This is a genomic window from Brevibacillus gelatini, from assembly GCF_003710935.1.
GTDB lineage: Bacteria > Bacillota > Bacilli > Brevibacillales > Brevibacillaceae > Brevibacillus > Brevibacillus gelatini.
The window spans coordinates 1-109,547 of sequence record NZ_RHHS01000022.1; the positions used below are offsets into that span (position 1 = coordinate 1).

Genomic DNA, 109,547 nt, shown 5'->3' on the forward strand with positions numbered 1-109,547 from the left:
ACTAGCTAATGCGCCGCAGGCCCATCTCCCAGTGATAGCAAACGCCATCTTTCCTTTTCAGATCATGCGATCCAAAAACCTATCCGGTATTAGCATAAGTTTCCCTATGTTATCCCGGTCTGAGAGGCAGGTTGCCTACGTGTTACTCACCCGTCCGCCGCTAGGGTTCGAAAACCCTCGCTCGACTTGCATGTATTAGGCACGCCGCCAGCGTTCGTCCTGAGCCAGGATCAAACTCTCCAATAAAGTAGAAATTGAATCTGACATCAAGTAAAACACAAGCTTATCATTCACAGATGATTCTATCCGGTTTTCAAGGTGCATCTTTTTCCATTTTCGCTTCAAGTAGAGGCGACGTTTTTTAATATAGCATAGGCTAAAACCAAATGCAACAGGAAATTCTAAATAAGTTGGATAAAAAGATAGGTCTTTCGATATATTTTTGCATCCCAAACAGCCGATTAGAGCACCGGAAAGATCGTCCATACTAGAAGAAAAGCACAAGTCACATCGAACCGGGAGCCGACATGCTGCGAGCAATCAGTTACAACATCCACAGTGGCCGCGATCTCTGGTGGCGAAAACGTCTTGCCCAAATGGCTGACACACTGTCTCAATTGCAGCCGGACATCGTAGGCTTGCAGGAAGTCCATCAAAACAGCAAATACGGCTATCAAGCGCACTTTTTGGCAGAACGATTGCAATATCACCTTGTTTTTGCCCCATCCATCCCGCTCGGCGACGGACATTACGGAAATGCCTTGCTCTCCAAATATCCCCTCGAAAGCGTCCAGATCGTCCCGCTGCCAGCCAAGCGCGAGCAGCGGACGCTTTTGCAGGCTGTTTTCCAATGGAACGGGAAAAGCGTCTCTGCCTGGGTGACTCATTGCAGTCTGAATCAAGCCAGCCGTGCAGCGCAACTGCAGTTCCTCACTGAGCTTCTTGCCCGGAATAAGAATACTCCTGTTCTCCTCATGGGCGATTTCAACGCGGACAACGTGTCTTTCGCCCCTGCCCTGCAAGACTGCGCTCTCGTCTGCGGACAGGAGACAAAGCACACCCTCCCGGCCTTTCGCCGCCGTCTGGATTACATTTTTGCATCCAGCCATTGGGACATTCAGCAGTATGTCGTCTCTAGCGTTAACTGGTCCGATCACAAGCCGATCATTGTGGATGCGCGCCTGAAAGAACGCCAAGCTCGCGTAACACAAAATTTTTGACATCCACCAGCCGCGCCGGCAACGGGAACGGCTGACTTGCGCCTGCGATCACCAAAGGAATCAGCGAATCTCGCTTGTGCAAGGAACCGTGACTCCCTCCGCCGAGATGGGTAGGCGCGCATTCTGACAAAAATTCGTACCCTGGTGCCGCAGTCAGGATGACAACTGGTCCAGACTGCGCAAAGGCTGCTCCGTACAGCCGGGAAAACGCATCCGGATATGTATCGAAGGTCAGCACTTCTCCATCATACTGCACATCGAGCACGGACGGATCGCCGGCCATTCCCCACGAGCAGCCATAAATGTCACGATACTCAGCCCCGCGCCAAAAACTCAGCTCCTGCTTTGACCCTCCACGGCGAACGCTGATTTTTTCGCCATCCTTCCAGGCAATCAGGTCGATCCGCTCATCAACGCTAACCGCTTCGACAATAGCTGTCTGCTCCGTCCTGTTCACCGGATACAAAAAGCTCATCCGCTCATTATTGCAAATGACCACCTCTACTTCACTTGTCACCTCTTTCCCCAACTTATGCACACTAAATCCTGTAAGGAGAGCGTCCAATGAAATGTTGTGCTCCTCCCCTTCGCCGATTACGGTCTGGCCGTGGTCCGAGATCAGGATGCAGACGTTTCGCTCAAGCATTTGCTCCCAGGAGGCGAAGCTGTCCAGAAAGCGCACAAGCTGCTTGTCTACATCGGCCAGATGCAAAACGGCATTTTCCGGCGAGATGTGCAGCTTGTGATCGTTTTCAGGGAGGTAGACCAGAGTAAAATGAGGCTGCCTGCCGCTGCGAATGACTTCGATCAGGACGTCAATGGCGTACGTGTCGTTAATCCCGTAGCCCTCGAACACGGTTTGCGCCAGATTCCACGTAACCGGACGGAATATGTCCGGCCGAACCAGCGTGCCCATGCTCATCATCGTCGGGCCGCTAACTGTCTCGCGAAGCTGAAACGATGTGATCGCATCCAGTAAAGGCGGCATATGAACCTTGTGCCGCTTATGCCCGCGATGAGCAATGACATTGATCGACCCTGAGACGAGTTGGTGCTCTTCCAGCACTTCATGAATCGTTTTCACGTCTTTGCTAAGATGGCGCTCGTTCAAGTCAAACAACGCGTTGGTCGCGCATTGGGAAATGCCCAGCTTGCTGACCGGAATCGCGCCGTTGATGTAATTCACCATTTTTTTCTGCTCCGGATCATACCAGACCAGTCCAGGAACCTTGTGCTGATCCGGGTACACGCCCGTTATCAAAGAGCAGTCGATTGAAGCTGTCATCGTCGGAAACACGGTCACGCAGTCCGGGATATACTGGCCATGTTCCAGCAAAAAGCGCAACCCCGGCGCTTTGTTCGCAGCGATGCAACGCTCCAGCACATCCGGCATCATGGAGTCGATCAAAAAAAGAATTACCTTTTTCATCGGTCTGCCATCCTTCGTTCTTCATTAGTATCGCACCTGATAGTGTTCAGCTTCCGGCAGTCGGCTATTCTCAAAAGCTACAGAAAAACTTGGCTTCCTGCTTCCCGGAAAACGCTGCTGACAGGCAATCAAAAAAGGCCTCTGCTGGCTACGCGGCGAAATGCCACGGGCAGCAGAGGCCTTTTCTTTTCATCAGGAGGTGTACGTCAGGACCTGAACGCCATTCTTGCTTTGCAGCTTCAAGGCAGGGTGCTTTTGCAAATAAGGTGCCAGCTCCACATACTCTTTTTCCCCGATAGCAGGGTCTTTCAGCAAGTGCGACAAAATGGCGGCCCTGATTTGCAATCCGCCTGGCCCTTGCTTGAACAGCGGCTCCACTGTAGGGAACGGAACACCGTTGATTACCGTATCGCCATCCTCATCGCTCAATTCCCACTGGCGAACGTTCAAGGAATGGAGAGCTTCGACCACTTGTGCGCCGTAATCCTCTACCACAATATCCGGTGTGAGTCCGACGTGATTGACGACTGTATGCTTGGGCGTGAAATACTCGTTTAGCGTCAGCTTCAGCGCATCTCCCTCCGACAGCGGGATGACTTGCTGCGCGCTTCCTTTTCCATACGTCTTGGTGCCAATCAGCTTGGCAATGCCGTGATCGCGCAAAGCGCCAGACAAAAGCTCAGAGGCGGAGGCTGTTCCTCCGTTCACCAAAATCCGTACGGGGATGCCGATGTCTCGCCCGTTTCTGACCCATGTTTCCACTTCTACCCCGTTGCGGTTCATCGTGTACATAAGCAGACCGTCTTCCATGAACAGACTGGCAACATCCCGCGCAGTCGCCAAATACCCTCCACTGTTGTCGCGCAAATCAAGCACAAGCCCTTTCAACGGTTTTGGGGAGCGAGCGAATTCCTGCAGCTTGTCGCGCATTTGCAAAGCGCCCTCTGAACCAAATGTTTCGAGGCTGATATAGCCAATTGTCCCATCGGAAAACAACTGCCCTTCCGCTTCGGGCAGCGTCATCATCGCCCGTTTCAGCTTGACCTGCAGCTCACGCTTTTCAGCAGGTCGATAAACGGTCAGGACCGCTTCCGTTCCTTCCGCCCCCTTCAAGTAGGCGTAAGCTTCCTCGAAGGTTTTGTCTACCAGCGAAATCTCGTTGATCTTTTGCAACTGGTCCCCCCGCTTCAGGGCAGAGGCCGCAGCGGGAGAACCGGGAATGATTTCGCGAATTATCAAATGGTCGTTTTGCATCCGCAGACGAAAGCCGAACCCGACAAACTGATTCTCTACATCGGACTGGAACAGCCGCAGCTCGTCCGCTGTAAAAAAGACGCTGTGCGGATCATCAAGAGTCGAGAGCATGCCGTCAATGGCCCAGATGTTTATCGAAGACGCATCGAACCCGCTTCTTCCTTGCCACTCCGCAAGCCGTTGCACCAGCTCTTCCCATGTGTCGTCCTCCGCAGAGACGGCAAGCTGCAGCTTTTTGCGTTCCTTTGCCTGCTCGCTGACCGCTTGCAGCGCCCCTTTTACCAGCTGCGCCTCTTGCGGCTTGCTCAGATGGCTTTCCATGACATGCCAGAACACTTCCTCTGTTTTCTCGTACGGATTTTCTGCTGCCTGGACTGGTGCTTGCCACACCGATACGGCCAACAGGGCAGCCGCTAGCCATTGCCTAAACCGCTTCATGGAGTCACCCCTTTTCGCACTTCGTCAGGAATCGATAGTTTCACGTTGGCAGTATACTCGTACTGATCCGTACCGGAATACGCAACATATTCATCACTTTGGTACATCTCTTCATAGCGCCACGTATGCTTGACAATGCGATCGCTGGCCCGGTCAATGTAATACTTGTTTATGAACAGCGGCACACTTTTGACTTTACCGCGATCAAGCATCAGCGAGGCGGATTTTTCTTCGAGAGCGGCACCCGGTATCCACTCCGTGATGACATCAATCTCCCCGAACGATTGCTTGAAGTAGCGGGCACGCAAGCTCTTGGCACGCTCCGTTACCGGAAGGGCATTGACCCATTCATGCAAAAAGTCGAGCTTGTCCGTCTTGTGCTGCTCCCATTTTTGCGTTTCAGAGTCGTACGAGTATTGAATCTTTTTGCGACCGTCTGTATAGGCAGCCAGCTTGTCGGATACCAGCTTTTGCGGCGATTGGTAAAATCCGTTCAGCTTGCTGATCTGGCTGCGCTGGTCAACCTCCTGCGTATACTTGAAGGTGAACCCGCTGAGCACCGCTTCGCCTTTTACCTGATAGGAATCCGCATTGTCCAGACGGCGCAGCGAATAGCCAAGGTCGCTGACAATCGCAGCTTGCTCCTGCAAGGAAGCCATCTCCTGCTTCAAAAGCTTGCTGAGCTGCACCATCCGGCTGTCAGCAGCATTTGGCTTGACTGTCGCAAGCAGTGCTTCCGCTTCTTTCAGGCGTCCGTCCTGATACAAATAGTAGCAGGCGTTGAGCAATGCTTCCGGGTTTGTCGTGGCGAACTGCCTGTAGCGGTTCATCGCTTTTTCCGACTGTCCGCTTCTGATCTCCAGAGCACCAAGGTAGATGGCCAGCGCTTCCCACTCTTTGGACTCCGGCTTGACTTTTGGCTCGTAGGTACCCAAGCGCTCCAGCACCTTCGCGAACTGCTGCGGGTCACTTGCCCCGAGCTGCAGCGCCAGATCGTACACATTTGCGCTCAGCAGCCGCAGCGTATCGGGATCGATTACCTTGGTTGCAAAATAAGCGTCGATCGCCCGTATCGCTTCATCGAGGTTGGCGGAAATCTCTGTTTCCGGGTCCCAGCTCAGGTAATAATGCAGCCCGATCCGGTTGTCAAACGAGGTTTCCAGCAACTTGCGCAGCACCCGATACGTCTGCTCCGAGTCTTCGTGATCGCGAATCGCATCCACAGCTTCCACATATGCCTTTTCCTCTGTCGTTTTCCAAATCGTATAGGTTGCAAAATAAGGGAAAAGCTCCTCAATCTCCGGAACCATCGGAAACTTTTGACCATCGTAGTCCAACAGCGGCAGGATCGTGTCTTGCACCAGGTACGTAATCATGCGATCAGCTGCTGCTGCCGCTTCTCCCCGCTTCAACTTGTCTCCCCGATCGCCTTCCAGCCAGCCCCAAGCCTTGACTTCTTCCCACGCTTTTTCACTGTCCGTCGACATGGTGAACATCTGCATGAGCTTCGCCGCTTCTTCCTGGGTGATCGGCTGGTTCGGGTTCATTTTCTCTCCGGGAAAAATCTCCTGGATGGCATTGGGACCGTACAGTCTGTCCAAAACAACCGACACGCGCAGCGTCGGGTAGTACATCCATGTCAGACGGTCGACATCTTTATACGGAAGGTATGGCTCTTCAAAGCCTTCTCCTTTTGACCATTCGGCATGCTCGGATAAAAACGTCAGCGGATACAGTTGGTACTGCCCGCCGTTGTACAAACGATCAATCATCGCGACAAATTCAGCGCGGGTCATCTCCCGATTCGGATAAAACAGCGGAGCATCCGTGCCTGCTGCAAACAGCCCGGCCTGAACAGCGCGAACAATGGATGCTCTCGCCCAGTGCTGGCTAATGTCTTTGTAGGGCAGAAAGCCCCCGGCCGCCACGGCGACGCCAGGGGTGAACAAGGCGGCGACAAGCAATCCGCCAGTGAGCGTTCGAATTAGTTTTTGCACACAAAATCCTCCTACCATTCAACTGGACGGCAACGGCTCTGTTTGCCGAGGTTTTCCTTACACAAATTGAAACGGATCCGTGTGCACTTGAGAGGAAATGACTTCAGTATCGTAGCCGTTTGCTTTCAATTGCTCCAGCAAGTATTCCGCCAGTTTTTGCTTCATGATCTTTTCGATATTGTGTCCGGCATCGATGATGGAAAGCCCGTCAGCCTGCGCATCGTGGGCGGTATGATAGCCAATATCTCCTGTCAGGAAAACGTCTGCGCCCTGGAAGACCGCTTTGGAAACAAACGAGCTTCCGTCCCCGCCGACAACCGCTACTTTTTTGACTGCCGCATCCAGATCGCCTACGACGCGAAGCCCTTGCAGGGAAAAGCGCTCCTTGACCAGTTCTGCCAGTTCCCGCAGCGTCATCGGGGCAGGCAAATAACCGATGCGTCCGATCCCGTACGCCTTGCCGGACTGCTCCAGGCTGGTCATATCGTAGGCAACCTCTTCGTACGGATGGGCCGCAAGCATCGCTTTCAGCACAGCCGTTTGTCTGGAAGCAGGAACGACCATTTCGATGCGGACTTCCTCGACCGTCTCCAGCTTGCCTTGTGAGCCGATATGCGGATTGGTTCCTTCGCCCGGCAAAAAGGTGCCCGTCCCCTCTACCTGGAAGGAGCAGTGGCTGTAGTTGCCGACATGCCCGGCCCCCGCCTCAGCCATGGCCTGGAAAACGGCATCCTTGTGCGTGGACGGTACGAAGACGACGAGCTTTTTCCACGCTTCTCGCTGCAGCACATCGAGCACGTCTACATCGACAAGCCCGATCGCTTCTGCCAGCCAGTCATTCATGCCTCCCACCGCGACATCCAGATTCGTATGGGCGGTATAGACGGCAATGTCATGCTTTAGCAGCTTTTCAAAAACGCGCCCTGCCGGCAAATCGGTCCGCAGGTGCTTGAGCGGGCGATAAATGACCGCGTGGTGCGCGACGATCAGGTCAACACCTTCCGCAATCGCCTCGTCCACTACAGGCTCCAGCACATCGAGTGCGACCATGACTTTTTTTACTTTCTTTTGCAGCGTCCCGACATGCAGGCCGATTTTGTCACCTTCCATCGCCAAAGCTTTTGGCGCCAAACGCTCTACGTACTGAATTACTGTTTGTCCGTGCGCAAGCATGCAATCACCTCATCGATCCATTTTACTTCTTGTTCGATCTCCGCAATTCGCCGGGCAGCTTCCGGCTTGTCCGACCGTTGCAGCTGTCCCAGCACCTTTTGCCATTTTTCAGCTTCATTGCTCCATTTTTCCAGAAGAACTGCTGATTTTTCTTCCCAAAGGAACGGACCAATCCTCAGGAGATCTTCTTGCGGACGATCTTTGTTTTCATAAGGGACAGTGGGAACGCCCCGTTCTGCCACCAAAATTTCGTAAATAATGCCGTCTTCCTTCAAAATCGTTTCGGCTATCAATTGCCAGCCCTGGTTCAACAGCCAGCGGCGCACTGCCTCTTCCCCCACATTTGGTTGCAGAATCAGGCGCTGTACTCCTTCCAGTTTGGACTTGCCTTCCTCCAAAATGGTGACGATCAGCTGTCCGCCCATTCCCGCGATGCAGACAACGTCAGCTTCACCCGGCTCCAGCACGGCAAGACCGTTTCCTTTTCTGACAGACGCGCGGTCTTTTGCCTGCAAGGTATGTATTTGCTTTTTCGCCGCCTGATAAGGGCCTTCGTTCAACTCGCCGGCAATGACGAACGAAGCGATTCCTTTCACAAGCAAATAAGAAGCCAACAACGCATGATCCGACCCGATGTCGGCGACGCGGGCTCCTTCTGGACAGTAGCGGGCAATCGTTTGCAGCCGCTTGGAAATCGTTAATGATGTCATCTGTATGTTCACCTTCCGTTGCTTCTATTCTACCCTATTTACCAGCAATTGCGAAATGCAAATTACTTGACAGCAGCCGCGCAAAGAACGACAAAATCCTCGCCGAACGAGCAGCGAGGATTCCAAATGTTCAAAAAGTTGTCAGCAGCCGATTTCCCTTGCAATGACGTTGCGCAAAATTTCCGAGGTGCCTTCGCCGATTTCCAGCAGACGCGCATCGCGGAAAAAGCGTTCCACCTGATATTCGCGCATATAGCCGTAACCCCCGTGGATTTGAATCGCCTGATGGGTGGCAGACATCGCAACTTCCGAAGCGTACAGCTTAGCCATCGCCGCTTCTTTGGTGAATTTGCGTCCGTGATCCTTGAGCCAGGCTGCCTTGTACACCATCGTCCGAGCCAGCTCAATCTGCATGGCCATGTCAGCCAGCTTGTGCTGAATCGCCTGGAAACGGCTCAACGAATTACCGAAAGCTGTCCGTTGCTTGGCGTATTGCAGCGCCTTGTCGTAAGCAGCCTGTGCGATTCCCACTGCCATCGCCCCGATGCCGATGCGCCCGCCATCGAGCGTAATCAGAAACTGCTTGAAGCCTTCACCGCGTTTTCCGAGCATGTTTTCTTCCGGCACGCGGACGTTTTCCAGGATCAGCTCTGTCGTATTGGAGCTATGCAAGCCGAGCTTTTCGTAATTGGCCAGCACACTGAAGCCCGGCGCATCTGTCGGGACGATAAAGGCGGAAATTCCTCTCGATCCCTTGTCTTTGTCCGTGACAGCGGTCAATGCCAGAAACGAAGCGTAGGAAGCGTTCGTAATAAAACATTTGGAGCCGTTGATGACCCACTCCTGGTCGGTCCAGACGGCCGTCGTCTTCGTACCGCCTGCATCCGAACCGGCGTTTGGTTCCGTCAAGCCAAATGCCCCAAAGCTTTCACCGGAACAGATTTTGCTCAAGTATTTGCGCTTTTGCTCTTCCGTACCGAAGAGGTGAATCGGAGCGCCACCGAGTGAAATGTGCGCCGAGTACGTAATGCCTGTCGAGCCGCAAGCACGGCTGAGTTCTTCGACGACAATGGCAAAGCTTGTCGTGTCAGATCCACCGCCGCCGTACTCTTCCGGAAAAGGCAAGCCCATCAGATTGAGATCGCTCATCTGCTTGAATATTTCGACAGGAAATTGCTTGGTGCGGTCCCGTTCATCCGCGCCAGGCGCCACGACCTCATCGGCAAACTCCCGCATCATTTTTTTGAGCATTTGCTGTTCAACCGTCAAATCAAAGTTCATGGTTAGCTACCCCCTTGAAAGCGCTTTAGTTTAGAAACGACAAGACATGCAGTATTATGACTGAGCGTTTGTTCAGAATACTGCTTCCATTATACACCACGAAAGGCTGGATTGTATCTTTTTTACGAAAAAAAAACACGCCTATCGTTGGCGTGCTCCTGTGAGGATCGCTCCCAAAAAAGCCAGAGCGCCCAATATGTATCCGATGTAGTATGTTTCGACTCCCATCAACTGAGCAGCCGTCTCTCCCCCCAGGAAGACGGCTGCCAGCAGGATGCCGATCAATACCTTCCATTTGCTATCCATTTTCCTCACCTCAATCTCTCTTTGCTCATTGTAACAAATCGGGCAGGCGAACAAAATGGGGCTGCCTTACAGTCTGAGCCATGTGTACCAGTAGCCGCGCGTAAAAAAGAACAACGCAGATGCTAAAAACACCTTGATGAACAGAAGCAACTGGATAATGTCCCTTTTCGCCTGGGCAATATACAGCGCCTGGATCTCCGCGCCAAAAAAGGAGATGAGTCCGCACACCGCGAAAACCCCTGCCCACTTCGGATTGCCATTGTGCATTAAAAAGCCGAGTCCGGTCAGCAGGCATGCGAGCGGTACCCAGTACAGCTCCGATTTCCACCACGCATAGTCCTCCCCTACTCGCTGCACCGTCGCAAATCCGTACAAAATCGCCAGGCCGAGCATCCCGCAATAAAGCAAGTAGGCGTATCCAAACAGAAAGGCACTTGCGCACAACAGCAGGCAAATGAAGCCCAAATACAAGAGGACTAGCGGCATGGAGCCGTTCAGCTTCTGAATGCAATACATTCCTCCCGCAATCAGCAGAATAAAGGAAAGCATGAGAAACAAATGCGTCAATGGCGGGGAGTGACGGCGAAAGCCGAATCCCAGAATGTAGAAAACAAGAGCGAAACAGGCAAAGATGGCAATTTGCATTGGGGTCGTAAAACGGTTAAAATGAAAAGCAAGCAAGATCAAACCAGCGATTACAAAGGCGCCAAGGAGCCAGGTCATTACCATTTTGCCCGTAATCGGAGCTACTTGTCTGGTTGCGTAGCCGTAAGCGGTCGATGCTGACGAGTTGCTTGTCGAAACCCCTGCTCCCGCTCCAAACGTCGCATCCGTTCGCTTCCCTTCTCCCCTGCCTGCGGATGCCGTAGGACTCGTATTTGGCCGATCCCCTTCTGTATACAGGTTTAACAGGAAAATGCAGTAATGTTCAGGCAGCAGGTGATTGCGCCGCCAGTTTTCGATTTCGGCTATGATGGTTCGCTTGCGCTGGTCGTCCAACCCGGCCCCTCCTTACTCGTGACAGGAAATGATATGGAAAATGAAAAGCCTACGTCGGCTAAAACGTAGGCCTCATACACCTTATATCGGCTATTCCAGGAAATCTTTTAAGCGTTTGCTTCTGCTCGGATGACGAAGTTTTCGCAGCGCTTTTGCTTCGATCTGACGAATGCGCTCACGCGTTACGCCAAACACTTTGCCAACTTCCTCCAACGTGCGCGTACGGCCGTCATCGAGACCAAAGCGCAGGCGAAGGACGTTTTCTTCCCGATCCGTCAAAGTGTCCAGTACGTCTTCGAGCTGTTCTTTCAAAAGCTCATACGCCGCAGCATCCGAAGGTTCCAGCGCGTCCTGATCTTCGATGAAATCGCCCAGGTGGGAGTCGTCTTCTTCCCCGATTGGCGTCTCCAAAGAAACAGGCTCTTGCGCAATCTTCATGATTTCTCGAACCTTTTCCGGGGTCAGATCCATTTTTTCCGCGATTTCCTCCGGCATCGGCTCGCGTCCCAGTTCCTGGAGAAGCTGTCTGGAGACACGAATCAGCTTGTTGATCGTTTCCACCATATGCACCGGAATCCGAATGGTCCGCGCCTGGTCGGCAATTGCACGAGTAATCGCCTGGCGAATCCACCATGTCGCGTACGTACTGAACTTGTATCCTTTGCGGTAGTCAAACTTTTCCACCGCTTTAATCAGACCCATGTTCCCTTCCTGAATCAGATCGAGGAACAGCATGCCGCGACCTACATAACGCTTGGCAATAGATACAACCAGTCGCAGGTTGGCCTCAGCCAGTCTTCTTTTCGCTTCCTCATCACCCTGTTCAATACGCTGGGCCAGCTTAATCTCCTCTTCAGCGGAGAGCAGAGGAACACGACCAATTTCTTTCAAGTACATCCGTACGGGGTCATTGATCTTAATTCCAGGTGGAACGGAGAGATCGTCAAAGTCGAATTCTTCGTGGTCCTCATCCTTCATAATCATTTCATCGACTTCATCATCGTCATGCTCATTGTTGTTGATCTCGATACCTTGATCGCCCAGGTACTCAAAAAACTCATCCATCTGATCCGAATCCTGCTCAAATCCTGCCAGACGATCCGTAATTTCCTTGTACGACAAAACGCCGCGTTTCTTGCCTAATTCGACCAACTGTTCCTTCACTTGTTCAATGGACATTGCTTCCATGTCAGAAGTGATGTTTTGCTTGTTCATCTACTTTCCCTCCTTCCCCGGGAATGATCTGAAGCTACCCTTCTTTTAAAGCATTTTCCAATTCAAGAATCTTCATCCCTGTTAAGGCAGCTTGAATTTCCAGTTGTTTGCGCGCATCCTCGCTGTCCGCTGCGGCCGCTTGGAGGTGTAAGCTCCGCTGCTCTTCGCGCAATCGTTCCAACTCGGCACGCTTCGGGTAGTTATTCACTTGTTTGATGTAGTCACCGATCTCTAAATCGGATACGTCTTCCTTGCACTCCATCATGGCCAATCCCGAGGCTAATTGCTTTAACAAATCGTCTTGCACGTAATGGATGAACCCTCCAGGGTCTTCCGGGTTTCCCTCTGCGTAGTAGGCGTACAGGTAGGCTGCCAGCGCGGCGTGTTCGTCCACCTGAAAGCGGGCGCTGCATTCCTCCTGAACGCGGGCGGCTATCTCCTGATTCCGCATCATGTAGTACAACAGCATGCGTTCAGCCGTGTAGTAAGCAGGCGGCAGTGATTTCGCAAGCGTAACTTTGCCATTATTTATACTATTATTCCATCCTTGCGACACTTTATCCCTTTGCTGCTCACTTTTTTGCTGTTTGTAAACGCGCTTGGACTCCCACTTGAGATCACTGAGTGACAGGGAGTATTCATCCGCCAATTGCCGCAAATACATATCCCGTTCGACCGGGCTTTTCAGCTCGTTGATGATTTCCACGGCCTTGGCAATCAACCGGGCCTTGTCCGTTTCATCATGTATTACGATCTGGCTTCGCAAATGTTTCAGGCGAAAAGCAGTAATCGGCATCGCCTGCAACAAAACCTGCTGCGAAAAGGCTTCAACCCCGTGCTGGCGTATGTATTCATCGGGGTCGACTCCCTGCGGCAAAGGAGCTACCCGAACGATGAGACCCGCCTGCTGCAATATGCGGCTCGCCTTGCTGGTCGCCTCCTGGCCAGCATGATCTCCGTCATAGCAAAGCACAACCGAATCGACATTGCGCCGAATCATTTTGGCCTGCTGCTCGGTCAGAGCGGTGCCCAGCGTGGCGATTCCTTGGGGAAAACCCGCCTGCCATGCCGATATGACATCGACATACCCTTCAAACAACAATGCCTGCTTCCTCTTTCTAATATACGGACGGGCACGGTGAAGGTTGAACAGGGTGGCGCTTTTGTTAAACAAAAGGCTTTCCGGGCTGTTTAGATACTTGGGTTGAGACTTCGGCTTTGAGCCGTCCAACAGGCGGCCGCCGAATCCGATGACATTTCCCTGGGTGTCGTGGATCGGGAACATGATCCGTCCCCGAAAGCGATCGAACACTTTGCCCCCATCGCTTTTCGCCAAGAGGCCGGCCTCCACCATCAGCTCCTGGGAAAACTGCCGTTTGGCTAAAAACTGCGTCACAAAATCCCAGGAGTCGGGCGCAAAGCCGATCTGAAACTCGGCAATCGTCTGCCTGGACACTCCGCGCCGTTCGAGGTACTTCATCGCCTCCACGCCATATGGCGTCTCCGTCAGCACGTAGTGGTACAGCTGTGACACAAGCTGATGCGCTTTTTGCATGGCTTGCTTGGCGCGTTTTTCAGGAGATTCCTCTGCCTGGTGTGTCTGGGGCATTGCGATTCCGGCTCGCTCCGCCAATTTGTGCAGCGCCTCCGGGAACGTCAACTGCTCCATTTTCATTAAAAAGGAAAAGACATCCCCGCCTGCTCCGCATCCAAAGCAATGAAAAAACTGTCGCTCTGCATTCACATTGAAGGAAGGGCTCTTTTCAGAGTGAAACGGACATAGACCGAGAAAGGCACGACCGCTTTTTCTCAGTTGAACGTACTCTCCTACAACGTCTACGATGTCGACAGCGGCACGCACTTGATTCACAAAATCATCTGAAGTGGGACCAGTCATGTCTTTCCACCTTTTTAGGAGAATCGCACGATGAGATTATTTAGTTCGTCAAAATTCGTCAAATTCCTTCTTCGTCTAAAACTTCTTTTCTTCTTTTCTACTTTTCCACATTTCCGCGAGCAATAAACGCTGTTGCGCTCCATGTATGAAAAGCTTCCGCTACTCGTTTTCTACAAAAGTCGCCAAGTTCCTTCTTTTGGCCTATTTCCTTGCATCGCGGAGTTTGTTTTTGCGAATCATCTCCAGGATGATGTTGGCTGTTTCCTCCACAGCCTTGTTTGACACGTCGATGACCATACAGCCCAGCCGGTCAATAATCCGCTTGGAGTAGGCCAGCTCTTCCGCAATCCGGTCGAGATTGGCGTAATTGGCTTGCGCCGTCAAGCCGAGCGCTTTCAACCGTTCGGTGCGGATGCCGTTCAACTGCTCCGGATTGATGGTCAGCCCGACACAGCGCTCTGGCGGCAGCTGGAACAACTCTTCCGGCGGCTCCACCTCGGGGACGAGCGGGACGTTCGCTACCTTCAGTCGCTTGTTTGCCAAATACATGGAAAGCGGAGTCTTGGAGGTGCGCGATACCCCGATCAGCACCACGTCTGCACGCAAAAGTCCGCGCGGATCACGCCCGTCATCGTATTTGACGGCAAACTCGATGGCGTCCACCTTGCGGAAGTATTCCTCGTCCAGCCGACGAACCAGCCCCGGCTTGCCTGTCGGCGGCTCCTTGAGCATGCCCTGCAGTGTTTGCATGAGCGGTCCCATCACATCAATCGCGGGAATGCCGTGCAGGGCTGCTTGCTGGGTAATGTAGGCGTTCAGTTCAGGGATGACCAGCGTAAAGACGATCATCGCTTTCGATTCCTTGGCAGAGGCGATAATTTCGTCGATGGATTCCTTGTCTTCTATGTAGGGATACTTTTGCACATCAAACAAAAAACGGTCAAATTGGCTGGCTCCAGCGCGAACGACCAACTCGGCCGTTTCGCCGATGGAGTCCGACACCACGTAGATGAGCTGTCCTTGTTGTTTACCTTGCATCCATTTTCCTCCTACACTTTCGGCTCGCTGCCCAGTTCTACAAATGCTTTGGCGATCGTCGTTTTCGTTACCCGTCCCACCAGCTCCATCTGCTTCGGATCTTCGTCACTGGCGCGTACAACAGGCAAAGAGTCGATCTGGAAATCGATCAGCTTCTTTGCTGCCGCATACAAGGTTTCGTCCGGCCCACAGGTGATGATATTCGGCATTCGCGACATGATGATGCTGACGGGTACATCCTCCAGCGACTTGTTGCCGAGCGACGCGCGCAAAAGATCCTTGCGTGAGATGACGCCAGCCAAATACCCTTTTTGATTGACAACGAACAACGTCCCGACATCCTCCAGAAAGAGGGTAACGATTGCATCGTAAGCGGAGGCGGACTCGGAAACTACGATTGGCACAGCCTTGTAGTCATTGACAATAAGCTTGTGAAGCCGTTCACTAATGACGGAGCTTGCAGGTCGGCCAGCATAAAAATACCCGACCCGAGGTCTGGCTTCTAAATAACCCGACATGGTGAGGATGGAAAGATCAGGGCGCAACGTAGCGCGAGTCAGATTGAGGCGCTCGGCGATATGCTCCCCTGTAATCGGTCCGTCATCCTTCACTATCTGTAAGATTTGCTCTTGACGCTTGGTAAGCTCGATGACCAATCACCCCGGTTCTGTCTTTACCTCTTCCTAGTATTACTCTATTCGACCGGATATTCCTTCTTTCGCGCGGAAAAAAGGTGCCCCCGTCCTTTTTTTAGACGGAGGCACTCTGCCTATTTGGCTTTTTTACGCAAACACAATTTTGGCAAAGTCGGCGTAGCCGTTCAACAGACGGGAGATGCGAAGCAGCAAGCCCAGACGATTGGCGCGAACTGCCTGATCTTCGGCCATGACCATGACCTTGTCGAAAAAGCCCTGAATCGGCTCGCAAAGCGTCGAGAGCGTCGCCAAAATTTTCTCCTGATCGGCAAGCCCTTGCACTTCGCTCGCAACAGACTGGTAAGCCTGATACAGTTTGCGCTCGGCTTCTTCGGCAAACAACGCTTCGTTCACGCTGTCCGCTTCCGCTTTTTGCGCCAGATTGTTCACCCGGGTGAACTGCTCGACAATCAGCTTGAAGTCTTCGGCCGCAACCGTTGCCATCAGGGCCTTCGCTTTTGCCAGCACGTCAGGCACCTGCGTCAAGTCTGCGTTCAGCACGGCATCCACCACATCGTAGCGGACTCCGTTTTCCTGCAGGACGTTTTTCAGGCGCAGTGCGAAGAAGTCGACCAGGTCCTTTTTCACTTCTTCCACGGTGCGCTTTTGTACGCCCTGTGCCGCATAGCCTTCGAGCGCCGCATCCCACAGTTCGTCCAAAGACAGCTGCCAGTTGCGCTCCAGCAAAATGGCGACGATTCCCGCCGCCATCCGGCGCAGGCCGTACGGGTCTTGGGAGCCTGTCGGCACGATGCCGATGGAGAAGCAGCCGACGATCGTGTCGAGTTTGTCCGCCATGCTCGCGATCGCACCCTGGGCAGAAGCCGGCATGAGGTCTCCGGCAAAGCGAGGCAGATAGTGTTCAAACACGCCGCGCGCCACGAGGTCGGATTCTCCTGCCTTGCGGGCGTAATCCTCACCCATGATGCCTTGCAGCTCAGGGAATTCGCCTACCATGTTCGTCACGAGGTCAAACTTGGCGATTTCCGCGATGCGGTCTACTTGCTTCGCCTCTTCCGCACTTACGCCGAGCTTGCTTGCGATCAGCCCTGCCGTTTTGCGGACGCGGCGCACCTTGTCGCCAATCGTTCCCAGTTCCTCGTGGAAGACGATTGTCTCCAGACGCTTCAGGCAGCTCTCGATGGACAGCTTCTGGTCCTCGACATAGAAGAAGCGGGCGTCAGAAAGACGGGCACGCAGCACTTTTTCGTTTCCTTTTGCCACGTTTTCCAGTGCGCGGCTGTCGCCGTTGCGCACGGTGACGAAGTGACTGAGCAGTTGGCCCTGTGCGTTTTCCACCGGGAAGTAGCGCTGATGCTCGCGCATGGAGGTGACCAGAACTTCACGCGGAATTGTCAAAAATTCCTCTTCGAACGTGCCGTAGAGCGCTGTCGGATATTCGACGAGGTGAACGACCTCATCAAGCAGTCCTTCGTCCATTGGAATTTTCCAGCCGTGCTCCTGCTCCAGACGGCGGATTTGCTCCACGATCATCGCCCTGCGTTCGTTCGGATCGACAATGACGTGCTGCTCGGCCAGCTTGCTCACGTACTCGCTTGGATTGTTCAGCGTCACTTCCGTGCCCAGGAAGCGATGGCCGCGGGAGACGCGACCGCTTTTGACGCCTGCAATCTCCAGCTCGATCAACTCTTCGCCAAACAGGGCAACGAGCCAGCGAATCGGACGAACGTATTTCAAATCTCTTGCGCCCCAGCGCATGTTTTTCGGAAAGCTCATGCCTGCAATCACATCAGAGAGCTGCGGCAAGATTTCCGTCGTCGCCTTGCCTGTCTCCGCTTTTCTCGCATGCACGTATTCCACGCCGTTTACTTCCTTGAAGTACAGGTCGTTCGGGTCGACATTGTTGCTGCGCGCAAAGCCGAGCGCTGCCTTGGACCAGTTGCCCGCTTCGTCCAGGGCGATTTTCTTTGCCGGACCTTTTGCTTCGTCGTTGCGATCCGGCTGTTTTTCTGCAAGCCCCTGGATCAGCAAGGCGAAACGGCGCGGCGTTTCCAGCGCAGTAATCTGTTCAAATGGCAAACGTTCTGCCGTCAGCCATTTCTCCACTTTTTCCTTCAATTGCGATGCTGCCAGTGCGACAAAACGCGCTGGCATTTCTTCCAGACCAACTTCTACGAGCAAATCGCGTTTACTCATTTGTATCCTCTCCCTTCACCTGTGCCGTCTGTTCCTGTTGGGCGTCCTCTTTTTTCAGCAGCGGGAAGCCGAGACGCTCGCGCTCCGCGTAGTACGTTTGCGCCACTTCGCGCGACAGGTTGCGGACGCGGGCAATATAGCCTGTACGCTCGGTCACGCTGATCGCGCCGCGTGCATCCAGCAGGTTGAACGTATGCGAGCATTTCAGCACGTAGTCGTACGCCGGGTAGACGAGACGCTCCTTCATCAGCCGTTTTGCTTCGGCTTCGTATGTGTTGTAGAGGGTAAACAGCATGTCCGTGTCAGACAGCTCGAACGTGTATTTGGAGTGTTCGTACTCAGGCTGCAGGAACACGTCTCCATACGTGTAGCCGTTGCACCATTCCAGCTCGAACACATTTTCCTTTTCCTGAATGTAGGAAGCCAGCCGCTCCAGACCATACGTCAGCTCGACTGCTACCGGCTTGCACTCCAGACCGCCGACTTGCTGGAAGTAGGTGAACTGGGTGATTTCCATCCCGTCCAGCCAAACCTCCCAGCCGAGTCCCCATGCGCCCAGACCCGGATGCTCCCAGTTGTCTTCCACGAAGCGGATGTCGTGCTCCAGTGGCTCGATGCCAAGTTCACGCAAACTTTCCAGGTACAGTTCCTGGATGTTGTCCGGCGACGGCTTCATGATGACCTGGAACTGGTGGTGCTGGTACAGGCGATTCGGGTTTTCCCCATAGCGGCCATCCGCCGGGCGACGGGAAGGCTCGACATAGGCGACATTCCACGGCTCCGGACCGATGGAGCGCAAAAATGTCATCGGGTTGAGTGTCCCTGCCCCTTTTTCCACGTCGTACGGCTGCACGATCAGGCAATTTTGCTTCGCCCAAAAGTTTTGCAGCGTCAAAATGATGTCTTGAAATGTCATTTTCATGCTTTTTCCTCCTCCAAAAATAAAACCTCCCGCCCGCTACACTGTTGCGAAACGCTACAGTGTAGGGACGAGAGGATTCTCGCGGTTCCACCCTACTTGGCGAAAAAGTTCTTCGCCCACCTTGTCAAGACACAATTGCTCCGGAACGCCCTTCATCGGCATGGTGACCGGGCTTGCACCGTCCCCGGTTCGCTACTGGCACACAGTGGCCGACTACTCCTTTCCTTCATGGCAACACTCGGTATGTAAGTTTGCTACTTATCATAGCGAAAAGAAAATGGGATGTCAATCAGTCGCTGTCCGGCTGGGCCATCCTTTCCATTCGCTCCAGCTGTTCCAGAAATGCGCGACTTTTCAGCCGCAGATCGAGATGCTCATCCATGAAGCCGCGGATAACGCGCTTAAGCTGGCTGCGCGTCGCCGGCTTCACCTCGATCTCGCCGAGCCGCTCCAAATCGAAGACCTGGAACAGCCGCAAAAGCTTCCAGGTAGAAGGCGTAACCGCCAAGGCATACGGATCAAAAGGCTGACAGGAAGGACACAACAGTCCCCCCTGTGACACGCTGATCGCGTACGGCTCCCGCTGCTGTCCGCAGTTCGCGCAAGCTGACAGCTGCGGGGAGATTCCGGCTACGATCAGCATCTTCGTCTCGAAAATCCGGCAAAGAATTTCCGGGTCCACTCCTTCATCCAGGTAGCGAAACGTCTGAAGGAGCAACTGGAACAAAAAAGGATTCGGCTCCCGCTCGTGTGTCAAACGATCCAAAAGCTCCGCTATGTAAGCGGCATAAGCCGTCGCAGTGAGGCTCTGCCGCATATCCCGAAACGAATCCAGTATGTCTCCCTGTGACAAATCAGGCATTCCTGCTCCGGGCCCTGCTTTGCACAGAAAGTAGCCGTGTGAAAACAACTGGGAGACGGCGGCAAGACGGCTTTTGGTCTTTTTGGCACCACGCGCCATCACGCCAAGCTTGCCGTTCTCCCGGGTAAACAACGTCACCACTTTGCTGGACTCGCCGTAGTCCACGCTGCGAATGACAATCCCTTCCCACTTTACAAGCATGCCTGCGAGTCACCCAATTCTTCTTGGGCGAGATCAGGCAGAGCTTCTTCTGCGGAGCTGTCTGCCTGATGGTGATCGCGATAGAGAAGGTAAGCATGGATGTCACCGGTTGAAGCGAAAACTCTCCAAGAAAAGTCACGAAGCATGGTGCATCATCCTTTCCTGTATCGGGTCTATCCACTTCCTTCTTAGAATCACCTGCGCCCGTTTTTCTATGCCTTGGAAAAATTAACACGAATGAAAACGAAGCACTTTGTCCCGTCTATTCTTCGTCGTAAAAGCCAAAGTTGCGCAACATGCGCTCCTGGTTGCGCCAGTCCTTTTTCACCTTGATCCACAGTTCCAGGAACACTTGATCGCCCATCAAACGCTCGATGTCTTTACGCGCCCGTCGGCCGATCTCCTTGAGCATCTGGCCTTTTTGCCCGATCAGAATCCCGCGCTGCGAATCGCGTTCTACATAGATCGCGGCGTAAATGTACAGCGTTTTCCCGTTTTCGCCGCGCTTCATCTCTTCTACGACGACCGCGATCGAGTGCGGCACTTCCTCGCGTGTCAGATGCAACACTTTTTCCCGAATCAGCTCCGCTACGACAAAGCGCTCCGGGTGATCGGTCACTTGATCGGCCGGGTAGAACATCGGGCCTTCTTCCATTTCGCCCATGATCGCCTCGGTCAGCGCGCCGGTGTTGTTGCCTTCCAGCGCGGAGATTGGAACGATCTGCTTGAAATCATACAACTTGCGGTAATCGTCGATAATCGGCAGCAAAGCTTCCGGATGAACCTTGTCGATTTTGTTGATGACCAAAAATACTGGCGTCTTCACTTGCTTCAAGCGTTCGATGATGTAATCGTCGCCTGCGCCGCGCTTTTCCGTCGCGTCGACTACAAACAGCACGAGATCGACTTCGTTCAACGTGTTTTCCGCAACCGACACCATGTAGTTGCCCAGCTTGGACTGAGGCTTGTGAATTCCCGGCGTGTCGAGGAAGATGATCTGCCCTTCTTCCGTCGTATGCACAGCGGTAATTTTGTTGCGCGTCGTTTGCGGCTTGTTCGACATGATCGCGATCTTGTGGCCGACGATGTGATTGAGCAGCGTCGATTTGCCCACGTTCGGTCTGCCGACAATCGAAACAAACCCTGATTTGAATGACTTTTTGGTCTTGCGGTTATCCACGTAAATCCTCCTTGGAAAATGCCCCTGGCAACAGGGCAGATACTGTCGTTTCCTCTACGTCACCTTTGAGGTTGGTCAAATATACCGGCATGTCCGGCGGGCAAAGCTCGGCGATCACCTGGCGGCAAGCGCCGCACGGAGATACCGGCCCCGGCGTGTCTGCTGCCACTGCGAGCGCCTTGTATGTACGATCCCGCTCGGAAAACGCTTTGAACAGGGCGGTCCGCTCCGCGCAGTTGCACAGCGAGTACGCGGCATTTTCGATGTTGCCGCCCAGGTAGACTTTGCCGCTCTCACACAGCAGCGCGGCTCCCACCTGAAACCTGGAGTACGGCACGTACGCCAGCTCCCTTGCTTCGATGGCTTTCGCCAGTAACGCTTGTTTATCCATTCTCATCATTCCTCTTGTTCGTAGTCTCTACCACGATTTTTCACGAATTGCAAAAAAGGGCGCCTGCCCCCCTCACGAAGAGACGACAAGAGACCAGACTTCATGGCCTCCCAAAAAGGCTCGTCCGGTCTATTGTATCGACGGGGCTTCGGCAAGTCCTGCTGGGGGATGCGACCTTCTAGCCCGCTATTTTTTGCAGCAAACGCGGCCCGAAGACAGCGATGCCGATCACGACAGACAAAATCGCTGCCACCAGCACAGCCCCTGCGCACGCGTCCTTGGCGATTTTCGCTTTTTCGTGCCAGTCTGGCGAGGCGAGATCGACAACTGCTTCTACAGCCGTATTCGCCAGCTCCAGCGAAAAGACAAGGCCGATAGAAAAAAAGACCAGCAAAACATCGCTGCGGGGAATGTGCAGCCACCATGCCGCCACCAGTACGATTACAGCAGCGGCTACGTGGATTTGCATGTTTCGCTGTGTCTTTACGGTATGCCCGATTCCTTGCAAGGCGCAGCCGAAGCTTTTCGCCAATCTCCGGAATTCCTTCAACGTGATCTCCTACCTCGTCAAGCCGATTTGCTCCAACACTTTTTCTTGACGGGAAAACATTTCTTTCTCCTCTTCCGGCGTGCCGTGGTCGTAGCCGAGCAGATGGAGAAAGCCATGCACAGCGAGAAAGCCCAGCTCCCTTTCAAAGGAGTGGCCGTAATCCTCAGCTTGCTCACGCGCTTTTTGCACCGAGATGATGATGTCTCCCAGCATGTTCGGAATTTCGTCCGCTTCGCCCTCGTCGAAGAAGATTTCCATTTCGCCCTCCCCTTGTTCATTCATGGCAAAGGACAAAACGTCTGTCGGACGATCCACGCCGCGATAGTCGCGGTTCAGCTCGTGAATCCGCTCGTTCGTGACCAGCGTAACGACTACTTCTCCCTGCACGTCCTCCAGCTTTGCGCATGCTTCGAGACAGTCGGTCAGCAGTTTTTGCAGGCTTTCATCAAGCGGTTCGATTTCTTCATGGAGGATTTCTACAGATAGCACAGATAAACAATCTCCTTTTTTACAAACGCGATTTATCAATAGCCGTGATCGACTTCTTCCTTGGCATAGGCAGCGATAATTTTTTGCACCAGGCTGTGTCGCACGACATCTCCTTCCTGGAATTGAATGAAGGCGATATCCGGAATCCGGTTCAAAATCCGCTCTGCTTCCCGCAGCCCGGACTTTTTGCCTTTGGGCAGGTCAACCTGTGTCACGTCACCCGTGATGACCATTTTGGACCCGAACCCAAGCCTGGTCAAAAACATTTTCATTTGCTCGGGAGTGGTGTTTTGCGCCTCGTCCAAAATGACGAACGAGTCTTCCAGTGTACGACCGCGCATGTACGCAAGCGGAGCGACTTCAATCAGTCCGCGCTCCATCATCTTGGCCACCTGCTCGTTGCCGAGCATGTCATACAAGGCATCGTAGAGCGGACGCAGATACGGGTCTACCTTTTCCTGCAGATCGCCAGGCAAAAATCCAAGGCTTTCCCCCGCTTCTACAGCCGGTCTGGTAAGAACGATCCGTTTGACACGTCCATTTTTCAACGCGGTTACGGCTGTGACCACCGCCAAATACGTTTTCCCCGTTCCGGCAGGCCCGATTCCGAAGACGATGTCGTGCTTCTTGATCGCCGACAAATAGTGACGCTGGCCGAGTGTTTTGGCCCGGATCACCTTTCCGCGCTGGGTACGTGCCACTTCCTCATCATAAACATCCAGCAGCTGCGCTCCATCTCCCCGGCCAACGAGCATCATCGCATACGAAATGTCGCGCTCGGACAGTGGAATGCCCCTGCGAATGAGCTGCAGCAAAATGCCAATCAGCTCCGTCAGCTTATCCACTTCCGGCTTGTCGCCGCTAATGACCAATTCGCCTTCGCGGGTCATGATTCGGGCAGGACTTTTTTCCTCGATCAGTTTTAGGTACGCGTCGTGTGGTCCAAACAACAGCAGGGCCTCAGATGCGTCTGAAAACGGGATTCTTACCTCATCTTGTACGTGCAACAGGCTTCCATCTCCTTGCAACGGTTATCATCAATATCGCGTCACGGATTGCCGTTGTTCACAGGTGCCGGGGGTATGATCGGCTGTTCAACGGCAATTTCTTCAATGACGGAAAAATGAATGCTTACGTAAACTTTACCATTCTCTGCGGTGACGTGCAAAACTTTTTCGTCCTGAATGAACGCATCTTTACCAGCTTTTTGCAAAATGTCCGCTCTGGCGAATTTTTTCGCGATCTCCGTCGCCTCTTCCTTGCTCAATTGCTTCGTCATCGGCTCGATTTCCGAGTATGTGACGGTCTTCCAGCCAATCGGCAACGTATACCCGGCGTAGGAGGGGACGAACCGTTTTTCTTCCGTCCGGGCCTGTGCAAACACTTCCTTGGTTAATGGCCAGACCTGAATCGCGTAAGACCCTACCAGCAAATACTGCTGCTTTTGCCGCTCTCCGGTCAGCCGATAAAGGGTTTGCTTTAGCGGTACTGTTGTGTTGCTGACATACCAGACCTCGCCTTGTACCTTGCCGCGCGCGGATACGGCCTGCTGGCGCTCTTCGTTGCCGATGATGCCGGAGATGAGCACCTGCCCTTTTTCGACGAGCTGGTTGTTCGTCACCTGGCTTTTGCCGACCTCCGGAAGAATTTTGTGGATGACCGCCCGTTTTTTCGCCACGAGATGGCGCGGGCCTGTCGCGAGCGGCTTGACAGGCGCTTCCTTCTCCACTACTTGCAGCCTGACCTTCGTGCCCTGGATGTCGATGCCGACCCAGGCTGCTTCGGGCAGCAGACTCAGCAGTTCTTTTTGCAGGATCAGCGGTTCCTTTAGTTTGACCTTCCAGGCGCCTTCCTTAATCCCGATCTGTCCGGCAGCCTGTATGACCCGCGCCGGATCGATATACTTGGTTCCGGTCACTTCGACGCTCCATACAAACGAGGAGAGCATGTACAATCCGATCAAAAACAAAACCGCCCCGATAGCCAGTCCCGCGCGTCTGCGCACGCGCAAAAGCCAAAACGGAAGGCCCTCCCTGCTTTCCACATGACTGCGACAGCCTGTCTCCCGCAACAGCGGCCGCAGGCGAAAATAGTCGCGAATCAATATATCGCAGCGACTCACCTCCGAACCGACCCTGCGAATATTCCAGATCCGGATGCCCTCCCGTACGGCCATATTCAGCAAACGCTCAAAACGCTTCCCCCGCACGGTAATGGTGATGTGTCCATCTACCCATTCCTTGAGTCCGTTTCGCATCTGTGCCGTCTCCACCTTTCTTTGCGCTACTTGTCCTGCGGCCCTGTCTCCAAAAATTTGACCCCGCCAATCCGACCTTCGAGCAGCACCTCTTCCGGCAAAATCGCTCTGATGACAAGCTGTTCGCCTGAGACTATCATCTGCCCGTTTGTAAGCAGCAAGCGCAGCTCATGTTCACTGAAATGCAAAACACCGCGATGATTCTCTATGTACATTTGCAAATGACCGATCATCGTAATCCGCGGGACTTCCAGGACCACATCTTGCGGCAGATCCAACACACCTCCGGCCAATTGGCGCAGACGGCGGCTCCAACGCTTCATGGATAAGCCCCCCTTCTACTGGCGCATGCGCCGTTTTCTAAATTGGGTCGTGCCAATCTCGCTTCCGGGCTGCTGGTGCAAGATCATTCTTACCTATGCGTATGCGAGCGATTTGTGTGTCATTCATACGAAAAGCCGATCCGCGCATTTCCAGCAGAGACAGCCGATTTTTGGCGGAAAAGGGGGCATGGGCAAAAACAAAAGACCTCTGGCACTTTGGAGATTCCAAGTGCCGGAGGTCTATCGCTGCTGTTCTTTTGCAAGGAAGGCGGACAACTGCTGTTCGCTTCGTGTAAGCGTCCTCCATTTTTTCAGGACCCGCTTGACCTTTTCCGCGGAGCAGCCGCAAGCAATGGCTGTTTCATAGATGGATTTTCTTTCAAAGATGGCAAGGCGAATCACTTTTTGGCGAAAGCGTCCCATTTGCTCAAAAATTTGCTCACTCATTCGCTTGTCCACCACTCCTTCTCATCAGTGGAAACGGTTTCTATACACTACAGGATATTCAACCGTATTCGTGGAGACAAGCCCAAATTTTCGACAAGCGCAAACACCCGACAGGCAACCATGATGTTCGCCTGTCGGGTGTACAAATAAGCTATTTGATCGCGTTGCGGGAGCGCTCGGCAAAGTAAGGAGCTTTGGAGCGCGGCGCCCCAAAAATCAGCGCCCACTTCATGCCCTCGCGCGGGTCCGCAGTGTTGACAGACCGCGGCTTCGCTCGCTGTGGAGCCGGCTCTGCTGCCGCAGCGGACACGCGGATCGTGGAGCCATTCGAAGCGCGCGCAGGCTCGGGAAAGGCCCATTCCTGCTCCACTCCGACGCCTTCCATCGACTCTGTGTCCGGCTCGATTGGCTCGTATTTGGCAGAAGCCCGCACCGTTTGCCGCTCCTGTGTCACAGCGGGCTCTTCCACCCAGGGGGTTTCGACAGGCGTCAAGGGGCGGTTCGGCTTTCCTTGTGCCATCCTTTTCCCTTTGCCGCCCAAGCCCAGCAGTTTGTAACCGATGTAGCCCAGTATGATAAACCAGTACTTTCCAATCAGAGGCAGAACCCAGCCAAACAAGTCAAAGAGGAGCTCAATGAGTTCGTCCATGGCAATCGCCCTTACTCTTTCCGATCAGGCGAGTCATGGTCCGGTTTGTCACCCGGATGCCCGAACGATTGGCGCATTTGGGTATCCGCTGCGATGTTTTGCAGGTTGTAGTAATCCATGACGCCCAATTTGCCGCTGGTCAACGCTTCTGCCAACGCAAGCGGAACCTGTGCTTCTGCCTCTACTACTTTTGCCTTCATTTCCTGTACGCGCGCCATCATTTCCTGCTCCTGGGCAACCGCCATCGCACGGCGCTCTTCGGCTTTTGCCTGCGCGATGCGCTTGTCGGCTTCGGCCTGGTCGGTTTGCAGTTGCGCCCCGATGTTTTTGCCTACATCGACGTCTGCAATGTCAATCGAGAGAATTTCAAACGCCGTTCCTGCATCCAGACCTTTGTTCAGTACGGTTTTGGAGATGAGGTCCGGATTTTCCAATACGTCCTTGTGACTGTTGGACGAACCGATGGTCGAGACAATGCCTTCTCCGACACGCGCGATGATCGTTTCTTCGCCCGCACCACCGACCAGGCGGTCAATGTTGGCGCGTACAGTCACTTTTGCTTTGGTGCGCAGCTCGATCCCGTCTTTTGCCATCGCTGCTACGACTGGCGTTTCAATTACTTTCGGGTTAACGCTCATTTGTACCGCTTCCAATACGTCGCGCCCTGCCAGGTCAATCGCTGCGGCGCGTTCGAAGCCGAGCGGAATATCTGCGCGCTGCGCTGCGACCAGTGCGTCCACGACACGGTCTACGTTACCACCTGCCAGATAGTGGCTCTCCAACTGGTTTGTATCCAGTTGCAAACCAGCCTTGCGCGCCTTGATGAGCGGGTTTACGATGCGCGACGGAACGACGCGGCGAAGACGCATGGCGACGAGCGTAATGATCCCGATGTTCACACCCGATGCGAGGGCGGAAATCCAGAGCATCACCGGAACGAACGAGAAGAAAATCGAGAGAGCTACGATGGCGACCGCCACCATAAAAATAAGAGGTATCAATCCGCTTTCCAACATGTGCAAATCACTCCTTTATTCTTGTTCGGCTACAACGACGCGCGTACCTTCTACTTGCACCACGACAATCGCCGTTCCGGGGTCGATAAAACCTCCGGCCGAAACCGCATCAACGCGTTTTCCTTCCACCTTCACAACACCAGCCGGACGCAAAGGGGTAAGGGCAATCCCCGTCTTCCCGGCGAGGTCACGCTGGTCCTTCGGCGCTACATATCCTTCCTCGTTTCGCTGTACGTCACCGAGAACAAATTTGCCAAACAACCCTCTGACGCCGTACCGTTTGATGAGCAAAAATGTGACGAAAGCCGTGACGGCTGCGGCGATGCCCAGCGAAGCGAGCCCCTGCTGCGTGTCGTAAGCAGCCATTACCAGCCCGGTCACGATACTGATGAAACCGATCGCCCCGACAATACCGCCTGGCAAAAATATTTCCAAAATCATGAGTAATATTCCGACCACAAACAGACCGATGTGCAGCCAGTTTGCAAAGCCTGCCACATAATGGCCGAAGAAATACAGGCCAAAAGAAACGAGAGAGATCGTACCTGCGACACCAAAGCCAGGTGCAAACAGCTCAACCACAATTCCCACCAGACCGATGACGAGCAAAAGACTCATGACATACGGACTGGTCACCCAGCGCGCGACTATTTCCCCGCCTGTCGGCTCGATCATCTGGAGGGAGTCGCCTGCAATCCCCAGACTGGCAAGCAGCTCTTCCTTGCCGGAAACGACGCGATCCGCGTAGCCCAATGCTTTTGCTTGCTTGGCATCGAGCGAGAGCACCGTGCCCTTCGGCTTCAATCCCGGAAACTCCGTATCAATTTCGACCATGGCCCGCGCCACATCGGGATTTCGGTTGTTCAATCCGGCCGCTGCCGACATTTTTTTGCTCCACCCGGAGATGAACTTGATGTCGGCTGCATTGCCTGCCAGATCAATCGGAGTCGCTGCCCCTATGCTGCTGCCTGGTGTCATAACGATTTCGTTGGCGTTTAAAGCGATATAGGTACCCGCTGAAAAAGCCTGATTGTCAATGTAGGCAACGGTATGCATGGGAGATTGGCGGATCAGCTGCCCAATCTGGTCGGCAGCATCCACTTCGCCACCTGGCGTATTGATATGCAAGATGACAAGGTCTGCCTGCTGCTTTTCCGCGTCAAGGAAAGCTCTCTTCAGGAAGCTTTCCAGACCGCGCTCAATCGTGTTGTCTACCGGAACCCAGACCGCTTTTTGATAGGTTTGGGCAAAAGTCCCCGGTGTTGCGAGAAACATCGAAAGCCCCATCATCATGCAGAGAAACGAAAAGAGCAGTCGCACACGACGCAAAGCTGGCCTTGCTGTAGTCATTGCATGTACCTCCTTCCTTGTATCAGCTTCAGCATCATGCCCACTATGGTATACGAAAAAGGATGGAGATTGTTTCAAAAAAAGAAAAAACCCAGCCATCTTCTTCCGGCTGAGTTTTTCCGTTCGTATCTATATGAGGTGTTGCTCGTCTACGATGGTAGTTCCTCAGATACAATCTTTTGCACGAGGGTTCCGTCTGCTCTGCCTTTCACTTTCGGCATGATTGCCCCCATCACTTTGCCCATTTCCTTTTTGGAAGAGGCATTCGTGGCGGCAATCGCTTCCCGAACGATTTGGCGAATTTCGTCTTCGCTGAGCTGAGCGGGCAAGTAAGCGGAGAGCACGTCGATCTCTTCGCGCGATTTTAAGGCAAGTTCCTCACGGCCTGCCTTCTCGAATTCGTGGAGGGATTCACGGCGTTGTTTTAACTCACGAGTCAAGATGGTCAGCACTTCGTCTTCAGACAAAGTTCTGCCTTTGTTAATCTCTTCATTCTTTAAAGCGGCTTTCACCATGCGAATAACAGAGAGTTTTAGAGCAGCTTTGTCCTTCATCGCTTGCTTCATATCTTGATCGAGTCGCTCCATTACACTCATGATGGGCCCTCCGTCCATTAGTACTTACGTTTGCGAGCTGCTTCGGATTTCTTTTTGCGCCGAATGCTAGGCTTCTCAAAGTGACGACGTTTACGCAGTTCCGCCATCACACCGGATTTGGCGCTCTCACGCTTGAAGCGGCGAAGTGCGCTATCCAAAGACTCGTTTTTCTTGACTCGAATTTCTGCCATTTGTCTTCCCTCCCTCCGCTAAAACCGTGGGACGCCTGAATCGTGGTACGAACAGACTGTCACACTTCATTATAGGATAATTGACTAATGCAGGTCAACCTTTAGTTCTTTTTTCTTCGTGAAATCCAGGATCATGATTGCAGACGGCGAAACGCGACTGCAACGGCCAGTCCCGCAATTTTGTCTTGCGGCCATAACGGGCGCGTGGTAGCATGACTTCGAGGTTGGAGAAGGATCATGAAAAAAAGGAGTTCGTGCACATGAAACCAATTGCGCTGGAACAGGCTGCCATCAACGCGGAAGGACTCTTGCTGGCAGGTTCCCCGCATCTTGCCGTGTCATCCGTTCACTTCGATACCCGCCAGTTGAATCCGGGGTCATTGTTCGTGGCGATGACAAGCGGTATACGGGATGGTCACGATTTTTTGCTGCAAGCCGTCGAACAGGGCGCTGTAGCCGCAATCATATCCAATCAGGAAAAAATTCCTGCAGGCTTGCCAAAAGACTTCGGTCTGATTCTCGTCAACGACACGCTGCGCGCTTTTCAAAAGCTGGCAGCAGCTTATCGCAAACAGTTCGCCATCCCGCATATCGCCATCACGGGCAGCATCGGGAAAACAACGGTCAAGGACATCGTTGCCCACGTACTGGAGGCGCGCTCTCCCGTTTACAAAACATATAAAAACCTGAACAATCATCTCGGTGTGCCGTTTTCCCTGCTGCAAGTCGAGGAGAAGCATCAGGCTGCCGTCCTGGAGCTTGGGATGAATCACGCCGGAGAAATCGACCTGCTCGCCAGTCTGGTCAAACCGCAAATCAGCGTCATTACGTTCATTGGCGAGTCGCATCTGGAGTTTTTCGGCACGCGGGAAAAAATTGCGCTCGCCAAAGCGGAGCTGCTGCCGCACACAGCACCGGACGGCCTCGTTCTGCTGAACAAGGATTCGGAGTATTTGCCGCGCATTGCCCACCTGTATCCCGGCGAGATCATGTACTACTCGGTCAAGGAGCCTTGTGACCTGTGGGCAGAAAAGATCGAGCCGACCGACAGCGGGACACAGTTTGACGTCTGCTTCGCTTCCGGGGAGCGTTTTTCTGCATTTCTTCCCCTGCACGGCAAGCATAGCGTGCTGAACGCCCTGCCAGCAGTCGCCATCGCCAAGCGTCTTGGCATGAGCACTGAGCAGATCGTCCAGGCACTGGCGACTGTCAAGCTGTCCGCCATGCGCTTTGAGCAGGTGCCCTCCAGGCACGGTTCGCTGTACATCAGCGACGCCTACAACGCCAGCCCGTCGTCGATGGAAACCGCTTCCCGCACATTTGCCGAACTGTTTCCGTCTCGCCAAAAAGTGCTCGTCCTGGGCGACATGTACGAGCTGGGGCCGCAAAGCGCCCAGATGCACGCCGGAGTCGGCCAAGCGCTCACAGACATTGCGGATCGCATCGAGCTGCTCGTCACCGTCGGCGAAGACAGCCGCCACTTGCACGATGCCTACGGCGGCAACAAGCTGCATTTTGCCACGAAGGCAGAGGCACTCACCGCTCTCTTGCCGCTGCGCGATGCAAGCCACGCCTTTTTGTTCAAAGCGTCAAAAGGCATGGAACTGTGGACATTGCTTGACGATCTGGAAAATCACTTTTGAAATACAGCGCCTCTCGTCTCGACGGGGGGCGCTTTTTTCGGTTCGGCTGCGGTTCTTGTTGGCCTTTTGGCATCCGAATACGAAAAAAAGGCGCTATTTGCTAGCACCTTTTCTCGTTCCCGCTTCCAGCTATTCCAGCCCTTCCGCCTCGACGATGTTGCGCTGCTTGTCGGCATGGCGTTCGAGCGCAAGCTGCACGAGACGGTCAATCAGCTCGCTGTAGCTGATTCCTGCTGCCTGGAACAGCATCGGGTACATGCTGAACGGCGTAAAGCCTGGCATGGTATTCACTTCGTTAATGTACAGTTTGTCATTTTTCTCATCCCAGAAAAAGTCGACACGGGAAAGCCCGGAACCATCCAGCGCCTGGAACGCTTTTTTCGCGATGTCGGCGATCCCTTCGGCGACATGCGCCGGAATGGCCGCAGGAATGGACAGCTCTGTGCCCGCTCCTTTGTACTTGGCTTCGTAATCGTAAAATTCCTTGGCCGCGATAATCTCGCCCACCACCGACGTCATGAGCTCCTCGTTGCCAAGTACGCCGATCTCCAGCTCCCGCGCCTGGACAAATTCCTCCACGATCAGCCTGCGGTCAAAGCGGGCAGCGAGATTGAGTGCCTGCACAAGCTCCTCGCGGTTTTTCGCTTTGCTGATTCCGACGCTGGAGCCCATGTTCGCTGGCTTGACAAAGCACGGATAGCCGAGTTCACGCTCGATTTTTTCCGCGACTTCCTCGGGGCTTTTTTCCCATTGCGAGCGCAAGAGCCCTACGTACTTCACCTGCGGCAGACCGACCTGGGCGAAGACCGTCTTCATCATCCACTTGTCCATGCCGACAGCGGAGGCCATGACGCCCGTGCCGACATAAGGCAGGTTGGCGAGCTCCAGCAGCCCTTGAATCGTGCCATCCTCGCCATTTGGTCCGTGTACGACCGGGAAGACCACGTCTACCTGCTGACCGATGGAAAACATGGACGCCGGCTTGCTTGCCGTAATGAGCTCCTGTCCAGCCGCGGCTGGCTGGTTAGGTGACTGTGCGCCAGCCGTCAGGCGCAGCGCGTCGATTGTTTCCGGCAGCTGGCCTGCCAGCGCCTCTCCTTTTACCCAAGAGCCGTCCAATTGCACGTAAATTGGCGTTACCTCGTATTTATTCGCATCCACAGCCTTCATGATCGACAAGGCTGTCCGCAAAGAAACCTCGTGCTCCGAGGATTTTCCCCCATAAATAATTCCCAGACGGATTTTTTCTGTTCCCATCCGTGCCATGCTCCTTTCCTATGTGGCAGGCAAAAGAGTCTACCTTAGTTTCATCTCTCCCCTATACTATGCAAACGCCCAGATTCTGCACGTTGTACCGGGCAAAAGCTCGTCATTTAGCATACACAAACCGATCGGCAATTACAAGAGAAGCAAGTATCACCCACCGCGAAACTTCGTCATATCATGGGGAGTAAAAACGCTGTCATGGAGCTATTTTGCTGGAGGGATGTCCATGAGAGACTACTTGCTTTACTGTACCTATTGCTCCTCGTACACGCTATTGCACAGCTACGACAAAGACAACGGCACTTTTTTGGGGGAGTACTCGCTCCTTCACAACGACTACACGCGGGACAGCATCGTCCTGAACAAATTTTTGCTCGCTCACCTTGGGCACACCATCCGGCCGATTCCCTCCCAGACGGATGACTATCGGCAAATTATTTGCAACGCCTCCCATTTTCTTGAGGATGACATCGACAAATATGTGGAGGAAAGCCAGCAACGGGCGAAGCTCCGGGAGCGGGACCGCAAAAGCGAGCGTGAAATCGGCCAGGTCCAGCTCTACCTCATCGAGCATTTGCTGACCCACGAGCTGCAGACATTAAGCCAGGCCCGCGCTGCCACCCCCGCCGAAGGACAAGTCTTGCTCGGAAAAGAGCTCGGCTTCAAAAAAGCTCTCGACCTCGTCCGGCAGGTGAAAAACGACAAACAGTTTGCACAGTAAGCCCGGCAGTCTGACGAGCTAGACGGCGGGTGTCAGCCAGCTGGCCCGAGTAGCGCCCCCATTTTCCCCATGAACGCAAAAACAGCGCCAGATACGCTTCGGCGCTGCTTTCTTTTTCTACTTGCGATCACGCACTTCAAAAATGGCAAACTTCAAGTAATGCGCTTCGTCAGCCCCGCTGATTTGCGGATGGTCCTTCCCGGCTCCGCGCCACTCGATCAGCCGCAAGATTTTTTTCGCATCGACCGCCGCGTCCTGGATCGTTTCCAAAAACAGCTCGGGAGACATGTGGTACGAGCAGGAGGCCGTGACCAAAAAGCCGCCCGGACGGACAAGCTTCATCCCGTTCAGGTTAATATCCTTGTAGCCGCGGCAGGCGCCTTTGACGGCTCCTCGCGACTTGGCGAAGGCTGGCGGGTCGAGAATGACCACGTCCCAGCTTTTGCCCGCCTCCACATTTGCCCGCAAATAGTCAAACGCATTGGCAACGACAAACTCGACGCGGTGCAAAAAGCCGTTCAAGGTAATGTTGCGCTTCGCCGTTTCGATGGCGTGCTCGGAGATGTCAAGCGCGGTCACTTTTTTCGCCCCGTGCTTGCAGGCGTTCAGCGTGAACGAGCCTGTATGCGTGAAGCACTCCAGCACCTCTGCCCCGTCCCAGAACGGATTTTTGACGACTTTTCCGCGCTTGTCGACAGGCATGAGCTTTTGCTCGCCGTCTATTTCTACGTGCTGGAGGGTAATGCCGTGCTTTTCGCCCCAGCCTTTCATCAGTGGCGCAATCGAAGCGCGGTTTTCCCGCTGGTCGTAGAAAAATCCGGTTTTTTGCCCCTCGACGATGTCCACGTAGTATTTCAGGCCGTTTTCCTCGATCAATACTTCACGCGGACATTCTCCGTACAGGACGCCTTTTCCTTCCGCCAGCCCTTCCAGCTTGCGCACAGGCACGTCGTTGCGCAAATAGATGCCTGTCGGCGCAAACACTTCCACGAGCGCATCGCGAATCCAGTCAATCCGCTTTTCCATGCCCAGCGAAAGAACCTGTACAACCAGTGTATCCTCGTAACGATCGACGATCAGCCCAGGCAAAAAATCGGCCTCTCCGTAAATGACGCGGCAGGCGCGCGGGTTGTCCACAAACCTCTCGCGAAACTGCGCTGCCTGTCTGATTTTGCGCAAGAAAAACGCATAGTCGATCACTTCGTTCGGATCGTAGCTCAAAATGCGCACGATCATTTGCGAGGCGGGGTTGATGTAGCCTTTTGCCAAAAAGTGGCCTTTGTGATTCGTAACCTCGACGATCTCCCCCGGCACGACCTCACCCTGGATTTCCATGACCTCCGATTGGAAAACCCACGGATGTCCCGCTTCCAGCCGCTTTTTCCGATGCTGATTCAGTAACACTCTCGCCATGCAGTTGACCCTCTCCTTGTCATGCTTGCCCTCGTACAGGCATAGCGTAATAGTAATTTCCTTTGCATTTGGCTCCGCATGCTTGCGGCCAGCCTCGCTTGTACTGCAATCAAGAAGGAGGAACCCAGCTTGTGATCTTCTCCATTCTCGTCCCGTTTACGATCGGGCTCTGCTTTTTTCTCATTGGTATGTATGCGATGCGGACCGGCTTTCAAAATCTGGCGGGCAAAAAAATGGAAGAATGGATGTCGCGCTTCACCCGCACGCCCTACCATAGCTTCTGGATCGGACTGATCGCCACGTTTGTCCTGCAAAGCTCCAGCGCCGTAACCGTCCTGACCATCGGCCTGACCAATGCCGGCATCATCCAGTTCGCCCAGACGGTCGGCATCATTCTTGGCACCAATCTGGGCACGACGGTGACGACAGAGCTGGTCGCATTGAAGCTGGAGTCGTTCGCCATCCCCATGCTGCTTGTCGGCGTGGCTCTCTGGCTGATGCCGCGCCGAAACGTTCGCTGCACGGGCCTTGTCATTGCCGGGTTCGGCCTGATCTTCCTCGGAATTGATACGCTGAAGCTGATGGCAAAGCCGTTGGAGCAATCCGAGACGTTCCGCTCCCTGTTCCTGGAGAGCAGCCATTCCATCTGGATCGGCCTTGTCACGGGAATTGTTTTCACCGCGCTCATCCACAGCGGGTCAGCGACGACTGTTATCACGATGGGGCTGCTCAGCCATCAGATTTTGTCCATGGAAACAGCGCTTGCCATCGTGCTCGGAGCCAATATCGGCACATGCTTCACCGCTGTTGTTGCCGCAATCGGAGCGAATATTGCCTCGAAGCAGGTTGCCTGGTGCCATACCCTGTTCAACGTCGCAGGCGCGATTGTTTTTTTACCTTTTTTAACCCAGCTTGCCCAGGTAAGCGCCTTTTTAACGGATAGCCCTTCGATGCAGATTGCCCATTCCCAGACAATCTTCAATCTGATCTGCTCGATGGCCGCCTTGCCGTTTGCGTCCCAGATTGCCCGCTTTATCCAGTGGATCATTCCGGATAGACGGCAACCGCCTGCAACGACCGTCTGGCTCAATAAGAAAACGGGATGAGGTACAGCGAGGTGACGACGCCCGCGACGATCATCGCGACGCTCGAAGCCGCTGTCTGGACAGGGGAAATCCGGTTCAAGCTGGCTGTTCCAATCGCATGCGCACTCGTTCCCACGGCGATTCCGATTGCCCAGTCGTCGGTAATCCGGCCCCATTTGAGGACAGGGCGCGCGATCATCACCCCGACCATGCCTGTCAGCGCCGTAAAAAAGGCAGCAAGAGCAGGCACTCCGCCAATCGACGCCGCCAGTTCCAAGGCAATCGGCGTCGTGACCGATTTGCTCAGCATGCTTCTGAGCAGCAAGTCATCTGTGCCAAAGCACCAGTGGATCGCATACACAGACGCAATCGCCACGGCACACCCCGCACAGACGCCGAGCAAAACGCCGCGCCAGATGTGGGCAAACTCCCGGATTTGTTTGGCGAGCGGAACCGCCAACGCGACGGTAGCAGGACCGAGCCAGAACGAAATCCACTTGCCCCCATCAGAAAAAGCTTCCCAGTCATCGCTTGCGGCCCACCAGATCAGCCAGACGAGCACGACAGCGACAATGATCGGCTGCAAGCGGGGAAAGCGGGCGTTTACCAGGAGTGCCCCGCGATAGCCTGCCAGCGTGACGAGAATCGCCAACCATTGACTAAGCATCCAGCGTCCTCCTCTCCTCCACTGCCGCAGCTTCTGTCTTTTGCTGCTGGCGGTGCAAATAGCTCTGGACCACCCGGCCCGTGACGAGCATGACCAAAAGCGGCCCCACAATCAGCGACAGCGCAATCGGCCACGGAGCCTGGGCAAACAAATTCAGATAGGTGGCTACCCCGACGATAATCGGGACGAAAAACAGCATCATGTGGCGAATGAGAAACATACTCGCCTTCTCTACCCACTCCATCCGAATCCAGCCGGTGACAAGCCCAATCGTCAACAAGAGCATCCCGACCAGGTTGCCAGGCAAAGGGATGTGCAGCCACTCGCTCGCCAGCACTCCCACTCCGTAAAAAGCAAGAAGAATACCGATCCCTGTGACCATTTTCATCTGTCACAACCCTCCCCGTTTTCTCTTCCCATAATCTTTTTTGGAGCGCTCACAAATTTAGGACGGAAAAAGCCCGGCCCTTACATCGGCCAGGCTTTGTTTGCGTTCTAGTATCCGGTGCCTGTTGCTTTTGCCCCAGTCACAATCGCGATGCCGGAGCTCGTACCGATGCGGCTCGCACCTGCCTCGATCATGGCGAGAGCTGTCTCGCCGTCGCGCACACCGCCGGATGCTTTTACCCCAATATCAGGGCCGACAGTTTTCCGCATCAAAGCAATGTCTTCTACAGTGGCTCCACCTGCGCCAAAGCCGGTGGACGTTTTCACATAGTCTGCGCCTGCTTCCACGCAGAGCTTGCAGGCGATTTCTTTTTCCTGATCGGTGAGAAGCCCTGTCTCCAAAATGACTTTCACGAGCACATCTCCGGCCGCTTGCTTCACGGCAGCCACGTCCTGCTTCACTGTTTCCAGATCACCGGATTTCAGGGCGCCGATGTTCAGCACCATATCGATTTCGGTTGCGCCGTTGGCAATCGCGTCGCGTGTTTCCGCCACTTTTACCGCAGTCGTGTTCGCTCCCAGAGGAAAGCCGATTACGGTGCACACTTTCACATCTGTACCCGCCAACAGCTCGGCAGAACGTTTTACCCAGAAAGGATTGACGCACACAGACATGAAATCGTGCTCTTTTGCTTCCGCGCAGAGCTTGTCGATCATCTCTTGCGTAGTTTCCGGCTTCAAAAGGGTATGGTCAATGTATTTGTTCAACTGCATAAACTACACCTCAATCCCGAGTTTTTGGAAAGCAAGGCGAAAAATGTCGTCGTTGTTCCGGTATCCCCGCTGCAGTTGCAGCTCCCATGCCTCTTTGGCAGGATGCCAGTGGACGTCATTGATTTCTTCCAGTTGCACCGTAATCTCTGTGTTGTAAGCTTCAACCAGATAATAGTGGACTTCCTTGTCGACGGACTCCCCCGTCACCGGATGCGTGTAGACGTAAGTAATCATGTCGAGTTTGGGGCCGAGACGCCCTGCCACTCCTGTTTCCTCCAAAACTTCACGCAGAGCGGTTTCCTCGATCGTCTCGCCGAGTTCCTGCTTGCCTTTTGCCAGCGTGACTTTGCCATAGCGGTCTTCGATCAAAAGAAGCATGTATTCCCCGTCTTGCAGCTGATAGACTACGCCTCCTGCCGATATTTCCTTCATATGGCCCGCTCCTTCAAATAAGACGGCTGCTCCGTTTCAAGGACGCGGACAAACGTCCCTTGGCAATATTCAGAGCCAGGTTCGTCCAGTCTGACCTTGCAAATTTTTCCGATCATGCTCTCGTCGCCAGGGAACACGACATTCAAGTAGTTGTCGGAGTAGCCCATTAACAGTCCGCTGTCCGGCGCATCCTTGAACGGACGCTCTGGAATTACTTCCAGCACGTCGCCGACGAATTGCTTGGCGTAAGCCATGGTCAGCTCCCGGTTCAGCTCAAGCAATCTCGTTACGCGCTCGTGTTTTACCTCTTCCGGAATCTGATCGGTCATCCGTGCAGCCGGCGTACCAGTCCGCATCGAATACGGGAAGACGTGCAGCTCTGCAAACCCGATTTTCTTGATGAAGTTGTAGCCGTTCATGAACTGCTCCTCGGTCTCGCCCGGGAAGCCGACAATGACATCTGTCGTAATCGCCACACCTGGCAGCGCTTCACGCACTTTCACCATTTTTTCGTAAAATTCGGCTGTCGTGTACTTGCGGCGCATGCGCTTCAGCACTTCGTCATCGCCTGCCTGCAACGGCACGTGCAGATGGCGCACGATACGGTCGGAATTGTTGATAACCTCGATGACTTCATCGGTAATCTGGCTCGCTTCAATCGAGCTGATGCGGATGCGCTTGAGCCCATCCACCTGATGCAAGTCGACCAGCAGCTTGGCCAGGTTGTAGTCTTCCAGGTCTTCGCCGTATCCGCCTGTATGAATCCCGGTCAAAACAATTTCCAGGTAGCCTGCTTCTACCAGCTTCTTCGCCTGCTCGATCACGCTCTCCGGCTTGCGGGAGCGCATCAGGCCGCGCGCCCACGGAATGATGCAAAACGTGCAAAAGTTGTTGCAGCCTTCCTGGATTTTCAGGGAAGCGCGGGTTCTGTCCGTGAAGTTCGGAACGTCCAGTTCCTCAAACTCGCGCGTTTTCATGATGTTGCCAACCGCATTGATCGGCTTGCGCTCGGCTTGAATTTGCTTGACGTATTCCGTCAGCTTCTCACGCCCTTGCGTTCCCACGATGATGTCCACGCCAGGGATTTGCGCGATCTCGCCGGGAGACGTTTGCGCATAGCAGCCGGTTACGGCGACAATCGCGTCCGGGTTGCGCCGGATCGCGCGGCGGATGACCTGACGGCTCTTTTTATCACCTGTATTCGTAACGGTACAAGTATTAATCACGTAAACATCGGCGTCATCCTGTTCAAAGTCGACTCGCTCGTAGCCTTCTGCCTTGAACAGTTGCCAGATCGCCTCTGTCTCATAGCTGTTCACTTTGCAGCCTAATGTATGAAAAGCAACGGTAGACATTGCCATTCCTCCTTTCGCTTGCGCTCACCCTTTGCGATGCGACGAAGCTTTTCGTTCAAACTGGTAGGAAGCGGCGGCGAGCACGTACTGGCTTGCCGTTTCCGTGCGCAAAATGCGGGGGCCGAGGGACACTGGCAAAAATCCTTTGTTCTCCGCCTGGACCACTTCCTCCGGGGAAAAACCCCCTTCCGGGCCAATCAGGACGAGCAGGGAGTCGCCTGCTGCCATTTGCTCCAGCACTTCATGGATCGTCGTACTGCCTTCCTTTTCATAGGCGATGGCGACATGCGTATAGGCTTGACCTGCCGCAAGCGCCTCGCGAAACGAAACAGGTGCGAGCAGCTCAGGCAAAACAGCCCTGTGTGACTGCTCGGCCGCCTCCTTGACGATTTTGCGCCAGCGCTCCAGCTTTTTCGCTTCTTTTTTGGCGTCCAGCTTGACAATGGTCCGCTCGGAAGAAAACGGAAAAAAGGAGTACGCCCCAAGTTCCGTCCCCTTTTGCAAGATCCACTCCATCTTCTCGCCTTTTGGCATTCCTTGACCAATGGTGACGCGGATCGGCAGCTCACGCTCTTCCTGGAGCATTTCAATCACTTCTGCCTGGACTTCCTTGGCAGAAAAGCTGACGAGCCTGGCTCGCGCCGTTCTGCCCGCTCCGTCCGAAACGAGGATTTCGTCCCCGATCCGCGCCCGCATCACGTTTACGATATGGTGAACATCGTCTCCGATAATCGTTAGCTCATGCTCATGAAAGAGATGTGGCTCGACAAAATATCGTTGCATCTCGCCAACCTCACTATTCTATCGTTTTTTTGCAACAATTGCTACCCAGTCGTCGATGAAAATGGTTTCCACGACTTCAAGCCCGGAAGCAATCAAAGCGGCTTTGACGTCCGCTTCCCGCGCCTCGATAATGCCGGACGCAATAAACGTGCCGCCTGGCTTCAGCAAGCGGAATACATCGTCTGTGAAGCGCAGGATGACTTCCGCCAAAATGTTGGCGACGATGACCTCCACCTGCTCCTCGATGCCATCCAGCAGGTTGTTCTGTCTGACGGTGATTTGCTCGTGCACGCCGTTCAGCTCGGTGTTGGCCTGAGCGGAGCGCACCGCCACCTCGTCCAAATCCATCGCAAGCACGTCTTTGGCACCGAGCTTGACTGCGGCAATGCTCAAAATCGCCGTTCCGGTTCCCACGTCGTACACGCGATCGCCTTTTGCCAAATACTTTTCCAGCGCGCGCAAGCAGAGAATGGTTGTCGGATGCGTGCCTGTACCAAAAGCCATCCCCGGGTCCATCTCGATGATGATTTCTTCCGGATGCCGCGGCTCATACTCTTCCCAGACAGGCTTGATCGTCATCCGGTCGGAGACGTGCACAGGCTTGTAATACTTTTTCCAGGCGTGGGCCCATTCGTCTTCATGGACATCGTTTACCGCGATGGTCGCCTTGCCGATGTCCAGGCCGTAGTCGGTCAGCTGGGCCAGTTGCTCTTTCAATTCTTCCACGACATCAATCAGCTCACTGCTGTCGACAGGCAAATACGCCTTGACGAATACGCCCTCGTCCGGAAAATCGTCAGGAGAGAGCTGGTAGATTTCGCCAAAAGGGGTATCCCACTCGCGATAGAGCACCTCCGGGTCTTCGATGACGACACCGTTGGCCCCCATTTCATAGAAAAGACTGGACACCGCCTCTGTAGCCTCCGCTGTTGTATGGATACTGATTTCTGACCATTTCACGAATCTACCACTCCCCACTTTTGCTACCTGATGGACTTATTCACTACAAGCGGACAAAACCGCGACCGATTACTCGCCGCGGAATGCCCGTTTCATTTTTTCAAAAAAGCTTTCATCTTCTCCGCCATGCTGCCCCGGCTTCTCTCCGGACAACTCGGCCAACTCGCGCAAAAGCTCCTTTTGCCTGTCGCTCAGCTTCGTCGGCGTGATGACGCGCACTTTGACGTGCTGATCGCCACGGCCGTTGCCGCGCAGATGCGGCACCCCTTTTCCACGCAAGCGGAAGAAGGTTTCGGTCTGGGTTCCCGCGGGGATTTTCAGCTTCACGCGGCCATCCACGGTCGGAACCTCAATCTCATCGCCGAGCGCTGCCTGTGCAAAAGTGAGCGGCACTTCGCAGTAAATATCGTTGCCTTCGCGCTCGAAAAACTCGTGGCTTTTCACGCGCAGCACGACATACAAATCGCCCGGAGGTCCTCCGTTGACACCCGGTTCCCCTTCGCCAGCGACGCGCAGTTGTGCTCCGTCATCGACACCTGCCGGTATGTTGAGATGAATTTTGCGACGCACCTTGACGCGTCCGCTGCCTCGGCATGTGGAGCATTTTTCCTTGTAAACCTTCCCTTTGCCTTCGCATGTGGAGCATACACGGCGGTTGACGATGCGGCCAAACGGCGTGTTGGCTGCCACTTCCTGCTGTCCGGTTCCGTGACAAGTTTTGCAAGTCTGGACGCCTGTGCCCGGTTTCGCCCCGGAGCCAAGACACGTATCGCATTCCGCTTCTTTCGGAATTTCCACGTCGGTTTCTTTCCCGAATACCGCGTCGATAAAGTCGATGCTCAGGCCAAACTGCAAATCGGCCCCTTTGCGCGGCGCGTTCGGGTTCGCGCGTCTGCCGCCGCCACCGAAGAACATGTCAAAAATGTCTCCGAAGCCGCCCATGCCCGAAGTGTCAAACCCACCGCCGCCAAAGCCCTGATTCGGGTCCTGATGGCCGAACCGATCGTATTGTGCGCGTTTTTGCGGTTCAGACAGGACATCGTATGCTTCCTTGACTTCCTTGAACTTTTCTTCCGCATCAGCCGCTTTATTTACATCCGGATGGTACTGGCGCGCAAGTTTTCGGTACGCCTTCTTGATTTCCTCGGCGTCCGCGTCCCTGGACACTCCCAGAACCTCGTAGTAATCGCGTTTCATCTCCTAGATCACTCCCATGATAGTCAACTGTTATCATAGCATGTGACAGACCCGAAAAAAAGTCAAAGTCAGCTTTTGCGTGACTTTGACTTCCATGGGGTCACATCGCGGGGAGCGAGGGGAGAGTCGCTCTCCCCTCACACTTCCTTCGTGATTACTATTTCTCGTCTACCACTTCATAGTCAGCATCAACGACATTGTCCTTCTTCGGTTCTTGACCTTCTGCTGCGCCCCCTGCATTTTGCTGCGCCTGTGCAGCCTGCTGATAGAGCTTCACGGTGATTTGTTGGATGATCTCGGACAGTTCGTCTTTTGCAGCTTTGATTTCGTCAATGTTGCCGCCTTCCAGCGCTTTTTTCACTTTGTCTTTGGCAGCGTTCGCACGGTCAATCTCCGCCTGGTCTACCTTGCCATCCACGTCTTTGAGTGTCTTCTCGGTAGTGAATACGAGCTGGTCAGCTTCGTTGCGGATTTCCACTTGCTCTTTGCGCTTTTTGTCCTCTTCCGCATTCAGTTCGGCTTCTTTAACCATGCGTTCGATTTCTTCATCCGACAAACCGGAGTTGGACGTAATGGTGATGCGTTGCTCTTTGCCTGTGCCCAGGTCTTTTGCACGCACGTTCACGATCCCGTTTGCGTCAATATCGAAGGAAACTTCGATTTGCGGAACACCGCGTGGCGCTGGCGGGATGTCAGACAGCGTGAAGCGGCCCAGCGATTTGTTGTCGGCCGCCATTTGGCGCTCGCCCTGGAGAACGTGGATTTCTACAGAAGTCTGGTTGTCAGCAGCAGTAGAGAACACTTGGGATTTGCTGGTTGGGATGGTCGTGTTGCGATCGATCAGCTTGGTGAATACGCCACCCAATGTTTCAATACCCAGGGACAGCGGAGTTACGTCGAGCAGGACGACGTCTTTCACGTCACCAGTCAGTACCCCTGCTTGCACGGCAGCACCCAGCGCTACCACTTCATCCGGGTTCACGCCTTTGTGCGGTTCTTTGCCGATGAACTTCTTGATCGCTTCCTGTACGGCCGGAATACGTGTAGAACCGCCGACGAGGATTACGCGGTCGATTTCGCTTGGCGTCAAGCCTGCGTCTTTCAGCGCCTGACGGGTTGGACCCATGGTGCGCTCTACGAGTTCAGCGGACAGCTCTTCGAATTTGGCGCGAGTCAGGTTCATCTCCAGGTGTTTTGGACCTGTCGCATCTGCTGTAATAAATGGCAGCGAGATGGTCGTGGTCAGCACGCCAGAGAGGTCTTTTTTCGCTTTTTCCGCCGCGTCTTTCAAACGTTGCTGAGCCATGCGGTCTTTGGACAGGTCAATGCCGTGCTCTTTTTTGAACTCGTTCACGAGGTAATTGATAATCACATTGTCGAAGTCGTCCCCACCCAGCTGGTTGTCGCCGGAGGTCGCTTTTACTTCGAAGAAACCGTCGGACAGTTCCAGAATGGAAACGTCAAACGTACCGCCGCCAAGGTCGAATACGAGAACGGTTTGGTCTTCGGTCTTTTCCATACCGTATGCAAGAGCTGCTGCGGTTGGTTCGTTCACGATACGCAGCACTTCCAGACCGGCGATTTTACCGGCGTCTTTGGTCGCCTGGCGTTGGGAGTCGTTGAAGTAGGCAGGTACAGTGATAACCGCCTGCGTTACAGGTTGGCCCAGGTAAGCTTCCGCGTCTGCTTTCAGCTTTTGCAGAATCATCGCCGAGATTTGCTCTGGGGTGTACTGTTTGCCTTCCAACGTTTCTTTGTGGGTCGTTCCCATGTGGCGTTTGATGGAAATAACCGTGTTGTCAGGGTTGGTGATCGCCTGGCGTTTTGCCGCTTCCCCTACGATGCGCTCGCCGTTTTTGAAAGCGACCACAGAAGGAGTGGTGCGGTTTCCTTCAGCGTTGGCGATAACGACCGGCTCGCCGCCTTCCATTACCGCTACGCAAGAGTTAGTAGTTCCAAGGTCAATACCAATTACGCGACTCATACAATATATCCTCCTAACACTTTCTCATCGAATGAATAGATGAAATCAAGCTTATTCGTTCACTTGAACCATCGACGGACGAACGACGCGGTCTTTGAACATGTATCCTTTTTGCAGTTCGGCCACTACGACGCCCGATTCATATTCAGGGTTCTGGGTCTGCATGACAGCCTGATGGATGTGCGGGTCGAACGGTTTCCCTTGTGCCTCGATGGCGCTCAAGCCTTCTTTTTCAAACACTTGCACCATCTGGCGGTATACCATGTTGACTCCTTCCAGAAGCGATTCTACCGTCATGGATTCCTTGTCGGCAGCCAGTGCGCGCTCGAAGTTGTCGAGAACCGGCAGCAACTCTTCCACGATTTTCAGGGAAGCGTACTTGGCCAGGTCCTCCTGCTCCTTGCGCACGCGACGTCTCAAGTTTTCCATGTCAGCCATGGCGCGCAGCATGCGGTTTTGATGCTCCTCCGCCTGTGCCTTCCACTGGGCTGCTTCCTGCTCCCAGTTCACTTCGGCCGTCTGTTGCTCTCCGGCTGTCTCATTGGCTTGCTCCTCTGCGACAGACGGATCTTGGGTCATTTTTTCCTCGCTCAACGTCGATACCTCCTGGGGGCTCTTTCCTGATTTGAAAAATCAGCGAGCCATGCTCCATTTATTTCTCAAACTGCGAAGTCAGCATGCGCGATAAGCCTTCTGCCAAATAATTGAGTACGGAAATGACTTTGCCATATTCCATTCGCGTCGGGCCAAGTATGCCAACCATGCCTACGGGCTTGCCTCCAAGCGAGTAGGAGGTGGTGATGATACTGCATTGCTTGATCGCGTCCAGCTGGTTTTCCTGACCGATGCGCACCTTGAGTCCCTCTCCCGGCATTCCGATCAAGTGCAATAACTGATCCTGTTGCTCCAAAAGCTCCAGAATGTCCTTAACCTTGTCTACATCGCGGAATTCCGGCTGGTTCATGATTTTGGTCGCACCGCGTAAGTATACGCGTTCCTCTTCCGGCTTCAGCGACTTGTCGAGAATCATCAGCATTTCCTCGTACTGCTCCGCATTGCGGCGCATCTCGCCCGATATTTCCTGATAGACGCGCTGCTTCAACTGCCACAGCGGCACATCGGTCAGTTTGGCATTCAACAGGTTGACGAGGCGCTCGATTTCGCTTGGGCCAATGCCTTCGGGAAGATCGATCAGCTTGTTCTCCACGCGTCCGGTATGCGTAACGACAATCGCTACCGCCTGTGTCTCGTTCAGAGGAACGATTTGAATATGTTTTAACCGATGCTCAAAAATCTCCGGTCCCAGGACAATCGCCGTGTAATTGGTCAACTGGGAAAGAATTTGAGCGGTGTACTCTACCACCTTTTCGGAGTGGAGAATACGCTCGGCAAACAACTGTTTCAGCTTGCCCAATTCGGCCTCGCTCAAGTGCTGTGGCTGAATCAGATTGTCGACGTAAAAACGGTACCCTTTTGTCGAAGGAACTCGTCCTGCCGACGTGTGAGGCTGCTCCAAGTACCCAAGCTCTTCCAAATCGGACATCTCGTTGCGAATGGTCGCCGAAGAAAAGCCGATGTCCTCCCGTTTGGAAATCGTCCGGGAACCGACCGGTTCGGCAGAATGAATGTAATTATCGACAATCGCGTTCAAAATCAATTGTTGGCGGTCAGATAACATGGATGTCGCTCGCCTCCCCGATGAGCATTCAATCATATGGTGGTCGCTCCGCTGTTCGGAACGTTTGTTAGCACTCATACGTAACGAGTGCTAAATCTATTTACTAAGGTATCAATAGTAGAAGGATTTGTCAACGGACTTGGACGAGATACGCAGTCAAATTCTCACATTTTTCGCCAGCAGCGTCCCGATTTTAGCGCAGAAAACGCGCAAATACTTCATTCCCGAGCGGAAGTCCCTTTTGGGTCAGTCTCAGACAGCCGTCCTGCTCTTCCAGCATGCCTTTGGCAATCTCTTCTTCTATTATCGTCCCAAAAACCTCGTGCGCAGATACGCCAAAACGCGAAGCAAACTGGGCCAGATCGACTCCTTCCCGCAAGCGCAGCCCCAAAATCATCTGTTCCTCCATCGCATCTTCCTTCGGCACCGCAAACTGTTCGACGCGCGGCAAGCCTTCCTTGCATTTTTGCATGTAGAGCATGAGCGGTCCGGCGTTGACATGTCTTTGCCCGCACACGTAGCCGTGGGCGCCCGCCCCCAAACCATAGTATTCACGATTGAGCCAATACGTTTTATTATGTTTGCTCTCGTAGCCCGGTTTTGCAAAATTGCTGATTTCGTACTGCGGGTAGCCGTGACGCTCCATCTCCTCGATCAACACCAGGTACATTTCAAGCTCGGTTTCTTCCGACGGGAGCGGGAGCTGGTCTTTTTGATAGAGCGTATGGAACAGCGTATTTTCCTCAACCTTGAGGCTGTAGGCGGAAAAGTGCGTCGTTCCCAGCGCGAATGCCTTGTCCAACGTCTCGCGAAAAATCTCCAGCGTCTGGTCCGGCAGGCCAAACATCAAATCGATGCTCACGTTCGCAAACCCGACTTGCTTCGCATTCTCGATGCTGCGGTACACGTCGTCGCGGTCGTGAATCCGGCCCAGCCGCTTCAACAGGGCATTGTCAAACGACTGCACGCCAAAGCTGAGCCGATTGACGCCAAGCTCGCGCATGATCCGCAGCTTTTCCACATCGGTCGTCCCCGGATTGGCCTCCATCGTAAATTCGATGTCCTCCGTCCAATAGGGGCCAAGGTGAGTCTGCACGGTCTGCAAAAATTTTCGCATCTGGGCGTGGTCGAGAAAAGTAGGTGTACCGCCGCCGACGAAAATCGTCTTGACCTCCTGAACTGGCTGCTCGCGGAACGTCAGCTCCATCTCCTTGTCCAAGGCGTCCAGGTAGTCCCAGACCAGCTGCGGATTGTTCGTCACAAACGAGTTGAAATCGCAGTAGTAGCATTTATTTGTGCAAAAGGGAATGTGGATGTATACCGATTGCGGCATCAGGACTCTTCCCCTCCTTCGTGTTTGAATACAGGTGAAAAACCCGTTCGCGCAAAGACTGCGCTGCGCTTGTCAACGAATGGAAAAGACCTGACACAAGGTCAGGCCTATTTCTTGTCATCCATGCGCAATACAGCCATAAACGCCTCTTGCGGCACCTCGACGGAACCGACGGCTTTCATGCGCTTCTTTCCTTCTTTTTGCTTTTCGAGCAGTTTGCGTTTCCGCGAAATGTCCCCGCCGTAGCACTTGGCAAGAACGTTTTTGCGCAGCGCGCTGATCGTTTCGCGGGCCACGACCTTGTGCCCGATGGCCGCCTGAATCGGCACCTCGAACTGCTGGCGCGGAATCAGCTCTTTCAGCTTTTCGCAAATCACTTTTCCGCGAGCGTAAGCCGTATCCTTGTGTACGATAAACGACAGGGCATCGACCATCTCGCCGTTTAGGAGAATATCCATCTTCACCAGCTTGGACGGCTTGTAGCCTGCCAGCTCGTAGTCAAAAGAGGCGTATCCGCGCGTACCCGACTTCAGCAGGTCGAAGAAGTCGTAGACGATCTCGGAGAGCGGCATGTCGTATTTGAGCTGCACGCGGTTTTCGCCCATGTACTGCATGTCGAGGAAGTCCCCGCGCTTGCCCTGGCAAAGCTGCATGACGTCGCCGACGTACTCTTTTGGCACCATGATCGTGGACAGCACGTACGGCTCCTCGATCATTTCGATTTTTTGCGCTTCCGGCATCTTCGACGGGTTGTCGATCTCGATCACTTCGCCATTCGTCCGGGTAATGCGGTAAATTACGCTCGGCGCAGTCGTAATCAGGTTGATGTTGAACTCGCGCTCGATGCGCTCCTGGATAATCTCCATGTGCAAAAGTCCCAGGAAGCCGCAACGGAAGCCAAAGCCGAGCGCTTGCGACGTCTCCGGTTCGAATTGCAGCGACGCGTCGTTGAGTTGCAGCTTTTCCAGTGCTTCGCGCAGGTCGTTGTACTCGCTTGTCTCGATTGGGTACAAGCCGCAGAATACCATCGGGTTGATCTTGCGGTAGCCCGGCAGCGGCTCGGCAGCAGGTCGGGCCGCATCGGTGATCGTATCCCCGACGCGCGTGTCGCCTACTGTCTTGATTGAGGCGGCCACGTATCCTACATCACCGACAGTCAGTTCCTCCACCTGCGTCTGGCGCGGCGTCGAAGTACCGATCTCCGTCACTTCAAACGACTTGCCGGTCGCCATCATTTTGATTTTCATGCCTTTTCTGAGCGTACCGTTGACGACGCGAATCGAAGCGATAACCCCTCTGTACGGGTCAAAATACGAGTCGAAAATCAGGGCCTGCAACGGCGCGTCCGGATCTCCCTCTGGAGCCGGCACTTTTTGCACGACTGCCTCCAGCACTTCCTTGATCCCGATACCTGCTTTGGCAGAAGTCAGCACCGCTTCGCTGGCATCCAGGCCGATGACGTCCTCTACCTCTTGCTTCACGCGCTCAGGCTCTGCGCTCGGCAGGTCGATCTTGTTGACGACCGGAATGATCTCCAGGTTGTTGTCCAGCGCCAAATAGACGTTGGCAAGCGTCTGTGCCTCGATTCCCTGGGCAGCGTCTACGACGAGAATCGCCCCTTCACAGGCAGCCAGGCTGCGGGATACCTCGTACGTAAAGTCTACGTGTCCAGGCGTGTCGATCAAGTGGAGAATGTAATCCTCTCCGTCATCTGCTTTATAGTTCAAACGCACGGCATTCAGCTTGATTGTAATCCCGCGCTCTTTTTCCAGCTCCATCGTATCCAGAAACTGGGCTTCCATCTCACGTGCAGTCAATGCTCCGGTCAGCTCCAAAATGCGGTCTGCCAGCGTCGACTTTCCATGGTCAATGTGGGCGATGATGGAAAAATTTCGAATCCTTTTCTGTCTTTCACGGCGATCCATGTGTTGTTCGTTCCCTCCCACGCGAATCCATCGAAACATGCAGATTGCGCTCGAAAAAATACACTAACGGTAATTATAACAAACGCCTGATAGAAAGAGCAACCAAAGAGAATACGGAGTTTGTTGACGCCGTTCGTTCATCATGCCTTGACCTTCTGCCGCTGGCTGCTGACTGCTTCGGAAAAGAAATAGACATGTTTTTTCCCCGTGCCCGGATGCGTGACCACCTCTGTTTCTACCCCGAAAACGTCGCGAATCACCCCAGGTTCAAGCACTTCCTCCGGCGTTCCGGAAGCAACCAACTCCCCGCCGCTTAGGACGTACAGCCGATCACAGTACATGGCGGCCATATTCAGATCATGCAGCGAAGAAAACACGGTAATCCCGAGCGTCTTGACCAGATTCATCACTTGCAGCTGATACCGGACGTCCAGATGGTTGGTCGGTTCATCCAGCACGAGAAACTCGGCTTGTTGGGCCAAGGCTCTCGCAATCAGCACGCGCTTTTTTTCCCCGCCAGACAAGGAAAAAAAGCTGCGTGAGGCGTACTCCTGCATGCCGACCCGCTCCAGTGCCTCTTCACCGATGCGGCTGTCAGCGGCGGTATCGGATTGAAACAGCTTCTTATGGGGAGAGCGCCCCATCATGACGATTTCCATGACGGTAAAGTCAAACTCGATTGACGATTCCTGCCGCACGACCGCCATACGCTGCGCACTTTGCCGGGCGGAAAGCTCGTAGACGTCAGCCCCGTCCAAAGAAATGAATCCGCAGCGCGGCTTCAGCGCCCGATAAATGCTTTTGAGCAGGGTGGACTTCCCGCTGCCATTCGGCCCGATCAGCCCCACAAATTCACCGGAGCGGACCTTCAGGCTAACGTCGCGCAAAATCGTTTTTTTCTCCAGCTCGACCGAAATGTTTTCCACATGCAGATTCATCGACCGCTACCTCCGAAAGAATAGGAGCTGCGCAGCATCAGCCAAATAAAGAACGGACCGCCGCACAGCGCCGTAATAATCCCGATTGGCAACTCTTCCGGCGCAAACGCGAGCCGGGCGATCACGTCTGCCCAGATCAGGAAAATGGCCCCGAACAAGGCACTGACAGGCAGGACGCGCCGATGGTCCGAACCGACGATGACGCGAACGATATGCGGCATCATCAAGCCGACAAAGCCAATCGCCCCGCTGATTGACACAATGACGCCGGTAAGCAGGGCGGTAATGACCAATAGCTGCTTGCGAAATTGCACCGTGTTGATGCCCAGCGTTCCCGCCGCTTCTTCACCCAGCAGGAGCGCATTGAGCGAACGGTATTGCGCCAACAGGACAATCAGGCAGATCGCGACGATCAGCGTCGGGATGGTCAAATACTCCCATTTCCCTCCAGCCAGGCTGCCGCTCATCCAGAACAGAACGGAGCGAATGCCGTGCTCATTGGGCGCGGAAAAAATAATCAGACTGGTGATGGCAGACAAAATGGCGGAAATCGCGATGCCTGCCATAAGCAGACGTACCGTGGAGTTTTGCCCGCCGATGCGGGACAAGGCAAAAACAAGCAGAATCGAGACAAGCGATCCTGTGAAAGCACCGAAGGAAAGCGCGTATTGTCCGTACATGCTGAATGCTCCGAACAAAATGACCAGCGTCGCGCCTGTAGATGCGCCAGAGGAAACTCCCAATATGTACGGGTCCGCCAAAGAGTTGCGAACCAGCGACTGGATCGCCACCCCCACAACAGACAGCCCGGCCCCGACGACAGCCCCCAGCAGGATGCGGGGAAAGCGAATCTCCCAGATAATCGTCTGTTCTCCTTTTGACCAATCCGCTTCAATCCATGGATGGACCAGCGGAAGATGCGATAAGGCAATTTTCCAAACGGTAGATGGCTGGATTTCCACCGAGCCGAGTGTCACCGCAAACGTAATCGAGACGACAAGCCCGATCAGCAGCGCAACAATAAGGAAGGGCATCTTGATCTTGTGCAGGGCCGTTCCCTCCTTCTCTTTGCAATCTTTTCTCATTGGAATCGATCCGGGTAAAGCCCTTCGGCGAGAATTTTCAGCGCGACAGGTGCGCGTACCCCTTCGGACGCTGCAGACAATGGCAGCACGATCAGGCGCTTGTTTTGGATTGCCGGCACGTCAGCCAGTTCCTTTTTCGTGAGCAGGAATTGTTGTTTCTGCTCTACCGTCCTGTCGCCGTAGTCCACAACCACGATCACGTCAGGCTTGCGGTTTACCACTTCTTCCCAGCTAACGGTTGCCCAGCCTTTCGGTATGTCGTCGAACACGTTTTTGCCGCCTGCCGCTTTAATCAGGGAAGTCATGTAGTTGTTGGCAGCGGTAAACGGCTGGTCTTCTCCGCTGTCGTACACGAATACGTTCAGCGGCTTGTCCACCGTACCGATTTTGCTTACGGTTTGCTCCATTTCCGCTTTCATTTTGCCAATCAGTGCGTTCGCCCTGTCTTCTACGCGGAAAATGCGGCCGATGTTTTGAATATCTGCGAAAACATCGTCAATCGTCGGGCCTGGCTTGTTCGAAGACTCTTGCAGGTACGATTTGATCCCCGCCTTTTCCAAATCCTCCATCGACCCTACCCCTTTGTCGCCAAAGGCGCTTTTCCAGCCTGCGTACACGAAGTCGGGGTTTGCGGCCAAGAGCACTTCTTTGGTCGGATACTTGTCGGACAGGACTGGCACTTTGTCGTAGTCGGCCTTCCACTCAGGCAAAATTTGATCGTCCAGGTACGCGGTTCCGACCATTTTCTCAGCCAGTCCCAGCGCTAGCATCACTTCGGTTACGTGCTGGTTCAGCGTCACCGCGCGTTGTGGCGCTTCCGGGTACGTCATCTCGATCCCGTTGGTCACAATCGTTACGGGTTTGTTGTCAAAAGCAGGCTGGGCCGTATGCTCAGGCGTTGCGGCTTGCTTTGCGCCAGTGGATTCGGTCGCAGCGGGTGCGGCAGAGCTGCACGCGGACAAAAGCAGCATGATCGCTGCCAGCGCTGCCATCCGGAAACCGTGGAACCCTTTTTTTCTTAAGCGAATTGTACTCATCTCCATAACCCCTCTTCTTTTGTTTTGTCATAGAAAAAAGCACCCCCCTTTTTTTTCAATCGGGAGGTGCCTGACATAACGAGACACGACGATAGATACGGTGTTGCCAATGACGCCGTTTCCTCGTCTGCTTCCACATCTGTCCCATCCTCGTGGGGCCGATTGCACATCATCTCATGGCAGGTCTCCTGGCTTACGAATCATCATCCCCAGCGCCTTCCCATTTTTCGTCGCGCGAAAAACAGTGGCTTTTTGCTGGACACTCCTCGTTACAGTGGCGGGACCGCGCCGGATTTTCACCGGACTTCCCTATTAAGCTGGCGGAACCAAACGATTCCGCGCAGCACCATCAGATGTCTATTCAATTGTACGTTTGCGGCTTTATCCGATCATCGTCAGTTTTTTCGGAAACTTGCTCAACACTTCTACGCCTGTTTCGGTTACGAGCACATCGTCCTCAATGCGCACGCCCCCTGCTCCCGGCACATACACCCCTGGTTCAATGGTGAACACCATGCCTGGGCGCAGCGTTTCCTGATTTTGCCCATGTACGGATGGATATTCGTGCACATCCATGCCCAGGCCGTGGCCCAGACGGTGGATGAAGTAGTCGCCATAGCCTTTTGCGGCAATGACGTCGCGAGCCGTTTTGTCGAGATGGGCAAATGTCACTCCTGGACGAACCTCAGCAATCGCCGCCTCGTTTGCGGCCAGCACCGTTTCGTAAATATCGCGCAACTGCTCGCTGATCTGGCCGACGGCAAAGGTACGGGTAATGTCGGAAACGTAGCCGTCTGCCGCTACCCCGATGTCAAACAGGAGCAAATCGCCTTCCTGCACCTTGCGCGAACCAGGCGTTCCGTGCGGCAGTGCCGATTTTTCCCCTGCCAAAACCATCGTGGAAAAAGACGGGCCGTCCGCTCCCAGCCGCTTCATCTGGTATTCCAGCTCCGCGACGATTTCCATTTCGGTCTGGCCGATTTTGAATGTCTTCAACGTCTCGCTGAGTGTATCTTCAATCAGTTGCACAGCCTTTTTCAAGCGAGTCACTTCATCTGCCGATTTAATCAGGCGCATCTCGCGGAGCGGCTCTTCCACATCCACGTAGCTTTCTGCACAGACGGCTTGCCCCAGCGCTTCGTAACGCTCTACGGTCATGTGGCTTTTTTCAATACCCAGCTTTTTCAGGTTCGCTGGCAGCACTTGCTTGAGAAGCTCGTACGGATTTTGGGTATCCGTATGAGTGTGAATCGTCTGAACGGTTGAAGCCGCTGCTGCCGCTTCGCGGTCGAGGGCAGGAACGATCAGGGATGGCTCGCCCTTAGCCGGAATCACCAGTCCCATAAAACGTTCGTGCGGATCGGTAAAAAAGCCGGTCAAATAGTAAACATGCTTCGGAGAGGTGATGACTACCGCGTCGAGCTCTTGCTTGGTCAAATAATCGTGCAGTTTCGAAATGCGCTCCAAGTACACCTGCGCCACCTTCGCTTTCGACAAGATTCTATCCTAGAGAATACCATTTCCCTGCCCAAAAAAGAAGGGCGGACTGGAAGTTTCTCTCTGAACCCGGAAGCCGCCACGGCTGGGTTAAACAAAAAAAGAAGCGAAAAGGACTGGTTGTGTCCCTTCACGCCCCTTTTGCTGCGCACTAGTTTTTCATCCGCGGGTCAAGCGCATCCCGCAATCCGTCCCCGATCAGGTTGAAGCCGAGTACGGTCAGCATGATCGACAGTCCTGGGAAAATAACCGTCCAAGGTGCCTTCTGGATGTACTGGCGGGAATCGGAGAGCATTTTCCCCCACTCCGGCTCCGGCGGTTGGGCACCGAGCCCCAGGAAGCCAAGCGCGGCCGCTTCAATAATTGCTGTCGCAATCCCCATCGTCCCGGTCACGATGATCGGTGCCAGGCTGTTCGGCAAAATGTGCTGCATCAAAATGCGCGAGTCCTTCATGCCGATTGCGCGCGCCGCCATGACGAACTCCTCTTCCTTGAGACTTAACACACGCGAGCGCACCAGACGCCCAAAGTTCGGAATGTTGATGATCGCGATCGCCAGCAGCGCATTTTGCAAGGATGGCCCCAGAATGGCGACAATGGCAATCGCGAGCAGAATGCTTGGAAACGCCAGCATGATGTCAAAAACGCGAGAGATGATGGTATCAACCCATCTGCCGTAAAAGCCTGCCAACAGGCCCAAAATCGTGCCTGCCACGACAGAACCGATGACCGAGAAGGTCCCTACCCAGAGCGAAATGCGCGCACCGTAGACGACGCGGCTAAACACATCCCGCCCGTTGTAATCCGTTCCAAACCAATGCTCCTCGGACGGCGGCTTGTTTTTCATGACCAACTCCCCCTGGTCATACGGATACGGAGCAATTACGGGAGCCAGCACCGCAACCGTCACGAAAAACAGAATGATCGCCAGTCCTGCCATGGCGAGCTTGTTTTTTCGCAAAGCTCTCCAGGCTTCCCGCCAAGGAGAGACAACTTCTTCCTCTTTCGCTCTCAGGGATACCGTCTGTACTTGTGTCTCTGCCATGTCTCTTCATCCCTCCCCTAGCGGTATTTAATGCGCGGATCGATATAGGCATACAGAAGGTCGACCAGGAGATTAATAAAGACAAAAATCGTAGCGATTACCAAAATGCCGGACTGGATCACCGGATAGTCCCGGTTGCCGATCGCCGTGAAAATATAGCGCCCAATACCCGGCCAGCCAAAAATGGTTTCGGTCAGCACCGCTCCGCCCAAAAGCAAGCCTGTTTGCAGACCGATCACCGTCAGCACCGGGATCATCGCGTTTTTCAGCGCGTGCTTGTACACGACCCAGAACTGCGCCAGGCCCTTTGCCCGCGCTGTCCGCACATAGTCGGCACGCATTACTTCCAGCATGCTCGAACGGGTAATCCGGGCGATAATCGCCATCGGAATTGTCCCCAAAGCCACACTAGGCAGGATCAAGTGCTTGATAACCTCCCACAGTTGATCCCACTGTCCAGCCAAAATCGTGTCCAGTATATAGAACTGCGTAATGGCCTCTACAGGATTACGCGAATTGTCGCGACCAACGGATGGCAGCCATTTCAGTTCTTGCGCAAAGAACCATTGCTCCATCAAACCAAGCCAAAAAATTGGCATCGAAACACCGATCAAGGCGATCAACATCGCACAGTAGTCAAACCAGGAGTTTTGCTTCCACGCAGACAGGATTCCTGCGTTTACCCCGATTATGACAGCGAAAACCATGCTGAAAATGGTCAGCTCTGTCGTAGCCGCCAAATACGGGCCGATTTCTTGCGTGATGCTCGCACCGGAATGCAGGGAAACCCCCAAATCTCCGCTGAGAATCTGTTTCAAATAGTCAAAATATTGAATGTACCACGGATTGTTCAGACCCAATACTTCCCGTAAATCTTCAATCGCTTTCGGACTTGCTTTCTCTCCCAATATGGTCAGAGCCGGATCACCTGGGATGGCACGAATGATGGAAAATACGACGATGGACATGCCCAGTAGAACGGGGATGAGCATAAGAATTCTTCGGATGCTGTAGGATAGCAATGCCATCTCCTCGCTTTCCTTACCAAAAAAATAATGACTGCGTGCAAAAAGAGCGGGTAAGAAGAGGGTTTCTCCTCTTACCCTGCTTGCTCATCGGATCAATTTTTACTTGAGATCAACCTTTTCCAGGCTCTCGGAGCCTTTTGGATGCGGCTTGTAGTTGATGACGTTGGCTTTGGCAGCCAGCGCTGGTGTGGAGTGAGCGAGCGGCACCATTGGCACGTCCTTGAAGATGATTTCCTGGACTTGCAGGTACAGCTTTTCACGCTCTTCCTGGGTAGTTGCAGACTGGGCAGCCATCAGCAGTTTGTGGGCTTCCTCATTTGCCCAACGTGTGCGGTTGTTGCCACCAATGTTGTTTTTATCCAGCAAGGTCGCCAGGAAGTTGTCCGGGTCTCCGTTGTCGCCCGTCCAGCCCAGCATGAACATTTCCTGTTCACCTGCTTTTGTTTTGTCCAGATACGTCGCCCATTCCATGGTGACGATTTCCGCTTCTACGCCAATCTTTTTCAGGTCCTGCTGAATAGCCTCGGCAATTTTCACACCATCCGGCATGTACGGACGAGCAACCGGCATCGCCCAGAACTTGATTTTAAAGCCGTTCGGATAGCCTGCTTCTGCCAAAAGCTGTTTCGCCTTGTCAATGTTGAACTCGCGGTCTTTGATGTTGTCGTTGTGACCCCAGATGGACGGCGGCAACGGATTCACTGCCGGTTCACCGAGTCCGGCGAAGAACGCTTCGATGATTGCCGGCTTGTTGATCGCATAGGCGATCGCTTCACGAACTTTCGGATTGTCCAGCGGCTTTTTCTCTACGTTAAAGCCGACAAAGCCAAGGTTCATGGATGGACGCAGGATCAGTTGCAGATCGCTGTTGTCTTTTACAGTTTGCGCGTCATCCGGATTCAGACCGTCCATCAGGTCGATCTCGCCGGCAGTCAGCGCTGTCAAACGGGCAGTGTTTTCAGGAATGACTTTGAACACGAGCTTGTCGAGCTTAGGAAAACCGGCGTTCCAATAGTCCGGGTTTTTCTCCAGCGTAATGGTGTCGTTACGCTTCCACTCTACGAACTTGAACGGTCCTGTTCCGACCGGATTTTCGTTGAACTTCTCAGGGCCCATCTCCTGTACCGCTTTTGGCGATGCAATCGCGAAGCAGGACATGCCCAGGTTTTGAATGAATGGAGCGAGCGGGCGGTTCAGCGTGAACTTCACCGTCAACTCGTCTACCGCTTCTACCGACTTGATGACATGGGTTTCGTCGCCTTTGTAGCCGCCGAACATGTCGTTGTAGTATTCGAAGCCTTCCTTGTTATGCTGCGGATGGTTTTTGTCGCTCCAGCGCTCGAAGTTCCACTTTACCGCTTCGGCATTGAAATCGGTGCCGTCATGGAACTTCACTCCGCTGCGCAGATGGAACGTGTACGTCAGACCATCCGGCGAGATTTCCCACTTCTCTGCAAGGGAAGGAACTACCTCTGTGCTTTCTTCCGCATAGCCTACCAATGTATCGAATACGTTTTCCGTCACCTTGAACGATTCGCCATCGGTTTGCGCAATCGGGTCGAGACCCACGCTATCGCCACCGCGGCCGACAATCAGTTGTTTCGGTCCCGCGTTTGCAGGCTCAGTTGCCTGAGTCTCTGTGTTTTGCTGTTCTGCCGGCGCTTGTGTCGTCTGCGAACCGCTGCATCCGGCAAGCAACATGGCCAGTGCCAACAGGCTGGTCATGGCAGCAGAGAGAACTCTCTTCTTCATGAAAACATCCCCCTCTTTTAAATTGACAGCATGTTACCTGAATAGATGGTCGTTCGAGTCGTTCCTGCCTCGCATCCCCCCTTTAAAAAGGCTTCCTTTTCATCAGGCGGACAGCCCAAGTGCAGCTTACGGTTTGTACAGATGGCAAGCCACAAAGTGTCCGTCGCCCACGTCCTGAAAAGCGGGACGAACAGCTCGGCATTCTTCTGTCGCATGCGGACAGCGCGTATGGAACGTACAGCCGCTGGGAGGATTCGCCGGACTCGGTACATCTCCTTGCAAGATAACCCGCTCCCGCACAGCGTCGGGGTCCGGAGTCGGCACGGCAGAGAGCAGGGCTTTTGTATACGGATGGAGCGGGTTCGAGTAAAGCTGTGTGCTCGTGGTCAATTCCACGATCCGGCCCAGATACATCACGCCCACCCGATCGCTGATATGCCGCACGACACTCAGGTCATGGGCGATGAACAAGTACGTCAGGCCCAGATCGCGCTGCAAATCTTGCATAAGATTGAGCACCTGCGACTGAATGGACACATCGAGCGCAGATACAGGCTCATCGGCCACGATCAGCTTCGGATTGAGCATGAGCGCCCGGGCGATCCCGATCCGCTGCCGCTGTCCGCCGCTGAACTGGTGCGGATAGCGCCTGGCGTGATAGCTGCTAAGCCCCACGACCTCCAGCATTTCCTGCACTTTTCGTTTGCGTTCGGCACTCGTGCCGATACCGTGAACGATGAGCGGTTCTTCCAGAATCTTCTCAATATTGTGACGAGGATTCAGAGAAGCGAACGGATCTTGGAAAACAATTTGCATATGGCGCCGCATTTTGCGCATTTCGTCTGCGGAAAGCGCCGTCACATTCACTCCGTCAAACAGGACTTCACCTGCCGTCGGCTCGATCAGCCTCAAGAGCGAGCGCCCAGTCGTCGACTTTCCACAGCCGCTCTCTCCGACCAGTCCCAGTGTTTCCCCGCGTTTTACCGTAAACGAAACATCATCAACAGCCTTCACTACACCTACTTCTCCGCCCAAGATGCCACCTGTGATGGGATAATACTTTTTCAGGTTTTTTACGACGAGTAGTTCTTCTGTCAACGGGCATGCTCCTCTCGGGTTATTCACTCAGCCAGCAGCGGGACAAGTGATTTTCTCCAACTGCTTTCAACTGCGGCATTTCGCTGCGGCAAAGATCCGTCGCCTGATCGCACCGTGGTGCAAAGCGGCATCCGACCTTGAGCGAGCCAGGAATCGGCACATTCCCCGGGATGGAGTAGAGCCTCTCCCGCGGCCCCTCCAGCTTGGGCAAAGAATTGAGCAAGCCCTTCGTATACGGATGCTTGGGCTTTTTCAAGATCGTGCGAACATCTCCTTCTTCGACGACATTGCCCGCGTACATGACCACGACGCGATGACACATCTCCGCGACCACTCCCAGATCGTGCGTGATGAGCAAAATCGCCGTCTGCGCCTCCTGGTTTAGCTGCCGCATCAGGTCGAGGATTTGCGCCTGAATGGTCACATCGAGCGCCGTTGTAGGCTCGTCCGCAATCAACAGCTCCGGATTACAAGCCATCGCCATTGCAATCATGACGCGCTGCCGCATTCCGCCGGAAAGCTGGTGCGGGTATTCGTCCACAATTGCTTCCGCCCGCGGAATCCCTACTTTTTTCAGCATGTCGATTGCGCGAGCGCGCGCTTCTTTTTTACTAACCTTCATATGTAATCGAATCGCTTCGCCGATCTGATTCCCTATCGTAAATACAGGGTTCAGGGATGTCATCGGCTCCTGGAAAATCATCGCGATTTCATTTCCGCGTATGTCCCTCATCCGCTTTTCATCGGCTGATACGAGGTCTTCCCCTTTGAACTTGATTGTTCCTCCGACGATTTTTCCGGGAGGGTTGGGCACCAGTTTCATGACTGACAGGGAAGTAACGCTTTTCCCGCAGCCTGACTCACCTACGATGCCGACTACTTCTCCCTTGTTCACCGTAATCGTCACGCCATCAACGGCAGGGATTTGGCCGCGGTCCGTGAAAAAGTGCGTCTGCAGGTTCTCGATTTGAAGGACAGGATGTGACACGTGGCTCACCTCTCTTACCGACATCATTCAGTATTTTCAGTAGAAAAAGATCTATCAGTAGACATTATGCCATCAATACATTTTTTTGGCAACAAAATAAATTCTTACTATTGTATTTTTGCTGACTATACCGAATATTCCTTCTTCACTACTCCATTTCCTGTAAAAAATTTTGTCCTGCAGCACAAAGCGCAGTCGCCTTCTGCGTCGCACGGGTTGACGCCTACCGTATCAGGCCAACCTGCCACGCAAAAAAGACCCGCTATAACGGGCCTTTGGTCACTGAGGCTTTTTACACCCCTTCTTTTTGCGCGTAAACAAAATTTACGGTTCGAAAAAACTCCCGATCCAGTCGACAACCATTTTCGCGCCATGTTTGATGCTGTCTCCCAAGGCCAGGCCAGCACGGCTCATGTAGTTGACCATTTTCTCCGACCCTGCCGTCTGCACCTGTTTGCCCATCACCGCGATTTCCATCTGGCCTTGATCGACCTTTTTGATGTAAAAGGTTTGCGCTTTTTCTGCCGGCACTCCGCTCACCTTGGCGATTCCCCGCTCCGCCGTTTGCAGACCGATCACCACGCCGATCAGCAAGATTATCAAAAGACCTGTCAGCTTCACCGTCACGTTCATGCCCATCACCTCTTCGCAGGCTCTTCCGCTACTGTTTTGCCTACCTTTTCCGCCTGCAGGTAATAAGCGGCAAAGACATCGGCCAATGCCTCCGCCGTATTCAGACTCTCCTGCAAGGTGTTTTCCGTGCCACCTATTTCCATTAACAGGCTTCCCGGAGAGATGGACTGATTATACTCGCCGTGATCGGTTTTTGCCCCTTTTTCCATCACGCCGCGGGACAGCTCGGGATACATCTTTTCCATCAACTCGTGCAGTTCAGTCGCAAACGCCTCGTTTTTCTCATGGCTCTTGTTCCGCTTGCCGATGACGAACATGACACGCGCGTACGTTTTCCCTTTGATGGTGACGGTCGTGCGCTCTCGCGGAGCTGTATCGCGGTGCAGGTCGAAGAAGTAGTACAGCTCCCGATTTTTTTCGATCGCGGCTTTCACGACTTGCAACGATTGGGCGTAGGACAGCGCGTAATCCATTTTTTTGTTCAGCAGTTGCTGGTAAATGTCGTCCTTGCTCACTTCCGCGCCGATTCCCCGCTCGTTCAGCGCCTCGCTCAGACGTTTGCTGACGAGGGAGATGTTTCGCGTCGGATGATCGACAGAAGTGCCGACCGGCTTTGTTTCGCTATACCACGATTCACGGTTGTGCGAATTGTAGACGAAAACCACTTTTTTGCCGGTTGTCGCGGCCGGCTTTGCTACAGGAGCAGGCTTTTCCTCTGCGGGCTTTGCCGCCGCCTGCTCGTTCGGCTCCACGACAGGCACGAGCTGGGACGTATCCGCGAGCTGCTTTGGATGGGCAGGATACTCGACGTAAAAGTCAGCCAGCGTAGCTCCTTTTCCCTGGACGACAAACCGCGCATCTTCCGTCGTCACCATCCCCGGCAGCTCTCTGCCCAGCAGGCTGCGCAAATCCCCCGGCTGTATATTGGTCGCCAGTTGAAACAGAAAGCCCGTGACGCTGTTGGACCTCGTATCGGCCGAAGCCTGCACCGTAGCGGAGAGGGCCGGGATCTCCTGCCCCATCCAGCCTAATATCGCCAGACTGGATATATGCGAAGCCGCCTGCTGGATGGCAGAGGAGGTGATCGCGACACGATTTCCTCCCAGCGACAACACACCCGTCACGACGAACAAAAAGGCGGTTATGAATGAAAGAACTGCGAACTGGCGTTGGATCAGGGTTGCCATCTGTCTCACTCCTCTGGCTGGTGCATGGACTCTCTCTCACGCTTGTCTATGCTTTAGCCTATGATCCTCATAGAGACGATAGAACCCTATTTCTAGCTGTTCTCTCACAATCTAGCGCTTTTTGCGTCTCACTCAGGCTAGTGCGTGTAGGCGGCGCTATTGTCTTCGTTCACAGCCTGGTGCAGGGCACGGTTCAGCCCGGTTGCAATCACGTTGGCCACGCCTTCGATGAAGTCGTCTACCTCTTTGGGCGTGACGACCAAGTCTTGTCCAAGCGGCCGGAGCACCTCGTGGATCAACTGCCGCTTTTCCTCTTCCGGCAGTGAGCCGACCAGCCCCATAAACGTTTTGCGCGATTCCATGTCAGGCAAATCGTCCTCGGTATACGGCTCGCTGCGCTCCGGCACCGTGCTCAACGCCAATCTGTTGAAAGCCCGCTTGCTTTCGACCATCGACTGGCCAAAATGCCCGAGCAAATACGTGATCGCGTCATTGACGATTGTGGAGGCAAAAACGACGGTCGGCACGCCGACGGCGATCACCGGAATCCCGAGCGTCGTCTGGTCGATCGCCTTGCGCTTGTTCCCGACCCCGGAGCCGGGATGAATGCCTGTGTCGGATATTTGGATCGTCGTATTGACACGGTGCAGCGCGCGGGAGGCGAGAGCGTCGATGCAGATGACGAAGTCCGGCTTGCTTTTTTCCACGACGCCGAAAACAATTTCGCTCGTCTCAATCCCGGTAATGCCCAACACACCCGGCGAGATGGCACTGACCTCGCGATAGCCTTCGCCCACTGTTTCCGGTGCCAGCTTGTACAAGTGGCGCGTAATCAGCAGGTTTTCCACCACCATCGGCCCGAGCGCGTCCGGGGTCACATTCCAGTTGCCAAGCCCCACAATCAGTGCCTTTTGGTCTTCCGTGATTCCCATTTGCTCCAGGAAAGCGGAAAATTCCGCGGCAAACCGTTTTGCGACTTGTTCTTCTATCGAAGTATCGTTATCGCGCAGCTTGGGTACTTCAATCGTCAGGTAGCGCCCTGGCAGCTTGCCGATTTGCCTGCCTGCCTCCTCGGTCTGCACGTGCAATCTCGTCACCTTGATGTTCGGCTCCCGGTCGTCCGTTTGCAGCCACACGCCTTCGATATTGCTTTCGTTTTGCTGCCTGGCCAGCTCATGCGCTTCTACAGCCAAATCGGTGCGAATCGAATATCCTGACAAATCAATGTTGTGCGCCATGTTTCATCGACTCCCTTCTCGATGAGAAAACTGGTCGTGACCGTTTTCTGCCTGCTACTAGGTTGCTTGAATCCTTTATTTTTATTCCGATTCCTTTCTTGCAAAAGGCCTTTGCCCATGCTAGAATTACTTTGTTGTATGACTGTATGTCTATGGTCGTCTAAGGAGGTGACACACATGCCAAACATTAAATCCGCGATTAAACGCACCAAAACAATCGAAAAGCGTCGCGCACACCGTGCTTCTCAAAAGTCTGATCTGCGTACTTCCATCAAAAACTTTGAGAAAGCTGTCGCCGCTTCTGATGTAGCATTGGCGAAATCCACTCTTCTGGTGGCTGTGAAAAAGCTGGACAAGGCCGCTTCGAAAGGTCTCATTCATAAAAACGCAGCAAACCGTCAAAAGTCTCGTTTGATGAAAAAGCTCAACGTTCTGAGCGCTCCTGTAGCGTAAGAGACCAAGCGAAAAAACCCCGCGAACATTACGTTCAAGGGGTTTTTTTATTGGCGTCTTTCGCTATCCTGTCGTCTTTTGCCGCTCGGCATGGGCCCGTGCTACAAACAGCTCCAGCGCCAGACGCTTGTCCACCTGACCGGACTTCATGCGAAAGTCTTCTTCTGCCAGTATCCGCAGCAACCTTTTCAACGAATCCTCGGAAAAATGACGTGCCTGCTCCATCGCTTTTTTTACGGCGTACGGATGCATTTTTATCATGCCTGCTATCTGCTGCTGCGAATACCCGCGCGGCGACAGTTGCTTGACGTGCAGCAGCATGCGGAACTGTCTGGCCAACAGCGCAATCAGCTTGATCGGCTCCTCGCCTGTTTTCATGCAGTCGTACATCATCCTGAGCGCCCTGTCCAGCTTCCCTGACGCCACCTGCTCGATCAGCCCGAAAACATCCTGCTCCAGCGTCCGTGCCCCGAGCGTCTCGATCACTTCATCTGTGATGCTGGCTCCCGCTCCGACGTACAGAGCGAGCTTTTCCACTTCCTTGTCCAGAAGCCGCAGCTCGTGGCCGACGCGCTCCACCAGCTTCATCGCCTGCGGTCGCCCGATTTGCGCCTGGTATTTTTCTGCCCGCCGCTCAACCCAGCCGTACAGATCCGCATCCTTCAGCAGTGGAAACGGAATCACCTTCGCTTTTTGCTGCAGCGTTTTGACGAGCTTTTTGCGTTCGTCGAGCTTTTCGGCTTCTGTATGTAAAATGAGTGATGTGTACGGCGGCGGGTTTTGCAAATACGCGAGCAGCGCATCCGGATCGCTCTCCACTTTTGTCTGCGGCTTGCTCCCCGTCAAAAAATACGCCTGTCTGGCAATCACCAGGCGATGCTCTCCCAGAAACGGCAATGTTTCCGCGTCTTGCAATATGTCAGAAAGTCCTGTCTCCGTACAATCGTAGACACTCATGTTGAGATCGCGAAACTGCGGGTCAATCATTTCGTTTTTGGCCAGCGTCAAAAATTCTTCGGCTAAAAACGATTCCGGCCCGAAAAGCACGTAGAGCGGCGCAAAGTACTTTTGCCGGATCTCCCGAATGGCCGACAGGAGTGGCATGCGTTTTTCTCTCCCTTTCCTTGCAGCTTGTCTGCGTCATTATAGCACTAGAAAACTTCGCTTCGCCAATCTTTTTGCTTGGGTCAGCGCCACAAAGCCAAAAAACCGCTACCCGTTCAAGCGGTAGCGGTTTTCCATCCGTTGGCACCTTTATGTAAACGTTTGGGGAAAAGCCCCGGGATTCCTCCTCCCCAAACGGTAAGCAGGGGGTGCTTGATAATGTACTTTACGCAAGACTCCCCTTCGCGGTGCCAGTCCACACTCGAAAAACACGTTTGCCATGGAACAGGAAAAAGGCTGACCTAATCGTCATCATTCTCTTTTTTGTCGTCCCGTTCCTTTTTGTTATCTTTTTTGTTGTCTTTTTTGCTGTCTTTCTCCTCGTCCTCATCCCTGTCTTCTTTATCACGCGCATCTTTGCTGTCTTTATCGTCCGATTTCTCTTCCAGTCCGATCGGAAAGGACGGTGGCTTATCCTCTGTCACGACAGGCTTTGGAGGAACGGCGGGCTTCGAAGCTGGCGGAGTGGTGTTTTGGACAGGCGGCTTGGCCGGTTGCTTTTGCTCGGTTTTCGCAGGCGGCTTGGCCGTTTTTTTCTTAGGCTGCGTTTCCACGGACTTCTTCTCCACTTCCTTTTTATTCGATGGAGATGGATTAGTGCTTGGAGTAGGAGCTTCAGGTCCGTACACCACTTTCTTTTCCTCCACGACAGGGGGCGGAGCAATGTCCGCACCTTGGCTGAGCGGATCTGGCTCCAGAGGCTGATGCTTTCCGGTGCCGCCTGTGAACAGCATGCCGATCAGCAAGCTGGCTGCAACTGCCGTACTGCCAATTCCGGCGAGCCACACTTTCATTCGCTTCCATTTTTTCGATTCCGACAGCGAAGACGACTTGCGCTTAACTTCCAGAGCAGGCAAGGATTCCTCAACAGTTGCAGACGATTTTGAAGCTGTCGGCTTTGCTGCTGCAGATTCCAGCTGCGGCAAAATCGAATCTACAATGCTGATTGAGGGTACGACAGGGGGCAACTGCTCTAATTTTTGCGAAACAGTTTTCAAACGGTTGTACATAAGTTGCAGTTCAGCATCTTTTTGCATGAGGGTGTACAGCACTTGTCGCTCTTGCTCGGACAAGTCCCCATCCAGATCTCTCTGCATGCATTCCCAAATCTCTTCGTTCGTCATCAACCGATTCCCCCTTTCTGGTAGTCGTACAACAGTTCTTGCAACTGTTGCCTAGCCCGAAACAAATACGACTTGACCGTGTTAAGCGGCAAATCCAACGCTTCCGCTATTTCCTGGTAGGACAAGTCCTCCAGATAGCGGAGTACAACAACCATCCGGTACTGCTTGGGCAGCTTTCCGATGGCTTCCTGGATGTCATTTGACAGCCCGGTGAGAAGGATCTCATCTTCTACGTTGTTTCGATCAGGTATTATCAGCTCATGCTCGTCAATTGAGACCGTTTCCTTCTTCGCGCGAAATTTGTCCATGCAGACATTGCTGACAATTCGTTGCACCCAGGTGGAAAACTTTGCCTTTTCCTGATAGGTGTCTAACCTTCGATAAATGCGAATGAGCACTTCCTGAGCAGCATCGAGTGCGTCCTGTTCATTTCCCAAAATATAATAAGCGCTTCGGTAAACGGAGGTCTCAATGGATCGAAGCAGTTCGACAAGCGCATCATGATCCCCGGATTGCGCCAGCCTGATCAGTTCTGCTTCCTGCATAATCTCCTCTCCCCCCTACAGACGGGTCGCTCATGAAAAAGGTTGCAACCATGTTATGTATCCAATTTTTGGGTTCTCCAGGACAGTCCGGCAGGTGAAATTATCAGCGTAATCGCACCGTGCCGATCTGTCCGGTAAATAGCGGTACCGTGTTCCCCCAAACGCTGCAGCACCATGGCGGAAGGATGTCCATACCGATTGTTCTCTCCTGCCGAGATGACGGCTGCCTTTGGGGTAATGGCCGCAAGCAGTTCCTTGGTGCTGGAAGTATTGCTGCCGTGGTGAGCGACCTTCAACACATCCACGGGCGACAGACCGTTTTGAACGAGCGCTGCTTCTCCGCCCTGTTCGATATCCCCCGTGAACAAAACCGTTTTGTTGTATGCGGTAAGCTGAAGAACGACGGATGCATCGTTGCCGTGAAGGGTCGTTTCTCCAGGATGTAGCCATTTCCACTCAATTCCAGGCCCATCCGACCACACCTGGCCAGGTGCGCCAGTCGTAATCGGAACGCCTTTTTTCCGAAAAAGCTCATGAATCTTCGCTTCCTTCTCTTCAGGCACTTTTCCGTTCACCAGTACCTCACCGAAAGAAAGACGGGGAACCAGCGCTTCCATGCCGCCGATGTGGTCCAAGTCGCCATGGGTCATAATGACGCGGTCGATTTTTTCGATTCCGCGCGCCATAAGAAACGGGAGAACGACGTCCTTGCCTACTTCAAAAGGATCGCGCTTCTCCATCCACGGTTCCGCTGCAGGTTGGCGCATTGTCCCACCTGCATCCATTAAGTATACCTTCTGATTGCCAATTTCGACAACGATGGAATCCCCTTGTCCGACATCGAGAAACGTAATCCGCACTTCCTCGCTGCCGGCAAACGGCTGCCGCGCTGCTGCCAAAAGCCCGAGAAATAAGGCAAAACAGAGCGCCACGTCCCGTTTGCGGTGATAGCCCCGGTTCCATAAAATGGGCAATATCCCGAGAAAACAGGCATACAGAATCACCCACCACCACTCCGGATGCGGCCAGTAGGTAAATGGAATCACCTTTTGCTCCAGCGCGTAGAGCGGCTCGTGTATCCAGCCGAGCAGCCAGGTCGTGAACCAGACCGGAACAGCGGCAAGCGCCGGATGGATGAGCGCAAGCACGAGCGCGATGTAACCGAGCGGCAGGGCGAGCAGGGAAAGCACCGGCGTAGCCAGGAGGTTGACCAGCCAGGACAGCGGCGAAAACTGGTGAAAGTGATAAACAAGAAACGGAAAAGAAACGAGCTGGGCGGAAAAGGTGACGGCAACAAGCGTCCTGATCCAGACAGGCACCCGGACAAGTACGTGCTGGCTGTACGGGACAAACACAATCAGCCCCAGCGTGACCGCAAAAGAAAGCTGAAACCCGACGTGCCACAACTGGTACGGGTTTACGGCAAGCATAACGAGCAAGGCGCCTGCCCAAACCTCTTTTCCATCCAGCTTTTTACCTGCGACCTGGCAAACAAGGCCGACGCCCCCCATCAAGCCGGAGCGCACAGCCGATGCGCTTGCTCCGACCAACAGAATATATCCGGCAAGCAGAGCGACTGTCGCCAAAAGGCCCCACCTGCGGCTTACTCCCAGCCTGTCCAGACACCACATGAACATCGAGCTGACCAGCGTCACATGCAGGCCGGAAATCGCGAGAATGTGGCTTAGCCCCAAATTGGCATACATCGTCTCCAGCTCAGGCGTTACGTCCTGGCCGAGCCCGAGCAGCAATGACTTCATGTAACCGGCTGTTTCCTGATCGGCAAACAAGCTGTCGATTCGCTCAGCTCCCGCCTTTTGCCACTCCTGAAAGCTGCCGCGGATGCTCGCAGCCGCTTCTACCCGCACCTCCCGAAAAGCGGTCTCCCCCACGACGTGCACCCCTTGCCAGTGCAGGTAGCGTGCATAGTCAAAAGCATGCGGGTTGCGCGCCCCTTGCGGCAGTCCGAGCCGGACAAGCGTCTCAAGCTCGCTGCCTGTGCGCCACCTCTCCACGGCTGCCGCTTCCTCTGCTGCACTCAATTTGACGCGCAGAGCAATCGTTTCGTTTAGCCCAAGCTCTTGCCAGCTCCCATCCTCTTCCCTCCATTCGCGCACAACCGCAAAAAAACGGGCAACATCACCGTCCCGTTTGACAAACGAAGCAATTTCCCCGCGCACCCAAACGGACCGTTCCTGCACTGCCAACGGTTTCAACTCCGACTGCTGGAGAATCTCGTACCCATAAAAATGGAGACCTGCTAGAATAGAGAGACAGGAGCAAAAGGCGAGACGGCCTCGATGGGCGCGTGGAATAAACGCAGCCGCTGCCGCCCACGCCCCGGCAGCTCCCGCAAGCCAGGCGGGATGTGTATAGGCTGACAGGAGCAAGCCGCTCATCACGGCCAGACTCGCATACCAAAGTGACATCGTCTCTCCCTCCGTCCATTTGTCGAACTGATCTTTCCCTGCGGGGAGTATATCCTTTGGCATGCGGACAAAAATAGTAGAGACGAGAGCCGTTTTTCCCTGTCTGCGCAGCCGTTTTGCGTACAGGCCAGGGCATCCAGAAGTGATTGCGCCAGCTTGCGATACGTGATAGAGTTAGCAGGAGCAATCCAGTGAGAGGAAGAGTCATTTCATATGTGTGGAATCGTAACACTCTACAACAAGCGGCAAATGCCGGTTAAGCAAGAAACGATCAGCGCGATGACTGGTGTCATCCTGCACCGCGGTCCAGATGACGATGGTTTTCATCTCGAAGACAACATCGCCCTGGGCTTTCGTCGTTTAAGCATCATTGACGTGGAAGGCGGGCACCAACCGCTGTTTAACGAAACGCGTGACATCTGGATTATTGGCAACGGAGAAGTGTACAACTACAAGGAATTGCAACAGTGGCTAAAAGACAGCGGCCACGTATTCCATACCGATTCTGATATTGAAACCATCCTTCACCTCTACGAAGAAGTCGGAACGGACGCACCCAAGCACTTGCGCGGGATGTTCGGCTTTACCATTTACGACTCGCGCAAAAAACGGCTGTTTGGCGCGCGCGACCATTTCGGAATCAAACCGCTTTACTATGTGGAAACGAGTGATTCCATCGGCGTCGCAAGCGAAATCAAAAGCCTTCTGGAGCTGCCCGGCTTCAAGCGCGAGGTGAACCACACCGGTTTTTATCACTATTTGACGTTCCAATACGTTCCTGATCCCGAGACGATGTATAAAGGCATATACCGCATCCCGCCAGCGCATTCGTTCATCATCGAAAACGACCAGATCAAGCTGGAGCGTTACTGGGATGTGGAGTTCAAGCCAGACGAAAGCAAGCCGTTTTCCTACTTCGTGGAAGGGACCCGCAGCGTGATGCTCGAATCCGTCGACAAGCACCGCATCAGCGAGGTTCCGCGCGGCGCTTTCCTGTCCAGCGGTGTTGACTCCAGCAGCATCGTCGCCATGCTGCGCACCTTCGAGCCTGTGAAAACTTTTTCCGTCGGCTCGGACATCCCTGGCTACAGCGAGTTGGACTTCGCGAAGCGGACGGCTGCCTTCTTGGGCACAGAGCACTTCGAGCGGGTCGTCAACGCCCAGCAGTACATGAATGAACTGCCGCGCCTCATCTGGCACCAGGACGAACCGGTAGCGGACCCTTCCGCTATCCTGCTCTACTTCGTCGCGCAAATGGCAAGCGAACACGTCACTGTCGTCTTGTCCGGCGAGGGTGCCGATGAGTTTTTTGGCGGATACAACATCTACCGGGAGCCTAGCTCACTCAGAATGTTTTCCGGCATGCCTGCCTGGATGCGCCAGTCGATCGGCTACATGGCCCAGCGCCTGCCCGATCAGGTAAAGGGGAAAAACTTCCTGATCCGCGGCTCGAAAACAGTGGAACAGCGCTTTTTCGGCAACGCCCTGATCTTTAGCGAAGAGATGAAAAGACGCGTCGTGATGGACGACATCGCCCGTTCCGAATCGTACGTCTCGCCGTTTACGATCACAGAAGAGATTTACAAGCGCGCTTCCGAGTACGATGACGTGACCAAGATGCAGTATTTGGACATTCACACGTGGCTGCGCGGAAACATTTTGATGAAAGCCGACAAAATGACGATGGCAAACTCGCTGGAGCTGCGCGTTCCGTTCATCGACCTGAAAGTGTTCGAGTTCGCCGCGACCATTCCGACGAAGTACAAAATCGCCAACGGCACGACCAAGCACGTGCTGCGCGAAGCGATGAAAGACTTCCTGCCGCCGGAAATCAAGTCGAAGAAAAAGCTTGGCTTCCCGGTTCCGACCCGTCATTGGCTGAAAAACGAATTTTACAAATGGGCAAAAGAGATTATTTTTGAATCGAAGGTCGACGATCTGATTAATAAGGCCTACGTGCTCTACATGCTTGACGAGCACCGCGAAGGAAATGCCGACTATAGTCGCAAAATCTGGACGATCCTCATCTTCATGTTGTGGCACCAAATTTTTATCGAGCAAAAATATACGTTCGATCCGTACGTCAGCCCGAATGTAGACATTCGCCGCAAGAAAAATTCGCTGCAGCATATCGGCTAAAAGCCGGTAGCGTGCCTACGCAAAAATATTTGCAGACCCTCTTTTACTTTTCGTAGATTGTGACTAGAGAATGCTATTACTCTATTTCACAAGCAGACGCGAGGTAAGGGAGGGTCTTTTGCTATGCTGTTGGATTGGTGGGAACGGTATCGACGCCCGGTTCTGCTCGTGGCAGCGATCTTGTTTGTGGCTGTCAGCTTTTGGCTCTACCAGGCGGAGCCGCAGACGGAAATCGTGGGCGTGCCACTCGCTTCTTCTGTTTACGCGGAGGAAGGGAGAAATACAGAGAACCCGGGAGAGGACACGGCCACGTCGCAAAATCAGAAGGCAGCCAATGCCCAGCCTGCCGAAGTTCGTGAGAAAACGCAGACGCAAGCCGCCCACGAAACAGCCCCTCCCCCTCTCTACGTCGATATAAAAGGCAAGGTGAGGAAACCGGGACTATACCGCTTTGCGCCGGGCATGCGCGTAGCGGACGCCATTGAAAAGGCTGGCGGCGCCTTGCCAGAAGCGGACCTCGATCAGGTCAATCTGGCCGAGCCTTTGGTGGATGGGACTGCGCTCCTGGTTCCGGCAAAAGGCAGCACGGCTGGCGGGTCTGACACGGCCGTTGGCGCCCCTCCCCTCTCAACTGTGCCCGCGAGCGGGATCCGTGCTGCGGGGGCTGCTGCTGTCCCAAAAGCCAGGCCACTCAATCTCAACGCAGCGACCATCGAGGAGTTGATGGGCTTGCCGGGAATCGGAGAAGCGCGGGCAAAAGCGATTTTGGAATACCGCTCCCAGGTCGGCCGCTTCCGCTCTGCCGACGAACTGAAAAAGGTTCCGGGGATCGGGGCGAAGATGTTCGAGCGGATCAAAGACCAGCTCGTTGCACAATAAAGCAACGTGCGGTCATGTTTGCCCATGTTTTCACATAGAATGGGGAGAGAATATCGAGGGAGGTATGCCCATGGATAAGATCGGGTTTATTGGCACGGGCAGCATGGGCAGTATCTTGGTTGAATCATTGCTGTCCGCCAAAGCGCTGTCTCCCAGCCAGATCATTATCAGCAACCGCACGATGGAAAAAGCCGAACAGCTCGCGAAGCGGCTTGGCGGGCTGGCGGTCGCTCATAGCAATGTGGATTTGGCCCGAGAAGCCAACATCATTCTGCTGTGTGTCAAGCCGCTGGAGTACAGTGTGTTGCTGGAGCAGCTCGCTCCTGTCCTGACGTCCAAACAGCTTCTCATCACCATCACCAGCCCGATCAAGCTGGAGTATCTGGAGTCAAAAGTGCCCTGCGCGATCGCCCGGGTCGTCCCCAGCATTACCAACGCAGCGCAAAGCGGCGTCAGCCTCTGCGAATTCGGCGAGAGGGTCGATGAGGAACAGCGCGATTTTATCCGCAATCTGTTTGCCCACATCAGCACGCCTGTCGAGATTACCGAGCCTTTCTTGCGCATCACTTCCGATATTGCCAGCTGCGGCCCTGCTTTTTTGAGCTATATTTTGCAGCAAATGATTCAGGATGCCGCGGAAGAGACGGGCATCTCCACAGAAGCGGCTACGTACTTGACCGCGCAGATGCTGATCGGCGTAGCGGATCTGTTGCGCCAGGAAAAATTCACGCTCCCCTCCCTGCAGCAGCGTGTCTGCGTCCCCGGAGGAATTACCGGCGAAGGACTGATTCCTTTGCAAGACAAGGTACCCGGCATTTTTAGGGAAGTTTTCCGGCGCACGCGCGCGAAGTTTGCCGAGGATCAGGAGTTGCTTGACCGTTATTTGAACGAACAGCCGCTGTAGCAGCGGGGCCACCAAAACGCAAACATAGCAAAAAGGAGCGGAAACCTGTTCCCTACGAACAGGCTCCACTCCTTTTTGCTTTCCCCTCACCTACGCTCGCCTTCAGCCGATAACGACGTGTTGGTGGGGATCAATTGGCGACCCCGTGTCTCTGACCCGACTATCGAACCACAATGTTAACCAGTTTGCCAGGAACGGCGATGATTTTGACGATTGACTTGCCTTCGATCAGTTCTTTGATCTGCTCGTTGGCAAGAGCCAGCTCCTCCATTTGTTCCTTGGTCGCGTCGGAGGCGATCAGTGCCTTTTCCTTGTTTTTGCCGTTGATCTGGATGACGATTTCCACTTCGTCGTCGACCAGCTTCGATTCATCGTAAGTTGGCCATGGCTCGTACGCGATTGTTTCCTTGTGGCCGAGCTTTTCCCACAGCTCTTCACCCAAGTGCGGAGCGATCGGGGAGAGCATTTTCACGAAGTCTTCCATGTATTTTTTCGGCAGGACGTCAGCTTTGTACGCTTCGTTGACGAATACCATCAGTTGGGAGATACCTGTGTTGAAACGCAGGCCCTCGTAGTCTTCCGTCACTTTTTTCACGGTTTGATGGTAGACGCGCTCCATGCTGTTCGGTTTTGTCGTATCGACGATTTTCGGGTTCAGCTCGCCATTGTCCTGCACGAACAGGCGGTATACGCGGTCCAGGAAGCGGCGCGCGCCATCGAGACCTTTTGTCGACCAGGCGATGGATGCGTCCAGCGGCCCCATGAACATTTCGTACAGGCGAAGTGTGTCTGCACCATGGCTGTCGATAATATCGTCCGGATTGACGACGTTGCCTTTGGATTTGCTCATTTTTTCGTTGTTTTCACCAAGGATCATGCCTTGGTTAAACAGCTTCTGGAACGGTTCCTTCGTTGGCACGACGCCGATGTCGTACAGGAATTTGTGCCAGAAGCGGGCGTAGAGCAGGTGCAATACGGCGTGCTCCGCACCACCGATGTAGATGTCGACTGGCAGCCATTCTTTCAGCTTTTCCGGATCGGCCAACGCTTTGTCGTTGTGCGGATCGATAAAGCGCAGGAAGTACCAGCAGCTGCCCGCCCATTGCGGCATGGTGTTGGTTTCACGACGCGCTTTCATGCCTGTTTCCGGATCGACGGTGTTCAGCCAGTCGGTGATGTTGGCCAGTGGCGATTCGCCTGTGCCGGACGGCTTGATTTCTTTTGTTTTTGGCAGCATGATCGGCAATTCGGACTCCGGTACGGTTTTCATCGTGCCGTCTTCCAGATGCAGGATCGGAATTGGCTCGCCCCAGTAGCGTTGACGGCTGAACAGCCAGTCGCGCAGACGGTAGGTCACTTTGCGCTGTCCTTTTCCTTCTGCTTCCAGCCATTCGATCATTTTGTTGATTGCCTGTTCCTTGTTCAGGCCGTCGAGCATGCCGGAGTTGATGTGCTCTCCGTCGCCTGTGTACGCTTCCTTGGAGATGTCTCCGCCTGCAATGACCGCTTTGATTGGCAGGTCAAACGTTTTGGCGAACTCGTAGTCGCGCTCATCGTGCGCCGGTACCGCCATGATCGAGCCTGTTCCGTAGCTAATCAGCACGTAATCGGCGATCCAGATCGGCAGACGCTCGCCGTTTACCGGGTTGATCGCATAGGCACCTGTGAATACCCCTGTCTTTTCCTTCGCCAGGTCGGTACGCTCCAGATCGCTTTTGCGCTTGGTCTGCTCCAGGTACGCTTCCACTGCTGCTTTCTGCTCAGGCGTCGTAATTTTTTGCACCAGCTTGTGCTCGGGAGCGAGTACCGTGTAGGTTGCCCCGTAGAGCGTATCCGGGCGGGTCGTGAAGACAGTAAAGGTTTCGTCGTGTCCATCAATGGCAAACGTAACTTCTGCCCCTTCGGAACGGCCGATCCAGTTGCGCTGCATTTCCTTGATGCTCTCCGGCCAGTCCAGCTCTTCCAGGTCTTCGAGCAGTCTTTCCGCATACGCGGTAATTTTCAATACCCATTGTTTCATCGGACGGCGTTCGACCGGGTGGCCGCCGCGCTCGCTTTTGCCGTCAATGACTTCTTCGTTGGCCAGTACGGTTCCCAGCGCCGGGCACCAGTTCACGGCTACTTCGTCAACGTAGGCCAGACCGTGCTCATACAGCTTCGTAAAAATCCACTGGGTCCATTTGTAGTAGTTTGGATCGGTCGTGTTGATTTCTCTGTCCCAGTCGTAGGAGAAGCCGAGCGACTTGATTTGGCGGCGGAACGTGTTGATGTTTTTCTCCGTAAACTCCGCAGGGTCATTCCCCGTATCGAGCGCGTACTGTTCGGCTGGCAAGCCAAACGCATCCCAGCCCATTGGATGGAGCACGTTGTACCCTTGCATCCGCTTCATGCGGGACAAAATATCCGTAGCCGTATAGCCTTCCGGGTGTCCGACGTGCAGCCCTGCACCGGAAGGATACGGGAACATATCGAGTGCGTAAAACTTTTTCTTGTTCGGGTCCTCAGAAGTTTTGAATGTCTTGTTTTGCTCCCAGTATTGTTGCCACTTTTTTTCAATTTCACGATGACTGAAAACCATGTAGAGCACTCCCATCTTGAAATAGGTAAAAATGAAAACCTGGCTATGCCAAGCTGTTGCCGTATGTTGCGTTCGCGAACTACTTTTCGAGCGCATCCGAAACTTGGCTGCGCAAACCGATTGACGCAGCCTTTGTGGCCCTTATACCAGATCCGATTCCGTCAATTTTGGTCCAGTACAAAGAAAAACCCCACGTCCCCAGCCGTTCTACGAAAGGGACGAGAGGTTTGTTTATCTTCCCGCGGTACCACCCAGATTGGCGAATGCAAAAGCATTCACCCACTTGAAATCCGTAACGGGGATGAGCCGCCTGCCCTTACACAGCCATGTGCACATGGCCTTCGGGGCAAGTGCTGGGAGGCGAGTTCAGATCGTCCCGGGTTGACTTGCACCTGCCGTCAACTCTCTGTATGCGCGGGGCATATTCCTACTATTCCTCTTAAGCGCGTCGAAATTTGCAGTTATAACGCCATTATAGTCAATATAAACCAACCGTGTCAAACCCTACGGCTTGCGAGCAGCAAAAAACAGGCGTTCGCTCGTTTCCTTCGGCGGCAAATCCGAATAGTCTGCCGAAATTGCGATGTCCGTGAATCCCGCGTCTTTCAGCCAACGCATCAGTTGAACCGGCTGGTAGGCTCTCTGCCAATGCTCCTCTTCCAGCCGCTCGTACAAGCCGTTTGGCTGGCGGACGAAAAAGGTGAGCTGGTGCTCGACTTCCAGGCGCAGCGGATCGCAAAAACATTGCCAAATGTACGAAACCTCATCGTCTACGTAGGTGAATGTCTCGTCGCCGAAAATATGCAGCATTTTGTACGGGCTGTGCACGTCAAACAAAAAGCTTCCCCCGGGGGCAAGGTGAGCGAAGACGCGCCGAAATGTCTCCTGCACGTCCGCTTCTTCCGTCAGGTAGCTGAGGGAGTCGCACAAGGAAATGACCGCGTCCGCCTCCGACAAGGAAAGCTCGCGCATATCCTGCTCGACCCATGCCACCTCTACTTGCTCCTGCCGCATTTTGTCGTAGGCAATCGCCAGCATCTCGGCTGACAGATCGACGCCTGTGACGCGATAGCCCCGTTTGGCCAGCGGAATCGCAATTGTTCCTGTCCCGCAGCCAAGATCAATGACTCGCTTGGGCGCCTTTCCCTTTTGCCAGGTGCGCTCAACCCAATCCAGCCATTGATCGTAGGGGGTGTCTGCCATCAGCCTGTCGTAGACTGCGGCCATGTGCGTGTACGCCATGTGTCTTACCCTTGCGCAGCGAAGGATACTTCTTCGGCATCCTTCCACAGGCGCTCCAGGTTGTAAAACTCGCGATCTTCGCGGTGGAAGACGTGCATCACGATGTCGCCCAGGTCGATGAGCACCCAGCGCCCTTCATCCGCGCCCTCGATGCCGCGGACATCAAAGCCGTTTTTATGGGCCTGATCGCGAATTTCGCGCACGATCGCCTGTACTTGCCGCTCGTTGTTTCCGTGGCAAATCATGAAGTAGTCCGCAATCACGGAAAGCTTGCTGATGTCCAGCACCTTCAGATTTTCGGCCTTTTTGTCTTCCGCTGCCTTCACTACCAGGCGAGCCAACTCTTCTACTGTTTTAACCATCAAAACCCTCCTTCTTTCCCTTTGCGGGATACCAGATCGTTATAGGCGGTAAGCGTCAACGGGTAGACCGTCTTCTGCTTTTCTATCAAAAACTGGATCGTGCCGCCCAAAGCAAGGGCCAGGGCTGCATCGAGGTCTTTATCGGCCAGCGCGCGAATTTTCTCCACGCCGGGAAAACTGCGGTTCGGTTCAATATAGTCTGCCACACAAACGACTTTTTCTAACAGGGACATCCCGGCTCGCCCTGTCGTATGGTAGCGAACGGCTTGCAAAATATCCGGGTCCGTCACGCCCAGGTCGTACTGAATGACGATTGCCCCGGCAAAGGCGTGCCACAGCTCTTTTTCCCCTTCCAAAAGCTCTGTCGGCATATCGTGGCGAACGAGAATTTCGAACATTTTCTCCACGGGCCAGCATTTGCAGTAATCGTGCAAAAGTCCGGCAAGCTCGGCTTTGTCAGGGTCAGCGCCGTAACGCTCGGCAAGCTCGCGGGCAGACTGGGCGACCCCCAGCGTGTGCTGGTAGCGCTTCTCGTGCATTTGCGCCCGAATGCGTGCAAGCAGTTCCTCCCGATTAGACAAAAGTTTCATAGATTCGGTTCTCCTTTATATAACGCTCGACAGCATCTGGTACCAGGTAGCGGATGCTTTTGCCCGCCGCCGCCTTTTCGCGGATTAACGTGGATGAGATGTCCCAGACCGGCATCTCCACGAAGGTGACGTACTCGCATGTCTCCCGCTCCAGCTCCGTCCCCGGTCTTGCCAGACCTATAAAGCGTACCATACGGATCAGCTGCGAAAACTGGTACCATTTGGGCAAGATTTTGACCATATCTCCCCCAATGATAAAAGAAAACTGACAATCAGGAAACTGCTCTGTGAGCTGAACCATCGTATCGTACGTGTATGAGCGGCCTTTTCTGGTCAGCTCGATGTCCGTTACGCGAAACGACTCGTGATCGGCGATGGCGAGCTGAACCATTTTCAGGCGGTGGTGCGCCTCTGTCAGCCCTTCCCGGCTCTTGTGCGGCGGAATGTACGTCGGCATAAACCAGACCTCGTCAAGTCCGGCCTGCTCTCTGGCCTGTTCCGCCGCGAGCAAATGGCCACAATGGATAGGGTCAAACGTGCCGCCCATGATTCCGACTTTTTTGCGTGCGTCCTTCATGGCGTTCGATCACTTACGGCAGCTGGATCGTCTTGTGCTCCCGGGACTCTTTGTACAAGACGACCGTATGGCCGATCAGCTGCACCAGCTCGGCCCCCGCACCTGCTACCAGTTCTTCTGCTACTTCATGCTTGTCGTCGGTGTTGTTTTGCAAAATCGAGACTTTAATCAGCTCGCGCACTTCCAGCGCTTCCTTGATCTGGTTAATCATATTTTCGTTAACGCCGCCTTTTCCTACCTGGAAAATCGGCGTGAGATGATGGGCTTCTGCGCGCAAAAAGCGCTTTTGCTTGCCGGTCAACATCGGCATGCCTCCTTTTCATTTCTGCAATCATGATCGATCAGACTGTTTTTGTCAGTTGCTGCAAGACGACCTCGCGCATGACTTCCGTCGGTGCAGCGATTCCCGTCCACAGCTCAAAAGCAAGCGCGCCCTGGTTTACAAACATGCCGACGCCGGAGTGAACAGTCGCTCCGATTGCCTTCGCTTCCCGGAGCAGTCTCGTCTCCAGCGGGTTGTAAATCAGGTCGCTGACAACCAGCCCGGAGTGAAGCCAGTCGGCTGGCGCCGGGGTGTCCTGCACGTTAGGCAGCATCCCGATGGAAGTCGTATTAATCAAAAGCGAAGAGTCTGCAATTGCGTCTTTTTCTTCGCCCTTCTCGACGATTCGCGTCGGAACGATTGTGCCTACATGATCGGCGAGCACGGCGGCTCTTTCCCGCGAACGATTGATGATGCGGATTTCCTTCACGCCTTTTTCGGCGAGTGTAAACGCAACGGCACGGGCAGCACCGCCCGCGCCCATCATGGTGACAATTTGCTTGTCCAGCACGATTCCCGTCTCTTCCACAAGGGAGCGGACGTAGCCCATGCCATCTGTATTGTAACCGAACAGCCTGCCATCCTTGCTCACCACGGTATTGACGGCGCCGATTCGCTTCGCCAGCGGATCAATCTCATCAAGCATCGGCATGATCGCAACCTTGTGCGGGATCGTAACGTTAATCCCGCGAAGCCCCAATGCGCGAATCCCCGCTACCGCGTCCTCCAGCGCTTCCGGTTCGACGTCGAAAGCCGAGTAGGCAAAATCGAGCCCGGTCTCGGCAAAAGCGGCATTGTGCATCATCGGAGACTGCGAATGGGATACCGGATGTCCAAACAGGCCGACCAACTGTGTTTTGCTTGTAATCATGGAGCTTTTCCTCCCCCGTAGCTTCTCTCTACAGCATATGGCGCAAAACAAAGGACGCCATCATGCACGTCGCCCGCAAACGGCTAGATCAGTCCTCTGCGCATGCCTACGCTTACCCCTTTTGGCGCGTGAACGACGACGTTCGCTTCGTACCTGCCTTGAAGTGTCACCCAGCCCAAGCCGGAAATGACAATATCCGTAGAGAATTGCGACTGCTTGACCTTGAACGAATGCTTCACAAACGGCGGCAATGCTTTTGCCGCTTCCTCCCCGGTAGGTGGCACGAGCAGTGTGCCGTGATGCTTTTGCTGCACCTCGTCCGCCTTCTCCAGCTTCGTGCGATGGATGTACAGGTCGTTGTCGACATAGATGACGAACGGCTGTTTCGGCCCGCGCACAAAATCGATGCGGGCAAGTCCGCCCAAAAACAGCGATTGTCCGTCCTCAAGCTGGTACACCTTGGAGTTGATCCGGCTCTTCGGAGTAATTTTCCGCAGATCGGCCGGAGAGATCATATGCCCGATCTGATCGCGGTTAATAATGCCTGGCGTATCATAAATGGAGCGTCCGTCTTCCAGCGGAATTTCAATTTTGTCGAGGGTCGTGCCAGGAAACGGCGAGGTCGTAATCATCAGCTCTGCCGCTCCGTAGTCGTGCAGGATGCGGTTAATCATCGTCGATTTGCCGACGTTGGTCACGCCGACGATGTACACATCGCGTCCTTTGCGCAGTTCGCCGATCCGTTTGAGCAGCTCATCGATATGCTGCCCTTTTTGCGCGCTGATGAGCACGATGTCTTCCGGACGCAGGCCGCGCTCCTTCGCTTCGTGCTGCATCCAGTTGCGTACACGGTTCAGGTTGATGTTTCGCGGCAAAAGGTCCACCTTGTTGCCGACGAGCAAAATCGGGTTTTTGCCGACAAAACGCGGCAAGCCTCTGAGCCAGGAGCCCTGGAAGTCGAAAATATCGACGACCATGACGACCAGGGACTCTGTCGAGCCGATGCCGTCCAAAATTTTCAGGAAGTCGTCGTCGCCCATTGCCACGGGTGCGACTTCATTGTAATGCTTGATGCGATAGCAGCGCTGGCAGATCACCACTTTGCGGCCCAGCGCCGATTCAGGCGCATAACCGGGCTTTTTCGCATCCTCGGTTTGAATCGCGATGCCACAGCCGGCACAAGTGCCGATTGTTTGTTCCGTCATGCTTTTCTCTTCCACGAAACCATTCCTTTCCTTTCCATCCAGCTCAAAGCGACGCGCTCCATCTGACGGTTAAAGCGCGTCCAGAAACCGTCCGTCTGGGCCACCGGTACGACCAAAATCGTGTGAAACCCCAGCCGATTTCCTCCCAGCACATCGGTAAACAATTGATCGCCGATGACGACTGTTTCCTCAATCGTCACGTTCATTTGCCGAACCGCTTGCAAAAAAGCGCGGTTTGCAGGCTTTCTCGCCGCACAAATAAAGCCGAGATCAAGCGGCGCGCAGAAGCGCTGGACGCGCTCCCTGTTGTTGTTGGATACGACCGTGACCTTCATCCCTGCGTCGTGCAGGCGAGCCAGCCAGCTGATTACTTCCGGAGTAGCCTCTGGCCTGTCCCATTCCACGAGCGTATTGTCCAAATCGGTAATCACGGCGCGAATTTTATTTCGTTTCAATTGATCTATATCAATATGATGGATCGACTCTACGAACTGACTGGGCATCAGCTTGCTTAAAAACACGGGGCACCTCCAAATGATGTGCAGCCATCAACCGCGATTTCGGCACTTACTATACCATAATCGACCACTCCGTTGCAAAAGAAAAACAGAAGCTGCCGCTTGCCTTGGACATCGGCTTTATGCCATAATGGTAACACCAAGAAAACTACTTTTGTTTATTTAGTTTTTTAGTGGTCAGGCAAGGGGGCAATTGTGATGAAAGACCGGATTATGAGAGGGTTTATCGAGGAGATCAGAGACAAAGGCATGAAGTTTTCCATGGACGACCTGGCTCGCCGACTCGGCATCAGCAAGCGGACACTGTATGAACACTTTTCCTCGAAGGTGGAGATTCTCGAAACCATCATCTCCCAAACGTTTGCCGAGGCCGACGAAAAAACAAAGCAAATTGTCGAAGACGACAGTCTTTCCCTCCTCGAAAAAATCAAGGGCGTCATGATGATTTTGCCAACACACTACGAATTTTACGACCTGCGCATTCTCGAACAGATGAAGCGCTACTACCCGGAGCAGTGGGCACTCGTCAACTCCGCGCTCTCGGATGACTGGCTGACGCTACGGGGACTGATCGAGCAAGGCATCAAGGAAGGGCTGATCGTCAACATGAATGTCACTTTGATGATGAAGCTGATTGTAGACGCGGTCAACTCGACACTCGACCAGCGCTTCTACATGCAAAACCAGATTACGGTATCGGAAGCTTTGGCGGCAATTGTAGACGTCCTTCTGTACGGTCTTGTGCCAGTGGATAAAAGGTGACACCTTTTATTCCCTTTTTTTGCAAAAACCAATAAAACAAAAATAGTTTTTTTAGTTGAAGATGGAATGAGGTGTAAAGGATGTCCTTTTTCACGCAAATGACAAAGCCGCAACGGATCGGCTTGCTTTTTGTGATCCTGATCTTGTTTATCGACATGCTGCTTTACAGCCTGTTGATCCCGATTGTTCCCTATTTTTCCGAGACGCTCCAGCCTTCCTCGACGATGATGGGCGTTCTGTTCAGCAGCTATGCGGTTGCGATGCTGCTCGCCACGCCGATTTTCGGGCCGATCTCTGACCGCTTGGGCAGACGGACGGTACTGCTCCTCGGCTTGGTCGGACTTGCGGCTTCGACCCTGCTGTTCGCTTTTTCCGAGACGATGGCCTTGTTGATTACAGCCCGCTTCGTGCAAGGGATTGCCGCGGCTGCAACCTGGCCGACAGCTCTCGCCCTGCTGGCCGACCTGTTCCCGCAGAAAATGCGCGGAGCAGTCATGGGCACCGCGCTGACCGCTGTCTCTACAGGCACCTTGCTCGGCGCGCCAATTGGCGGCTGGCTGTTTGAAATTAGCGATCACCGGACGCCATTTCTGGCCGCTGCTGCCTTTACGGTCCTCAACATCGTCCTGGTGTATTTGTTCCTCAAGGAAGAGGGAGCGCGCACAGCGAGCGAAAAGCTATTAGTCGGTAATTTTTTGCGCAATCCGCAAGTCGTGTTCATCGCCGGAATCGTTCTGCTCGCGGAAGTGTCGCTCTGCCTGCTGGAGCCGACACTGCCAGTCTTCTTGACGCAAAAGCTCAGCATTACGCCGACCGTGATCGGACTGTTGTTCGGGGCGATGACGCTCGCGTACGGTTTGATAGCCCCCGTGGCAGGCTCGCTGTCCGGCCGGTTTAACCCGTACACACTGATGTTCGTCGGGATCGTCGCACTCGCTGTCTTCATGCCTTTCCTGGTCTGGGCCAACTCGCTGTGGCAAGCCGGAATCGCGATGGCACTCGTCGGTGCAAGCATCGGCTTCACACTGTCCCCCACCCTCCCGACACTCGGGGGAATCATCGACCAGGGAGGAAGCGGTGCTTATGGAACAGCTTACTCTCTGTTCAACATGTTCCACGGAATTGGCATGGTCGCAGGGCCGCTGGCTGGCGGAATTTTGACGGATCTCTTGCCTGTGTCCTCTGCCATCCTTGTCGTCGCGGCAGCAGTGCTCGGCTTCGGCATCCTGCTGTTCATCCAGTTGAAAACGAGCAAGACCGCGCAGTATTCCGCACAAAAAAGCAAGATACACACTTTTTGATCGTAACCAAACACCCCCCGCCTGCCACAGTTTCGTGTGACAGCGGGGGGTTGCCCTTTTTTATTCCCTTCTGTTTTGCTGCTGCCTCGTCTCCATCAGCCGCTTGACCCGCTCTGTCGGCGTCCAGCATTGAAAGCGATAGTCTGGCCGGGTCTCGTAGGTGAGGCGCGAACAGCGATAGGTTACGCCACCAGACGTTTTTTCCACGCGAAAATGAATGCACGTCGCACAGCAGTGAAACGCATTGTCTGCTTCCATCCCAGCCCCTCCTATCGCCCCAGCTTCCACGGAAACATCGAAAGCTGTTCGTAGCGCTCTTTTTGCGGTTCGACAAAATTGGAAAAACCAACGCCTACCAGCCTGACACCCGGCGAGTAATCAAACGCATCGAGCAAATCGTCCAGCAGTTCCTGCCAGTTGGCTCCGGGGACCGCCTTGCGCTGCTTCGTTCTTTGCGTAAAATCGGTGTACTTGATCTTGAGCGTGATCGTTTGCGGCTCGACTCCTTCCTCGCGAACGTCTTCCTCGACCTCGCGCAACAGCGAAAGGGCAATCGGCGCGATGGAGTCGCGGTCGTACAAATCAAAGGACAGCGTCGTCTCGCGGCTCGTCGATTTCGGCGCACGATCCGTCACGATCTCCCGGCTGTCTTCCCCTCTGGCCCGGTCGTACAGGGAACGGCCGAACTTGCCGAACAGCTGTACCACCTCATCCAGCGAAAGCTGCCAAAAGTCCTCCACCGTCTTGATGCCTTTTCTTGCGAGCAGCTCCTGCGACTTTTTGCCGACACCGTGAAGCGTCCCGATCGGCAGCGGGCGCAGTACGTCCAATGCCTGCTCGGGCCGGATGATGACAAAGGCGTCCGGCTTTTTCAAATCACTGGCGATCTTGGCGAGCGACATATTATAGGAAAGCCCGATGCTGCACGTAAGTCCCGTCTCCTGTTTGATCCGCCGCTTCAGCTCGCGGGCGACCGGCACGGCATTTTCGTAGTCGGATACATCGAGGTACGCCTCGTCGAGACCGACTGTTTGGTAGCGTGTTGTATAGGAAGCAAAAATTTCTCTGATTTCTGCTGATTTTTCGGCATAGCGGCTGTAGCGGACGGGGAGGTACACCCCTTGCGGACATTTTTTCCGCGCCAGTGCAATAGGCATGGCAGAGCGCACCCCGTATTTGCGCGCCTCGTAGCTGCACGTCGAGACGACTCCGCGGTTGGCGGTACCGCCGACAATCACGGGCTTTCCGCGCAATTCGGGCCGATCCAGTTGCTCTACACTGGCGAAAAAAGCGTCAATATCCAGATGAAGAATTTTTTTCATGACGGACAACCACCAAACATACATTCTCATTTGTATTATCGCTGTTTTGCCCGTTCGGCGCAAGCGGTGGATCGCACCCAGCGGCGCTTTGTGCTTACTGCCCGGTTTGGGCGAGCTTAATGGCTTTTTTGGGGGGCGTACGTACAGAAAAAACCGCCCTGCTGGCCGCAGGACGGCTGTCTCTTTTTTATGCGCTTGTGCTTTTTTTCCATTACGATGCTTGCAGCTTCTGCTGCTTTACCCGGGCAATAAATGCCTGGGCGATTTTAAACATTTGGCTGTCGTGCGACCACATCCGCTCCGGATGCCACTGCACGCCGACAGCAAGCCCGTCGAGACTCTCGATTGCCTCGATCACTCCGTCAGCCGCGCATCCTGTCATCTGAAAACCTGGCGCCACGTCTTTGACGGCCTGGTGGTGAGAACTGTTCACCAGCACCTCGTGCTGCCCGAGCGCGTCCGCCAGAAAGCCGGGCTGGAGCGTGACTTTGTGCACGCCGTATTGGCGGGAGCCTTTTTGCGCGTGCTGGAAGGCTCCCGGAACCTGGCTCGGAATATCCTGAATGAGCGTGCCGCCACACGCTACATTCAAAATCTGCATTCCCCGGCATATGCCGAGAATCGGCTTTTTCAGCTCCAGCGCCAGCTTGATTACGGCCAGCTCGGCCAGATCCCGTTCGTACTCAATGTTCCCCAACCCTTGCAGCGGCTCCTCCCCGTACAAATGCGGGGCAGGATCGTCGCCGCCAGTCAGGATCAGTCCGTCCAGCGATTCGACCATCTCGCGAAACGGCGCTTCCTGCACGGTCAACAGCGGCAGGATGAACGGAATGCCGCCTGCGCGGGCCACTCCGTCCACATAGCCGGACCCGACATAGAAAAACTGGTCCAGATGGTTATTCGGGAAATGCATTTTTGTACACGCGACACCAATAATCGGACGCACGACAAGTCACTCCCTTCCGGCTTTCTCGTCTCTTCACTTGACATTTGACGCGTATTTGAAGTCGATGAACCCAAGTGCGTCCACGACAACGTCTTTTACGCTGTCCTGCTTCACCCACGCATACGTGAAGTAGTAGATCGGCAGCGCCGGCATTTCATCCATGACGATCGCGTCGGCTTTTTTCAAAATTTCCTTGCGTTTTGCCGGGTCGCCTTCTTTGGCAGACTGCGCGAGCAAGTCGAGGAACTCTTTGTTTTCCCACTTCGACGTGTTCAAACCGCCCTTGAACACTTCGAGGAAGTTGATCGGATCGTTGAAGTCGCCAATCCAGCTCGCGCGGCCAATGGTGAAGTTGCCTTCCTTCATTTGCTCGCGGTGCACCTTGTTTTCCTTGTTCACCAGCTTGACTTCGATGCCGAACGCTTTGCGCCATTGATCCTGAATGACCGTCGCAATGCGCTGGTTCACTTCTGTCGTATTGTAGGAAATGGTCAGCTCAGGCAACTCGGTCAGGCCCGCTTCCTTCATGCCTTCTGCCAGAAGCTTCCTCGCTGTCTCCACGTCGCCGTCCTTGATGTAGCCGTCCGGGTTGAGCGCCATGGTCGGCGGGAGGATGCCGGTCGCCGGCGTGCTCTTGAACGGCACGACGCTTTCGGCGATCTCCTTGCGATTGACCGCTGTGGCAAACGCCTGGCGAATTTTTTTGTTGTCAAACGGCTTTTGCGTCGTATTGAAAATGTACCAGTACGTGCCTGCTGTCGCTTGCGTCTGCATTTTTCCGGAATCTTTCAGGGCATCGAGGGCATCCAGCGGCAAATCGCCCAGGGGAGAGCCCGCCCAGTCCAGATCGCCTTTTTCAAACATGGACAGCTCGGTGTTCGGGTCTTCGATCATGTTGATGGTCAAGGTTGACAGATGAACAGCGTCTTTATCCCAGTAGGTGTCGTTCTTCGCAAATTCGATCACCGATTTGTGTTCCCATTTTTTCAGGACGAACGGGCCGTTGCCGATGTACGTCTCCGGTTTGGCAGCCCAGTCCTTGTTACCCTCCACCACTTTTTTGTTGACCGGGAAATAGGTGACGGATGCCACAAGTTCCGGGAAGAAAGGCGCCGGATTTTCCAGCGTTACGACCAGCGTCCTGTCATCAGTCGCCTTGACGCCGACATCCTCTGCCTTCGCCTTCCTGGCGTTGAACGCTTCCCCGTTTTTGAGATAGTACAGCTGATACGCATAGCCAGATGCTGTCTCAGGGTCGAGCACTCTTTTCCAGGCGTATTCAAAGTCATGGGCGGTCACCGGATCGCCGTTCGACCATTTGGTATCGCGCAGATGGAACGTGTACGTCAGGCCATCGGCGGATACTTCGTACTTTTCGGCGACTGCCTCCTTCAGCTCGCCCTTCTCATTCAGGCGCAAAAGACCATCAAATGCGGCGCGGGCAACAGACATCGAAGGAATATCTTCTGCCAGTCCGGGGTCAATGGTGTTTGGCTCGCCTGTGTTCAGGTTGACCTGCATCGTCTGGGGCGCGGTCGTCTGCTCCTGTTGTGCATTTTGCGGATTTTCCGCAGTGCCATCTTGCGTCGTTCCACAGCCGGCAAACACCAGACTGGTCAGCAAAACCGCGCAAAACGACAGTTTCTTCAGCTTTTTCACAACAAAACCCCCATCATTGGAATAATCCTGCTTGATTGTTCGGAGCATGAATAAATAATATTATCTTGAGAAAATTTTGTCTACACGATAAAAAAGGAGATGGGTCTTATGTTATCCGGTCTTTTTGCCCCTGTTTCAGAGCTGCTTGAAGCGGCTGGCGGTGAATGGGGAATCTACCTGGAAGATTTGCAGACAAACGAAAAACTTGCCGTCAACGAAAATCAGCGCTTCTACGCCGCAAGTGTCATCAAGGTACCGATCATGGCCGCAGTCTTCGCCGAGGTTTTTTCCGGCAAGCTCGCTCTCGAAGACAAGATCAGGCTGCGCCGGGAAGACCTCGTGGGGGGAGCAGGTGTCCTGCAACACATGACGCCCGGAACGGAATTTACCGTGTACGACCTTGTCACCTTGATGATTATCCAAAGCGACAACACCGCCACCAACATGCTGATTGACCTCGTTGGAACAGACAGCATTCGCAGCATCATGCAAAAAACCGGAATGGAAAACAGTTCCTTTTACAACAAGCTGATGATCGTGCCAGCCGAACTGGAAGGCTACAACGAGATTACGGCCGCAGACATCGGCAGCCACCTCCGCTACCTGGCGACGGGAAAAATCATCTCCTACGACAGCTGTCTGAAAATGATCGCAATCTTAAAGCAGCAGCAGCATCGCGACCGCTTCCCGTTTCTTTTGCCTGATCCGGATGGGGAGATCATCGGCATGGTTCCGAAGTGGGAGTATGCGAACAAGACAGGTTCGGTCACAAAAATCACACATGATGTCGGAATTTTCTATACAGGACCGCACGCAATCAGCATCTCCCTGCTCAACAAAGGCTTGGAGCAAAAAGATGCTGCCAGCGTTATGGCGCGCATCGGCCGCCTGCTGTACGATCTGTACGGACCAAAATGGTAAATGCGCACGACACACCGCTCGCCCGTTTCACCGGACGAGCTTTTCTTTTGGCTCGCGGTTGTGCTGTCCACGCAAAAAAGCGGGTCTTCCTCTTCGGTGTCGAAAAGGAATGACCCGCTCGCTTCTTACTTGTCTTTTTCCAAAATCAGATTGGACACTTGCCATGCGCTGGAGAAGGACAGTTCGGAAAGCTGGCCTTGTCCTTCGCACCAGTCACCCGCAAAGAACAGGTTGCGGTAGTCCGGGAAGAAGGTAGGCATTGGCTTTTGGTTCATCGTCCATTTGATCTCCTGGACAACGGCACGGGCAGACACGCGCGGAACGACCAGTTTCTCGCGCCAGCCTGGGAAGTGCTTGTCGTACAGATTCTCGATCTCCTGCTTGCGAATCTCTGCCGCTTCCTTGTTGCCCACGTCAGCCTGGCGCATGTAGGCTGTCGCCTGCAAAAGCTGTCCGCCTTCTGGCACGCAAGTACGGTCGTAGTAGGAGATGTCTGTGATGAAAATATTGTTCTGCTTGTCGTAGATGTAGGAGAACGGCACATCAATCCGTTCTTTCAGGCCAATATCGTAAACCATGACGACTGTCGGCTCGTATTCCGCGTGCTGGGCAACCGCGTGCTCCAGGCGTGTTTCAGCGAATACTTTTACCAATTCTTTCGGTGGGATACAGCAGACGAACTCATCAGCCGTAAACTCTCCCTCCGGCGTCACCACTCCAACCACGCGATCATTTTCTACGAGAGCCTTCTCTACTTTGGTCTTGAGCATGATCGTGCCCTGGTTTGCCTCGATTACGCGAACGAATTCGTTAATCAGCGCCTGCCAGCCGCCGCCGATGTACGAAACAGGCTTGTTCGTGGTGAACAGGCGGCTGTAGTACGTGAAGAACACGTCAGACGGAATTTTTTCCGGTTCACGCGTAAAGAAGTTGGAGGATGCAAGTGTCAGCATCATGTCTTGCACGTCTTCGCTGACTTGCTTTTTCTCCATCCACTTCTGAATCGACATGTGCGGATGGCCTTTTTCCACTTTCAGCATCGTTTTCAATATCTCAAACGTAAATAATACTTTGTCGATTCCTTTTAACAGCTTGGTTTGGAAAAGTCCCTGCACGTTGGAAGGAACAGCAGTCAAATCGTCCCCAATATCGTACTTTGCTTTTGTCGGATTGAAGTCTTGCCAGTCGATGTTGAGTCCGAGTTCTTTTTCAAACGTTCTCAAAACGGAGCTGTCGCGCGCATAAATGGCGTGAGCTCCAAAGTTGAAGTTGAATCCTTTGATCTTCAAGGTAACGGCGCGACCACCCAATTGTCCGCGCTCCAGTACCAAAACTTTTTTGCCTTTCGACGACAGGTAGGCGGCACTGGAAAGACCAGCCAGTCCGGCACCTACAATAACAACGTCATAGTGATTGGTTGTCATACACAATCTCCCCTACGCACTAGCAATGTTGATTACTTGAGCTAAACACTACAATAGAATAATGGATGAGTAAGGTGGAAGTCAACTATTATTGAACTGTGTCTATTTTTATACTAGCAGATGCCATTTTTTACCTGACAGACGTGTGCTATGATGGGGAAAAAGGCAAAGGAGATGCCCGAGATGGACTGGAATATCCCGATTCCGCCCGAGGAAAAAGAAGCAGGTACGCTCCCCGCCATCTGCGAAAACAACGAGCCGCTCCTATCTCTCATGCAGTATGCCCCACAACTGGAGGTATATCCGGTCTACTTCAAGGAGGGGCTTGCCGGTGCGATGGCGGACTGTCTCGTCAGAAGCTCGGTCGCCGACAGGCTGCTGCAAGCGGCCAAGCTGCTTCCTGACGGTCTGCGGCTCGTCGTGCTGGACGGCTATCGTCCGCTGCAGGTGCAGCAAGCTTTGTACGACCGCTTCAAGCAACAACTGCTCGAACAGGGCTGGACCGAAAGCGAGGAAATGTACGCCGAGCTGCACCGCTTTGTGGCCCGCCCGACGGCCAATCCGGCAAAACCGCCGCGCCACCTGACCGGAGGGGCTGTCGATTTGACGATTGCAGGTCCTGACGGCTGGCTGGAGATGGGGACCGCTTTTGACGACTTTTCAGAGCGCGCCTGTACCCGCTATTTCGAGACGCTCGCAGACTTGCGTGAAGCAGACCAGAAAGCACGCGCGAACCGCCGCCTGCTCTACCACGTCATGACCCGCGCCGGCTTCACCAACTACGCAGACGAATGGTGGCACTTTGACTACGGCAACCAGGCGTGGGCCGCCCGGACCGGAAGCCCCTGTGCCCGATACGGCGGCGTGTAGCCCTGTTCTTTTTTCACGCAAAAAAACTCGATCGCGGCCATCCCTCTACAGGAAGCCGCGATCGAGCAGGCTAGTCGTTCCGTCTTGTCATTTGCTGCCAGACCGTCCCGCTGGCTGCTTCTCCACGTTCGATCCGCTGTACGGCCATCTGCACCTGCAAGCTGACCTCGAACTCGGGATCGTTCCGGGCAGCACGCAAGGCGTCCAGCGCTGTCTCGTCGCCCACTTCAAACAGGTAGCGGGCCGCACGCCAGCGCACCAGCTTGTTCTTATCCTTGAGCGCCTCACACATCGGTCCAATCGCCCGCGGATCGCCCAGATCAGACAGCGTATCGCCTGCCGTGCGTCTCACAGACACGGATTCGTCGCGAAGCGCTTCGAACAACAGCGGAAACACTTTGTCGCCTCCGACCATCCCCAGATAGACGACAGCAAGCCTGCGAATGGACGGCTTCGGATCGCGCAGCGCTTTTTCCAGGACAGGCAAATCTTGCTCCGTCGGCTCCATGCGATCCAGCGCTTCATAGCGCTTTTGCCAATCCGGGTCGTCGAGCATGTCGAGTGTGACGACCTTCTTCTCCCGCTCGGCCACCTGCGGCGTCTCGCCCGGCCCGAGCAGCATCGCCTGCTGGACGAGTTCGTCCACGCGGCTCTGCGGATACGTCGCGTCGATCTCCTGCGCTACCTCATCGCCGATTTCACGCAAGTCGCCGTAACGGACACCGTGCTCGACCCACTTGCGCTCCATAATCAGGTTCGGGGAAGCAGACCCGGCCTGCACGGCAGCCTGTCCGAAGCGCTCCGGCAAGGCGGCGCGAATCTGCTCCGTCCCCATCGTCACCTTGACCTGCATCGGGATGCCGCGGAACATCTGGATAAACACTTGCGCCTCTCCGTAAGCTCCCGCCTGCTCCGCAGTGACAACAGGGATCGCCGTCCCTTTTCCCGCCTGCAAAATTTCCCGCGCCTGTGTCAAAATGCGCTGCCAGTCGGCATTCGACCTCCGCTCCAGCGCGAGAAAGTCCGCTGTATGAAAAATCGACGCCACTCCGTCAATCGCCAGCAGCTCCTGCATCAGTTCCGGCGCTTTTTGCGCTTCTGCTTTTGTATATACATGCTGCACGCCACCTGGCAGAGTCTCGTCCACGTTCAGCTTCATCACGTTGGGACTCGGCGTCGGTTCGATGGACAACAGTTTCATGCACTCGTCACTCCTTTTTCCACAATGCTACCTTATATGGTAGCACGTTAGCTGCTTCGTTTGCCAACCTGCGAGTGCGAGAAAAACAGTTTGCCGCCGAACGGCCGCCTAGAGCGCAAGCCTGTAGTAATCGTTGGCCGACTTTACGACAAAGCCGCACGACTCGTACAGCCCGAGCGCCCGGTTGTTTTCACAGGCGACCTCAAGGGAGACATCGGTGAAGCCTTCTGCCTGGATCAGCTCGATCGTTTTCGCCAGCGCCTGGCGGCCGTAGCCTTTGCCCTGTTCGTCTGGGTGGACGCAAAAGCCGTAGATGAAAGCTTTTTGCCCTTCCCGATTCACGCTGATTTTCCCGACTTCCCTCTCCTCCGCCAAAATCAGATACGTGCTGTTGAGGGGATCGTTCGCCATCCGCTCAGCCATCTCCCGAACCATTGCTTCCTCCAGTTTAAAACCCAGCACATTGAGCTGAATCAGCGTTTCATCATCCGCTGCTGTTGCCGGCCGCAGCTGCACTGCGTGCCCCAAGGCTACCTGCGCCGGTTTTTCCAAATCCATCCAGTATTCCGAAAACTCGTACCTGGCGCCGATCCGCTGCATATAGGCCGCCCCTGACTGCGCCTTTTTCTGGACGATAAACACCAGGTCCGGGATTCCCCGCTTGCGGCATTCTTCCTCGGCTGCGCACTGCAGTCCGGTAAAAATCCCTTTTCTCCGATGCGCCGGATGGACCATGCCGCTGACCTCTGCCTCTTTGTTGTGGAAAATGTACAGGCCAAGGAACCCGACCAGTTTGTTGTCCGCGTAGCAGAGGAAGTCTTCCGGATAATCGCCTGAACGCTTTGTCAGCATACTCGGGTTTATTTTCAAATCAATGCCGTCGTGCTCGTTGCAGATGACAGCCAGTTGGCTGACTTCCTCAAGCTGTGCTGCCGACATGGATTTTGTCGTAACAATCTCGTATTCCAACAGACTCACTCCTTTTTTGTATGTCTAAAAATAACGCCTTCTCATCTCCGCGACGATTTCCTCCAGATTGTTCGCTACCTGCGGAATCGCATAGCCCACGTACAGCGGGGAAGTCACGAAGCGCGGCACCGCCTTGGCGATCAGCTTTTCTTTCCATTGATAGAAGAAAAAGTTGTAGCTCTGGTTGCGCGGATTGACGTGGTGCAAAATCCAGCGGGCCAAAATTTGCAAATAATCAGCCATCCTGGGCAGACAATCCAGGTCGGACAAAACGACGTTGTACTCAAAAAAGCCCGCGCGCGGATGCGTTGAGAGCGAGCACTCCACCCCTGACTGTCGGTCGATGGTGATGCCGTAAAAATCGCTGTCCCGAAGTTGTGTGCGATAGTCGTAGTCCCTCAGCCCGACGATCTGCATGTGCGGGTGACGAATGCTTCCGCCGGAATACGGCCCGTGATTTTTGAAAAAGAGCACAGAGCGAAAAGAGCCGCTTTGCTCCATCTCCAGCCATTTTTCCACGCCAAAGGCGAGCAGGGCGTGCGCATGCTCACGGGAATAGGTGGACCAATCGCCTTCGCACTCATCTGATTCAATCAAAACCGTCTGATGCGTATCCTCCAGGACGGGATATTTGTTCATCAGCCAGATCATGGAACCGCGCTGCTCCAGCACGTCTGTCAAGCTGTCGCGATCACAAAACGGACACGCTGTTTCCCTGTTGATTACGCTCTCCGGCTTTTTTCTGCCAATGTGCATGTTAAAGTGCAAATGTGTCTGCGCCATACAAAGTGCCCCTCCAGTTTCTGGATACCTCCACTTTACACCGATTTGTGCGGAAAATCATGACGTATTTTCGCTCCCGCCATCAACCCGCCACAAATTGGCCCATTTTTCCAATTTTTGCACGCTCGTTTCTTTTTTTACCCCAAAAGGGTTGCATATAATGGGAGCAGTGATAACCGGAAAGGTGTTGGATACGATGGAAAAATCATTTTATTACCCGGTAAGCTGGAGTGAAGCCCACCACTACAAGGCGCTGCTCGATCAGGAGGGAGTGCCTTACGAGATCCAGTCTCCGCTCGATCTGCCCATCCTGGAAGAAGGCAAGCTGGCGATTGTCTTCCCTTCCATCCCGCTTCGGCTGTACGCGTGGGTACGCACCTTGTTTTACCGTGACGGCCTGCGCTATCCTGATACATTTTCTTCCTTCAGGTAAAGGAGTCCAAGTCCCCCTCTCTCCCGCTCACAGAAGATAGCCATAGCTATGTCGGGAGTGGCTGCAACAGGGAGGGGAGGGATTGCGCCTTGGCGAAGCTCGTCTCCATCGGCACCCCAGTGCGCATCCGACAGCAGTGACGACATGCAAAGACCCGCCTCCTTTTTGCAAGTAGGCGGGTCTTTTTCACATGCACTGCTCGTTTCTTTTTGCGACCGTCTGCTGGTCTTCCATCTCCAAAAATACGAGAAATCTTCTGGCTTGCTTGTACATGATCGACAGCGTCATTTCCCTGATCTTGTTCATGATCGCTTCTTTGTCCTTCGGATGGACTTCACAAGCGAGCCTTTTTTCTTGCAACGCGAGGTAAGACATCACCCAATCCGGGTCCAACTTATAGGCAGGCAACGACAGCGACTCCTCTACTCTAGTAATCTCCTCTAGTCTACAGGAGATCGGTGTCGCTTTCCCAGCCACAATAACTGGCTAAACAAACAGAGATTGGCACGCTGTCAATTACTTTCCTTGCTCCAATTCCTCGACCAGAAGCGACAGCTCCGTCCATCGCTCCATTGCTGCTTCCAGCTCGGCTGTCACCTGCTGCTCTTCGGCAAACAGCTTTTCTACCTTGCCGTAGTCGCTGCCCGCTTCGGCAATTTCCTGTTTCAAAAGCGCAAGTCGCTCTTCCAGGGAAGCGATTTTGTCCTCGATTGTATCCCATTCCTTCTGGTCTTTGTAGGAGAGCTTTTTCGTACGGTTGTTGCCGCGAGTCGCCTGACTGGCCGGCTGCTTCTCGGCTGGCTTTTGCTTGGCCTCGGCAGCGGCGTTCTCTCTCCGTTTTTCTTCCAGATATTCGGAATAGTTGCCTGTAAAGTGGCGAATCTTCCCGTTGCCCTCAAAAGCGAACAGATGGTCAACCGTGCGATCCAGGAAGTAGCGATCGTGGGAAACGGTAATGACCGCTCCGGGAAACTGCTCCAGGTAGTCTTCCAAAATACTCAACGTCTGGATGTCGAGATCGTTGGTCGGCTCATCCAAAAACAGCACGTTCGGCTCGCCCATCAACGTCCGCAGCAAGTACAGCCTGCGCCGCTCGCCGCCGGACAGCTTGGAAATCGGCGTCCACTGCATGGCCGGGGAAAACAGAAAGCGTTCCAGCATTTGCGAAGCCGTAATCTTCTCTCCGTCGCTCGTCGTAATCACTTCCGCCGCTTCCTTGACGTACTCGATCACCCGCAGCTTTTCGTTCATCTCCACGTTGTCCTGCGTGTAGTAGGCGATTTTTACAGTCGTGCCGATCTCAATCGTTCCGCTGTCAGGCTGGATGCGGCCTGCGAGCATGTTCAAAAGCGTCGTTTTGCCGCTGCCGTTTGGACCGATAATCCCGACGCGATCTCCCGGCAACACGATATAACTGAAGTCGTCGACCAGCTTTTTGTCCCCGTACGCCTTTTGGATATGCTCGATCTCGATGACCTTTTTGCCAAGACGGCTTGCACCCAGCGCCATCTCCAGCTTCGCCGCCGGACCTTCCACCTTCCGATCACGCAGTTCCTCTACCCGCTGGACGCGCGCCTTTTGCTTGGTCGTCCGCGCTTTGGCCCCCCGGCGAAGCCAGGCCAGCTCGCGGCGCAGCAAGTTTTGCCGCTTATCCTCTGCCGCCGCCTCGTTTTCTTCGCGCTCGGCTTTTTTCTCCAAAAACGTCGCATAGTTGCCTTCGTAGCTGTACAGCTTGCCGCGATCCAGCTCAAACGTGCGGTTCGTCACGCGATCGAGGAAATAACGGTCGTGCGTGACGAGCAGCAGGGCGCCTTTGTAGCGGGACAAGTATTCCTCCAGCCACTCTACCGTCTCGTTGTCGATGTGGTTCGTCGGCTCGTCGAGAATCAGCAGATCGGCTGGCTGGATCAGCGCTCTTGCCATCGCAACCCGCTTGCGCTGACCGCCAGACAGTTCTTTTATTTTTTGCGAAAAATGGGTCAGACCAAGCTTGGTCAAAATCGTTTTGGCCTGGGTATTGCTCTCCCACGCGTCGGCCGCATCCATCCGTCCCTGCACCGCAAACAGCCGCGCCTGTTTTTTCTCGTCATCCGGGTCTTGCTGCACCGCTTCCAGCGCTGTCTCGTATTCCCGCAGCAGCTGGATGAGCGGGGATTCTCCGTAAAACACTTGCTCAAGCACCGTCGATTCTTCATCGAAGCTCGGATTTTGCGGCAAATATTCCACGTGAAAATGATTGGCGTGAATGATTTTTCCGCTGTCGGGCGTATCTTGGCCCGCGATGATCCGCAAGAGCGAGGATTTTCCGGTGCCGTTGACGCCGATCAGGCCGATCCGCTGCTGTTCTGCGATATGAAAGGAGATGTTGTCAAACAATACTTTCTCTCCATAGCTTTTGGAAAGGTTTTCTACTGAAATGATTTGCATGGTCGTCACCTGTACTTTTCGATTTGCAATCCTCTCAGAATCGTACCATTTTTTTCGCAGCAGCTCTAGGGACTCTCTGCCCGCAAATTTCCTGCCGCCGCACAAAAAAGCAGGCGTACTCCCCTGCCATGCTGCAATCGAGTACGCCTGCCGTTCATTCAGTTGTGCAGCCACTGTTCCGTGCGCGACAGCAGCTCGCCGATTTTCATATCCTGTACGACCATGTCTGCCCATCCGTCCAAAGGCGTCGGTTCCTGGTTGACGATCACCAGTTTTGCTCCGTTTTCTTTTGCCCGCTGCGGAAACCAGTTGGCGGGGCTGACCGTAAGCGACGAGCCGAGCACGATCAACAGCGGCGCGCGCTCTGTCCACTCCACAGCCAAATCGATCTGCGACTGGGGGAGCGACTCTCCGAACAAGACGACATCCGGCCGTACGAAGCCGCCGCACTCACACGCGGTCCCTTCCTCCTGCAAATACCGCTCGCTCGGGTAGCTTTTGCGGCAACGGATACAGCTAACCGTCGTCAACGTCCCGTGAAGCTGTGCCACCGCCTGACTCCCGGCTCGCTGGTGAAAGCCGTCTACATTTTGCGTGATGATGCCAGCAAGCAGGCCACGCTGCTCCCATTTTGCCAAAATCTCATGTCCGGCATGCGGTTCGCAAGCTGTTAGCCCCTTGATTCGCATCCGGTAAAACTCCACAAACGCCTCGCGGTTGTGCCGCATCGCTTGCGTGCTCGCGAGCTTTTGCGGGTCATTTCCCCGCCACAGTCCGGTCTGCGAGCGAAAATCCGGCAGGCCGCTTTCGGTCGACATGCCGGCACCTGTAAAGACGACCGCGCCCGGCGATTCCTGCAGCCATTTGGCAAGCGCTTCCATCTGCATCGCCCTCTTTTCTTTTTGCCCCCATTGTAGCGGAGGAAAAAGCGGGTGTACAGCTAGTACGCTGCCGAATACCCGTACGGCTGCTGATAAGCCGTTTGCAGCTGGCTGGGCGGATTGTACGTGTAGCCCGCAAGCTCCGGATAGTGGATGTACTGCCCGTACTCCGGCGGCTGCGTGTAGGCGGCTGCATCGTAATAGTAGTACGAGCTTGTCGGCCACTGGCTGGAGTAGCTGTAGTGCGGATACTGGCTGGAGGTGTGCTGCCATTGGCTCTGTCCCTGGTTGGGTGCAGGGGTTGACCCCTGCTGGCAGTCGAGCGGCGGACCGATGACAACGGTCCGGGTGATTGGGGCAAAGGTGTCTTTTACCTTCGCTTCGTCCAGACAATACGTGTGCGCCCAGATGCTTGCAGGTGTCAGGCGCAGGATGTCGGAGCCGAAAATCACTTCCGGCACTGGCGCGTCGAATATCGCGATCAGATGCGTATCGTCCGTCAAAGCCACTTCGTAATGCCACCAGCCCTGCGGCACGTTCGCCACTTGCCGCGGCTTGATAGGGAAGTTGAGCAACTGGTTCGTAAACGGATTCACGATCGAAACAACCGCCTCCCCCGTCACACAATAGACGAGTTCGGAAGCGTTTTGGTGAATATGCGGCTCAATGACATTGCCCGTCGTCAGGAAAATGTCGAGTATCGACGTGTTGCCAAGTGTGTTCAGTTGCTGGATGCCGAGCGCGTTGATGAAGTTTCCGGCGTCTTTGCGAAAAAATGTGTTGTTGCGCAGATCATACGTGAACTCTGTATTGGGTGAGGTGTAATCCCGATAGGATGTAGCCATCTGTCCAATTTTCCCTCCAGCATCTAGGTATATGTCTCATACGTATCCATATTCCACTCGCTTCCGTTGGTGCGCCCATGTTTTGGCGCCGCTTTGCTCGCAACGGCTTGCGCGCATGCCTCGGCACGCTTCCTTCTTCCTATACATAAGGTAATAACAGTTGTGCCAAGTTCTCTTTTGGAGGGGATGGGAAGTGGCCACTTATTTCGTTTCGGATATTCATGGACAATATCAGGCTTTTCAGCGAGCGTTGCGCGATGGCTCCTTTTCCCCGCAAGCAGGTGATCGTCTCTATGTGATTGGCGACATGATTGACCGCGGGCCCGAGTCCAGGGAAGTGTTGTTCGAACTGTTCCGCCTGCGTCAAGCGTACCCGAACCAAGTCTTTCTGCTAAAAGGAAACCATGAACAAATGCTGGAGGATTGGCTGAAAGGGCAAGGAAATCCCGAACTTTACCTGCGTTACAACGGAGGAGATGCCACAATCCGTTCGCTGCTCGGCCATCATCCGCTGCGACGGGCGTTTTTGCATTCCATGCCCTCTATCGCAGAGCAGGAGGAGGCCAGACGGCTGATTTTGACGGAGTACCCCAATCTGTTGCCGTCCTTGTCCAGCCTGCCATTGTACATGGAGCTTCCGGCCGATCCGCGATCAGGAGCGCCCGCTGTCCTGCTCGTTCATGCGGGAATCCGCCCGGGAATCCCACTGCAAAAGCAAAATCCCGAAGATCTCCTATGGATTCGGGAGCCTTTCTACCTTTATTATGAAGGAGACAGGCCAATCGTCTTTGGACACACCCCCGTTCCCCGTCTGCCGGGCTATGAAGGGCATGGACCGTGGAGAAGGGGCAAGCTCGTCGGGATTGACGGCGGCGCTGCTTACCGGCGAGGTATTTTATTGGTAGAGTGGCCTTCCTTGCAGTCGATCTTCGTCCCTGTTCGCGACGCCCAGCCTGACGTGTACGTGCGGATCATCTGAGTGCGGCGACATACGACACCTCCCTGTCCGGCAAAGCTTTGGCTACTACCTGCGGCAACTGCTTCAGGTAGCGTTTCCGCTTATTTTGGACAAGCCGCTTTGCTTTCACAATTTGTTACTTTTTATAATCAACTTCCGATTCGTAATGTGATAAGATAGAAGGACGAGGTGTTGTTATGAAACGTCAGCAAGTGATGGAACAATCTATGTTTGCGGCATGGGGCGTGTCCCTGATTGCCACGGCAGGAAGCCTGTTTTTTTCGGAAGTATTAAAGTACATACCATGCGAGCTGTGCTGGTATCAGCGGATCCTGATGTATCCGCTCATTATTTTGCTGGGAGTGGCCTCCGCCAAAAAAGATTACAAGATGTCTTCCTACGCCCTGATTCTTTCGTTGATCGGCGGCTGCATCTCCCTCTATCATTACCTGATTCAAAAGGTGCCTGCCCTGCATGAGCTGGGCAACGCATGTGGCATCGTGCCCTGCAACACGGACTACATCAACTGGTTCGGCTTTGTCACGATTCCGTTTTTGGCGCTGATCGCTTTTACGCTCATTAGCATTCTTTTGTTCATCGTGCAGAAAAACGCAAAGGAGATTTGATGATGAAAAAAATTATCTTTTTGTCTGTCCTGGTAGCTGCGTTGCTGATTGGCGCCATTGTGTACTCGGATATTTCCAACCGCGAGGCGGCGGCAGGCAACCCGTACGGAAAAGCCAATCTGAACCCGGCTACCATCGAGCAACTGAATGATCCGTTGTACGACAACCTGATTATGCCAGAAGAGTTGAAGCAGAAGATCGAGAGCAAGGAAGACTTGTTCGTCTACTACTACAGCCCGCTGTGCGAGCATTGCCGCGCGACCACACCTGTCCTCGTGCCCATCGTCAAGGACATGCAGATCGACATGAAAAAACACAACCTGCTGGAGTTCACAGCCAGCTGGGATGAGTACCAGATCGAATTCACCCCGACCCTTGTTCACTACAAGGACGGCAAGGAAGTCGCTCGCCTGGTAGGCGGACATGAACCTGACGAGTGGAAAAAATGGCTGGAAGAACAGAAAAAATCATAATAGTTGAACACCCTCGGACTTTGCGGTTCGGGGGTTTTCTTGTAGCATCCGTGACAAATATGTGAACGCCCCCCTCCAGAAATAGCCCAAACGAGTCATTAGGCTTTTGGAAGCGAATGCCTATAATGGTTACTGGGGAATATTCCAGGAAAACGGAGGTAACGGTGTTGAACCTTATCGACTTGACCGAAACATTCGGCTTTCGGGCGACGTGGAACCCGGAGCTGATCTTGCTTACCGCTCTGATCGGACTTGCCTACTTTTCGCTGACAGGACCTTTGCGCCGGACGTTTCCTGAGGCAAAACCCGTCACGCTCACACAGAAGCTGTCGTTTTCCATTGGCTTGCTCCTTTTTTATTTCGGCATGGGCAGCCCATTGAACGTCGCGGGCCACTTTTTGTTCAGCGCCCATATGCTTCAGCAGTCTATTCTTTACCTGATGATGCCGCTATTGCTGCTGGCTGGCACGCCGTCCTGGCTGATCCGCTCGCTTTTTTACCGCAAAGGGCTGAAACGGCTGCTGCGCGTGGCAAGCCATCCGATTACGGCCATCCTGCTGTTCAATGCCCTATTTTCGTTTTATCACATGCCTGTTATGCTAGACATGGCGATGAACAACCTGGCTATGCATAATCTGATTCACCTGGTACTGTTGGTTACGGCCATATTGATGTGGCTTCCTGTGATCGCTCCCATTCCGGAGATTCATCGGCTGTCCGAGCTGCAAAAGCTGGCCTACATTTTTGCCAACGGCGTGCTGATTACGCCAGCCTGTGCGCTCATTATTTTTTCGGAGACGGCTCTGTACAGCACGTATGTCAACGGCCCTTCGATGCTGTGTGCGCCGTTTTTTTCCGCCCCGATCGACAAGTCAATGTTTGCCGTTCCGCTCGTGCCCCTGGAGGATCAGCGGCTTGGCGGAATCATCATGAAGCTGCTGCAGGAGTTGACGTACGGTTCCGTCCTGGCCTACGTGTTTGCGGTCTGGTACCGGAAAGAAAAAAATCAGCCGGACGATGGTCTGATTCCGCAATAACACTGCCCAAAGCGGCACACTTACCTATCTGCAAAAAAGGAGGCATCCTGCGTGCCACTCACTCCTACTGCCGCGATCCGGCTAAGACGGCTGCTCGTGTTGTTGCCGCTGCTCGTCCTCGCTGCTCTCGTCGCCTCTTGGTTTTGGCTGAGTCCGTCCACGGTTTCGGCCAAGCTGCCGGACGTACAACTGCAAACGCTGGATGGAGAAGCTTACTCTCTCTCACCAAAGACCGGGAGCATCCGTCTGGTCGAGCTGATCTATACGCGCTGTCCCGATATTTGTCCGACGACCACCGTAAAAATGGTGCAACTGCAAAAACGGCTGCAAGCGGCTGGACTGATGGGACAAGGCATTGAATTTTTGACGATTACCATTGATCCCAAAAACGATACTCCCGACGTGCTGCGCTATTACGTCCAACAGCTCGGTATTGCAGACGAGGGCTGGACCATATTGCGCGGCGACGAAGAGACGATTCGCACCGTGACCAGCTCGCTCGGCTTTTTTGCCAAAACGACCGAGGACGGATTCATCTCGCATACGTCGAGCACCTATCTCGTCGACCAAAACAACGAGGTCATCCGCAAGTTCGGGATGGGTGAGGACTTTGATCCGGAACAAATTTATCAAGAGTTGTTGAACTTGAAGAAGGAAGGGTAACGCAAATGAAACGCTTTTTCACGCTATGCCTGTCCGCACTGGTCATTTTGACTGCGGCATGTTCTGGCCCAAGCGACCAGGCCTTGGAAGCTTCCGGCGCTCCTGTTGACGCCACTTTTTCTATCGAGCCTGCGGAGCCGGTAGCAGGCCAACCCATTACGTTTTCCGTCAAAGTGACCCAGGATGGCAAGCCTGTGGACGATGCGCGGGAAGTCTCGTTTGAATGGTGGAAGGATGGACAGGAGAAACACGAAACGATTCCGGCGAAGCTCGTATCCGATGGCGTCTACACGGCGCAGCAGACGATCAGCGAGCCTGGCTCCTACTTTGTCTACTACCACGTCACCGCCCGCGATTTCCACAACATGCAGAAAACGCCTTTTACTGTGAAAGGCGCAGCCGATGCCGATCATGCCGCTACGGGTCATTCAAGCGGCGGACACGAGCACGGCAAAGCCGCTTCCGGCGAAGCGCATGCAGCCAGTGGAGTCGACTTTCACCTGATGCCACCGGACGAGCTCAAGGCGCAGTCTGCGGCTGTCATGGTCGTTCACCTGATGAAGGACAACCAGCCGTTGTCGGGAGGCACGGTCAAGTTTGAGTTTTGGACAGGCGATGCGGCGAAGCACAGCTTTGCGGATGCCAGCGAAAAAAATGCCGGGCAGTACGAAGGCAACCTCTCCTTCCCTGCCCCTGGGGAATACACGGTGAAGGTCCATCTGGAAAAAGGCGACATGCACGATCACAAAGATTTCACCGTGACTGTCCAGTAACAGACACGTAAGTCAGACGCTTTCTTGAACAAACAGCAAAGACGGCCATTCCATTCCGGGGAAGGCCGTCTTCTGCACTTTTTCGTATTAGCAAGTAAAGTAGGCGATGCGGTTCAGCTCCAGGCCATAGTATTCCCACTGGTTTCTTCTCCAGCGGTAGCCTGTTACGGAACTCCGGCCGATGAATACAGGATAAAACCAGAAGGAGCGCCCATTTTGCAGCCAGATGTACGTATACCGATACAGACACGGATAAAATCCGCCCGGTTCAATCCGACGTGTCCCCCCGTATCCTCGCGATCCCGGTGCACTGGGCGTCCTGCCTGGAGGCGGACCTGGCGGCGGTGGAGGAAACCCTCCAGGAGAACCTCCCGGCGGCGGCGGTGGTGGGTACCCTCCTGGAGGATAGCCACCTGGGGGATACTGATATGACATGACGTTTCACCTCCTACAAGTCTCCCTATAAGAGATGCTGCCAACGCACAGATGGACTGTGTGTTTGCCCGTGGTCATTCACCTATTTTCCGCGATCGTCCCCTTCGCCTGCATCGCTCCCCTTCCCCTAAAAAGAAGGCGACGCAATCGCGCCGCCTTGGATTTCAAACTGTCTCTGGTTAATAAGGGCGTCCGCCCATGATGAAGCGGTATTCCCAGTGTGTATTACTGAAATTTGTAATTTTCACGCCGCCGGACTCCTTGGAAAAGGTGTGCAGCAGCTTGTCGTCGCCCAGGTAGATCGCGACGTGGGTAATGCTTTGCTTCGGCACGTTAATCCCTTTGTAGTCGGATTGCTTGTAGCCTTTGTAGGCCATGAAAAAGACCAGATCGCCTTTTTTCAGCTTGCTTATATCAGTGGTATACGTGCCGTTGCTTTTTACGAAGTTGGCCTGGGAGCGCGCTCCGCCTTTGCCCATGTCGATATTGGCCCCTTCGAGGTACGCCCACATGGTGAATTCGGAGCAATCCATCGTCTTTTTGTTCGCACGGGTCGAGCCGTACTCATACGGTGTGCCCATGTATTTTTTCCCGGCCGCAATCACCTTGTCCGCGATTGTAGAAGCATCTGACTCCTGCTGACCCGGCTCCGGCGTTGTGCCCGTTCCGGTGTCCTCCGGCAAAATTCGGCGTGCGCCAAGCAGCTTTTTCGTATAATCGCTGACTTTTTTCAAAACGACCTCATCTTCACCTTGCGATGAGTATATGTACTGGCCATTTCCGATGTAAATTCCCATGAAGGTCGGAGCACCTTTTCCATTCGAGGAAAAGAACAGCAAATCTCCAGCCTGGATTTTGTCTGTCGAGACGGACTTGCCCGCCTTGTACAGCTTGGCAATCGTGTTGTCAATCGTCAGTCCGGCCTGTTTGTACACGTAGGTAGCGAGTCCCGCAGAGCCGAACGAGTTCGGACCAACCGCCCCGTATTTGTAGTCTTTGCCGATCAGGGATGTAGCTGTCTGGACGATTTTTTCTGACTTGACCAAATATTGCGAATCCACAGTCTGAGCGGCGGCCTGTCCACCTTCTGCGAACAGAAGCAGGGATGTACTCAGCATGACGGCGACAGTCGACTTTTGCAACCAATCTCGTTTCGTCATTCGTTCTCCTCCTGGCTGTGTTTTTTCCCAACGGATTGGGTACAATCCCACTTTACTGGAAAAACCCGACCCGTATAAGTCTGTAAATCTTTCCAACAAAGGATTTGATTACATAGTCGGATGACCATAGTCCTGTATTTCAGACCTTTCTGACCGATTCGTCCCATGCCTTTTCCCATGCCAAAAAGGCCCTTGTCCGCTCCTGGGACAAGCGCCTGCCCGCGTGAAGGTTCTGACAACGCTAGCGAGGTTTGCGTTTGCCTTTCGCAAGCGTATTGCACAAAAACTGTACCGTTTCTCCCATTTTCAGCCGATGCGAGCCTTTTACGAGAAAAGTAGTGTCGGGCTTCATTCTTTTGGCGAGATTGCGGTGCAATACCTCTTTGTTCGGGCAATGCATGACCCGGTTCGCGGGAAAGCCAGCCCGGATGGCCGCGCGCGCAATATGGCGGGCACTTCGCCCCAACGTGTACAAATAATCCACATTTTTTTGGCTCAAATACTCGCCGACTTCTTCGTGGCCTCGCACTTCGTAGTTCCCCATTTCCAGCATGCTCGCCAGCACCGCGATTCTGGTGCCTTGGCCGGACTGGCTGAGCACGTCAATTGCTGCCTTGGCCGCATCCGGATTGGAGCTGTACGTGTCGTCCAGCACCTGGACATTGTGGGCCAACCGGTAGCTGACGAGCCGCTTCCGCTGCGGCCGGAATTGGCGCAGCCCCTCCCGAATTTCCTGGAACGGGATGCCGAGTGTATGCGTAACGGCAATGGCCGCCAGTGCATTGTGCACATTGTGTTCTCCCAAAATCGGAATAAATATCGCTTCTCTCTGCTGCTGAAACGAACAGACAAAAGAAATTCCGCCTTCCTCCCGTGCAATGCTGTCCGCCCGATAATGCGCTTCCTGCCCGACCCCGAACGTAACGAATCTGCCAGCAAACGTCCCTAAAAAAGGTTGTTGGGTAAACTGGCGCGAGTATGGACAATCCCAATTGAGAAAGACGATACCGGTAGACTTCATGTGGCGGATCAACTCGGATTTTGCCATGGCGAGCCGTCCGACATCTCCGCCGAAGTTGCCAATGTGCGCAGTCCCGATGTTCGTAATGACCCCCAGATTCGGTTGAATGATCTGGCAATGCTGGCGAATATGGCCACTTCTCAGCAACCCGAATTCCAGCACAACCGCTTTGTGCTCGTCCCGCAAGCGACTGACATGCGCTCTCGTATTGCCCAAAAAGTTCTTGTTGTACATCGAACGATAGGTGGGCATGCGTCTTTGCAATATCGTATAGATCATTTCTTTCGTCGTCGTTTTCCCGGCGCTTCCCGTCACCGCAATCACCGGTTTGTTCAGCATCACCGTCTTTGGCCGAGCTGGTTTCTTGCCTTTCTTTTTCACTGACAATCTCCCCTTCACCCCTGCTCTTCCAATCCGCTTCGGTATTGTATGTCCGAGTGAGACAGCCTGTATAGACCGCTATCTATGAAAACGTTCCGCTTCTATCCAAAACAGGCGGACGACTTTCGGAATAGAGTAGAGGGAAGAGGTGAAGCCAATGAAAAAGAAAGTCACCATCGCCGCAGTTGGCGATATCCTCATGTGGAAGGAGCAGGTGGCTTGCGCCAAGCTGACTTCGATGGATCAATTTTCCTTTGCGGAGATGTTTGCTCCCGTCGCCCCTATCCTGTCAGGCAATGATCTTGTCATCGGCAATCTGGAGACGACGTTTTCCGGCAAAGGCCAGCCCTACCAGATCGGCTCGGCACGAACTGGCTATCCTCGGTTCAACTGTCCCGACGAGCTGGCACGCGATCTTAGACAAGTCGGCTTTGACATCGTGACAACCGCAAACAACCACTGTCTGGACGGAGGGCCAAACGGACTTTGCCGCACACTGGATGTCCTGGATCGCTACAAACTGGCGCACACAGGCACGTCCCGCTCCCCGCAGGAGGCGAGCACACCTTTGATCCGGGAAGTAAACGGCATCCGCATCGGGTTGCTTGCTTACACGTACGGAACGAACAAACAGGTCATTCCCGCGCACATGCCATGGCTTGTCAACCTCATCCGCCGGGATGCCATTTTGCAGGACATCGCGGCCATCCGCCCATTCGTCGACCTCGTAATCGTCGCCCTGCATTTTGGCGTGGAATTCCGCTACACCCCGACAGCAAACCAGCGCCTGCTCGTGCAAAGCCTGCTCGACCAGGGCGCAGATGTCATCCTGGGCGCACACCCTCACGTCCTCCAGCCCGTCGTCACTCCCGCAATTCCCCTTGCGGATGGCAGGAAAAAGCGTACACTGGTCGCCTACTCGCTCGGAAATTTCACCTCAGAGAAAATGCTGCACTTCGATCAGTCGCAGGTCGGGGCAATTTTGCGCTTTTCCGTGGAAAAAGACGCGCAGGAGCAGGTCGCCATCCGTCAAATCTCCGTCATTCCAACCTACTGCCAGCGCTACATGCAGGACAGCCGCATCCGGTTTCGGGTGATTCCCATTCGCTCGTACCTGAAGTATCCGGACATGAACCTTCCCCTGCTGCAACGAAAGAAACTGAGACTTCTCTGGAAACGCGCGATCCAGATTATCGGCCGAAAGCCAGGCATCCTGATCGAGTAAAAAGGGGCGCCAATAAAGCCCCTTTCCTCTTTTCTCGCTCTGGGTCTTGGCTATCCATTCATTTGTTGGCAAAAAAAAAGGGGCGACTGCTGTAGCAATCACACCCTTTGCTGTCTTTCCCGGCTTATCGCATTCACTTTTGACAGGCAGCCGTCTCCTTCAAGGAAGCATCTTTGTCGCGCACTTCTGCAGACAGCACCTCGCGCAGCATTTGCTCGGCCCGCTCGATGTCCCAATTTTTTACGAGAGCCATTTCGCTTGCCATGAGCTGTTGGGCATTGTCCAGCATCAGCTTGTCGCTGGTGCCCAATACTCTGCCCTGGCTGATCCGCCACAAGTCCCGGATCACTTCGGCCTGCTCAAAAATATCGCCACTCTTCATTTTTTCCGCATTCTTCTTGTATCGCTGTTGCGCATTCAACGTGGAGTCAGGACGCTCTGTCCGCATGACAGCCAGCACTTCGTCCAAAATGTCAGCCCCTACGACCATGCGAATGCCCAGTGCGGACATTTTTTCAACGGGGACCATGATATTCAACTCTTTTTGCAGCATGTGGAGCACATAATAGAGCTGCTTTTCACCCAGAAATTCCTTTTCTTCCAGCGCCTCGATTACGCCTGCCCCGTGCATCGGGTAAAAAATCTTGTCACCTACTTGAAACATACGTCCACCTCCTGCAATGCGATCTTCTTCATTATAACACAGTTTTCGAATTTAAAAATTTTTATTTTATCATGCACTTTTATTTTGAGTCAATATTTAATTTTGGATAAAAATGCATGAAAAATGGGTGAAGAAAGCCTACTGCCCACAAGGAGTCTTTTTTGCCGGTTGGGTAACTTTCCCGTGATTTGCGCGTCTAACCAGTCAGAGAAAGGATGACGCTTGATGAAAAAAACGAGACAACTAGCCTTGGCAGCAATGCTCCTTGCCGCATCCTTATGTGTTCCGTTAGCCTCGCCAAAAGCAAGTGCAGCGAGCATCGCTTCGACTACAACGAACACTGCCGCCCAACCCTCGAAAATATACCGGATCAGCCTGGATGGAAAAAAGCAAACGCTCATCGCACAGCTCCCCGTCGTGCACCGCGCGAGCATGTCGCCGAGCGGTCGGTTTGTGTATGCGGAAAAGCTAGGCTTCAAAAAAGGGGAACCGACCATCCCCTACTTGTATGACAGCAAGACCAGGCAACTGCGCCAACTGAGCAGTTTTGCCAAGTGGGCACAGAAAAAGGACGAGCTTCTCCTGATGGAACAGGCCAGCCTGTACCGCTACAACCCGCTCACGAACCAAAAAACGCTGCTTGTCAAAGGGACTGCCGACACACCGATTCTCGATTATGCGCTTGCACCGGACGGCCACTACCTCACTTTTATCCAGTCGGATCTGAAGGAAGCAAACTTGCAAAAGCGCCACAAGCTTTACCTGCAAGACATGAATACGCTGAAAATGAAGGTCAACGACCAATTTTCGCTCCCGGCTGAAGAAGAAAGCAGCACGCAGGCGGTAAATCTGCTCTACTGGATACCCACGTCCAAAAAAGTGCTGTACAAGGCAAACGGCACCATTAAAGAGCTTGATTTGCCGACAGGGCTCAAGTACACGCATTCGTTCAAAAGCTTTCCTTCGTATTCGAACGACATGAAGCTGCGCTTTGACGTCAAAGAAGCGCACGGCTTTATGACCGACCTGCAAACAGGCAAAAGCGTGCCGACCGCCGAGCACCCTCATTCCGTGTACTTAGAACGCGACTTGACCAAAGTTTTCTGGTCCCCGACCGGACATAACTATGTCGCTGAAAAATTTCTCTCCACCTCCAATGCCCAGGATGCGAACGAGCAGCTTGTCATAAAGACGGTGAATCAAACGTTTACCTACCCGCTCGATGGCAGTCCTTATTTGGATACCATCGACAACATTCAATTTTTGGGATGGGCGGCGGATGGCAAGTCATTTTTTGTCGGAGATTTGGACTCGGTGCACATGAGCCGTTTTGCAGGGTGGTAATCGCGTAAGAGGCAGCAGAAGGGGCAAAGGCTTCCTGCAACAGTGGTTGTGGAGCAAGAAAAAGCGAAGGAGCCACAGCTTTTCTGTTCATGACGGGCTGTGGCTCAAAAGATTGAGGCGTAGTATAAGGTTATTTCTTCTTGTGTTGTTAGAATGACAGCCAGAACGGACAGCCAAATGATTGCGTATATTGCGATTATTTTTGACCGCCCTCTCTTATCCCCCAGACTCATCTTCCCCACCCGAATCAGCAACATAGACATGTAGACGAGCTTCTCCCTGCTTCCATTGCGTTCAACCGCCCCTTACCGCCAGTTCAACTTGACTGATGCGCTCACGATCAGCCAATCAGGTCGAAAAGAGTTTATCTATACTTATCAAACAGCAGCTCATCCGAATGCGAAGTGCTCTCGCTCGAACTGGTTAACATGGTAATCTTGTGGCTGGAAAATGGCGGGCTGGTGTTACATTTGAACAGTTGACCGAGCAGCAGTGAGTGGGATTAGAAGAGAAAGTTAAGTATAGAGTATTATCGTAACTTCAAATAAATGGAATTCGTATTTAGTTATAGGATCTGGTGGGTCATCATGCACCATTTTATTTCCATCATACAAGAAAAAATGAAGGTGATGATTATGAAAAAGACCAGGAATTGGATCATTGGAATTGTTCTGTCCTTGCTTGTGCTTACTGCTTTTTTTCAATATAAAGACCTGCCTGGGAATATAGGGGTACTGCTTACCGTTAATGAATTAATCAATGAACACAGCAAAGCATCAAACGAGTTGGAAATGGAAGGCGCTGAAAATCATACCCATATTCAATTTGCTGCGGGAAAATATTATGTGGATGTTAATAAAAAAAGTCACGACAAGCGACGGCAAAATCCGCGTGAATCACTATGACTATGTTCTCGTTTACAAAAATTTGGAATGGAACGTATTAAACAACCGAATCACGTACACAGGTGAATGACATCATGATAGCCTATGTTTACTTCGTCTCCAAGTGCGATGACAGATTCATTGACATCCACGAATAAACAAAAATACCCCGCAAGAAGGACACAGGAAAGTGACCGTCTTGCGGGGTACTGTAACTCACCGATTCTGCGTCTGTTTGGTACGATAAAACTCATTGAACAGCTTCATCAGCGCCCGCTTCTCGATGCGGGAGACGTACGAACGGGAAATGCCAAGCTCCCGAGCGATTTCCCGCTGTGTCTTTTCTTTGTCCTGATCCAGGCCAAACCTGCCGATGATGACCTCTTTTTCCCGTGCGTCGAGGATGTGGATGTGCTGATAAATTTTGTTGGATTCCAGCTTGAGCTGTACCGCATCCACGACTTCGCCCGTGCCCTCTACTTGCCAGGATTTAGCGAACCTACATTTCTTGAACCAGGATTATTTGTCTTTTGTATCGGTAAGGATGCTGGTTAATAGAATGGCGGCAATCAATGATAGGAGCCACTCTATTGTGCCGTTTTCACTATCAAGACTAATACTATTTACAGCAAAATGAATGATAATAGTGAGTAGTAATACTACTAGTAATTTTAATATTTTCATTTAATAAATCCCCCAACTAATAAACACTATCTTAGCACAAAACTTAAAATTGGTAAATTATTAATCATTTGTAAAATAATTGAAAATTTGCGTTTTATGCTTTATTTGTCACCGCCGGGATATAATTGACCCAGGTTCGCCGGAAAGAAAATGACCCACCCTTAGCGAATATATCCCCTTCGGTATTAACGGCCAAGTTAATTTTCGGAGG

At 53.9% G+C, this 109,547-nt stretch carries 107 protein-coding genes, 1 rRNA gene, 1 pseudogene, 1 riboswitch and 1 other annotated feature; of the genes and pseudogenes, 22 read left to right on the forward strand and 87 right to left on the reverse strand.

The genetic code is table 11. The features are described 5' to 3' along the window. Positions 1 to 246, reverse strand: a 16S ribosomal RNA gene (locus EDM57_RS09735); the annotation flags it as partial. 281 nt (positions 247 to 527) lie between these two features. Between EDM57_RS09735 and EDM57_RS09740 the strand changes: the two genes are divergently transcribed. Beyond that, positions 528 to 1,220: an endonuclease/exonuclease/phosphatase family protein gene (locus tag EDM57_RS09740; RefSeq protein WP_211338233.1), complete on the forward strand. Its 693-nt coding sequence runs from the start codon at positions 528 to 530 to the stop codon at positions 1,218 to 1,220. Here EDM57_RS09740 and EDM57_RS09745 read toward each other — a convergent pair. From EDM57_RS09745 to rpsU, 29 genes are all read right to left on the reverse strand, one after another. Next, the gene (locus EDM57_RS09745; protein ID WP_122904575.1) at positions 1,165 to 2,649 is read right to left on the reverse strand and encodes an alkaline phosphatase family protein; all 1,485 of its coding nucleotides are present in this window, start codon (positions 2,647 to 2,649) and stop codon (positions 1,165 to 1,167) included. The two genes, EDM57_RS09740 and EDM57_RS09745, sit on opposite strands and share 56 nt — an antisense overlap. A 192-nt stretch (positions 2,650 to 2,841) precedes the next feature. Continuing rightward, positions 2,842 to 4,341 carry a S41 family peptidase gene (locus EDM57_RS09750; RefSeq protein ID WP_122904576.1) on the reverse strand — a complete coding sequence of 500 codons (1,500 nt, stop codon included), beginning with the start codon at positions 4,339 to 4,341 and terminating at the stop codon, positions 2,842 to 2,844. Continuing rightward, positions 4,338 to 6,338 (reverse strand): S-layer homology domain-containing protein, encoded by a 2,001-nt coding sequence (locus EDM57_RS09755; RefSeq protein WP_122904577.1) that lies wholly within the window; start codon positions 6,336 to 6,338, stop codon positions 4,338 to 4,340. The genes EDM57_RS09750 and EDM57_RS09755 overlap by 4 nt, the downstream gene beginning before the upstream one ends. 57 nt (positions 6,339 to 6,395) lie before the next feature. Next, positions 6,396 to 7,511: a Nif3-like dinuclear metal center hexameric protein gene (locus EDM57_RS09760; RefSeq protein ID WP_122904578.1), complete on the reverse strand. Its 1,116-nt coding sequence runs from the start codon at positions 7,509 to 7,511 to the stop codon at positions 6,396 to 6,398. Further along, positions 7,487 to 8,221, reverse strand: a complete 735-nt coding sequence (locus EDM57_RS09765; protein WP_122904579.1) for a tRNA (adenine(22)-N(1))-methyltransferase — start codon at positions 8,219 to 8,221, stop codon at positions 7,487 to 7,489. The genes EDM57_RS09760 and EDM57_RS09765 overlap by 25 nt, the downstream gene beginning before the upstream one ends. A gap of 141 nt (positions 8,222 to 8,362) precedes the next feature. Continuing rightward, positions 8,363 to 9,502: an acyl-CoA dehydrogenase gene (locus EDM57_RS09770; RefSeq protein WP_122904580.1), complete on the reverse strand. Its 1,140-nt coding sequence runs from the start codon at positions 9,500 to 9,502 to the stop codon at positions 8,363 to 8,365. Positions 9,503 to 9,643: 141 nt separating this feature from the next. Next, entirely contained in the window at positions 9,644 to 9,808 is a 165-nt protein-coding gene (locus EDM57_RS23280; protein ID WP_170163421.1) for a hypothetical protein, read from the reverse strand. A 66-nt stretch (positions 9,809 to 9,874) separates the two neighbouring features. Then, complete coding sequence (locus EDM57_RS09775; RefSeq protein WP_122904581.1) at positions 9,875 to 10,807, reverse strand: hypothetical protein; 933 nt, start codon at positions 10,805 to 10,807, stop codon at positions 9,875 to 9,877. A gap of 90 nt (positions 10,808 to 10,897) precedes the next feature. Further along, positions 10,898 to 12,022 carry an RNA polymerase sigma factor RpoD gene (rpoD, locus tag EDM57_RS09780; RefSeq protein WP_122904582.1) on the reverse strand — a complete coding sequence of 375 codons (1,125 nt, stop codon included), beginning with the start codon at positions 12,020 to 12,022 and terminating at the stop codon, positions 10,898 to 10,900. Positions 12,023 to 12,056: 34 nt separating this feature from the next. Beyond that, the gene (gene dnaG, locus EDM57_RS09785; RefSeq protein WP_122904583.1) at positions 12,057 to 13,919 is read right to left on the reverse strand and encodes a DNA primase; all 1,863 of its coding nucleotides are present in this window, start codon (positions 13,917 to 13,919) and stop codon (positions 12,057 to 12,059) included. Positions 13,920 to 14,120: 201 nt separating this feature from the next. Further along, on the reverse strand, positions 14,121 to 14,957 hold the full coding sequence (locus EDM57_RS09790; protein WP_122904584.1) for a pyruvate, water dikinase regulatory protein: 837 nt from the start codon (positions 14,955 to 14,957) through the stop codon (positions 14,121 to 14,123). 11 nt (positions 14,958 to 14,968) lie between these two features. After that, positions 14,969 to 15,613 carry a transcriptional regulator CcpN gene (gene ccpN, locus EDM57_RS09795; protein ID WP_122904585.1) on the reverse strand — a complete coding sequence of 215 codons (645 nt, stop codon included), beginning with the start codon at positions 15,611 to 15,613 and terminating at the stop codon, positions 14,969 to 14,971. A gap of 126 nt (positions 15,614 to 15,739) precedes the next feature. Next, on the reverse strand, positions 15,740 to 17,809 hold the full coding sequence (gene glyS, locus EDM57_RS09800; protein WP_122904586.1) for a glycine--tRNA ligase subunit beta: 2,070 nt from the start codon (positions 17,807 to 17,809) through the stop codon (positions 15,740 to 15,742). Then, positions 17,802 to 18,731, reverse strand: coding sequence for a glycine--tRNA ligase subunit alpha (gene glyQ / locus EDM57_RS09805; RefSeq protein ID WP_122904587.1), 930 nt, complete (start codon positions 18,729 to 18,731; stop codon positions 17,802 to 17,804). The genes glyS and glyQ overlap by 8 nt, the downstream gene beginning before the upstream one ends. Before the next feature lie 289 nt (positions 18,732 to 19,020). Then, positions 19,021 to 19,794, reverse strand: a complete 774-nt coding sequence (gene recO / locus EDM57_RS09810; RefSeq protein WP_122904588.1) for a DNA repair protein RecO — start codon at positions 19,792 to 19,794, stop codon at positions 19,021 to 19,023. After that, a complete protein-coding gene (locus tag EDM57_RS09815) occupies positions 19,785 to 19,940 on the reverse strand; it encodes a YqzL family protein (RefSeq protein ID WP_122904589.1) in 156 nt (51 codons plus the stop codon). Before EDM57_RS09815 ends, recO begins: the two co-directional genes overlap by 10 nt. 116 nt (positions 19,941 to 20,056) lie before the next feature. Then, positions 20,057 to 20,974, reverse strand: coding sequence for a GTPase Era (gene era / locus EDM57_RS09820; protein ID WP_122904590.1), 918 nt, complete (start codon positions 20,972 to 20,974; stop codon positions 20,057 to 20,059). Then, on the reverse strand, positions 20,967 to 21,365 hold the full coding sequence (gene cdd / locus EDM57_RS09825; RefSeq protein ID WP_122904591.1) for a cytidine deaminase: 399 nt from the start codon (positions 21,363 to 21,365) through the stop codon (positions 20,967 to 20,969). The genes era and cdd overlap by 8 nt, the downstream gene beginning before the upstream one ends. Positions 21,366 to 21,543: 178 nt before the next feature. After that, positions 21,544 to 21,915, reverse strand: coding sequence for a diacylglycerol kinase family protein (locus EDM57_RS09830; protein WP_122904592.1), 372 nt, complete (start codon positions 21,913 to 21,915; stop codon positions 21,544 to 21,546). Positions 21,916 to 21,924: 9 nt separating this feature from the next. Then, a complete protein-coding gene (ybeY, locus tag EDM57_RS09835; RefSeq protein WP_122904593.1) occupies positions 21,925 to 22,404 on the reverse strand; it encodes an rRNA maturation RNase YbeY in 480 nt (159 codons plus the stop codon). Positions 22,405 to 22,439: 35 nt separating this feature from the next. Then, positions 22,440 to 23,411, reverse strand: coding sequence for a PhoH family protein (locus tag EDM57_RS09840; protein ID WP_122904594.1), 972 nt, complete (start codon positions 23,409 to 23,411; stop codon positions 22,440 to 22,442). Between the two features lie 41 nt (positions 23,412 to 23,452). Beyond that, positions 23,453 to 24,661, reverse strand: a complete 1,209-nt coding sequence (yqfD, locus tag EDM57_RS09845) for a sporulation protein YqfD (protein ID WP_122904595.1) — start codon at positions 24,659 to 24,661, stop codon at positions 23,453 to 23,455. Between the two features lie 26 nt (positions 24,662 to 24,687). Continuing rightward, complete coding sequence (yqfC, locus tag EDM57_RS09850; RefSeq protein ID WP_122904596.1) at positions 24,688 to 24,984, reverse strand: sporulation protein YqfC; 297 nt, start codon at positions 24,982 to 24,984, stop codon at positions 24,688 to 24,690. Positions 24,985 to 25,224: 240 nt separating this feature from the next. Further along, positions 25,225 to 25,431 carry a sigma-70 family RNA polymerase sigma factor gene (locus EDM57_RS09855; RefSeq protein ID WP_122904597.1) on the reverse strand — a complete coding sequence of 69 codons (207 nt, stop codon included), beginning with the start codon at positions 25,429 to 25,431 and terminating at the stop codon, positions 25,225 to 25,227. A gap of 151 nt (positions 25,432 to 25,582) precedes the next feature. Next, positions 25,583 to 26,080, reverse strand: coding sequence for a hypothetical protein (locus EDM57_RS09860; protein WP_122904598.1), 498 nt, complete (start codon positions 26,078 to 26,080; stop codon positions 25,583 to 25,585). A gap of 11 nt (positions 26,081 to 26,091) precedes the next feature. Beyond that, complete coding sequence (gene floA, locus EDM57_RS09865) at positions 26,092 to 27,096, reverse strand: flotillin-like protein FloA (RefSeq protein WP_122904599.1); 1,005 nt, start codon at positions 27,094 to 27,096, stop codon at positions 26,092 to 26,094. A gap of 15 nt (positions 27,097 to 27,111) precedes the next feature. Next, positions 27,112 to 28,446, reverse strand: a complete 1,335-nt coding sequence (locus EDM57_RS09870) for an NfeD family protein (RefSeq protein ID WP_122904600.1) — start codon at positions 28,444 to 28,446, stop codon at positions 27,112 to 27,114. A 149-nt stretch (positions 28,447 to 28,595) separates the two neighbouring features. Beyond that, a complete protein-coding gene (locus tag EDM57_RS09875; protein ID WP_122904601.1) occupies positions 28,596 to 29,042 on the reverse strand; it encodes a GatB/YqeY domain-containing protein in 447 nt (148 codons plus the stop codon). A 17-nt stretch (positions 29,043 to 29,059) separates the two neighbouring features. Then, positions 29,060 to 29,233, reverse strand: a complete 174-nt coding sequence (gene rpsU / locus EDM57_RS09880) for a 30S ribosomal protein S21 (RefSeq protein WP_005833076.1) — start codon at positions 29,231 to 29,233, stop codon at positions 29,060 to 29,062. Between the two features lie 260 nt (positions 29,234 to 29,493). Here rpsU and EDM57_RS09885 point away from each other — a divergent pair, with 260 nt between their 5' ends. Continuing rightward, positions 29,494 to 30,876, forward strand: coding sequence for a UDP-N-acetylmuramoyl-tripeptide--D-alanyl-D-alanine ligase (locus EDM57_RS09885; RefSeq protein ID WP_122904602.1), 1,383 nt, complete (start codon positions 29,494 to 29,496; stop codon positions 30,874 to 30,876). 129 nt (positions 30,877 to 31,005) lie between these two features. On the opposite strand, the gene EDM57_RS09890 is transcribed toward EDM57_RS09885, so the two are convergent. Continuing rightward, on the reverse strand, positions 31,006 to 32,133 hold the full coding sequence (locus tag EDM57_RS09890; RefSeq protein WP_122904603.1) for a D-alanine--D-alanine ligase: 1,128 nt from the start codon (positions 32,131 to 32,133) through the stop codon (positions 31,006 to 31,008). 235 nt (positions 32,134 to 32,368) lie between these two features. On the opposite strand from EDM57_RS09890, the gene EDM57_RS09895 reads away from it, so the two are divergent. After that, positions 32,369 to 32,863 carry a hypothetical protein gene (locus tag EDM57_RS09895; RefSeq protein WP_122904604.1) on the forward strand — a complete coding sequence of 165 codons (495 nt, stop codon included), beginning with the start codon at positions 32,369 to 32,371 and terminating at the stop codon, positions 32,861 to 32,863. Between the two features lie 117 nt (positions 32,864 to 32,980). On the opposite strand, the gene EDM57_RS09900 is transcribed toward EDM57_RS09895, so the two are convergent. Further along, complete coding sequence (locus EDM57_RS09900; RefSeq protein WP_122904605.1) at positions 32,981 to 34,276, reverse strand: class I SAM-dependent rRNA methyltransferase; 1,296 nt, start codon at positions 34,274 to 34,276, stop codon at positions 32,981 to 32,983. Between the two features lie 131 nt (positions 34,277 to 34,407). Here EDM57_RS09900 and EDM57_RS09905 point away from each other — a divergent pair, with 131 nt between their 5' ends. Then, positions 34,408 to 35,382 (forward strand): Na/Pi cotransporter family protein, encoded by a 975-nt coding sequence (locus tag EDM57_RS09905; protein WP_122904606.1) that lies wholly within the window; start codon positions 34,408 to 34,410, stop codon positions 35,380 to 35,382. Here EDM57_RS09905 and EDM57_RS09910 read toward each other — a convergent pair. The 25 genes from EDM57_RS09910 to gpr form a co-directional block, all read right to left on the reverse strand. Next, entirely contained in the window at positions 35,363 to 36,028 is a 666-nt protein-coding gene (locus tag EDM57_RS09910; protein WP_122904607.1) for an LrgB family protein, read from the reverse strand. The two genes, EDM57_RS09905 and EDM57_RS09910, sit on opposite strands and share 20 nt — an antisense overlap. Beyond that, positions 36,021 to 36,416 carry a CidA/LrgA family protein gene (locus tag EDM57_RS09915; RefSeq protein WP_122904608.1) on the reverse strand — a complete coding sequence of 132 codons (396 nt, stop codon included), beginning with the start codon at positions 36,414 to 36,416 and terminating at the stop codon, positions 36,021 to 36,023. Before EDM57_RS09915 ends, EDM57_RS09910 begins: the two co-directional genes overlap by 8 nt. A 107-nt stretch (positions 36,417 to 36,523) precedes the next feature. Then, the gene (deoC, locus tag EDM57_RS09920; protein WP_122904609.1) at positions 36,524 to 37,189 is read right to left on the reverse strand and encodes a deoxyribose-phosphate aldolase; all 666 of its coding nucleotides are present in this window, start codon (positions 37,187 to 37,189) and stop codon (positions 36,524 to 36,526) included. Between the two features lie 3 nt (positions 37,190 to 37,192). Next, positions 37,193 to 37,621 carry an NUDIX hydrolase gene (locus tag EDM57_RS09925; protein WP_122904610.1) on the reverse strand — a complete coding sequence of 143 codons (429 nt, stop codon included), beginning with the start codon at positions 37,619 to 37,621 and terminating at the stop codon, positions 37,193 to 37,195. Then, a complete protein-coding gene (gene mtaB / locus EDM57_RS09930) occupies positions 37,618 to 38,976 on the reverse strand; it encodes a tRNA (N(6)-L-threonylcarbamoyladenosine(37)-C(2))-methylthiotransferase MtaB (protein ID WP_122904611.1) in 1,359 nt (452 codons plus the stop codon). The genes EDM57_RS09925 and mtaB overlap by 4 nt, the downstream gene beginning before the upstream one ends. Before the next feature lie 24 nt (positions 38,977 to 39,000). Beyond that, positions 39,001 to 39,759, reverse strand: coding sequence for a 16S rRNA (uracil(1498)-N(3))-methyltransferase (locus EDM57_RS09935; RefSeq protein ID WP_122904612.1), 759 nt, complete (start codon positions 39,757 to 39,759; stop codon positions 39,001 to 39,003). Positions 39,760 to 39,777: 18 nt separating this feature from the next. After that, positions 39,778 to 40,719, reverse strand: a complete 942-nt coding sequence (prmA, locus tag EDM57_RS09940) for a 50S ribosomal protein L11 methyltransferase (RefSeq protein ID WP_122904613.1) — start codon at positions 40,717 to 40,719, stop codon at positions 39,778 to 39,780. A 69-nt stretch (positions 40,720 to 40,788) separates the two neighbouring features. Then, positions 40,789 to 41,916: a molecular chaperone DnaJ gene (dnaJ, locus tag EDM57_RS09945; RefSeq protein WP_122904614.1), complete on the reverse strand. Its 1,128-nt coding sequence runs from the start codon at positions 41,914 to 41,916 to the stop codon at positions 40,789 to 40,791. A gap of 157 nt (positions 41,917 to 42,073) precedes the next feature. Then, complete coding sequence (dnaK, locus tag EDM57_RS09950; RefSeq protein WP_122904615.1) at positions 42,074 to 43,900, reverse strand: molecular chaperone DnaK; 1,827 nt, start codon at positions 43,898 to 43,900, stop codon at positions 42,074 to 42,076. 51 nt (positions 43,901 to 43,951) lie between these two features. Beyond that, positions 43,952 to 44,494 (reverse strand): nucleotide exchange factor GrpE, encoded by a 543-nt coding sequence (grpE, locus tag EDM57_RS09955; protein ID WP_122904616.1) that lies wholly within the window; start codon positions 44,492 to 44,494, stop codon positions 43,952 to 43,954. A 58-nt stretch (positions 44,495 to 44,552) separates the two neighbouring features. Next, on the reverse strand, positions 44,553 to 45,578 hold the full coding sequence (gene hrcA, locus EDM57_RS09960) for a heat-inducible transcriptional repressor HrcA (protein WP_122904617.1): 1,026 nt from the start codon (positions 45,576 to 45,578) through the stop codon (positions 44,553 to 44,555). Positions 45,579 to 45,771: 193 nt separating this feature from the next. Continuing rightward, positions 45,772 to 46,914, reverse strand: coding sequence for a radical SAM family heme chaperone HemW (gene hemW, locus EDM57_RS09965; RefSeq protein WP_122904618.1), 1,143 nt, complete (start codon positions 46,912 to 46,914; stop codon positions 45,772 to 45,774). A gap of 104 nt (positions 46,915 to 47,018) precedes the next feature. Beyond that, entirely contained in the window at positions 47,019 to 48,836 is a 1,818-nt protein-coding gene (gene lepA, locus EDM57_RS09970) for a translation elongation factor 4 (protein ID WP_122904619.1), read from the reverse strand. A 140-nt stretch (positions 48,837 to 48,976) separates the two neighbouring features. Continuing rightward, complete coding sequence (locus tag EDM57_RS09975; protein ID WP_122904620.1) at positions 48,977 to 49,774, reverse strand: heme ABC transporter ATP-binding protein; 798 nt, start codon at positions 49,772 to 49,774, stop codon at positions 48,977 to 48,979. Further along, the gene (locus EDM57_RS09980; RefSeq protein WP_122904674.1) at positions 49,771 to 50,808 is read right to left on the reverse strand and encodes a FecCD family ABC transporter permease; all 1,038 of its coding nucleotides are present in this window, start codon (positions 50,806 to 50,808) and stop codon (positions 49,771 to 49,773) included. The genes EDM57_RS09975 and EDM57_RS09980 overlap by 4 nt, the downstream gene beginning before the upstream one ends. Before the next feature lie 47 nt (positions 50,809 to 50,855). Then, complete coding sequence (locus EDM57_RS09985) at positions 50,856 to 51,896, reverse strand: ABC transporter substrate-binding protein (RefSeq protein WP_122904621.1); 1,041 nt, start codon at positions 51,894 to 51,896, stop codon at positions 50,856 to 50,858. Between the two features lie 161 nt (positions 51,897 to 52,057). Then, positions 52,058 to 52,262: riboswitch (cobalamin riboswitch) on the reverse strand. Between the two features lie 15 nt (positions 52,263 to 52,277). Continuing rightward, entirely contained in the window at positions 52,278 to 53,369 is a 1,092-nt protein-coding gene (locus tag EDM57_RS09990) for a M24 family metallopeptidase (RefSeq protein WP_342771477.1), read from the reverse strand. Between the two features lie 175 nt (positions 53,370 to 53,544). Continuing rightward, positions 53,545 to 54,438 carry an ABC transporter permease gene (locus tag EDM57_RS09995; protein ID WP_122904623.1) on the reverse strand — a complete coding sequence of 298 codons (894 nt, stop codon included), beginning with the start codon at positions 54,436 to 54,438 and terminating at the stop codon, positions 53,545 to 53,547. Between the two features lie 17 nt (positions 54,439 to 54,455). Beyond that, the gene (locus tag EDM57_RS10000) at positions 54,456 to 55,466 is read right to left on the reverse strand and encodes an ABC transporter permease (protein ID WP_122904624.1); all 1,011 of its coding nucleotides are present in this window, start codon (positions 55,464 to 55,466) and stop codon (positions 54,456 to 54,458) included. Positions 55,467 to 55,565: 99 nt separating this feature from the next. Further along, positions 55,566 to 57,218, reverse strand: coding sequence for an ABC transporter substrate-binding protein (locus EDM57_RS10005; RefSeq protein ID WP_122904625.1), 1,653 nt, complete (start codon positions 57,216 to 57,218; stop codon positions 55,566 to 55,568). Positions 57,219 to 57,344: 126 nt separating this feature from the next. Further along, positions 57,345 to 58,316 (reverse strand): ABC transporter ATP-binding protein, encoded by a 972-nt coding sequence (locus tag EDM57_RS10010; RefSeq protein WP_122904626.1) that lies wholly within the window; start codon positions 58,314 to 58,316, stop codon positions 57,345 to 57,347. Between the two features lie 19 nt (positions 58,317 to 58,335). Beyond that, the gene (locus tag EDM57_RS10015; RefSeq protein WP_122904627.1) at positions 58,336 to 59,304 is read right to left on the reverse strand and encodes an ABC transporter ATP-binding protein; all 969 of its coding nucleotides are present in this window, start codon (positions 59,302 to 59,304) and stop codon (positions 58,336 to 58,338) included. Between the two features lie 324 nt (positions 59,305 to 59,628). Continuing rightward, positions 59,629 to 59,937 carry a DUF3679 domain-containing protein gene (locus tag EDM57_RS10020; protein ID WP_122904628.1) on the reverse strand — a complete coding sequence of 103 codons (309 nt, stop codon included), beginning with the start codon at positions 59,935 to 59,937 and terminating at the stop codon, positions 59,629 to 59,631. Between the two features lie 5 nt (positions 59,938 to 59,942). Beyond that, positions 59,943 to 61,124, reverse strand: coding sequence for a stage II sporulation protein P (gene spoIIP / locus EDM57_RS10025; RefSeq protein ID WP_122904629.1), 1,182 nt, complete (start codon positions 61,122 to 61,124; stop codon positions 59,943 to 59,945). A 137-nt stretch (positions 61,125 to 61,261) separates the two neighbouring features. After that, on the reverse strand, positions 61,262 to 62,362 hold the full coding sequence (gene gpr, locus EDM57_RS10030; protein ID WP_122904630.1) for a GPR endopeptidase: 1,101 nt from the start codon (positions 62,360 to 62,362) through the stop codon (positions 61,262 to 61,264). A 177-nt stretch (positions 62,363 to 62,539) separates the two neighbouring features. Between gpr and rpsT the strand changes: the two genes are divergently transcribed. Beyond that, positions 62,540 to 62,815 (forward strand): 30S ribosomal protein S20, encoded by a 276-nt coding sequence (rpsT, locus tag EDM57_RS10035; RefSeq protein WP_012685714.1) that lies wholly within the window; start codon positions 62,540 to 62,542, stop codon positions 62,813 to 62,815. 63 nt (positions 62,816 to 62,878) lie between these two features. On the opposite strand, the gene holA is transcribed toward rpsT, so the two are convergent. From holA to EDM57_RS10055, 4 genes are all read right to left on the reverse strand, one after another. Beyond that, positions 62,879 to 63,919 carry a DNA polymerase III subunit delta gene (gene holA, locus EDM57_RS10040; protein WP_122904631.1) on the reverse strand — a complete coding sequence of 347 codons (1,041 nt, stop codon included), beginning with the start codon at positions 63,917 to 63,919 and terminating at the stop codon, positions 62,879 to 62,881. A 302-nt stretch (positions 63,920 to 64,221) separates the two neighbouring features. Continuing rightward, positions 64,222 to 65,103 carry a hypothetical protein gene (locus tag EDM57_RS23285; protein ID WP_170163422.1) on the reverse strand — a complete coding sequence of 294 codons (882 nt, stop codon included), beginning with the start codon at positions 65,101 to 65,103 and terminating at the stop codon, positions 64,222 to 64,224. Continuing rightward, positions 65,103 to 65,648, reverse strand: coding sequence for an RNA polymerase sigma factor (locus EDM57_RS10050; protein WP_122904633.1), 546 nt, complete (start codon positions 65,646 to 65,648; stop codon positions 65,103 to 65,105). Before EDM57_RS10050 ends, EDM57_RS23285 begins: the two co-directional genes overlap by 1 nt. Positions 65,649 to 65,701: 53 nt before the next feature. Continuing rightward, positions 65,702 to 68,077 carry a DNA internalization-related competence protein ComEC/Rec2 gene (locus EDM57_RS10055; protein WP_122904634.1) on the reverse strand — a complete coding sequence of 792 codons (2,376 nt, stop codon included), beginning with the start codon at positions 68,075 to 68,077 and terminating at the stop codon, positions 65,702 to 65,704. 213 nt (positions 68,078 to 68,290) lie between these two features. Between EDM57_RS10055 and asnB the strand changes: the two genes are divergently transcribed. The 3 genes from asnB (at position 68,291) to comER (ending at position 71,999) form a co-directional block, all read left to right on the forward strand. Next, positions 68,291 to 70,216: an asparagine synthase (glutamine-hydrolyzing) gene (gene asnB / locus EDM57_RS10060; RefSeq protein ID WP_122904635.1), complete on the forward strand. Its 1,926-nt coding sequence runs from the start codon at positions 68,291 to 68,293 to the stop codon at positions 70,214 to 70,216. Between the two features lie 123 nt (positions 70,217 to 70,339). Next, positions 70,340 to 71,095 carry a helix-hairpin-helix domain-containing protein gene (locus EDM57_RS10065; protein WP_122904636.1) on the forward strand — a complete coding sequence of 252 codons (756 nt, stop codon included), beginning with the start codon at positions 70,340 to 70,342 and terminating at the stop codon, positions 71,093 to 71,095. A gap of 70 nt (positions 71,096 to 71,165) precedes the next feature. Beyond that, on the forward strand, positions 71,166 to 71,999 hold the full coding sequence (gene comER / locus EDM57_RS10070; protein WP_122904637.1) for a late competence protein ComER: 834 nt from the start codon (positions 71,166 to 71,168) through the stop codon (positions 71,997 to 71,999). 160 nt (positions 72,000 to 72,159) lie between these two features. On the opposite strand, the gene leuS is transcribed toward comER, so the two are convergent. The 9 genes from leuS to EDM57_RS10115 all read right to left on the reverse strand — a co-directional run bounded on the left by leuS (position 72,160) and on the right by EDM57_RS10115 (position 80,267). Beyond that, a complete protein-coding gene (gene leuS / locus EDM57_RS10075) occupies positions 72,160 to 74,577 on the reverse strand; it encodes a leucine--tRNA ligase (protein ID WP_122904638.1) in 2,418 nt (805 codons plus the stop codon). Between the two features lie 211 nt (positions 74,578 to 74,788). After that, positions 74,789 to 75,030: a binding site (T-box leader), on the reverse strand. A 51-nt stretch (positions 75,031 to 75,081) separates the two neighbouring features. Continuing rightward, positions 75,082 to 75,819: a class I SAM-dependent DNA methyltransferase gene (locus tag EDM57_RS10080; protein ID WP_122904639.1), complete on the reverse strand. Its 738-nt coding sequence runs from the start codon at positions 75,817 to 75,819 to the stop codon at positions 75,082 to 75,084. Positions 75,820 to 75,824: 5 nt separating this feature from the next. After that, positions 75,825 to 76,181 carry a ribosome silencing factor gene (gene rsfS, locus EDM57_RS10085; RefSeq protein ID WP_122904640.1) on the reverse strand — a complete coding sequence of 119 codons (357 nt, stop codon included), beginning with the start codon at positions 76,179 to 76,181 and terminating at the stop codon, positions 75,825 to 75,827. Then, positions 76,181 to 76,771 (reverse strand): bis(5'-nucleosyl)-tetraphosphatase (symmetrical) YqeK, encoded by a 591-nt coding sequence (gene yqeK, locus EDM57_RS10090; protein ID WP_122904641.1) that lies wholly within the window; start codon positions 76,769 to 76,771, stop codon positions 76,181 to 76,183. The genes rsfS and yqeK overlap by 1 nt, the downstream gene beginning before the upstream one ends. Further along, complete coding sequence (locus tag EDM57_RS10095; RefSeq protein WP_122904642.1) at positions 76,755 to 77,348, reverse strand: nicotinate-nucleotide adenylyltransferase; 594 nt, start codon at positions 77,346 to 77,348, stop codon at positions 76,755 to 76,757. Before EDM57_RS10095 ends, yqeK begins: the two co-directional genes overlap by 17 nt. 13 nt (positions 77,349 to 77,361) lie before the next feature. Next, positions 77,362 to 77,652: a ribosome assembly RNA-binding protein YhbY gene (yhbY, locus tag EDM57_RS10100; protein ID WP_122904643.1), complete on the reverse strand. Its 291-nt coding sequence runs from the start codon at positions 77,650 to 77,652 to the stop codon at positions 77,362 to 77,364. 37 nt (positions 77,653 to 77,689) lie between these two features. Then, positions 77,690 to 78,541 (reverse strand): shikimate dehydrogenase, encoded by an 852-nt coding sequence (locus EDM57_RS10105; protein WP_122904644.1) that lies wholly within the window; start codon positions 78,539 to 78,541, stop codon positions 77,690 to 77,692. Between the two features lie 83 nt (positions 78,542 to 78,624). After that, positions 78,625 to 79,746: a ribosome biogenesis GTPase YqeH gene (gene yqeH / locus EDM57_RS10110; RefSeq protein ID WP_122904645.1), complete on the reverse strand. Its 1,122-nt coding sequence runs from the start codon at positions 79,744 to 79,746 to the stop codon at positions 78,625 to 78,627. Further along, positions 79,743 to 80,267: a YqeG family HAD IIIA-type phosphatase gene (locus EDM57_RS10115; RefSeq protein WP_122904646.1), complete on the reverse strand. Its 525-nt coding sequence runs from the start codon at positions 80,265 to 80,267 to the stop codon at positions 79,743 to 79,745. Before EDM57_RS10115 ends, yqeH begins: the two co-directional genes overlap by 4 nt. A 195-nt stretch (positions 80,268 to 80,462) precedes the next feature. Here EDM57_RS10115 and EDM57_RS10120 point away from each other — a divergent pair, with 195 nt between their 5' ends. Both EDM57_RS10120 and EDM57_RS10125 read left to right on the forward strand, forming a co-directional pair. After that, positions 80,463 to 81,026: a TetR/AcrR family transcriptional regulator gene (locus tag EDM57_RS10120; protein WP_122904647.1), complete on the forward strand. Its 564-nt coding sequence runs from the start codon at positions 80,463 to 80,465 to the stop codon at positions 81,024 to 81,026. Positions 81,027 to 81,106: 80 nt separating this feature from the next. Beyond that, positions 81,107 to 82,327 carry an MFS transporter gene (locus tag EDM57_RS10125; protein ID WP_122904648.1) on the forward strand — a complete coding sequence of 407 codons (1,221 nt, stop codon included), beginning with the start codon at positions 81,107 to 81,109 and terminating at the stop codon, positions 82,325 to 82,327. Positions 82,328 to 82,387: 60 nt separating this feature from the next. Here EDM57_RS10125 and EDM57_RS10130 read toward each other — a convergent pair whose 3' ends face one another. The 4 genes from EDM57_RS10130 to EDM57_RS10145 form a co-directional block, all read right to left on the reverse strand. Continuing rightward, positions 82,388 to 82,585 carry a hypothetical protein gene (locus EDM57_RS10130; RefSeq protein ID WP_122904649.1) on the reverse strand — a complete coding sequence of 66 codons (198 nt, stop codon included), beginning with the start codon at positions 82,583 to 82,585 and terminating at the stop codon, positions 82,388 to 82,390. A gap of 11 nt (positions 82,586 to 82,596) precedes the next feature. After that, positions 82,597 to 83,649, reverse strand: coding sequence for a DNA polymerase IV (locus EDM57_RS10135; protein WP_122904650.1), 1,053 nt, complete (start codon positions 83,647 to 83,649; stop codon positions 82,597 to 82,599). 211 nt (positions 83,650 to 83,860) lie between these two features. Continuing rightward, positions 83,861 to 84,595: a gamma-glutamyl-gamma-aminobutyrate hydrolase family protein gene (locus EDM57_RS10140; protein WP_122904651.1), complete on the reverse strand. Its 735-nt coding sequence runs from the start codon at positions 84,593 to 84,595 to the stop codon at positions 83,861 to 83,863. A gap of 33 nt (positions 84,596 to 84,628) precedes the next feature. After that, positions 84,629 to 86,254 carry a peptide ABC transporter substrate-binding protein gene (locus EDM57_RS10145; RefSeq protein WP_122904652.1) on the reverse strand — a complete coding sequence of 542 codons (1,626 nt, stop codon included), beginning with the start codon at positions 86,252 to 86,254 and terminating at the stop codon, positions 84,629 to 84,631. Between the two features lie 108 nt (positions 86,255 to 86,362). Here EDM57_RS10145 and EDM57_RS10150 point away from each other — a divergent pair, with 108 nt between their 5' ends. Continuing rightward, positions 86,363 to 87,175: a serine hydrolase gene (locus EDM57_RS10150; protein ID WP_122904653.1), complete on the forward strand. Its 813-nt coding sequence runs from the start codon at positions 86,363 to 86,365 to the stop codon at positions 87,173 to 87,175. A gap of 125 nt (positions 87,176 to 87,300) precedes the next feature. On the opposite strand, the gene EDM57_RS10155 is transcribed toward EDM57_RS10150, so the two are convergent. Next, positions 87,301 to 88,599, reverse strand: coding sequence for a phytoene desaturase family protein (locus EDM57_RS10155; protein ID WP_122904654.1), 1,299 nt, complete (start codon positions 88,597 to 88,599; stop codon positions 87,301 to 87,303). A 183-nt stretch (positions 88,600 to 88,782) separates the two neighbouring features. Here EDM57_RS10155 and EDM57_RS10160 point away from each other — a divergent pair, with 183 nt between their 5' ends. Continuing rightward, positions 88,783 to 89,469 (forward strand): M15 family metallopeptidase, encoded by a 687-nt coding sequence (locus tag EDM57_RS10160; protein ID WP_122904655.1) that lies wholly within the window; start codon positions 88,783 to 88,785, stop codon positions 89,467 to 89,469. Between the two features lie 70 nt (positions 89,470 to 89,539). Here the strand turns inward: EDM57_RS10160 and EDM57_RS10165 are convergent, their stop codons facing one another. The 3 genes from EDM57_RS10165 to EDM57_RS10175 form a co-directional block, all read right to left on the reverse strand. Then, on the reverse strand, positions 89,540 to 90,670 hold the full coding sequence (locus EDM57_RS10165; protein WP_122904656.1) for a virulence factor: 1,131 nt from the start codon (positions 90,668 to 90,670) through the stop codon (positions 89,540 to 89,542). 108 nt (positions 90,671 to 90,778) lie between these two features. Then, complete coding sequence (locus tag EDM57_RS10170; protein ID WP_425455797.1) at positions 90,779 to 91,648, reverse strand: GNAT family N-acetyltransferase; 870 nt, start codon at positions 91,646 to 91,648, stop codon at positions 90,779 to 90,781. A 15-nt stretch (positions 91,649 to 91,663) separates the two neighbouring features. After that, positions 91,664 to 92,422, reverse strand: a complete 759-nt coding sequence (locus EDM57_RS10175; protein ID WP_122904658.1) for a DUF4931 domain-containing protein — start codon at positions 92,420 to 92,422, stop codon at positions 91,664 to 91,666. 196 nt (positions 92,423 to 92,618) lie between these two features. On the opposite strand from EDM57_RS10175, the gene EDM57_RS10180 reads away from it, so the two are divergent. Further along, on the forward strand, positions 92,619 to 92,855 hold the full coding sequence (locus EDM57_RS10180) for a hypothetical protein (protein WP_122904675.1): 237 nt from the start codon (positions 92,619 to 92,621) through the stop codon (positions 92,853 to 92,855). A 186-nt stretch (positions 92,856 to 93,041) separates the two neighbouring features. Here the strand turns inward: EDM57_RS10180 and EDM57_RS10185 are convergent, their stop codons facing one another. The 4 genes from EDM57_RS10185 to EDM57_RS10200 all read right to left on the reverse strand — a co-directional run bounded on the left by EDM57_RS10185 (position 93,042) and on the right by EDM57_RS10200 (position 97,008). Beyond that, the gene (locus tag EDM57_RS10185; protein ID WP_122904659.1) at positions 93,042 to 93,263 is read right to left on the reverse strand and encodes a hypothetical protein; all 222 of its coding nucleotides are present in this window, start codon (positions 93,261 to 93,263) and stop codon (positions 93,042 to 93,044) included. Between the two features lie 108 nt (positions 93,264 to 93,371). Next, positions 93,372 to 95,282: an ABC transporter ATP-binding protein gene (locus tag EDM57_RS10190; RefSeq protein WP_122904676.1), complete on the reverse strand. Its 1,911-nt coding sequence runs from the start codon at positions 95,280 to 95,282 to the stop codon at positions 93,372 to 93,374. Positions 95,283 to 95,440: 158 nt separating this feature from the next. After that, a complete protein-coding gene (locus EDM57_RS10195; protein ID WP_122904660.1) occupies positions 95,441 to 96,163 on the reverse strand; it encodes an NAD-dependent deacylase in 723 nt (240 codons plus the stop codon). Positions 96,164 to 96,222: 59 nt separating this feature from the next. Then, positions 96,223 to 97,008: a cupin domain-containing protein gene (locus EDM57_RS10200; RefSeq protein ID WP_122904661.1), complete on the reverse strand. Its 786-nt coding sequence runs from the start codon at positions 97,006 to 97,008 to the stop codon at positions 96,223 to 96,225. Between the two features lie 193 nt (positions 97,009 to 97,201). On the opposite strand from EDM57_RS10200, the gene EDM57_RS10205 reads away from it, so the two are divergent. From EDM57_RS10205 to EDM57_RS10230, 6 genes are all read left to right on the forward strand, one after another. Then, complete coding sequence (locus tag EDM57_RS10205; RefSeq protein WP_122904662.1) at positions 97,202 to 97,987, forward strand: metallophosphoesterase family protein; 786 nt, start codon at positions 97,202 to 97,204, stop codon at positions 97,985 to 97,987. A gap of 176 nt (positions 97,988 to 98,163) precedes the next feature. Then, on the forward strand, positions 98,164 to 98,592 hold the full coding sequence (locus tag EDM57_RS10210) for a disulfide oxidoreductase (RefSeq protein ID WP_122904663.1): 429 nt from the start codon (positions 98,164 to 98,166) through the stop codon (positions 98,590 to 98,592). Positions 98,593 to 98,594: 2 nt separating this feature from the next. Beyond that, complete coding sequence (locus EDM57_RS10215) at positions 98,595 to 99,065, forward strand: thioredoxin family protein (protein WP_122904664.1); 471 nt, start codon at positions 98,595 to 98,597, stop codon at positions 99,063 to 99,065. A gap of 125 nt (positions 99,066 to 99,190) precedes the next feature. Then, positions 99,191 to 100,102: a cytochrome c oxidase assembly factor CtaG gene (gene ctaG, locus EDM57_RS10220; RefSeq protein WP_122904665.1), complete on the forward strand. Its 912-nt coding sequence runs from the start codon at positions 99,191 to 99,193 to the stop codon at positions 100,100 to 100,102. A 51-nt stretch (positions 100,103 to 100,153) separates the two neighbouring features. Beyond that, positions 100,154 to 100,765, forward strand: coding sequence for an SCO family protein (locus tag EDM57_RS10225; protein ID WP_122904666.1), 612 nt, complete (start codon positions 100,154 to 100,156; stop codon positions 100,763 to 100,765). A 5-nt stretch (positions 100,766 to 100,770) separates the two neighbouring features. Then, a complete protein-coding gene (locus tag EDM57_RS10230; protein WP_122904667.1) occupies positions 100,771 to 101,538 on the forward strand; it encodes a FixH family protein in 768 nt (255 codons plus the stop codon). Positions 101,539 to 101,625: 87 nt separating this feature from the next. Here the strand turns inward: EDM57_RS10230 and EDM57_RS10235 are convergent, their stop codons facing one another. The 3 genes from EDM57_RS10235 to EDM57_RS10245 all read right to left on the reverse strand — a co-directional run bounded on the left by EDM57_RS10235 (position 101,626) and on the right by EDM57_RS10245 (position 104,541). Further along, on the reverse strand, positions 101,626 to 101,973 hold the full coding sequence (locus EDM57_RS10235) for a transporter (RefSeq protein ID WP_122904668.1): 348 nt from the start codon (positions 101,971 to 101,973) through the stop codon (positions 101,626 to 101,628). A gap of 179 nt (positions 101,974 to 102,152) precedes the next feature. Continuing rightward, positions 102,153 to 103,133 carry a C40 family peptidase gene (locus EDM57_RS10240; protein WP_122904669.1) on the reverse strand — a complete coding sequence of 327 codons (981 nt, stop codon included), beginning with the start codon at positions 103,131 to 103,133 and terminating at the stop codon, positions 102,153 to 102,155. Positions 103,134 to 103,374: 241 nt separating this feature from the next. Next, positions 103,375 to 104,541, reverse strand: a complete 1,167-nt coding sequence (locus tag EDM57_RS10245) for a UDP-N-acetylmuramoyl-tripeptide--D-alanyl-D-alanine ligase (protein WP_425455798.1) — start codon at positions 104,539 to 104,541, stop codon at positions 103,375 to 103,377. 151 nt (positions 104,542 to 104,692) lie between these two features. Here EDM57_RS10245 and EDM57_RS10250 point away from each other — a divergent pair, with 151 nt between their 5' ends. Next, on the forward strand, positions 104,693 to 105,760 hold the full coding sequence (locus EDM57_RS10250) for a CapA family protein (protein WP_122904670.1): 1,068 nt from the start codon (positions 104,693 to 104,695) through the stop codon (positions 105,758 to 105,760). Between the two features lie 133 nt (positions 105,761 to 105,893). Here the strand turns inward: EDM57_RS10250 and EDM57_RS10255 are convergent, their stop codons facing one another. After that, positions 105,894 to 106,424 carry a CarD family transcriptional regulator gene (locus tag EDM57_RS10255; protein ID WP_122904671.1) on the reverse strand — a complete coding sequence of 177 codons (531 nt, stop codon included), beginning with the start codon at positions 106,422 to 106,424 and terminating at the stop codon, positions 105,894 to 105,896. Positions 106,425 to 106,649: 225 nt separating this feature from the next. Between EDM57_RS10255 and EDM57_RS10260 the strand changes: the two genes are divergently transcribed. Then, positions 106,650 to 107,768 (forward strand): hypothetical protein, encoded by a 1,119-nt coding sequence (locus EDM57_RS10260; RefSeq protein WP_122904672.1) that lies wholly within the window; start codon positions 106,650 to 106,652, stop codon positions 107,766 to 107,768. Positions 107,769 to 108,355: 587 nt separating this feature from the next. Continuing rightward, positions 108,356 to 108,673 (forward strand): hypothetical protein, encoded by a 318-nt coding sequence (locus EDM57_RS10265; protein WP_246005784.1) that lies wholly within the window; start codon positions 108,356 to 108,358, stop codon positions 108,671 to 108,673. 195 nt (positions 108,674 to 108,868) lie between these two features. Here the strand turns inward: EDM57_RS10265 and EDM57_RS10270 are convergent. Continuing rightward, positions 108,869 to 109,123, reverse strand: a pseudogene (locus tag EDM57_RS10270) (sigma factor-like helix-turn-helix DNA-binding protein); the annotation flags it as partial. Positions 109,124 to 109,547 lie beyond the last annotated feature (424 nt).

What these genes read in the sequence shown, in the direction of transcription:
- yqfC (WP_122904596.1), bottom strand. Translation starts at nt 24,984, where the DNA reads ATGAAGCGTTGGAGCCGCCGTCTGCGCCAATTGGCCGGAGGTGTGTTG.
- EDM57_RS10150 (WP_122904653.1), top strand. Translation starts at nt 86,363, where the DNA reads ATGTTATCCGGTCTTTTTGCCCCTGTTTCAGAGCTGCTTGAAGCGGCT.
- recO (WP_122904588.1), bottom strand. Translation starts at nt 19,794, where the DNA reads ATGCTTGTAAAGTGGGAAGGGATTGTCATTCGCAGCGTGGACTACGGC.
- mtaB (WP_122904611.1), bottom strand. Translation starts at nt 38,976, where the DNA reads ATGTCTACCGTTGCTTTTCATACATTAGGCTGCAAAGTGAACAGCTAT.
- deoC (WP_122904609.1), bottom strand. Translation starts at nt 37,189, where the DNA reads ATGCAGTTGAACAAATACATTGACCATACCCTTTTGAAGCCGGAAACT.
- EDM57_RS09765 (WP_122904579.1), bottom strand. Translation starts at nt 8,221, where the DNA reads ATGACATCATTAACGATTTCCAAGCGGCTGCAAACGATTGCCCGCTAC.
- EDM57_RS10050 (WP_122904633.1), bottom strand. Translation starts at nt 65,648, where the DNA reads ATGCAGGAAGCAGAACTGATCAGGCTGGCGCAATCCGGGGATCATGAT.
- EDM57_RS10165 (WP_122904656.1), bottom strand. Translation starts at nt 90,670, where the DNA reads ATGAAACTGTTGTCCATCGAACCGACGCCGAGTCCCAACGTGATGAAG.
- yhbY (WP_122904643.1), bottom strand. Translation starts at nt 77,652, where the DNA reads ATGTTGACCGGCAAGCAAAAGCGCTTTTTGCGCGCAGAAGCCCATCAT.
- EDM57_RS10095 (WP_122904642.1), bottom strand. Translation starts at nt 77,348, where the DNA reads ATGAAGGACGCACGCAAAAAAGTCGGAATCATGGGCGGCACGTTTGAC.
- EDM57_RS10190 (WP_122904676.1), bottom strand. Translation starts at nt 95,282, where the DNA reads ATGCAAATCATTTCAGTAGAAAACCTTTCCAAAAGCTATGGAGAGAAA.
- EDM57_RS09985 (WP_122904621.1), bottom strand. Translation starts at nt 51,896, where the DNA reads ATGAGTACAATTCGCTTAAGAAAAAAAGGGTTCCACGGTTTCCGGATG.
- EDM57_RS10175 (WP_122904658.1), bottom strand. Translation starts at nt 92,422, where the DNA reads ATGGCGCAGACACATTTGCACTTTAACATGCACATTGGCAGAAAAAAG.
- gpr (WP_122904630.1), bottom strand. Translation starts at nt 62,362, where the DNA reads ATGGCGCACAACATTGATTTGTCAGGATATTCGATTCGCACCGATTTG.
- EDM57_RS10105 (WP_122904644.1), bottom strand. Translation starts at nt 78,541, where the DNA reads ATGATTACAAGCAAAACACAGTTGGTCGGCCTGTTTGGACATCCGGTA.
- EDM57_RS10265 (WP_246005784.1), top strand. Translation starts at nt 108,356, where the DNA reads ATGCACCATTTTATTTCCATCATACAAGAAAAAATGAAGGTGATGATT.
- EDM57_RS10230 (WP_122904667.1), top strand. Translation starts at nt 100,771, where the DNA reads ATGAAACGCTTTTTCACGCTATGCCTGTCCGCACTGGTCATTTTGACT.
- rpsT (WP_012685714.1), top strand. Translation starts at nt 62,540, where the DNA reads ATGCCAAACATTAAATCCGCGATTAAACGCACCAAAACAATCGAAAAG.
- EDM57_RS09975 (WP_122904620.1), bottom strand. Translation starts at nt 49,774, where the DNA reads ATGAATCTGCATGTGGAAAACATTTCGGTCGAGCTGGAGAAAAAAACG.
- EDM57_RS10125 (WP_122904648.1), top strand. Translation starts at nt 81,107, where the DNA reads ATGTCCTTTTTCACGCAAATGACAAAGCCGCAACGGATCGGCTTGCTT.
- EDM57_RS10260 (WP_122904672.1), top strand. Translation starts at nt 106,650, where the DNA reads ATGAAAAAAACGAGACAACTAGCCTTGGCAGCAATGCTCCTTGCCGCA.
- EDM57_RS09875 (WP_122904601.1), bottom strand. Translation starts at nt 29,042, where the DNA reads ATGAGTGTAATGGAGCGACTCGATCAAGATATGAAGCAAGCGATGAAG.
- EDM57_RS10020 (WP_122904628.1), bottom strand. Translation starts at nt 59,937, where the DNA reads ATGAACGTGACGGTGAAGCTGACAGGTCTTTTGATAATCTTGCTGATC.
- lepA (WP_122904619.1), bottom strand. Translation starts at nt 48,836, where the DNA reads ATGGATCGCCGTGAAAGACAGAAAAGGATTCGAAATTTTTCCATCATC.
- EDM57_RS09910 (WP_122904607.1), bottom strand. Translation starts at nt 36,028, where the DNA reads ATGCTTAGTCAATGGTTGGCGATTCTCGTCACGCTGGCAGGCTATCGC.
- ctaG (WP_122904665.1), top strand. Translation starts at nt 99,191, where the DNA reads ATGGTTACTGGGGAATATTCCAGGAAAACGGAGGTAACGGTGTTGAAC.
- EDM57_RS09925 (WP_122904610.1), bottom strand. Translation starts at nt 37,621, where the DNA reads ATGAAGGAAATATCGGCAGGAGGCGTAGTCTATCAGCTGCAAGACGGG.
- EDM57_RS10055 (WP_122904634.1), bottom strand. Translation starts at nt 68,077, where the DNA reads ATGTCACTTTGGTATGCGAGTCTGGCCGTGATGAGCGGCTTGCTCCTG.
- EDM57_RS10160 (WP_122904655.1), top strand. Translation starts at nt 88,783, where the DNA reads ATGGACTGGAATATCCCGATTCCGCCCGAGGAAAAAGAAGCAGGTACG.
- EDM57_RS09890 (WP_122904603.1), bottom strand. Translation starts at nt 32,133, where the DNA reads ATGGGAACAGAAAAAATCCGTCTGGGAATTATTTATGGGGGAAAATCC.
- EDM57_RS10000 (WP_122904624.1), bottom strand. Translation starts at nt 55,466, where the DNA reads ATGGCATTGCTATCCTACAGCATCCGAAGAATTCTTATGCTCATCCCC.
- EDM57_RS10240 (WP_122904669.1), bottom strand. Translation starts at nt 103,133, where the DNA reads ATGACGAAACGAGATTGGTTGCAAAAGTCGACTGTCGCCGTCATGCTG.
- EDM57_RS10250 (WP_122904670.1), top strand. Translation starts at nt 104,693, where the DNA reads ATGAAAAAGAAAGTCACCATCGCCGCAGTTGGCGATATCCTCATGTGG.
- EDM57_RS09860 (WP_122904598.1), bottom strand. Translation starts at nt 26,080, where the DNA reads ATGGACGAACTCATTGAGCTCCTCTTTGACTTGTTTGGCTGGGTTCTG.
- EDM57_RS09915 (WP_122904608.1), bottom strand. Translation starts at nt 36,416, where the DNA reads ATGAAAATGGTCACAGGGATCGGTATTCTTCTTGCTTTTTACGGAGTG.
- glyQ (WP_122904587.1), bottom strand. Translation starts at nt 18,731, where the DNA reads ATGAAAATGACATTTCAAGACATCATTTTGACGCTGCAAAACTTTTGG.
- EDM57_RS09745 (WP_122904575.1), bottom strand. Translation starts at nt 2,649, where the DNA reads ATGAAAAAGGTAATTCTTTTTTTGATCGACTCCATGATGCCGGATGTG.
- EDM57_RS23280 (WP_170163421.1), bottom strand. Translation starts at nt 9,808, where the DNA reads ATGGATAGCAAATGGAAGGTATTGATCGGCATCCTGCTGGCAGCCGTC.
- EDM57_RS09900 (WP_122904605.1), bottom strand. Translation starts at nt 34,276, where the DNA reads ATGGCGAGAGTGTTACTGAATCAGCATCGGAAAAAGCGGCTGGAAGCG.
- cdd (WP_122904591.1), bottom strand. Translation starts at nt 21,365, where the DNA reads ATGGATAAACAAGCGTTACTGGCGAAAGCCATCGAAGCAAGGGAGCTG.
- floA (WP_122904599.1), bottom strand. Translation starts at nt 27,096, where the DNA reads ATGTTGGAAAGCGGATTGATACCTCTTATTTTTATGGTGGCGGTCGCC.
- EDM57_RS09895 (WP_122904604.1), top strand. Translation starts at nt 32,369, where the DNA reads ATGAGAGACTACTTGCTTTACTGTACCTATTGCTCCTCGTACACGCTA.
- EDM57_RS09760 (WP_122904578.1), bottom strand. Translation starts at nt 7,511, where the DNA reads ATGCTTGCGCACGGACAAACAGTAATTCAGTACGTAGAGCGTTTGGCG.
- EDM57_RS10135 (WP_122904650.1), bottom strand. Translation starts at nt 83,649, where the DNA reads ATGAAAAAAATTCTTCATCTGGATATTGACGCTTTTTTCGCCAGTGTA.
- EDM57_RS10155 (WP_122904654.1), bottom strand. Translation starts at nt 88,599, where the DNA reads ATGACAACCAATCACTATGACGTTGTTATTGTAGGTGCCGGACTGGCT.
- yqfD (WP_122904595.1), bottom strand. Translation starts at nt 24,661, where the DNA reads ATGCGAAACGGACTCAAGGAATGGGTAGATGGACACATCACCATTACC.
- asnB (WP_122904635.1), top strand. Translation starts at nt 68,291, where the DNA reads ATGTGTGGAATCGTAACACTCTACAACAAGCGGCAAATGCCGGTTAAG.
- EDM57_RS09855 (WP_122904597.1), bottom strand. Translation starts at nt 25,431, where the DNA reads ATGAGTGAGCAAATTTTTGAGCAAATGGGACGCTTTCGCCAAAAAGTG.
- EDM57_RS09995 (WP_122904623.1), bottom strand. Translation starts at nt 54,438, where the DNA reads ATGGCAGAGACACAAGTACAGACGGTATCCCTGAGAGCGAAAGAGGAA.
- yqeK (WP_122904641.1), bottom strand. Translation starts at nt 76,771, where the DNA reads ATGAAACTTTTGTCTAATCGGGAGGAACTGCTTGCACGCATTCGGGCG.
- EDM57_RS10200 (WP_122904661.1), bottom strand. Translation starts at nt 97,008, where the DNA reads ATGGCTACATCCTATCGGGATTACACCTCACCCAATACAGAGTTCACG.
- EDM57_RS09815 (WP_122904589.1), bottom strand. Translation starts at nt 19,940, where the DNA reads ATGCTTCGTGACTTTTCTTGGAGAGTTTTCGCTTCAACCGGTGACATC.
- EDM57_RS09885 (WP_122904602.1), top strand. Translation starts at nt 29,494, where the DNA reads ATGAAACCAATTGCGCTGGAACAGGCTGCCATCAACGCGGAAGGACTC.
- dnaG (WP_122904583.1), bottom strand. Translation starts at nt 13,919, where the DNA reads ATGACTGGTCCCACTTCAGATGATTTTGTGAATCAAGTGCGTGCCGCT.
- rpsU (WP_005833076.1), bottom strand. Translation starts at nt 29,233, where the DNA reads ATGGCAGAAATTCGAGTCAAGAAAAACGAGTCTTTGGATAGCGCACTT.
- EDM57_RS10215 (WP_122904664.1), top strand. Translation starts at nt 98,595, where the DNA reads ATGAAAAAAATTATCTTTTTGTCTGTCCTGGTAGCTGCGTTGCTGATT.
- rsfS (WP_122904640.1), bottom strand. Translation starts at nt 76,181, where the DNA reads ATGGTTAAAACAGTAGAAGAGTTGGCTCGCCTGGTAGTGAAGGCAGCG.
- holA (WP_122904631.1), bottom strand. Translation starts at nt 63,919, where the DNA reads ATGCCACTCCTGTCGGCCATTCGGGAGATCCGGCAAAAGTACTTTGCG.
- dnaK (WP_122904615.1), bottom strand. Translation starts at nt 43,900, where the DNA reads ATGAGTCGCGTAATTGGTATTGACCTTGGAACTACTAACTCTTGCGTA.
- EDM57_RS10120 (WP_122904647.1), top strand. Translation starts at nt 80,463, where the DNA reads ATGAAAGACCGGATTATGAGAGGGTTTATCGAGGAGATCAGAGACAAA.
- yqeH (WP_122904645.1), bottom strand. Translation starts at nt 79,746, where the DNA reads ATGACGGAACAAACAATCGGCACTTGTGCCGGCTGTGGCATCGCGATT.
- EDM57_RS09750 (WP_122904576.1), bottom strand. Translation starts at nt 4,341, where the DNA reads ATGAAGCGGTTTAGGCAATGGCTAGCGGCTGCCCTGTTGGCCGTATCG.
- spoIIP (WP_122904629.1), bottom strand. Translation starts at nt 61,124, where the DNA reads ATGGCAACCCTGATCCAACGCCAGTTCGCAGTTCTTTCATTCATAACC.
- EDM57_RS10210 (WP_122904663.1), top strand. Translation starts at nt 98,164, where the DNA reads ATGAAACGTCAGCAAGTGATGGAACAATCTATGTTTGCGGCATGGGGC.
- EDM57_RS10065 (WP_122904636.1), top strand. Translation starts at nt 70,340, where the DNA reads ATGCTGTTGGATTGGTGGGAACGGTATCGACGCCCGGTTCTGCTCGTG.
- EDM57_RS09935 (WP_122904612.1), bottom strand. Translation starts at nt 39,759, where the DNA reads ATGCAACGATATTTTGTCGAGCCACATCTCTTTCATGAGCATGAGCTA.
- EDM57_RS09770 (WP_122904580.1), bottom strand. Translation starts at nt 9,502, where the DNA reads ATGAACTTTGATTTGACGGTTGAACAGCAAATGCTCAAAAAAATGATG.
- comER (WP_122904637.1), top strand. Translation starts at nt 71,166, where the DNA reads ATGGATAAGATCGGGTTTATTGGCACGGGCAGCATGGGCAGTATCTTG.
- EDM57_RS09790 (WP_122904584.1), bottom strand. Translation starts at nt 14,957, where the DNA reads ATGCAAGGTAAACAACAAGGACAGCTCATCTACGTGGTGTCGGACTCC.
- leuS (WP_122904638.1), bottom strand. Translation starts at nt 74,577, where the DNA reads ATGGTTTTCAGTCATCGTGAAATTGAAAAAAAGTGGCAACAATACTGG.
- EDM57_RS10130 (WP_122904649.1), bottom strand. Translation starts at nt 82,585, where the DNA reads ATGGAAGCAGACAATGCGTTTCACTGCTGTGCGACGTGCATTCATTTT.
- EDM57_RS09870 (WP_122904600.1), bottom strand. Translation starts at nt 28,446, where the DNA reads ATGACTACAGCAAGGCCAGCTTTGCGTCGTGTGCGACTGCTCTTTTCG.
- EDM57_RS10255 (WP_122904671.1), bottom strand. Translation starts at nt 106,424, where the DNA reads ATGTTTCAAGTAGGTGACAAGATTTTTTACCCGATGCACGGGGCAGGC.
- glyS (WP_122904586.1), bottom strand. Translation starts at nt 17,809, where the DNA reads ATGAGTAAACGCGATTTGCTCGTAGAAGTTGGTCTGGAAGAAATGCCA.
- EDM57_RS09980 (WP_122904674.1), bottom strand. Translation starts at nt 50,808, where the DNA reads ATGCCCTTCCTTATTGTTGCGCTGCTGATCGGGCTTGTCGTCTCGATT.
- EDM57_RS10005 (WP_122904625.1), bottom strand. Translation starts at nt 57,218, where the DNA reads ATGAAGAAGAGAGTTCTCTCTGCTGCCATGACCAGCCTGTTGGCACTG.
- dnaJ (WP_122904614.1), bottom strand. Translation starts at nt 41,916, where the DNA reads ATGAAACGCGATTACTACGAGGTTCTGGGAGTGTCCAGGGACGCGGAC.
- EDM57_RS10235 (WP_122904668.1), bottom strand. Translation starts at nt 101,973, where the DNA reads ATGTCATATCAGTATCCCCCAGGTGGCTATCCTCCAGGAGGGTACCCA.
- hrcA (WP_122904617.1), bottom strand. Translation starts at nt 45,578, where the DNA reads ATGTTATCTGACCGCCAACAATTGATTTTGAACGCGATTGTCGATAAT.
- EDM57_RS10180 (WP_122904675.1), top strand. Translation starts at nt 92,619, where the DNA reads ATGGAAAAATCATTTTATTACCCGGTAAGCTGGAGTGAAGCCCACCAC.
- EDM57_RS09740 (WP_211338233.1), top strand. Translation starts at nt 528, where the DNA reads ATGCTGCGAGCAATCAGTTACAACATCCACAGTGGCCGCGATCTCTGG.
- rpoD (WP_122904582.1), bottom strand. Translation starts at nt 12,022, where the DNA reads ATGAACAAGCAAAACATCACTTCTGACATGGAAGCAATGTCCATTGAA.
- EDM57_RS23285 (WP_170163422.1), bottom strand. Translation starts at nt 65,103, where the DNA reads ATGACGAACGAAGAGATTTGGGAATGCATGCAGAGAGATCTGGATGGG.
- EDM57_RS10080 (WP_122904639.1), bottom strand. Translation starts at nt 75,819, where the DNA reads ATGGCGTACACGCACATGGCCGCAGTCTACGACAGGCTGATGGCAGAC.
- EDM57_RS10195 (WP_122904660.1), bottom strand. Translation starts at nt 96,163, where the DNA reads ATGGAAGCGCTTGCCAAATGGCTGCAGGAATCGCCGGGCGCGGTCGTC.